General features: G+C 71.5%; 94 protein-coding genes and 1 pseudogene (1 of these 95 running past the window's edge). 48 read left to right on the top strand and 47 right to left on the bottom strand.

What is annotated here, in order from left to right; genetic code table 11:
• The 5 genes in view from HD597_RS42165 to HD597_RS42145 are tightly spaced (at most 48 nt apart) and all read left to right on the top strand, a layout consistent with a single transcriptional unit that may run on beyond the window.
• Positions 1–449, top strand: partial view of a carbohydrate ABC transporter permease gene (locus HD597_RS42165; RefSeq protein WP_253750732.1) — the 3' portion only. It extends 418 nt beyond the left edge of the window; the window shows 449 of its 867 coding nt (coding positions 419–867); the start codon falls outside the window, past its left edge; its stop codon occupies positions 447–449.
• Positions 446–1,378, top strand: coding sequence for a carbohydrate ABC transporter permease (locus HD597_RS66185; protein ID WP_253750729.1), 933 nt, complete (start codon positions 446–448; stop codon positions 1,376–1,378). Before HD597_RS42165 ends, HD597_RS66185 begins: the two co-directional genes overlap by 4 nt.
• A gap of 4 nt (positions 1,379–1,382) precedes the next feature.
• Positions 1,383–2,900, top strand: a complete 1,518-nt coding sequence (locus HD597_RS42155; RefSeq protein WP_253750726.1) for a glycoside hydrolase family 13 protein — start codon at positions 1,383–1,385, stop codon at positions 2,898–2,900.
• Between the two features lie 48 nt (positions 2,901–2,948).
• The gene (locus HD597_RS42150; RefSeq protein WP_253750723.1) at positions 2,949–6,236 is read left to right on the top strand and encodes a tetratricopeptide repeat protein; all 3,288 of its coding nucleotides are present in this window, start codon (positions 2,949–2,951) and stop codon (positions 6,234–6,236) included.
• A 1-nt stretch (position 6,237) separates the two neighbouring features.
• Positions 6,238–6,609: a hypothetical protein gene (locus HD597_RS42145; RefSeq protein ID WP_253750719.1), complete on the top strand. Its 372-nt coding sequence runs from the start codon at positions 6,238–6,240 to the stop codon at positions 6,607–6,609.
• A gap of 8 nt (positions 6,610–6,617) precedes the next feature.
• On the opposite strand, the gene HD597_RS42140 is transcribed toward HD597_RS42145, so the two are convergent.
• Positions 6,618–7,091: a GNAT family N-acetyltransferase gene (locus tag HD597_RS42140; protein WP_253750716.1), complete on the bottom strand. Its 474-nt coding sequence runs from the start codon at positions 7,089–7,091 to the stop codon at positions 6,618–6,620.
• Positions 7,092–7,155: 64 nt separating this feature from the next.
• Here HD597_RS42140 and HD597_RS42135 point away from each other — a divergent pair, with 64 nt between their 5' ends.
• Positions 7,156–7,683 (top strand): carboxymuconolactone decarboxylase family protein, encoded by a 528-nt coding sequence (locus tag HD597_RS42135; RefSeq protein WP_253750713.1) that lies wholly within the window; start codon positions 7,156–7,158, stop codon positions 7,681–7,683.
• A gap of 83 nt (positions 7,684–7,766) precedes the next feature.
• Here the strand turns inward: HD597_RS42135 and HD597_RS42130 are convergent, their stop codons facing one another.
• The 7 genes from HD597_RS42130 to HD597_RS42100 are packed head-to-tail and all read right to left on the bottom strand — an operon-like array spanning position 7,767 to position 15,402.
• Positions 7,767–8,642, bottom strand: a complete 876-nt coding sequence (locus HD597_RS42130) for an aminoglycoside phosphotransferase family protein (protein ID WP_253750710.1) — start codon at positions 8,640–8,642, stop codon at positions 7,767–7,769.
• Positions 8,643–8,647: 5 nt separating this feature from the next.
• Positions 8,648–9,892: a phospholipase D-like domain-containing protein gene (locus HD597_RS42125; RefSeq protein ID WP_253750707.1), complete on the bottom strand. Its 1,245-nt coding sequence runs from the start codon at positions 9,890–9,892 to the stop codon at positions 8,648–8,650.
• A gap of 50 nt (positions 9,893–9,942) precedes the next feature.
• Positions 9,943–10,938 carry a LacI family DNA-binding transcriptional regulator gene (locus HD597_RS42120; protein WP_253750704.1) on the bottom strand — a complete coding sequence of 332 codons (996 nt, stop codon included), beginning with the start codon at positions 10,936–10,938 and terminating at the stop codon, positions 9,943–9,945.
• A 33-nt stretch (positions 10,939–10,971) separates the two neighbouring features.
• Complete coding sequence (locus HD597_RS42115) at positions 10,972–12,342, bottom strand: GH1 family beta-glucosidase (protein ID WP_253750701.1); 1,371 nt, start codon at positions 12,340–12,342, stop codon at positions 10,972–10,974.
• Positions 12,339–13,142, bottom strand: coding sequence for a carbohydrate ABC transporter permease (locus HD597_RS42110; RefSeq protein ID WP_253750687.1), 804 nt, complete (start codon positions 13,140–13,142; stop codon positions 12,339–12,341). The genes HD597_RS42115 and HD597_RS42110 overlap by 4 nt, the downstream gene beginning before the upstream one ends.
• Entirely contained in the window at positions 13,139–14,101 is a 963-nt protein-coding gene (locus HD597_RS42105) for a carbohydrate ABC transporter permease (protein WP_253750684.1), read from the bottom strand. The genes HD597_RS42110 and HD597_RS42105 overlap by 4 nt, the downstream gene beginning before the upstream one ends.
• Entirely contained in the window at positions 14,098–15,402 is a 1,305-nt protein-coding gene (locus HD597_RS42100) for an ABC transporter substrate-binding protein (protein ID WP_253750680.1), read from the bottom strand. The genes HD597_RS42105 and HD597_RS42100 overlap by 4 nt, the downstream gene beginning before the upstream one ends.
• Positions 15,403–15,618: 216 nt before the next feature.
• On the opposite strand from HD597_RS42100, the gene fepB reads away from it, so the two are divergent.
• Positions 15,619–16,602, top strand: a complete 984-nt coding sequence (gene fepB / locus HD597_RS42095; RefSeq protein WP_253750677.1) for a Fe2+-enterobactin ABC transporter substrate-binding protein — start codon at positions 15,619–15,621, stop codon at positions 16,600–16,602.
• Complete coding sequence (locus HD597_RS42090; protein WP_253750674.1) at positions 16,602–17,570, top strand: alpha/beta hydrolase-fold protein; 969 nt, start codon at positions 16,602–16,604, stop codon at positions 17,568–17,570. Before fepB ends, HD597_RS42090 begins: the two co-directional genes overlap by 1 nt.
• On the opposite strand, the gene HD597_RS42085 is transcribed toward HD597_RS42090, so the two are convergent.
• From HD597_RS42085 to HD597_RS42070, 4 genes are read right to left on the bottom strand one after another with little or no spacing between them, the layout of a single operon-like run.
• Positions 17,567–18,583, bottom strand: a complete 1,017-nt coding sequence (locus HD597_RS42085) for a FecCD family ABC transporter permease (protein ID WP_253750671.1) — start codon at positions 18,581–18,583, stop codon at positions 17,567–17,569. The genes HD597_RS42090 and HD597_RS42085 overlap by 4 nt on opposite strands.
• Entirely contained in the window at positions 18,580–19,551 is a 972-nt protein-coding gene (locus HD597_RS42080; protein ID WP_253750668.1) for a FecCD family ABC transporter permease, read from the bottom strand. Before HD597_RS42080 ends, HD597_RS42085 begins: the two co-directional genes overlap by 4 nt.
• 55 nt (positions 19,552–19,606) lie before the next feature.
• Entirely contained in the window at positions 19,607–20,497 is an 891-nt protein-coding gene (locus HD597_RS42075) for a serine/threonine-protein kinase (protein ID WP_253750665.1), read from the bottom strand.
• A 40-nt stretch (positions 20,498–20,537) separates the two neighbouring features.
• Positions 20,538–22,298: an N-6 DNA methylase gene (locus HD597_RS42070; protein ID WP_253750660.1), complete on the bottom strand. Its 1,761-nt coding sequence runs from the start codon at positions 22,296–22,298 to the stop codon at positions 20,538–20,540.
• Between the two features lie 76 nt (positions 22,299–22,374).
• On the opposite strand from HD597_RS42070, the gene HD597_RS42065 reads away from it, so the two are divergent.
• Together HD597_RS42065 and HD597_RS42060 are read left to right on the top strand one after the other, a co-directional pair.
• Entirely contained in the window at positions 22,375–23,145 is a 771-nt protein-coding gene (locus tag HD597_RS42065) for a PP2C family protein-serine/threonine phosphatase (RefSeq protein WP_253750657.1), read from the top strand.
• Positions 23,146–23,326: 181 nt separating this feature from the next.
• On the top strand, positions 23,327–24,241 hold the full coding sequence (locus tag HD597_RS42060) for a CHAP domain-containing protein (protein WP_253750654.1): 915 nt from the start codon (positions 23,327–23,329) through the stop codon (positions 24,239–24,241).
• 18 nt (positions 24,242–24,259) lie between these two features.
• Here the strand turns inward: HD597_RS42060 and HD597_RS42055 are convergent, their stop codons facing one another.
• Complete coding sequence (locus HD597_RS42055) at positions 24,260–25,312, bottom strand: glucose 1-dehydrogenase (RefSeq protein ID WP_253750651.1); 1,053 nt, start codon at positions 25,310–25,312, stop codon at positions 24,260–24,262.
• A gap of 104 nt (positions 25,313–25,416) precedes the next feature.
• Here HD597_RS42055 and icmF point away from each other — a divergent pair, with 104 nt between their 5' ends.
• From icmF to tpx, 4 genes are all read left to right on the top strand, one after another.
• The gene (gene icmF / locus HD597_RS42050; RefSeq protein WP_253750648.1) at positions 25,417–28,602 is read left to right on the top strand and encodes a fused isobutyryl-CoA mutase/GTPase IcmF; all 3,186 of its coding nucleotides are present in this window, start codon (positions 25,417–25,419) and stop codon (positions 28,600–28,602) included.
• Between the two features lie 87 nt (positions 28,603–28,689).
• Positions 28,690–32,244, top strand: coding sequence for a S8 family peptidase (locus HD597_RS42045; protein WP_253750645.1), 3,555 nt, complete (start codon positions 28,690–28,692; stop codon positions 32,242–32,244).
• A 108-nt stretch (positions 32,245–32,352) separates the two neighbouring features.
• On the top strand, positions 32,353–33,318 hold the full coding sequence (locus HD597_RS42040) for a hypothetical protein (protein ID WP_253750642.1): 966 nt from the start codon (positions 32,353–32,355) through the stop codon (positions 33,316–33,318).
• Positions 33,319–33,375: 57 nt separating this feature from the next.
• Complete coding sequence (gene tpx, locus HD597_RS42035; RefSeq protein ID WP_253750639.1) at positions 33,376–33,873, top strand: thiol peroxidase; 498 nt, start codon at positions 33,376–33,378, stop codon at positions 33,871–33,873.
• On the opposite strand, the gene HD597_RS42030 is transcribed toward tpx, so the two are convergent.
• Together HD597_RS42030 and HD597_RS42025 are read right to left on the bottom strand one after the other, a co-directional pair.
• Positions 33,866–34,777, bottom strand: coding sequence for a TIGR03619 family F420-dependent LLM class oxidoreductase (locus HD597_RS42030; RefSeq protein ID WP_253750636.1), 912 nt, complete (start codon positions 34,775–34,777; stop codon positions 33,866–33,868). The two genes, tpx and HD597_RS42030, sit on opposite strands and share 8 nt — an antisense overlap.
• A 4-nt stretch (positions 34,778–34,781) precedes the next feature.
• Complete coding sequence (locus tag HD597_RS42025; RefSeq protein ID WP_276083160.1) at positions 34,782–35,573, bottom strand: SAM-dependent methyltransferase; 792 nt, start codon at positions 35,571–35,573, stop codon at positions 34,782–34,784.
• 85 nt (positions 35,574–35,658) lie between these two features.
• On the opposite strand from HD597_RS42025, the gene HD597_RS42020 reads away from it, so the two are divergent.
• The gene (locus HD597_RS42020; protein ID WP_253750614.1) at positions 35,659–36,405 is read left to right on the top strand and encodes a helical backbone metal receptor; all 747 of its coding nucleotides are present in this window, start codon (positions 35,659–35,661) and stop codon (positions 36,403–36,405) included.
• Here HD597_RS42020 and HD597_RS42015 read toward each other — a convergent pair.
• Genes HD597_RS42015 through HD597_RS41995 form a run of 5 tightly spaced genes read right to left on the bottom strand, consistent with a single transcriptional unit; the run spans position 36,398 to position 41,646 of the window.
• Entirely contained in the window at positions 36,398–37,555 is a 1,158-nt protein-coding gene (locus tag HD597_RS42015) for an ROK family transcriptional regulator (protein ID WP_253750611.1), read from the bottom strand. The genes HD597_RS42020 and HD597_RS42015 overlap by 8 nt on opposite strands.
• Positions 37,556–37,558: 3 nt before the next feature.
• Positions 37,559–38,404, bottom strand: a complete 846-nt coding sequence (locus HD597_RS42010) for a carbohydrate ABC transporter permease (RefSeq protein WP_185109670.1) — start codon at positions 38,402–38,404, stop codon at positions 37,559–37,561.
• Positions 38,391–39,356: a carbohydrate ABC transporter permease gene (locus HD597_RS42005; RefSeq protein ID WP_253750608.1), complete on the bottom strand. Its 966-nt coding sequence runs from the start codon at positions 39,354–39,356 to the stop codon at positions 38,391–38,393. The genes HD597_RS42010 and HD597_RS42005 overlap by 14 nt, the downstream gene beginning before the upstream one ends.
• Positions 39,353–40,726 carry an ABC transporter substrate-binding protein gene (locus HD597_RS42000; RefSeq protein ID WP_253750605.1) on the bottom strand — a complete coding sequence of 458 codons (1,374 nt, stop codon included), beginning with the start codon at positions 40,724–40,726 and terminating at the stop codon, positions 39,353–39,355. The genes HD597_RS42005 and HD597_RS42000 overlap by 4 nt, the downstream gene beginning before the upstream one ends.
• A 32-nt stretch (positions 40,727–40,758) precedes the next feature.
• Positions 40,759–41,646, bottom strand: coding sequence for a sugar phosphate isomerase/epimerase family protein (locus HD597_RS41995; RefSeq protein WP_253750602.1), 888 nt, complete (start codon positions 41,644–41,646; stop codon positions 40,759–40,761).
• A gap of 191 nt (positions 41,647–41,837) precedes the next feature.
• On the opposite strand from HD597_RS41995, the gene HD597_RS41990 reads away from it, so the two are divergent.
• The 3 genes and pseudogenes from HD597_RS41990 to HD597_RS67055 form a co-directional block, all read left to right on the top strand.
• Positions 41,838–42,788 (top strand): zinc-dependent alcohol dehydrogenase, encoded by a 951-nt coding sequence (locus HD597_RS41990; protein WP_253750599.1) that lies wholly within the window; start codon positions 41,838–41,840, stop codon positions 42,786–42,788.
• 3 nt (positions 42,789–42,791) lie between these two features.
• On the top strand, positions 42,792–43,577 hold the full coding sequence (locus HD597_RS41985) for a sugar phosphate isomerase/epimerase family protein (RefSeq protein WP_253750596.1): 786 nt from the start codon (positions 42,792–42,794) through the stop codon (positions 43,575–43,577).
• Positions 43,574–44,752 (top strand): annotated as a pseudogene (locus tag HD597_RS67055) (MGH1-like glycoside hydrolase domain-containing protein); the annotation flags it as partial. The gene HD597_RS41985 and the pseudogene HD597_RS67055, both read left to right, overlap by 4 nt.
• Before the next feature lie 9 nt (positions 44,753–44,761).
• Here the strand turns inward: HD597_RS67055 and HD597_RS41980 are convergent.
• Together HD597_RS41980 and HD597_RS41975 are read right to left on the bottom strand one after the other, a co-directional pair.
• Complete coding sequence (locus HD597_RS41980; protein WP_253750592.1) at positions 44,762–45,871, bottom strand: zinc-binding dehydrogenase; 1,110 nt, start codon at positions 45,869–45,871, stop codon at positions 44,762–44,764.
• Positions 45,858–46,805 carry a Gfo/Idh/MocA family protein gene (locus HD597_RS41975; RefSeq protein ID WP_253750589.1) on the bottom strand — a complete coding sequence of 316 codons (948 nt, stop codon included), beginning with the start codon at positions 46,803–46,805 and terminating at the stop codon, positions 45,858–45,860. The genes HD597_RS41980 and HD597_RS41975 overlap by 14 nt, the downstream gene beginning before the upstream one ends.
• A 119-nt stretch (positions 46,806–46,924) precedes the next feature.
• Here HD597_RS41975 and HD597_RS41970 point away from each other — a divergent pair, with 119 nt between their 5' ends.
• Together HD597_RS41970 and HD597_RS41965 are read left to right on the top strand one after the other, a co-directional pair.
• Positions 46,925–47,887, top strand: coding sequence for a glucosyl-3-phosphoglycerate synthase (locus tag HD597_RS41970; protein WP_253750585.1), 963 nt, complete (start codon positions 46,925–46,927; stop codon positions 47,885–47,887).
• Positions 47,884–49,002: a glycosyltransferase gene (locus HD597_RS41965; RefSeq protein WP_253750582.1), complete on the top strand. Its 1,119-nt coding sequence runs from the start codon at positions 47,884–47,886 to the stop codon at positions 49,000–49,002. Before HD597_RS41970 ends, HD597_RS41965 begins: the two co-directional genes overlap by 4 nt.
• On the opposite strand, the gene HD597_RS41960 is transcribed toward HD597_RS41965, so the two are convergent.
• Both HD597_RS41960 and HD597_RS41955 read right to left on the bottom strand, forming a co-directional pair.
• Positions 48,991–51,315: an ABC transporter permease gene (locus tag HD597_RS41960; RefSeq protein WP_253750579.1), complete on the bottom strand. Its 2,325-nt coding sequence runs from the start codon at positions 51,313–51,315 to the stop codon at positions 48,991–48,993. The genes HD597_RS41965 and HD597_RS41960 overlap by 12 nt on opposite strands.
• Positions 51,306–52,037: an ABC transporter ATP-binding protein gene (locus HD597_RS41955; RefSeq protein ID WP_253750576.1), complete on the bottom strand. Its 732-nt coding sequence runs from the start codon at positions 52,035–52,037 to the stop codon at positions 51,306–51,308. The genes HD597_RS41960 and HD597_RS41955 overlap by 10 nt, the downstream gene beginning before the upstream one ends.
• 99 nt (positions 52,038–52,136) lie before the next feature.
• Between HD597_RS41955 and HD597_RS41950 the strand changes: the two genes are divergently transcribed.
• Complete coding sequence (locus tag HD597_RS41950; RefSeq protein ID WP_253750573.1) at positions 52,137–52,745, top strand: response regulator transcription factor; 609 nt, start codon at positions 52,137–52,139, stop codon at positions 52,743–52,745.
• An 83-nt stretch (positions 52,746–52,828) separates the two neighbouring features.
• On the opposite strand, the gene HD597_RS41945 is transcribed toward HD597_RS41950, so the two are convergent.
• Both HD597_RS41945 and HD597_RS41940 read right to left on the bottom strand, forming a co-directional pair.
• Complete coding sequence (locus HD597_RS41945; RefSeq protein ID WP_253750570.1) at positions 52,829–54,997, bottom strand: sensor histidine kinase; 2,169 nt, start codon at positions 54,995–54,997, stop codon at positions 52,829–52,831.
• Between the two features lie 10 nt (positions 54,998–55,007).
• A complete protein-coding gene (locus tag HD597_RS41940; RefSeq protein ID WP_253750567.1) occupies positions 55,008–55,802 on the bottom strand; it encodes a universal stress protein in 795 nt (264 codons plus the stop codon).
• Positions 55,803–55,881: 79 nt separating this feature from the next.
• On the opposite strand from HD597_RS41940, the gene HD597_RS41935 reads away from it, so the two are divergent.
• Complete coding sequence (locus HD597_RS41935; RefSeq protein ID WP_253750565.1) at positions 55,882–56,184, top strand: hypothetical protein; 303 nt, start codon at positions 55,882–55,884, stop codon at positions 56,182–56,184.
• Between the two features lie 89 nt (positions 56,185–56,273).
• Complete coding sequence (locus HD597_RS65135) at positions 56,274–57,095, top strand: phosphatase PAP2 family protein (protein WP_308210793.1); 822 nt, start codon at positions 56,274–56,276, stop codon at positions 57,093–57,095.
• Here HD597_RS65135 and pip read toward each other — a convergent pair.
• The 3 genes from pip to mscL are packed head-to-tail and all read right to left on the bottom strand — an operon-like array spanning position 57,035 to position 59,064.
• Complete coding sequence (pip, locus tag HD597_RS41925) at positions 57,035–57,994, bottom strand: prolyl aminopeptidase (protein WP_253750563.1); 960 nt, start codon at positions 57,992–57,994, stop codon at positions 57,035–57,037. The two genes, HD597_RS65135 and pip, sit on opposite strands and share 61 nt — an antisense overlap.
• Positions 57,995–58,026: 32 nt before the next feature.
• Positions 58,027–58,605: a hypothetical protein gene (locus HD597_RS41920; protein ID WP_253750559.1), complete on the bottom strand. Its 579-nt coding sequence runs from the start codon at positions 58,603–58,605 to the stop codon at positions 58,027–58,029.
• Positions 58,606–58,641: 36 nt separating this feature from the next.
• The gene (gene mscL, locus HD597_RS41915; RefSeq protein ID WP_253750556.1) at positions 58,642–59,064 is read right to left on the bottom strand and encodes a large conductance mechanosensitive channel protein MscL; all 423 of its coding nucleotides are present in this window, start codon (positions 59,062–59,064) and stop codon (positions 58,642–58,644) included.
• A gap of 249 nt (positions 59,065–59,313) precedes the next feature.
• On the opposite strand from mscL, the gene glgX reads away from it, so the two are divergent.
• Genes glgX through treZ form a run of 3 tightly spaced genes read left to right on the top strand, consistent with a single transcriptional unit; the run spans position 59,314 to position 66,014 of the window.
• A complete protein-coding gene (gene glgX, locus HD597_RS41910) occupies positions 59,314–61,407 on the top strand; it encodes a glycogen debranching protein GlgX (RefSeq protein WP_253750553.1) in 2,094 nt (697 codons plus the stop codon).
• Positions 61,400–64,309 carry a malto-oligosyltrehalose synthase gene (gene treY / locus HD597_RS41905; RefSeq protein ID WP_253750549.1) on the top strand — a complete coding sequence of 970 codons (2,910 nt, stop codon included), beginning with the start codon at positions 61,400–61,402 and terminating at the stop codon, positions 64,307–64,309. Before glgX ends, treY begins: the two co-directional genes overlap by 8 nt.
• The gene (treZ, locus tag HD597_RS41900) at positions 64,299–66,014 is read left to right on the top strand and encodes a malto-oligosyltrehalose trehalohydrolase (RefSeq protein WP_253750546.1); all 1,716 of its coding nucleotides are present in this window, start codon (positions 64,299–64,301) and stop codon (positions 66,012–66,014) included. Before treY ends, treZ begins: the two co-directional genes overlap by 11 nt.
• 145 nt (positions 66,015–66,159) lie before the next feature.
• On the opposite strand, the gene HD597_RS41895 is transcribed toward treZ, so the two are convergent.
• Both HD597_RS41895 and HD597_RS41890 read right to left on the bottom strand, forming a co-directional pair.
• Positions 66,160–67,140, bottom strand: a complete 981-nt coding sequence (locus tag HD597_RS41895) for a hypothetical protein (protein ID WP_253750543.1) — start codon at positions 67,138–67,140, stop codon at positions 66,160–66,162.
• Between the two features lie 269 nt (positions 67,141–67,409).
• Positions 67,410–68,360 (bottom strand): winged helix-turn-helix transcriptional regulator, encoded by a 951-nt coding sequence (locus HD597_RS41890; protein ID WP_253750540.1) that lies wholly within the window; start codon positions 68,358–68,360, stop codon positions 67,410–67,412.
• Between the two features lie 153 nt (positions 68,361–68,513).
• On the opposite strand from HD597_RS41890, the gene HD597_RS41885 reads away from it, so the two are divergent.
• Entirely contained in the window at positions 68,514–69,068 is a 555-nt protein-coding gene (locus tag HD597_RS41885) for a hypothetical protein (protein ID WP_253750537.1), read from the top strand.
• 18 nt (positions 69,069–69,086) lie between these two features.
• Here HD597_RS41885 and HD597_RS41880 read toward each other — a convergent pair whose 3' ends face one another.
• The 9 genes from HD597_RS41880 to HD597_RS41840 form a co-directional block, all read right to left on the bottom strand.
• Positions 69,087–70,661 (bottom strand): FAD-dependent monooxygenase, encoded by a 1,575-nt coding sequence (locus HD597_RS41880; RefSeq protein ID WP_253750534.1) that lies wholly within the window; start codon positions 70,659–70,661, stop codon positions 69,087–69,089.
• A gap of 92 nt (positions 70,662–70,753) precedes the next feature.
• The gene (locus HD597_RS41875; RefSeq protein WP_253750531.1) at positions 70,754–71,044 is read right to left on the bottom strand and encodes an MTH1187 family thiamine-binding protein; all 291 of its coding nucleotides are present in this window, start codon (positions 71,042–71,044) and stop codon (positions 70,754–70,756) included.
• A 67-nt stretch (positions 71,045–71,111) separates the two neighbouring features.
• Positions 71,112–71,432, bottom strand: coding sequence for a hypothetical protein (locus HD597_RS41870; protein WP_253750528.1), 321 nt, complete (start codon positions 71,430–71,432; stop codon positions 71,112–71,114).
• Between the two features lie 10 nt (positions 71,433–71,442).
• The gene (locus HD597_RS41865) at positions 71,443–72,120 is read right to left on the bottom strand and encodes a uracil-DNA glycosylase (protein ID WP_253750525.1); all 678 of its coding nucleotides are present in this window, start codon (positions 72,118–72,120) and stop codon (positions 71,443–71,445) included.
• Positions 72,121–72,189: 69 nt separating this feature from the next.
• A complete protein-coding gene (locus HD597_RS41860; protein ID WP_253750522.1) occupies positions 72,190–73,566 on the bottom strand; it encodes a M1 family metallopeptidase in 1,377 nt (458 codons plus the stop codon).
• 71 nt (positions 73,567–73,637) lie between these two features.
• Complete coding sequence (locus HD597_RS41855) at positions 73,638–74,549, bottom strand: carbohydrate ABC transporter permease (RefSeq protein ID WP_253750519.1); 912 nt, start codon at positions 74,547–74,549, stop codon at positions 73,638–73,640.
• Positions 74,546–75,928, bottom strand: coding sequence for an ABC transporter permease (locus tag HD597_RS41850; RefSeq protein WP_253750516.1), 1,383 nt, complete (start codon positions 75,926–75,928; stop codon positions 74,546–74,548). The genes HD597_RS41855 and HD597_RS41850 overlap by 4 nt, the downstream gene beginning before the upstream one ends.
• A gap of 12 nt (positions 75,929–75,940) precedes the next feature.
• A complete protein-coding gene (locus HD597_RS41845) occupies positions 75,941–77,266 on the bottom strand; it encodes an ABC transporter substrate-binding protein (protein ID WP_253750513.1) in 1,326 nt (441 codons plus the stop codon).
• Between the two features lie 7 nt (positions 77,267–77,273).
• Positions 77,274–78,521, bottom strand: coding sequence for an ABC transporter substrate-binding protein (locus tag HD597_RS41840; protein WP_253750510.1), 1,248 nt, complete (start codon positions 78,519–78,521; stop codon positions 77,274–77,276).
• A gap of 129 nt (positions 78,522–78,650) precedes the next feature.
• On the opposite strand from HD597_RS41840, the gene HD597_RS41835 reads away from it, so the two are divergent.
• Genes HD597_RS41835 through HD597_RS41825 form a run of 3 tightly spaced genes read left to right on the top strand, consistent with a single transcriptional unit; the run spans position 78,651 to position 82,146 of the window.
• Positions 78,651–79,157 (top strand): PadR family transcriptional regulator, encoded by a 507-nt coding sequence (locus HD597_RS41835; RefSeq protein WP_185109639.1) that lies wholly within the window; start codon positions 78,651–78,653, stop codon positions 79,155–79,157.
• Entirely contained in the window at positions 79,154–79,882 is a 729-nt protein-coding gene (locus tag HD597_RS41830) for an ABC transporter ATP-binding protein (RefSeq protein ID WP_253750508.1), read from the top strand. The genes HD597_RS41835 and HD597_RS41830 overlap by 4 nt, the downstream gene beginning before the upstream one ends.
• Complete coding sequence (locus tag HD597_RS41825; RefSeq protein WP_253750505.1) at positions 79,879–82,146, top strand: ABC transporter permease; 2,268 nt, start codon at positions 79,879–79,881, stop codon at positions 82,144–82,146. Before HD597_RS41830 ends, HD597_RS41825 begins: the two co-directional genes overlap by 4 nt.
• On the opposite strand, the gene treS is transcribed toward HD597_RS41825, so the two are convergent.
• Positions 82,133–83,845, bottom strand: a complete 1,713-nt coding sequence (gene treS / locus HD597_RS41820; RefSeq protein ID WP_253750502.1) for a maltose alpha-D-glucosyltransferase — start codon at positions 83,843–83,845, stop codon at positions 82,133–82,135. The genes HD597_RS41825 and treS overlap by 14 nt on opposite strands.
• 264 nt (positions 83,846–84,109) lie before the next feature.
• Complete coding sequence (locus HD597_RS41815; protein ID WP_253750499.1) at positions 84,110–85,747, bottom strand: asparagine synthetase B family protein; 1,638 nt, start codon at positions 85,745–85,747, stop codon at positions 84,110–84,112.
• 74 nt (positions 85,748–85,821) lie between these two features.
• On the opposite strand from HD597_RS41815, the gene HD597_RS41810 reads away from it, so the two are divergent.
• The 4 genes from HD597_RS41810 (at position 85,822) to HD597_RS41795 (ending at position 91,087) form a co-directional block, all read left to right on the top strand.
• A complete protein-coding gene (locus HD597_RS41810) occupies positions 85,822–87,669 on the top strand; it encodes a glycosyltransferase family protein (RefSeq protein WP_253750496.1) in 1,848 nt (615 codons plus the stop codon).
• Positions 87,670–87,679: 10 nt separating this feature from the next.
• Positions 87,680–88,294: a DALR anticodon-binding domain-containing protein gene (locus HD597_RS41805; protein ID WP_253750493.1), complete on the top strand. Its 615-nt coding sequence runs from the start codon at positions 87,680–87,682 to the stop codon at positions 88,292–88,294.
• A 124-nt stretch (positions 88,295–88,418) separates the two neighbouring features.
• Complete coding sequence (gene lysA / locus HD597_RS41800; RefSeq protein ID WP_253750489.1) at positions 88,419–89,801, top strand: diaminopimelate decarboxylase; 1,383 nt, start codon at positions 88,419–88,421, stop codon at positions 89,799–89,801.
• On the top strand, positions 89,798–91,087 hold the full coding sequence (locus HD597_RS41795) for a homoserine dehydrogenase (protein ID WP_308210792.1): 1,290 nt from the start codon (positions 89,798–89,800) through the stop codon (positions 91,085–91,087). The genes lysA and HD597_RS41795 overlap by 4 nt, the downstream gene beginning before the upstream one ends.
• 2 nt (positions 91,088–91,089) lie before the next feature.
• Here HD597_RS41795 and HD597_RS41790 read toward each other — a convergent pair whose 3' ends face one another.
• From HD597_RS41790 to HD597_RS41775, 4 genes are read right to left on the bottom strand one after another with little or no spacing between them, the layout of a single operon-like run.
• Entirely contained in the window at positions 91,090–92,760 is a 1,671-nt protein-coding gene (locus HD597_RS41790; protein ID WP_253750487.1) for a glycosyltransferase family 2 protein, read from the bottom strand.
• Positions 92,757–94,688, bottom strand: a complete 1,932-nt coding sequence (locus HD597_RS41785; protein WP_253750484.1) for a glycosyltransferase — start codon at positions 94,686–94,688, stop codon at positions 92,757–92,759. Before HD597_RS41785 ends, HD597_RS41790 begins: the two co-directional genes overlap by 4 nt.
• Positions 94,685–96,178, bottom strand: a complete 1,494-nt coding sequence (locus tag HD597_RS41780; protein WP_253750481.1) for a glycosyltransferase family 2 protein — start codon at positions 96,176–96,178, stop codon at positions 94,685–94,687. The genes HD597_RS41785 and HD597_RS41780 overlap by 4 nt, the downstream gene beginning before the upstream one ends.
• On the bottom strand, positions 96,175–96,636 hold the full coding sequence (locus HD597_RS41775) for a hypothetical protein (RefSeq protein ID WP_253750478.1): 462 nt from the start codon (positions 96,634–96,636) through the stop codon (positions 96,175–96,177). Before HD597_RS41775 ends, HD597_RS41780 begins: the two co-directional genes overlap by 4 nt.
• 239 nt (positions 96,637–96,875) lie before the next feature.
• Between HD597_RS41775 and HD597_RS41770 the strand changes: the two genes are divergently transcribed.
• Positions 96,876–97,973: a glycosyltransferase family 2 protein gene (locus tag HD597_RS41770; RefSeq protein WP_253750476.1), complete on the top strand. Its 1,098-nt coding sequence runs from the start codon at positions 96,876–96,878 to the stop codon at positions 97,971–97,973.
• Positions 97,970–99,598: a glycosyltransferase family 2 protein gene (locus HD597_RS41765; protein WP_253750473.1), complete on the top strand. Its 1,629-nt coding sequence runs from the start codon at positions 97,970–97,972 to the stop codon at positions 99,596–99,598. The genes HD597_RS41770 and HD597_RS41765 overlap by 4 nt, the downstream gene beginning before the upstream one ends.
• Before the next feature lie 209 nt (positions 99,599–99,807).
• Here HD597_RS41765 and HD597_RS41760 read toward each other — a convergent pair whose 3' ends face one another.
• Entirely contained in the window at positions 99,808–101,214 is a 1,407-nt protein-coding gene (locus tag HD597_RS41760; RefSeq protein WP_253750468.1) for a glycosyltransferase family 2 protein, read from the bottom strand.
• A gap of 240 nt (positions 101,215–101,454) precedes the next feature.
• Here HD597_RS41760 and thrC point away from each other — a divergent pair, with 240 nt between their 5' ends.
• From thrC to glyA, 12 genes are all read left to right on the top strand, one after another.
• Positions 101,455–102,513 (top strand): threonine synthase, encoded by a 1,059-nt coding sequence (gene thrC, locus HD597_RS41755; RefSeq protein ID WP_253750465.1) that lies wholly within the window; start codon positions 101,455–101,457, stop codon positions 102,511–102,513.
• Positions 102,514–102,540: 27 nt separating this feature from the next.
• Positions 102,541–103,458, top strand: a complete 918-nt coding sequence (thrB, locus tag HD597_RS41750) for a homoserine kinase (protein ID WP_253750462.1) — start codon at positions 102,541–102,543, stop codon at positions 103,456–103,458.
• A 456-nt stretch (positions 103,459–103,914) separates the two neighbouring features.
• Complete coding sequence (gene rho, locus HD597_RS41745; protein WP_253750459.1) at positions 103,915–105,978, top strand: transcription termination factor Rho; 2,064 nt, start codon at positions 103,915–103,917, stop codon at positions 105,976–105,978.
• Positions 105,979–106,124: 146 nt separating this feature from the next.
• Complete coding sequence (locus HD597_RS41740; protein WP_253750456.1) at positions 106,125–107,387, top strand: sensor histidine kinase; 1,263 nt, start codon at positions 106,125–106,127, stop codon at positions 107,385–107,387.
• A 59-nt stretch (positions 107,388–107,446) separates the two neighbouring features.
• On the top strand, positions 107,447–108,082 hold the full coding sequence (locus HD597_RS41735; RefSeq protein WP_253750453.1) for a response regulator: 636 nt from the start codon (positions 107,447–107,449) through the stop codon (positions 108,080–108,082).
• Positions 108,083–108,208: 126 nt separating this feature from the next.
• Positions 108,209–108,427 carry a 50S ribosomal protein L31 gene (gene rpmE / locus HD597_RS41730; RefSeq protein WP_043616312.1) on the top strand — a complete coding sequence of 73 codons (219 nt, stop codon included), beginning with the start codon at positions 108,209–108,211 and terminating at the stop codon, positions 108,425–108,427.
• An 89-nt stretch (positions 108,428–108,516) separates the two neighbouring features.
• A complete protein-coding gene (gene prfA / locus HD597_RS41725) occupies positions 108,517–109,569 on the top strand; it encodes a peptide chain release factor 1 (RefSeq protein WP_253750448.1) in 1,053 nt (350 codons plus the stop codon).
• Positions 109,566–110,420, top strand: a complete 855-nt coding sequence (gene prmC / locus HD597_RS41720; protein ID WP_253750445.1) for a peptide chain release factor N(5)-glutamine methyltransferase — start codon at positions 109,566–109,568, stop codon at positions 110,418–110,420. The genes prfA and prmC overlap by 4 nt, the downstream gene beginning before the upstream one ends.
• Positions 110,421–110,430: 10 nt before the next feature.
• Positions 110,431–111,078: an L-threonylcarbamoyladenylate synthase gene (locus HD597_RS41715; RefSeq protein WP_253750442.1), complete on the top strand. Its 648-nt coding sequence runs from the start codon at positions 110,431–110,433 to the stop codon at positions 111,076–111,078.
• Positions 111,079–111,166: 88 nt separating this feature from the next.
• Positions 111,167–113,542 (top strand): hypothetical protein, encoded by a 2,376-nt coding sequence (locus tag HD597_RS41710; RefSeq protein WP_253750440.1) that lies wholly within the window; start codon positions 111,167–111,169, stop codon positions 113,540–113,542.
• Positions 113,542–113,910 (top strand): hypothetical protein, encoded by a 369-nt coding sequence (locus tag HD597_RS41705; RefSeq protein WP_253750437.1) that lies wholly within the window; start codon positions 113,542–113,544, stop codon positions 113,908–113,910. Before HD597_RS41710 ends, HD597_RS41705 begins: the two co-directional genes overlap by 1 nt.
• Positions 113,911–114,052: 142 nt before the next feature.
• Positions 114,053–115,318 carry a serine hydroxymethyltransferase gene (gene glyA / locus HD597_RS41700; protein ID WP_253750434.1) on the top strand — a complete coding sequence of 422 codons (1,266 nt, stop codon included), beginning with the start codon at positions 114,053–114,055 and terminating at the stop codon, positions 115,316–115,318.
• Positions 115,319–115,343: the final 25 nt, after the last annotated feature.

The following is a 115,343-nucleotide window of genomic DNA, read 5'->3' as shown; positions in this document are numbered from 1 at the left end:
GCCTGCCGCCGCTGGCCTGGCTGGACAGCTCCTCGACCGCGCTGATCTCGCTGGTCATCGTCTCGACCTGGATGAACATGGGCAGCGCGACGCTGATCTACCTCGCCGCGCTGCAGAACATCCCGCCGGAGCTGTACGAGGCCGCGGAGCTGGACGGGGCCGGCATCTGGAAGCGCATCAGGCACGTCACGATCCCGCAGACGCGGCTGATCCTGCTGCTCATGCTGATGTTGCAGATCGTGGCCACCATGCAGGTGTTCATCGAGCCGTACATGCTGACCGGCGGCGGCCCGGAGAACGCCACGGTGACGGTCGCGTACCTGATGTTCCAGAACGCGTTCACACTCCAGGACTACGGCTCCGCGGGCGCGCTCGGCATGATGCTGATGATCGTGCTGCTCGTGTTCGCCGCCTTCCAGCTCCGCCTGACGAGGGAGGACAAGGCGTGATCTCCGTCGGAGCCCGGGCGGCTACCCGGGGCAGGCGGGGCAGGAAGCGCTCGCCGAGGCCGATCGAGGTGCAGTTCCGTACGATCGTCTCGCCGCACCAGCTCAACAGCAGGTGGGGCCGGCGCATCTACTGGCTCGTGCTGGCAGCGGTGCTCGTGCTGTTCACGACGGCGTTCGTCTTCCCGCTCTACTGGATGGTCACCGGCGCGCTGAAGACGCCGGAGGAGCTGGCGCAGATGCCGCCCACGTTCTTCCCGGCCGATCCGACGCCGGACGCCTTCTTCGAGGCGTGGGACCTGTTCGACATCGGCACGCTGCTGCTGAACACCGGCTACTACTCGCTGGGCGGCTGGATCGTGTGCATGGCCGTGGACGTGTCGGCGGCGTACGCGCTGTCGAAGCTGCGGCCGATGTTCGGCAACGTCATCCTCGGCATGATGCTGGCCACGCTGATGATCCCGGCGATGGTCGTGCTCATCCCGCTGTACGTGACGGTCGTGGACCTGGGCCTGCTCAACAACCCGTGGGCGCTGTGGCTGCCCGCGGCGGCCAACGGCTTCAACATCTTCCTGCTCAAGCGCTTCTTCGACTCGATTCCCCGCGAACTGATCGAGGCCGCGCAGATCGACGGGGCGGGCGCGGTGCGGATCCTGCGTTCGGTGGTCCTGCCCGTCTCCCGGCCCATCCTGGGCGTGGTGTCGATCTTCACGATCGTCACCTCGTTCAAGGACTTCGTCTGGCCGCTGCTCGTCATGACCGACAGCGACAAGATGACGATCAGCGTGGGCCTGTCACAGACGGCCGGGGCCGTCACCCAGAACCAGGTCATGGGCGGCCTGCTGATCACCAGCATCCCCATGATCATCGTTTTCTTCATCTTCCAACGGCACATCATGGCGGGACTCACCGCCGGAAGCATCAAGGGATAAGCGCATGTCGCAAACGTGGTGGCGGGGGGCCGCGATCTACCAGGTCTACCTGCGTAGTTTCGCCGACGGGAACGGCGACGGCGCCGGCGATCTCGCCGGCCTGCGCTTCCGCCTGCCGTACCTGAAGGATCTGGGGATCGACGCCATCTGGCTCAACCCGTGGTACCCGTCGCCGATGGCCGACGGCGGCTACGACGTGGCGGACTACCGCGACATCGAGCCGGTCTTCGGGACGCTGGGCGAGGCCGAGCGCTTCATCGAGGAGGCGCACGAGCTCGGCATCAAGGTCATCATCGACGTCGTGCCGAACCACAGCTCCACCGAGAGCGCCTGGTTCAAGGAGGCGCTGGCGAACCCGGCGGCCCGCGACCGGTTCTGGTTCGCCGACGAGCCGCTCAACGACTGGCAGTCCATCTTCGGCGGCTCGGCCTGGACGCAGGTGCCCGACGGGCAGTGGTACCTGCACCTGTTCGACCCCGGGCAGCCGGACCTCAACTGGAACAACCCGGAGGTCCACCAGGAGTTCGAGGACGTGCTGCGCTTCTGGTTCGACCGGGGCGTGGACGGCGTGCGCATCGACTCCGCCGCGCTGCTGATCAAGTCCGACACCGCCTACGAAGACCTCGACGAGGTCCACGACGTCTACCGTCGGTGGCGCGAGGTGGCCGACGAGTACGACGAGCGCATCCTGATCGGGGAGGTCTGGCTCCCCGACCAGGAGCGTTTCGCCCGGTACCTGCGCCCCGACGAGCTGCACACGGCCTTCAACTTCGACTTCCTGTCCTGCGCCTGGGACCCCGCCGACCTGCGCAGGTCCATCGAGCTGACGCTGACCACGCACACCCCCATCGGCGCCCCGCCGACGTGGGTGCTGTCCAACCACGACGTGACCAGACCCGTCACCCGGTACGGCCGCGCCGACACCTCCTTCGCCCACGGCGGCGCCCTGCACGGCAGCCCGACGGACCTGGAGCTCGGCTACCGCCGGGCCAGGGCCGCGGCGCTGCTGGCCATGGCGCTGCCCGGCTCCGTCTACGTCTACCAGGGCGAGGAGCTGGGCCTGCCGGAGGTGGAGGACCTGCCGGACGAGGTGCGCCAGGACCCGATGCACGCCCGCTCCGGCGGCACGAACCCGGGCCGCGACGGCTGCCGCATCCCGCTGCCGTGGTCGGGCGAGGAGCCGCCGTTCGGCTTCGGCACGGGCACGCCGTGGCTGCCGCAGCCGGAGGGCTGGCGCAAGCTGACGGCCGAGGCGCAGCGTACGGACCTGGGGTCGATGCTGAACCTCTACCGTACGGGGCTGGGCATCCGGCGTGAGCTGCTCGGGGACGGCACGCTGACCTGGCTGCCGCTGGGCGAGCAGGTGCTGGCCTTCACCCGTGACTCGGGCCTGACCTGCGTCACGAACCTGGGCGCCAACCCCGTGCCGCTGCCGGCGGGCAGGCTTCTGCTGGCCAGCGGCCCGGTCGTGGACGGCCTGCTGCCGTCCGACACCACGGCCTGGCTTTCCCCGGAGAGCTGACGATCCGGCACGCTAGCCTTGAGGCAGTCAGCCTGGGCGGGTGTGCCGATGATCGATCGGTTGCTGGTGGACATCGCGGACGGCGGGCTGCTGTCGTTGTCCATGTGGCAGGCCGGCGAGCTGCCGCAGCGCGTCGGCGAGCCGGCCCCGCTGGTGCTGCCGCTCGACCAGGGCTCGCTCGAAGACCTCCGCTGGTATCTGGAGGAGTACCTCAACCACCCCTACGCCGTGTACGCCGGCCGCGGCTCCGGCATCGCGGCCCGGCTGGCGGCGTGGGGGGAGGGCCTGTTCCACGCGGTCTTCGGCACGCCCGAGGCGCGGGCCGCCTACGCGGTGGCGCGGGCCGGGGGCGGCCAGGTCGAGGTGGTGATCCGGTCCGCCTCCGCGCGGTGGCTGGAGCTGCCGTGGGAGCTGATGCGCGATCCCGGCAGGCAGCGGCCGATCGTGCTCGACGGCGTCGCGGTGACGCGCAGCCTGCCCGTACAGGACCTGAGCGGGTCGTTCCCCGCCGCCGAGGGGCGGCTGCGGGTGCTGATAGTGATCTCCCGCCCGGAAGGGCGGGACGACGTGGGCTACCGGATGATCGCCCGCCCGCTCCTCGGCATGCTCGACGCGGTACGCGGCAACGTCGACCTGGTCGTGCTGCGCCCGCCCACTCTCGACCGGCTCCGCCGGACGCTGCGGGAAGAGCCCTTCCAGGTGGTGCACTTCGACGGTCACGGCGCCTCGGACGGGGCGGTCGTGTTCGAGCAGGAGAGCGGAGGACCGGACCGGGTGCCCGCGGAGAAGGTGGCGCAGGTCCTGTCGGAGGGACGCGTGCCGGTGGTGGTGCTCAACGCCTGCCGGTCCGCGCAGGTCGCGACCCACCTGGCGCAGGGCGGGGCCGCGTCCGTGGTGGCGATGGCCTACAGCGTGTACGCGGTCGCGGCGGCCGAGTTCATGGCCGCCTTCTACGAGCGCCTGTTCGCCGGCGACCGGATCGCCGACGCCGTGACGGCCGGCCGTGCCCGTCTGGCGCTGCGCGACGGACGTCCCAGCCCCAAGGGGAGGCTGCCGCTGGAGGACTGGCTGGTGCCCGTCCACTACCTGCGGCGCGACGTGAGCTTCCCCGATCTCCGCACCGAACGCACGGGCGCGTCCCTGCACGACCTGCTCGACCAGCCGCACGAGGAGCCGTCCTCGGACGACGACCTGGCCCCGGTCGGCGCGTTCGTGGGCCGCGACGACCTGTTCCACACGCTCGAATCGGCCGCCCGCCTGCAGCGGGTGGTGATCCTGCACGGCCCGGGCGGCGCCGGGAAGACGGAGCTGGCCAAGGCGTTCGGGCGCTGGTGGCGGGACACGGGCGGGGTCGATCGGCCGGACTGGGTGATCTGGCACTCCTTCGAGCCGGGAGTCGCCTCGTTCGGGCTGAGCGGCGTGGTCGACGAGGTCGGCCTGCGGGTCTTCGGGACGGACTTCGCGCGCAGGGACGCCGGGCAGCGCCTCGCGGCGGTGCGCCGGCTGCTGCGCGAGCGGCGGTTGCTGCTGATCTGGGACAACTTCGAGTCCGTGCACACGATGCCCGACCCGCTCACGCCACCGCTGTCCACCACCGAGTTGGACGGGCTCAGGCACTTCCTGCACGAGGCCGGCCCGGTCCTGATCACCAGCCGCAACCCCGAGGAGTGGCTCGGCGACCTGCGGCGCGTCGAGGTGGACGGGCTGAGCGCCGACGAGGCCGTCCTGTACGCCGACCACCTCCTCGAACCGTTCCCGGAGGCCGGGAGGCGGCGCGAGAGCCCCGCGTTCGCCGAGCTGATGGAGTGGCTGGACGGCCACCCGCTCAGCATGCGTCTCGTCCTGCCCCACCTGGCCACCACCGGCCCGGCCGCCCTGCTCGCCGGGTTGCGCGGCGCCGTGCCGCTGCCGGGGCCGGCCGGCGGGGATCGCCTGGCCTCGCTCGCGGCCAGCATCGGCTACTCCTTCGAGCGCCTGCCCGAGGCCGACCAGCGGGCCCTGGTCGTGGTCGCGCTCTTCCACGGCGTGGTGGACGCGAACCTGCTGGAGTGGCTGTCGGGGATCCCCGACGTGCTGGAACGGGTACGCGGGCTGACGTCCGGCGACTGGACGCGGATCCTGGACGGCGCCGCCGCCGTCGGGCTGCTCACCCGGTTCGGCAGGGGGATGTACCGGATCCATCCAGCTCTGCCCGCATTTCTCCTCCAGCGTTGGCGGGCCGAGGGCTCCTTCGCGGAGCAGCACGCCGCCGCTCTCGACGCGATGTTGCAGACCTGCTCCGCGCTGGCCGACTACCTGCTGCCGGAGCTGTCGGGCGGCAGCGCCAGGGCGGGCGTCCTGCTCACGCAGGTGCACGCGCGCAACCTCGGCAGCATGCTCGCCCACGCCATCGAGCAGGAGATCTGGGACCGCGCCCAGTGCATCGCCCAGACGCTGGACAGGTACTGGGAGATTCGCGGGTCCAGCGAGGAGGCGCAGGGCTGGGCCGACCGCATGCGGCTGGCGCTGGAAGGCGCTGACGGGAGCCCGCCCGATCTGGGCAGCGCCGCCGGTCGATGCTGGGCCTTCGTGGTGAGCGCCGAGGCGGCCAGATCGGTGCTCGCCCAGCGGATCGGCCAGGCCCACGAGACGTACACGGCGCTCCTCGATCACCTTGAGCGGCAACCGCCGAGCCCCGACCGGCAACGGGTGTTATCGGGCCTGTACCACCAGCTCGGTGTGGTGGCGGGGGAGCGGGCGCTCTGGGACGAGGCCGAGCGGTGGTACCGCACGTCCATGGCCATCGACGAGGAGCGCGGCGAGCGGGCGGGCCTGGGCAGGTGTTACCACCAGCTCGGCCGGTGCGCGCAGGAGCGGGGGCGCTGGAAGGAGGCCGCGCGCTGGTTCCGCAAGGCGCTGGCCATCGGCGAGGAGCTCGGCGACCGGGCCGGCACGGCCGCCTGCTTCCACCAGCTCGGCGTGCTCGCGCAGGAGCGCGAGCGGTGGGACGAGGCCGAGCGGTGGTATCGCCGGTCCCTGGCCGTCCACGAGGACACCGGCGACCGGCCGCATGCCGCCGTCACCTACCACCAGCTCGGCCTGCTGGCGCAGGAGCGACGACGCTGGGCCGAGGCGGAGCGGTGGTATCTCGCGGCGCTGACCGTCAACGAGGAGCTCGATCGCGGCGGCCACCTCGTCGCCAACTACCACCAGCTCGGGGTCATGGCGGTGCAGCTCGGCCGGCCGCAGGAGGCGGAGCAGTGGTTCACCCGGGCGCTCGACCTCGCGCGGTCGCTGGACATGCGCGCGGACATCGACCGCGAGCACAGATCGCTGGACACCCTGAGAAGGAGCTGACGTGCCCGACCCAGTGCCCGACCCAGTGCCCGACCCGGTGGCCGAGGGTGCCAGAGCCGTCGCCCGCAGCCTCGGCCTCACCGCCGACGTGGAGACCGCCCTGCGAGCCCGCCGCCCCGACCAGTACGTGGACCCGGTCGCCCTGGCCTCCCTGATCGTCAGCGCCGCCGCCCTGGCCTGGACCGTCTACCGCGACCTCAGGAAGAAGACGGACACCCCGTCGGCGGACGTCGTCACCCGCACGGTCCGCACCGAGCTGCGCCGCTCCCGCACGCTCACCACCCGCGACGACGAGATCATCACCCTCACCGTCCAGGAGACGCTCACGGCGATGCACAGCACCCAGGAGGGCTCCGGCGACGCGAAGACGTGATCAGCCGGTCAGGGTGTCAGCGTCACCACATAGCGCCGCAACCCTCCCTCCACCCCCTCGAACACCGCGCCCAGCCGCTCGGCCAGCCGCTGGGAGGTCACGTTCCCGTCGTCGGTCTCGATGAGGATCTCCTTCAGCCGGGCCCGCCGCCCTGCCGCGAGCACCGCCTGGGCCGCCTCGGCGGCCAGCCCGGCGCCCCGGTACCCGGGATCCAGGCTGTAGAGGATCTCCACCCGCTCCTCGCCGTGCCGCCGCAGCCCGCACACCCCGATGAGCACGCCCTCCAGGAAGACCTGCCACAGCCCGTACCCGCGCCGCGCGAAGTCGGCCTCGCTGTCGCGCAGCAGCCTTCCGGCCAGCCGGGGATCGACCTCCCTGTCGTCGAACAGGTAGCGCCTGACCTGCGGGTCGTTCCAGTGCCGCACGAGCGCGCCGAGATCGCGCAGCCCGGCGGGACGCAGCTCCAGCCGTTTCGTGGACATCACCGTCATGCCTCCACAGAACACCTCGCCGGGGGCGCCGAGAAGGGCCGGTTACGATCGCGGGATGGCACGCCTGCGCAGGACCCCACCGGAGGAGCTGGACCCGGAGGCCCGGGCGCTCCACGACAAGATCACCTCAGGCCCGCGCGGCCGGTTCATGGTCGACGGGGAGGGCGGCCTCACCGGGCCGTTCAACGCGATGCTGCTCAGCCCGCCCCTCGGCGACCCGCTCCAGGAGCTCGGGGCCGCCATCCGCTACCGCTCCACGCTCACCGGCCGGGCGCGGGAGCTGGCGATCCTGGTCGTGGCCGGGCACCAGGACAGCGCGTTCGAGCGGGCCGCGCACGAGCCGATCGCCCGCGAGCTGGGATTCACCGAGGAGCAGCTCCAGGCGCTGCGCGACGGCTCGCCCCTGACCCTCGCCGACCCGGCCGAGGCGGCGGTGCTGCGCGTGGCCCGCGCTCTGGTGGCCGAGGGGGATCTGGACGAGGAGGAGTACGCGGTGCTGGGGGAGCGGGAGCTGTTCGAGCTGACCACGCTGGTCGGCTACTACTCCACGCTCGCTCTCCAGCTCCGCGTCTTCCGCGTGTGAGACGAGTGTGAGACGAGTGTGAGACGCGTGTGAGACGCGGGTGAGATCGGGTGCGATGCGGGTGAGCCGCGGATGAGCCGAGCTCAGCGGGTGGCTCCGCTGGGGTCGTCCAGCCAGGTCCGCAGCACCGCACGGGCCCGGTCGGCCTGGTCGGGGAAGCGCAGCGCCCTGGCCAGCACCCACAGCGTGCCCTGCAGCCCGCGCGCCGCCAGGAACGCCCGCAACCCGGGCCCGTCGGGATCGGCCCCGTACGCCCGCACGGCAGCCCGCCCGTCGAGCCGCGTCGTGCGCAGCAGGCACGCCAGATCCCACTCCACGGGCGCGGCCATGCACTCCTCGAAGTCGTTCCAGAGCAGCCCGCCGGGCGTGGCGAGCAGGTTGCCGGGATGCGCGTCCCCGTGCACCGCCCGCACCGGCCCGCCGAGCCGCTGCGCCAGCGTGGCGTGCGCCTCCCGCAGCCGGGCCAGCTCGCCGTCCCCGACCAGCCGGGAGCCCGGCCGCGCCAGCAGGTCGAGCAGCCGCGCGGGCTCGTCCAGCACCGGCCCCAGCCGGGGCAGCTCGCAGGGGAAGCCGCGCAACGCCTCGTGCAGCTCCGCCAGCATCCGCCCGGCCACCTCGGGCGGCACCGCCTGACCGGGGTCGTGCCGGACGTGCGCCCAGAAGGACATCGCGACCCCGTCCCGCCGGTGGGGGCCGGGGGGCAGCAGCTCGCTGGGCGGCACGACCGGCGCGCCCGCCCCGTGCAGGTACGACACGACCGCCACCTCCCGCCCCAGCGCCTCGGCCGGGTCGGGCCGGCCGAGGGCCGTGGTGGTGGGCACCCGCGCCACGACGGGCGCGGGCCGCAGCAGGATCCGGAGGTTGAAGGAGTCGTTCAGCACCACCGGCTCCAGCACCCGCACCCCGTGCTCCCGCGCGACGGCGACGGCGGCGGACACGGCGGCGCTGCGGGAGATCATGTCCCCTATTGTCTACAGGCGCTGCGCAGCCCGTAGAACCAGGACAGGTACCGGTCGTGGACGGCCCGGCCGGAGATCCGCACGAACGCGTCGTCCGCGTTCTCCATGTACGTGAAGTTCGCGCTGCCCGTGTAGACCCGCGGAGTGATGTCGTCGTCGTAGAACCCGTCGATCATCATGAGCTTGTTGTGCGTGACCACGTCCCGCGTGCCCACCCTGAACCGGCACGGCGTGACCTGGATGGCCCGCCCGTTCACGGTCCTGGCCAGCGCCTGCCGGATCGTGTCGTCCACGTTCTTGGTGGTGGCGCCCGCCGCGTTCTCGTAGTACACGATGTCCACCCAGCAGTTCTCGCCGCGCAGCCGGACCAGCTCGTTCGCGATGGCCAGCCGGTTCTTGTTGAACGCGGTGAGCGCCATGCGGATGTCGGTCTGCCGCGTCACCCCCGCCTCGTCCTGGTAGCTGCACTCGATGAGCCTGAGGACGGACACGATGGGGTCGGGGTCGGAGACCGGGCGGGGGAAGAAGGTGGCCCGGTGGGTGGTGCCGGTCGGCGAGGTCCAGTAGTAGCCGGGGTTCACCGCCTTGCGCCGTCCCGCCTGAAGGTCGGCGAAGTAGGTGCGGTAGGCGTTGTAGACGGTGGCGTCGGTGAAGGTGTAGGCGTCGTTGTAGGAGTTGTACAGGTACCAGTCGGACAGGTTCGAGGAGGTCTGGAAGACCACGTTGGGATGGCTGACGCCGCCGGCCACCACGCTGGAGAACAGCGCGAACTTGCTGTGCAGGTAGTTGCGGCCGATGCAGCCGCGATCGACGGCCGACTCGTCGGGATACTCGCAGCGGATCACCCAGGAGCCCGCGGACTCGGAGGTGCCGAGCGCGGCGGCGAGGGTGGCGGTGACGGCGTCGTTGGCGCCGTTCTCCATGCTGTCGAGGATGACCTTGACCTGCACGCCGCGCTGGTGCGCGGCGACGAGCTGGTCGGCGACCTCGCTCGACCGCTGGCCGGGGGAGAACTGGTGGTTGACGAAGCGGATCTCCGCGCCCTGCGGCGTGGCCTTGATCAGCCGGATGAGCTGGTCCATGACGGCCGACTGCGCGGCGCTGGGGACGCCGGCCACGCCCGAGTCGGCGGTGGGGTCGTTGAACACCGGCGCGTTCAGCACGGGCGGCCCCGTGACGTCCGCCCGCGCGGGGCTCGTGATCGCGAGCAGGCTGGTGACGACGCATAACGCCAGGAGGACTCGTCTCATGTGCGGTTCCCTTCGATGGGGGGCAGCACCATGATTATTTGCCAGATCGGCTAGGCCGACTCCCTGATCACCAACTCCGTGGGCAGGATGATCGGCTCGCTCGGCCCGCCCTCGAACAGGTTGAGCAGCAGCCTGACCATGGCCGCCGCCTGCTCGACGACCGGATGCCGGAGCGTCGTCAGCGGCGGCTCGGTGTATTTGGCCGCCTCGATGTCGTCGAAGCCCACCACCGCCACGTCGTCGGGCACCCGCCGCCCGGCCTGCCGCAGCGACTGCAACGCCCCGACCGCCATCAGGTCGTTGGCCACGAACACGGCGTCCAGCGCCGGATCGTCGCCGAGGAGCTGGCGCATCGCGACCGCGCCCGACTCGCGGGTGAAGTCGCCCACCGCCACGATCGAGCGGCGGTCGGAGTCGCGCAGCACGTTGCGGTAGCCGGACAGCCGGTCCTGGCCGGCGATCATGTCCTGTGGCCCGGCGATGGTGGCGATCCTGCGCCGCCCCGTCTCCACCAGGCGCCGCACCCCGGCCTCGGCCCCGCCGACGTTGTCGTTGTCGACGAACGGGATGTCCACCGGCACGGCCGGCCGCCCGTACGAGACGACCGGCACGCGCAGCCGCGACAGCGCGGCCGGCAGCGGGTCGGCGCCGTGCATCGACAGCAGCATCACGCCGTCGACGTGGCCGCCGGAGATGTAACGCTCCACCCTGGCGTGACTCTTGGGCGAGGACGCGAGCATCAGCACGACCTGCTTGTTGATCGCCTCCAGCTCCACCGAGGCGGACCTGATCGCCGTGGAGAACAGCGGGTCCTCGGAGAAGACCCGGGTGCCCGGCTCGCTGACGACCAGGGCCACGGAGTCGGTGCGCTGGGTGACCAGGCTGCGCGCGGCGGAGTTGGGAACGTAGCCCAGCTCGTCGATCGCGCGCAGCACGGCGTCGCGGATGTGCGGCGCCACCGTCGTCTGACCGTTGACCACCCGGGAGGCGGTGGCGCGCGAAACGCCCGCGCGGGCGGCGACCGCCTCAAGGGTCGGGCGTCTCATGTCTGCACCAGGAGGGAGAGCACGTCCAAGAATCTACAGGCCGTTCCTGCCGATCACGTCCCGGTACCACAGCGCGCTGTCCTTGGGCACCCGCTCCTGCGTCGCGTAGTCCACGTGCACGATGCCAAAGCGCCGCCGGTAACCCTCGGCCCACTCGAAGTTGTCGAGCAGCGACCACACCAGGTAGCCCCGCAGGTCCGCGCCCGCCTCGATGGCCCGGTGCACCTCGCGCAGATGCCCGTCCAGGTACGCCACCCGCTCGTCGTCGTGCACCCGGCCGTCCTGCACGACGTCGTCGAAGGCCGCGCCGTTCTCGGTCACCATGAGGCCGACCTGGGGATAGTCCTGGGAGAGCCGGACGAGCAGCCTCGACAGCCCGTCCGGCACGATCGGCCAGCCCATCGCCGTCGTGGGCGCGTCCGCCGTGGCGAACCGCACGTTCTCCGAGCCCGGCCACGCGGCGTCGGCCGGCAGCCCGGGGCCCGACTCGACCACGCACGGGTTGTAGTAGTTGACGCCGACGAGGTCGATGGGGGCGTTGATCAGCTCCAGGTCGCCGTCCTGGATGTGATCGGTCCCGCCGTTGCGGGCCGCCGCGTCCAGCACCTCCTCGGGGTACGTCCCGTACACGGCCGGGTCGAGGAACTGCCTGGTCAGCAGCGTGTGGATGCGGTGCGCCGAGGCCGCGTCCGCCTCGCTGGGCACCGCCGACGGGTCGTTGACCTGGGCGGGGGTGAGCACCGGGGAGGAGTTGACGACCAGCATGATGCTGCGCGCGCCAGCCTCGCGCAGCCGCCTGGCCGCCAGCCCGTGGCCGAGCAGCAGGTGGTGGGCCGAGCGCATGGCGTCGGCCGGGCGGCGGCGGCCCGGCGCGTGCACGCCGTTGCCGTAGCCGAGGAAGGCGGCCACCCACGGCTCGTTCAGCGTGGCCCAGTCGGATACGCGGTCGCCCAGCTTGGCGTGGACGGCCTCGGCGTAGTCGGCGAAGCGGTAGGCGGTGTCGCGGTTCGTCCAGCCGCCGCGGTCTTCGAGGGCTTGAGGGAGGTCCCAGTGATAAAGCGTGACATAAGGCGAAATTTCGGCGGCTAGTAGTTCATCTACGAGCTTGTCGTAGAACGCCAGGCCGCGGGGGTTGACCGAGCCCTCACCGTCCGACTGGATGCGCGGCCAGGCCACCGAGAACCGGTAGGCACCCAGCCGCAGCTCGCGCATCAGCCCGATGTCGTCACGGAAGCGGTGATAGTGATCGCAGGCCACGTCGCCGGTGTCGCCGTCGGCCACGTTCCCGGGGGTGTGGGAGAAGGTGTCCCAGATCGACTGGCCCCGCCCGTCCTCCTTGACCGCCCCCTCGATCTGGTAGGAGGCCGTGGCGGCACCCCAGACGAAGTCCTCGGGAAAGATCATCCCTTAACAGCTCCTTGCATGATTCCACCGATGATTTGCTTGCCGAACAGGGCGAAGACGGCCACGAGCGGCAGGGTCCCGATCGCCGTTCCCGCCAGGCCGAGCACGTAGTCGTTGACGTACCCGCTGGCCAGGGTCGACAGCGCCACCTGGACGGTCGGATTGTCCGGGCTGAGCACGACCAGCGGCCAGAAGTAGTCGTTCCAGGCCGACATGAACGTCAGCATGCCCAGCACCGCCGCCGCCGGCCGCGCGGCGGGCAGCACGACGTGCCAGAACAACCCCCACGTGGTGCAGCCGTCCACCCGCCCGGCCTCCAGCAGCTCGGTGGGCAGGGCGCGCGAGAGGTACTGCGTCATGAAGAACACGCCGAACGCGTTGACCAGCGCGGGCACGATCAGCGCGTAGTTGGTGCCGGTCCACTCCAGCTTCACCATGAGCATGTAGAGCGGGATGATGCCGAGCTGGGCGGGGACCATCATGGTCGCGACCGTGATCACCAGCATGATGTTCCTGCCCCTGAACTTCAGCTTGGCGAAGGCGAACCCGGCCAGCGTCGAGAAGAACATCACCGCGATCGAGATCGACCCCGCCACGATGAACGAGTTGGCCAGCGCCAGCCCGAACGGCACGGTGTCGAAGACCCGGGAGACGTTGGCGAAGAAGTTCCCGCCCGGGATCAGCGGCGGCGGCACCTCGGCCAGCGCGGAGTTGTGCCTGGAGGCCACCACGACGCTGTAGTAGAGCGGGAACGCCGAGAAGAAGCCCACCGCGGTCAGGGTGAGGTATCGCAGTCTCACACCAGACCTCCCTTCACCTTGCGGGTGATCAGGAAGTTGATCCCGGCGACGACCACCACGGCCACGAACATCAGCCACGACGCCGCCGAGGCGTAGCCGAAGTCGAACGTCGAGTTCGCGAAGCCCTGCTCGTAGACGAACAGCGCCAGCGTCTGGAACTGGCGGTCGGGGCCGCCCGTGGCGATGCCGCCACCGCCGCCGCTGCTCTGCCCGAACAGCATGGGCTCGGCGATGATCTGCATGGCGCCGATCGTGGAGACGATGACCACGAAGATGATCGTCGGGCGGATCATCGGGATCGTGATCCGGCGGAGCTGGGTGAAGTTGCTCGCGCCGTCCAGGGTCGCGGCCTCGTACAGCTCGCGCGGCACCGCCTGCATGGCGGCCAGGAAGATCAGCGCGTTGTAGCCGGTCCAGCGCCACATGATCATCACTGAGAGGGCGACGTGTGAGCTGGCCGTGCCGGCCGCCCAGTCGATCTGGCCGACCCCGAACCAGGACAGCATCCAGTTGATCAGCCCGAAGTCCCGGCCGAAGAGTTGACTGAAGATCACCACGACCGCCACCACGCTCGTGACGTTCGGCAGCAGCAGGGAGATCCGGAACAGCGTCTGGAACCGCAGCCGCCGGTTGAGCAGGTGCGCCAGCCAGATGGCCAGCGCGAGCTGCGGCACGGTCGACAACACGCCGATGGACAGGGTGTTGAAGGTGGCGTTCCAGAAGTAGGCGTCGGCGAGCAGCGTCGAGTAGTTGCCGAGCCCGACGAACTCCTGCGTCTCGGACAGCAGCGTCCACTCGTGCAGGCTCACCCAGGCCGTGTAGACCAGCGGGAACAGGCCGAAGGCGCAGAACAGCAGGAAGAACGGGGCCACGTAGGCGTACGGCGACACCCTCACGTCGAGGGTGTGCCGCACGCTGCGCCTACGCCGTCGCGTGACCGCGAGGGGAAGGGTGCTCATTTGATCTTCTTGACGTCCTCGAGCACCTGGGCCCACGCCTCGTCCGGCGTCTGCTTGCCCTGCTCCACGCGGCCGAGGCCGTTGCCGATGGCCGTGCGCACGTCGGCCTCCTTGGGCCCGAGGTGCTGCGGCTTGAGCGCCTTGGCGGCGTCGGAGTAGATCTTGCCGATGGGGGCGTCGCCGAAGAACGGCTTGGTGAAGTTCTGGATCGACGGGTCGTCGTACAGGGCCGGGATGGACGGGAACGTGCCCTCCTCCTTGAAGACCTTGGCCTGGTTCTCCTTGGAGGTGAGGAAGTCGATCAGCTCGGCCGCCTCCTTGGGGTGCTTGCTCTGCTTGGGCACCATCAGGTGTGAGCCGCCGCTGTTGCCGGAGCCGCCGGGCACGTTGGCGATGTCCCACTTGCCGGCCGAGTCCTTGGCCTGCTCCTGGATGAAGCCGGTCATCCAGGCCGGGCAGATGATCGTGGCGAACGAGCCCTTGGCGAAGCCGGTGTTCCACGGTGGCGAGAAGGCGGCCAGCTTGGCGGTCAGGCCGTCGGCGGTGAGCCGGTTCGACAGGTCCCAGGCCTTCTTCACGTCGGGGTTGGAGTCGACGATGATGTTGTCCTGGGCGTCGTACAGGCCGACGGGCGCCTGGTTGACCATGGCGCGGAAGATCTCACCGGGGGAGTCCACGAACTTGGCGCCGGCCACGTTCGCCCCGGCGAACTTCTTGCCCGTCTCGATGTACTGCTCCCAGGTCGGCCAGAGCGCCGACACCTCCTCGCGGTCCTCGGGCAGCCCCGCCTTCTTGAACAGGTCCTTGCGGTAGCACATGGCCAGCCCGCCCACGTCGGTGCCGAGGCCGAGGACCTGCGCGCCGTCCTTGCTCAGGCCCTGCTGCCACTTCCAGTCGAGGTAGTCGGCCTGGCGCTTGTCGAGCCCGTACTGCTTGAGGTCGGTGAACTTGCCCGGCTGCGCGGTGAACGTGCTGATGTAGCCCACCTCGACCGCCGCGACGTCCCCCGCGCCGGCGTTCGTGGCCAGCCGCTTGACCAGGTTGCTGTGGTGGTCGTTGAACTGCGTGACGTTCTCGACGATCTCGATGTTCGGGTGGGTCTTCTTGTATTCCTCGTAGAGCGGCTTGAAGCCGAAGTCACCGAACAGGTCGACCGTCAGCTTGATCTTCTCTCCGGGCTTGGCGCTCGACTCGGTGGCGGTGTCGCCTCCGCCGCCGCCTCCTCCGCCGCACGCCGTCGCCAGGGCGAGAACGGACGCGGTGAGCAACGGCAGGCCGAGCCGCCGAATGCGAGGGGCCATGGGAAACCCTCCTGGGTCAGGCTTGCAGGATCTGGTGAGAGAGCGCTCTCTCATGAGAGTCCCGGTGCTCACATGCTGCTGTCAACGGAGGTTAAATAACGATCCGGGTTACCCGAGAGAGCGCGTTCAGCGGCGGGCGCACCCCTCGGCGGACTCACCTAAGGGTTAGGTTAGGCTGCCCTAATTGAAATTAGGCATACCTAACTTGGAGTTGATGTGGCATCCCTCATCCGCGCCGGCCTCGCGGCGCTCCTGGCGGCGGTCAGCCTCACCGCGTGCGGGTCCGGCGGCGAGGAGGCCGCCGGGGCCTCGGCGCAGAGCGGCCCGACACGTACGGTGCAGCACGAGGCCGGCACGACCGAGGTGCCCGCCACACCGAAGCGCATCGTGTCCACCAGCGTCACGATGACCGGCCAGCTGCTCGCGATCGGCGCCCCCGTCGTGTCCTCCCAGGCGACCCCGCCCGGCCCCATCACCGACGCCAACGGCTTCTTCAAGCAGTGGTCCGACGCGGCCGCCAAGGCCGGCGTGACCGTGCTGTACCAGGGTTACGAGGCCGACATCGAGAAGGTCATCGCGGCCAAGCCCGACCTCATCGTCGGCAGCGCCTCCGGCGCCGACAGCACCGCCAAGGTCTACGACCAGCTCAAGGCCGTCGCGCCGACCATCCTGTTCCGGCACGACAACGTGACCTGGCAGGAGCTGAGCACCAAGCTCGGCCAGGCGCTCGGCCTCGAGGCCAACGCCGCCAAGGTCGTCGCCGACTACGACGAGCGCGTCGCCGAGGTCAAGACCAAGATCAAGCTTCCCGCCGAGGACGCCGTCATCCTGCGCGACAACAACACCGACATCCCGGTCTTCACCGAGGCCTCCGCCCAGGGCGGCCTGCTCACCGCGCTCGGCTTCAAGCTGCACCCGGTGGACGTGGCCCTGGCCGCCGAGTCCAGCAAGGAGGGCGGCGGCCGCAAGGACATCGTGAACATCTCCCAGGAGAACGTCATCAAGGCCTTCGGCGACAGCTCGCTCTTCTTCGCCGGTCACAGCGCCGAGCAGATCGCCGCCACCGAGGCCAAGGCCCTGTGGAAGGACCTGCCCGCGGTCACCGGCGAGCGGGTCTACGACCTGGGAGCCGACGCCTTCCGCATCGACTACTACAGCGCCTCCAACATCCTCGGCCGGATCGAGCAGCAGTTCTCCTGATGCGCGATCTCCCGCCGCGGGTCCCCAGGCCCGCACCTCCGCAGACCCTGCCCGCTCCCACGCTCGACCTGGACGTCTCGCCTCTGGTGACCGAGGTGGACGCCGGCCACCGGGCCGTGACGTTCTCGTGGCGCGGGCAGGCGGCGGAGGTGCGGGTGCTGGCCAACAAGCTGACCCATGACACCGACGCCGCGCTGATGGAGCGCACCGGCGACCTGTGGCACCGCACGTACCTGGTGCCGGCCGGCTGGCGTGCCTCGTACCGGCTGTCCGTGGACGGCGCCCCGCTCACCGACCCGCTCAACCCGCGGGTCTGGCAGGGCTTCTCGATCGCGGAGACCGCCCCGCCGTCGCCCTGGCTCGCCCCGGGCGGCGAGCCGCGGCACGAGCTCACCCGCCACCCCGTCGGGTGGCGCTACGACCCGCTACGCCCGCCGCGCGCCACGCTCGTCGTGCTGGACGGCGAGCACTGGGCGGACGACCTGCCGGTCATGCTCGACAACCTCATCGAGGCGGGGGCGCTGCCCCCGGTCACGGCCTGGCTGGTGGAGTCGGGGCCCGATCGGGCGCGGCGGCTCACCTGCGACCCCGAGTTCGTGGACGCGCTGCCGTACGAAGGGGCGACCGTGATCGCCGGGCAGAGCTTCGGCGGGCTGGCGGCCGTCTACGCCGCCCACCGCCGGCCCGACCGGTTCGTGGCGGCGGTGTCGCAGTCGGGCTCGTTCTGGTGGCCCAACGGCCCTTCACCGGAGTGGCTCACGAGCGAGCTGTCCGGCACCGCGCCACCCACCGTGCACCTTCAGGTCGGCACCGACGAATGGGCCCTGACGGGGCCGACGGAGCGGCTGCGGGAGCGGCTGGGGGAGGCGAGCACGTTCCGCACGTACGCGGGCGGGCACGACCGCTACTGCTGGCGCAACGAGCTCGCCGACGCCCTCATCACCGCCTTCGCCGCCCTGCCCCGCTAACGGCGCCACTCCCGGTACAGCAGCCAGGCCAGGTACAGCCCGCCGAGCCCCCCGGTCAGCACTCCCACGGGAAGCTGGCCGGGCGTGGGCAGCCGCTGGGCCACCAGGTCGGCGGCCGCCAGCAACAGGGCCCCCATGGCGGCCGACGAGCCGATCCCGGGACCGGGCGCCCGGGTGACGCGCCTGGCGAGCTGCGGGGCCGCCAGCGCCACGAACCCGACGGGCCCCGCGCTGGACACCGCCACCCCGGACAGCCCGACCGCGACCAGCAGCAGCACCAGCCGCAGCCGCTCCACCCGCAGGCCCAGCGCGCCCGCCGCGGCGTCCCCCATCTCCATCAGCGCGGCGGACCGGCTCAGCCCCAGCGCGACCGGCAGCCCTGCCGCGACGGCCAGCGCCACGGGCCAGACCCGGTCCCAGTTCGCCCCCGCGAGGCTTCCGATCAGCCACACCTTGGCGCCCTGCGACTCGTACAGGTCGGCCCGGGTCAGCAGGTACGCGATCAGCGAGTGCAGCATCGCCGTCACCCCCACCCCGACCAGCACCAGCCGCGTCCCCTTGACGCCCCGCCTGAAGGACAGCGCGTACACCAGCAGCCCCGCCGCCAGCCCGCACGCCAGCGCCCCCAGCGAGACGCCCTGCCCGGTCTCGGACCCGAGGACGAGGATCATCAGGACGGCTCCGGCGGCGGCTCCCGCGTTCACGCCGATGATGTCCGGGCTGCCCAGCGGGTTGCGCGACAGGCTCTGCACCACCGCCCCGCCGGCGCCCAGCGCCGCCCCGACGAGCAGGGCCAGCAGCACCCGGGGCGCCCGCAACGTGTAGACGACCAGCTCGGTGGCGGCGTCGCCGTACCCGAAGAGCGTCCGCAGCGCGTCGCCCGTGGACAGGGCCGAGCCGGTGCTCAGCGCCACCAGGGCGAGCGCGGCGCTCGCCGCGAGCAGGCAGCCGATCACCACGCAGGCCCGCACGTGGACGCGCAGCGCCAGCCCCGGGATCCGCAACGTCCTCACGCCGCCACCGCCTTGCGCCGCCGCAGCAGATAGATGAAGATCGGCCCGCCCACGAACGCGGTCACGATGCCGCTCTCCAGCTCCCCCGGCCGCACGACCACCCGCCCCAGCACGTCGGCGGCCAGCAGCAGCGCGGGGGCGAGCAGGGCCGAGTACGCCAGCACCCAGCGGTGGTCGGGCCCGGTGAAGGCGCGTACGGCGTGCGGCGCCATCAGCCCGATGAACCCGATCGGCCCGGCCGCCGCCGTCGCCGCCCCGCACAGCAGCGTGATCGCCACTCCGGCCAGCAGCCGGGTACGCCCCAGCCGCACGCCCAGCGCCTGCCCGGTCTGCTCGCCCAGCGCGATCACGTTCAGCCCGCGCCCGAGCCCCAGCGCCAGCAGCGCCCCCACGAGCACGAACGGCGCCACCTGCGCCACCACGTCCAGCGAGCGCCCGGCCAGCGCGCCGACGTCCCAGAACCGCCACTGGTCGAACACGCCGGAGTCCAGCGCCAGCACCCCGTTGATCGCGGCCACCAGCGAGGCGCTGATCGCGGACCCGGCCAGCACGAGGCGGGTGGGGTGGTGGGCGCCGAGCGCGTACACGGCCACGGCCGCCACCAGCGCGCCTCCCATCGAGAACCACACCCAGGTGGTCATGTCGTGCGCCCCGAAGAACAGGATCGAGCAGACGACGGCCAGCGAGGCGCCCGAGTTCACGCCGAGCAGCCCCGGGTCGGCCAGCGGGTTGCGGGTCAGGCCCTGCATGAGCGCGCCCGCCAGGCCCAGCGCCAGGCCGACGCAGAGGCCGAGCAGCGTGCGGGGCAGGCGCAGGTCGTGGATCACGGCGGCCGTCTCGCCGCCGTCGGGGTGCCAGAACTGCTGCCACACCTCACCGATGGGTATCGCCTGCGCGCCGACCGCCAGGCTCAACGCCGCCGTGACCACCAGCACCGCCAGGGACAGCCCGAGTCCCGTCCACCGCATTCGATCTCTCCTTGTTAGGCAAGGCTTACCTTAGCGGTGGCTCGCGGTGGGGAGGTCAGGTGGTCAGGACGCGTCCGGCCATCCGGGCGTACATGCGGCCCGGGCTCGGCGCCTCGGCCAGGAACCCGGGCAACATCGGCAGGTCCACGGCGAAGGGGTCGAGGCGCTCGTACAGCTCCTCGGCGTCGGCGGGCCGGTCGTCCGGCTGCTTCTCCAGCAGTTGCGCCAGCAACGCGCTCAGCGGCTCCGGCAGGCCCGGGATCCGCGGCGGCCGCTCCTTGACCTGCTTCTCGAAGACCACGTAGTCGGTCGGGCCGGTGAAGAGCTGCCGCCCGCTCAGCATCTCGTGCAGCACGCACCCGAGCGAGTACAGGTCGCTGCGCGGCTCGGCGACGCCGTGCTGGATCTGCTCGGGAGCCATGTACGCCGGAGTCCCCAGGATCTGCCCGATCCTGGTGAACGTCGTGACGTCCGACTCCCGCAACATGGCCAGCCCGAAGTCCAGCACCTTCACGCTGCCGTCGGGGCAGAGCATGAGATTGGTCGGCTTGAGGTCGCGATGGCAGATCGCCAGGGCGTGCGCCGCCGACAGCACCGCGCACGCCTGCGCCGCGATCGCCGCCGCCCACGGCACCGGCAGCGGGCCGTGCTCGTGCACCACGTCGGCCACCGTGACGCCCTCGATGAACTGCATCACCTGGTAGAGCCGCTGCTCGTGAGTGCCGAAGTCGTACAGGACGGGAGCTCCCGGATGCTCCAGCCTGGCCAGGATGCGCGCCTCGCGGATGAACCTGCGCTCCAGCTCGTGATCGGGCCCGCTGGGCAGCCGCAGCAGCTTCACCGCGACCCGCCGGTCCAGGTGGCGGTCGTGGCCGGCGTAGACGGCGCCCATGCCACCTTGCCCAAGGGGGAGGTCGTCGAGCTCATAGCGGTCACCGATGACCATCAACGCCCCTCCCGCAGCCTTTCGGGGAAAAACTACACCGTCAGGACTGCGGGTGCAGGTGCCCGTCCGCGAGGCCGTCGAGGCCCAGCCGGATCAGCGTCTGCCCCAGCGTCGAGGTCTCACGGATGGCGTCCTCCAGCACGGCCAGTTGCCTGAACGCCTCGCCGTACGCCTTCTGCTCCTTCAGCGACAGCCGCGGCAGGCGGGTGCGCCGCACGTCGAACCTGCTGGAGCCGGTCGTCACCCGCCCGCCGGCGGCCCGCAGGAAGCCGGCCAGGAAGTCGGGGTCGAGCCGGCGCGCGTCCACCCGGTACAGCGTCAGGTGCGGCCCCAGCACGGCGCCGCCGCCGTCCTCCACCACCCGCACGGCCGAGTAGGAGGCCACCACGTCGCCCGGCTGGAGCGGCACGAGGCCCTGCTGCACGGCGGCCAGGCCGGACGGGGCGCCGCCGGTGAGCACGTCGTCGGCGGTCAGGACCGGCACGTCGCCGCCGTCGGCGGACATCTTGGGCGGGGCCTGCGACGTGGTCACCAGCCCCTCCTTGATCAGGTCGCCCAGCGTGGTCGCGGGCTGGTCGAGCGGCTGCTCCAGCACCTTCAGGTCCGGCGGCACGGCCGCCGCCGCGAGGAAGCGGTCGCGGGCCTCGGTGAACGCCCGGCCCACGTCGTCGTGCCGCTGGTGCCGGGCCGGGGTCATGTCGACCTCGTCGGCCAGCAGGTCGATGATGCGTACGGTCTGGTCGGAACGGTCCTCCAGGTACGCCTGCCAGGCCGGCTCGACCACCGACAGGTCGGCCGTGGCGTCCAGGATGAGCACCTCGGACGGCGGCCGCTCACCGGCCGCCGGGCGGCGCAGCAGCCAGAGGTCGGAGCCGGGCAGCGCGACGACCGCCCGTAGCGCGCCCGCGCGCAGCAGGTTGGCCCGGATGCGACGGCCCGCCTTGCGGCTGGCGGCGGCCGGCGGCATGAGGATGGCGACCAGGCCGCGCGGCTTGACGTGGGTGAGGCAGTGCTGCACCCAGGCCAGCTCGGGCTCGCCGCGCGGCGGCAGCCCGTACTCCCAGCGCGGGTCGCCGGTCAGCTCCTCGTAGCCCCAGGCCCGCTCGTTGAACGGCGGGTCGCACACCACGGCGTCGGCCCGCTCGCCCGCGAAGCCGTCGTGCCGCATGGTGTCGCCGGCCACGATCGTGGCCTCGACGCCGCGCAGCAGCAGCCTGGAGGCGGTGATGGCGGCCGAGGTCTCGCTGAGCTCCTGCCCGAGCACCCGCACCGGGGCGCCCGGGGCGAGCAGCAGGGTGCCGACGCCGCAGGCCGGGTCGAGCACGGTCGCGCCGCCGGCGCCCACGAGGCGCACCATCAGCGCGGCGACGTCCTCCCGGGTGACCGAGAGCTGCCGGGAGTGGGCTTCGAGGTAACGCTCGCAGAGGAACTCGTACGCGGCCGACGCGCCGTGCCGCTCGCCCAGCTCGCGGACGAGCTCGGCCAGCTCGCTGTCGAGCCCGCCGTCGGTGTCCGCCCTGGTCAGCAGCGATCCGGCCTGGGCGACCAGCTCACCCAGCCGCAAATCGCCCGCGGCTTTCAGGCGTTGCCAGACCCGATCTCCCAGCGATACCTGGTAGGACTTCCCATAGCGCCGCAGCCAGGACTCGACCTGCCGCAGCGAGAACAGCGGCTGGTTGGCGGTTCCGCCGACGGGCTGGGGGAAGTCGTCGTGGCGACGGCGCCAGTTGCTCACCGCGGCACGCCCGACACCTGCGAGCCGGGCGATGTCCCCGGCGTTCACGGTCGGGTCGTGGCTCATGGAGCCCACAGTAGTTCACAAGAGTCTTCAGCGCATCTGCTTGTGAAGTCTTTCAACCAATGATTTACTGCAGGGTATGAAGCACAACATCCGCTATGCCGCCGGATCAGACGTGGGCCGTCGCAGGGAGCAGAACGAGGATTCTGGCTACGCGAGCGGCCGGTTGCTCGTGGTGGCTGACGGGATGGGTGGACACGCGGCCGGCGAGCTGGCGAGCTCGGCGGCGATCGCCGTCATGCGCGAGCTGGATGCCACGCTTCCCGAGACCGGCTCGGATCTGGAGGCGGCCCTGGAGGGCGCCGTGCACGAGGCGGCTCGCAGGCTGGTCGAGCTGGCCGAGATCGACCCCGCGCGCAGGGGCATGGGGACCACGGTGACCGCCATGCTGTGGGATGGCTACCACTTCGCCCTGGCTCATCTCGGTGACTCCCGCGGATACTTGCTTCGCGATGGCGCGCTCTACCAGATGACCAAGGATCACACACTTGTGCAGTCGATGGTGGACGAAGGCCGGATAACGGAGGATCAAGCCGCGGTGCACCCCCGCCGTTCGATGGTGCTGCGGGTGCTGGGCAGCGAGGGCAGGGCCGAGCCCGACATGGCGCTGCGCGAAGCCGAGCCTGATGATCGCTACCTCCTCTGCTCCGACGGGCTCACGACCGTGCTCGGGCCCGAGATGCTGCACGAAGTGCTGACCACGGTGACAGACCCGGCGGCATGCGTCCAGCGGCTCATCGACCTGGCGAACGAGGGTGGCTCGCCGGACAACGTGACCGTGATCGTGGCCGACGTGGTCGCTCCCGGGATGGGCGACGAGGGCGTCTACCGGGTGGGCGCCGGCTCCTAACAGCAGTAGTAGCCGGTCCCCTCGGCCACAGGAGCCACATAGCCACAATTTAGGCTCACAACCAGACACTTTCCGGGTGATACGCGCAATTCCGCGGTGGCGCTACTACAGTCCATCGTGATTTGTCGGTTTTCTGGGAGGAGTCACCCTGGACCCGATCGCGGATGAGCTGCTGAAGACGGTGCGGCAGGAACTCGGCTACAAGGAGAAGAGCGGCCAGTTCACCAAGTTCGGCCAGTGGTACGCGGATCGCGTCCAAGACACCCAGTACCGCGACGCGCCATGGTGCGACATGTTCCTCGCCTGGGCCGCGAACAAGTCCGGCCTCTCCGACTACGTCGGCGAGTTCGCCTGGACGCCTTCCCACGCGGCCTGGTTCATCCAGCAGAACGCCTGGAGCCGGCAGCCCGAGCCGGGAGCGCTGGTCTTCTTCGACTGGCGTGGCGGCAAGAGCTACAAGGGCATCGACCACGTCGGGGTCGTGGAGCGCGTCGAGGGCAAGAAGATCCACACCATCGAGGCGAACGTCGATCGGGTCTGGCTCAAGCGCAAGACCAGGGAGACGGACAAGGTCGTCGGATACGGCATCCCGCGCATGGTCAAGGGGAACCTGGAGCGGCTGGACGAGATCCGCTCGACCGAGCGGCCCTTCGTCGCGCCGCCCCGCTCCGAGACCGGGCACGGGTCGCCGCTGGACGTGCTGGGCACGCCGCCCGCGTTATTGGCCGCGATGGTGCTCATGACCATCGTGCTCTCGCTGCGCGTCACCGGCCGCCGCCGCGGCTCCCACCGCCGCCTGCCGTGGCTGCCCTGGCGTGGCGGCCCGGCCGGGCCTCCGGCGGGGCCGAGGGTCCCCTCGCCCAGGAACCCGTTCACGGGGGCAGGCGAGGACAAGGCTCTCCTGGTGAAGACGGCCGGGGACTCCGGGCGGGCGCAGGAGCATGGTGACGCGGCGCTCGCGGAGCAGGCGCAGGCGCAGGCCAAGGCCCGTCCGGCCGCGGCCGGCGCGCAGGGCGGGCGCCCCTCGAAGGCGCGGGTCCCGGCGGGCGCCGGCCGCCCGGGCCCGAAGCGGCGCAAGCCCTACGACCCGAGCTGAGCACCACGGGCGGTGCCGCTAGGACGTCAGGTCGATGACGGCCTTGACGTCGTTCTCGTCCGGCTGGAAGGCCTCCAGGGCGCGCGACAGCGGGATCCGGCGCGTGATCAGCCGCTCCAGCCACCCCCGATCCGCCGCCGCCAGCGCGGCCGCCGCGTCGCGGTAGTGGCGGAGGTTGGCGTTGACGGTGCCGAAGATGACGTCGTTCTCCAGGACGATGTCCCGGTTGATCACCCCCGCGTCCACCCGGTGCGTACGCCCTCCCGGAGCCAGCCCGCACAGGCACACGATCCCCGCCGCCGCAGTGGTGATCATGGAGTCGATGACGAGCTGCCCCGCCCCGGTGCACTCGATGATGACGTCCGGCTTGGCCTTGGCGAAGGGCTCCAGCGTAGAGGCCGAGTGGTAGGTCCCGCCGAGCGCCTCCACCAGGTCCGACTTGTGCCCGCGCGGCGCCCGGTCGAGCACGTGCACCTCCATGCCGCGCTGGCGTCCGAACAGCGCGGCCAGCAGCCCGATCGGCCCCGCGCCCGTGACGAGCAGCGTGTGCGGGTCGAACCAGGTGCGCGAGCCGATCCGCTCGATCTGCTCCCACGCCTTGGCCACCACCGACGCGGGCTCGACCAGCACGCCGACGTCCGCCAGCGAGGGGTCGAGACGCACCGCGTAGGCGGCCTCCACGGTCCACTTCTGGCTGCCGTACCCGTCGATCTCCTTGATGCCGCGTTCGGTGTAGCGGCCGTTGCGGCACATGTCGAACTCGCCGTGCGCGCACGCCCCGCACGGCTCCGGGTCGGGCCGGCGGACCACGCCCACCACCAGGTCCCCCGGCGAAAACGCGGAGCCGTCCGGAGACTCCAGCACGCGCCCGAGCGACTCGTGGCCGATGACCATGCGCTCTCTGCCCGGCGGGGGCCAGCCGTACTCGGCCTGCTCCAGCTCCCTGTCCGTCCCGCAGATGCCCAGGGCCAGCCCCTGGACCAGCAGCTCACCCCGCCCCGGCTCCGGGTCCGGCACCTCCTCCACGTCGAGCGTGCCCTTCTGACCTGGCACGAACGTCAGCGCGCGCATCGGCGTCACCCCCTCGTCAGGCCCTCTACCCCGGACGCCCTTGGGAAATAGTAGGACGTCCTAGTATCTTCGGAAGAAGAGGCCCCACTAAGGAGTGATCAGGCGTGCACGTCCCGGCTCACCCAGTACGCTTCGTGACCGCCGCTGCCCTGTTCGACGGGCACGACGCGGCGATCAACATCATGCGGCGCATCCTCCAGTCCCAGGGGGCCGAGGTCATCCACCTCGGGCACAACCGATCGGTGGACGAGATCGTCACCGCGGCGATCCAGGAGGACGTCCAGGGTGTGGCGATCAGCTCGTACCAGGGCGGCCACGTGGAGTTCTTCTCCTACCTGGTGGAGCTGCTGCGCGAGCGCGGCGCCGGGCACGTCAAGGTGTACGGCGGCGGCGGAGGCGTGATCGTCCCGGAGGAGATCGAGCTGCTGCACTCGCGCGGCGTCACCCGCATCTTCTCGCCCGAGGACGGCCAGCGGTACGGCCTGCCCGGCATGATCAACAAGCTGATCGAGGACTGTGACGTCGAGCTGGGCGACCCGCCGCCGGTGGAGGCCGTGGTCTCCGGCGACCAGGCGGCGCTGGCCCGCGCGATCACCCTCATCGAGTCGGGCCGCGCCCCCGAGGGCCTGGCCGAGGGGCTGCGCGCGGCGGGCAGGCAGGCCCCCGTGCTCGGCATCACCGGTACGGGCGGCTCCGGCAAGTCCTCGCTCACCGACGAGCTGGTCCGCAGGTTCCGCGTCGACAACGACGACAAGCTGCGCATCGCGATCATCGCCATCGACCCCACCCGCAGGCGGGGCGGCGGCGCGCTGCTCGGCGACCGCATCAGGATGAACAGCCTGAGCCCCCAGACCTACTTCCGCTCCCTGGCCACCAGGGGCGCGGCCAACGAGGTGCCCGCCTGCCTCGACGACGTGATCGCCGCCTGCCGGGCCGCCGGCTACGACCTGGTGATCGTGGAGACGCCGGGCATCGGCCAGGGCGACGCGGGCATCGTGCCGCACGTGGACGTGCCGATCTACGTGATGACGCCGGAGTTCGGCGCGGCCTCACAGCTGGAGAAGATCGACATGCTCGACTTCGCCGAGGCCGTCGTGATCAACAAGTACGAGCGGCGCGGCGCCGAGGACGCCCTGCGCGACGTGCGCCGCCAGCTCGTGCGCAACCGCGAGGCCTTCGGCGTGTCACCCGACGACATGCCGGTCTTCGGCACCATCGCCGCCCGCTACAACGACGCCGGCGTGACGGCCCTCTACCACCACCTCAAGCCGCTGCTCCCGACCGGTGACGGCGGCCCCGGGCTGCTCGCCCCGGTGGCCGGCCGCACGTCGCAGGCGTCGGCCGCGATCGTCCCGCCCGCCAGGTCCCGCTACCTGGCCGACATCGCCGAGACCGTGCGCGCCTACCACGCCGAGACGCTCGCGCAGGCCGAGGTGGCGCGCCGCCGCCAGCAGCTCGCCGCCGTCCGCGACCTGCTGAGCGAGGACGGCGCGCGGGAGAGCGAGCGGGTGGAGCGGGAGCTGTCCGAGGAGAGCCGCGCGCTGCTCGACGGCTGGCCCGCCGTCAGGGAGCGGTACTCCGCCGACGAGCTGGTCGTGAAGGTGCGCGACCGCGAGATCCACACCCCGCTCTGGCGGGAGACGCTGTCCGGCAACCGCATCCCGCGGGTGGCGCTGCCCCGCTACCACGACCACGGCGACCTGCTGCGCTTCCTCAGGAGCGAGAACCTGCCGGGCATGTTCCCGTTCACCGCCGGCGTGTTCCCGTTCAAGCGCGACGACGAGGACCCGACCCGGATGTTCGCCGGTGAGGGCGACCCGTTCCGCACCAACAGGCGGTTCAAGCTGCTGTCGGAGGGGCAGCCCGCGACCCGGCTGTCCACGGCGTTCGACTCGGTCACGCTGTACGGCAACGACCCCGACGTCCGGCCCGACATTTACGGAAAAGTCGGCACTTCGGGGGTGTCCATCGCGACCCTCGACGACATGAAGGCGCTCTACGACGGCTTCGACCTGGCGGCGCCCAACACGTCCGTGTCGATGACCATCAACGGCCCGGCCCCGACCATCCTGGCGTTCTACCTCAACGCCGCCATCGACCAGGCCAGGGACCGCTTCCGCGCCGAACACGGCCGCGACCCCGGCGAGGCCGAGGACCGCGACCTGCGCGCCCGCACGCTCGCCACCGTCAGGGGCACGGTCCAGGCCGACATCCTCAAGGAGGACCAGGGGCAGAACACCTGCATCTTCTCCACCGAGTTCTCCCTGCGGATGATGGCCGACATCCAGGAGTGGTTCATCGCGAACGGCGTCAGGAACTTCTACTCGGTCTCGATCAGCGGCTACCACATCGCCGAGGCCGGGGCGAACCCGATCAGCCAGCTCGCGTTCACGCTGGCCAACGGCTTCACGTACGTGGAGGCGTACCTGGCCAGGGGCATGAAGATCGACGACTTCGCGCCGAACCTGTCGTTCTTCTTCTCCAACGGCATGGACCCCGAGTACAGCGTGCTCGGCCGGGTGGCCCGCCGCATCTGGGCGGTGGCCATGCGCGAGCGCTACGGCGCCGGCGAGCGCTCGCAGAAGCTGAAGTACCACATCCAGACCTCGGGCCGCTCCCTGCACGCCCAGGAGATGAACTTCAACGACATCCGCACCACCCTCCAGGCCCTGATCGCCGTCTACGACAACTGCAACAGCCTGCACACCAACGCCTTCGACGAGGCCGTGACCACCCCGTCGGCCGACTCGGTGCGCCGCGCCATGGCCATCCAGCTCATCATCAACCGCGAGTGGGGCCTGGCCAGGAACGAGAACCCGCTGCAGGGCGCGTTCATCGTCGAGGAGCTGACGGACCTGGTCGAGGAGGCGGTGCTGGGCGAGTTCGAGCGGCTGTCGGACCGGGGCGGCGTGCTCGGCGCGATGGAGACCGGCTACCAGCGCGGCAAGATCCAGGACGAGTCCATGCTGTACGAGATGCGCAAGCACGACGGCTCCCTGCCCATCGTCGGGGTGAACACGTTCACCAAGGACACCGACGAGCCGGCGCCGCACAAGCTGGAGCTCGCCAGGGGCACCGAGGAGGAGAAGCAGTCGCAGTTGCGGCGGCTGCGCGACTTCCACGAGCGCAACCGCTCCGAGGCGGCTGCCCAGCTCTCCCGGCTGCGGGAGGCGGCGATGTCCGACGGCAACGCGTTCGCCGTGCTCATGGAGGCGGCCCGCCACTGCTCGCTGGGCCAGATCACCGACGCCCTGTTCGAAGCGGGAGGCCAGTACCGCCGCAACGTGTGAGGCTTGATGGCGGGGTTGTGTCACGGCGGGTTTTCGCCAGCCGGATGACCTTCCCCGCCGATCACCCGAACCGGTGGAATCCGGTTCATGCCCCTCACTTCCAGAAGCCTGACCGGCGTCCTGGCGGCGGCGCTGGCGGCGACCGGCCTGTCCGCGCCCTCAGCGGCGCACGCGGACACCCGGCCGGCCGCGCAGAGCCCGCACGAGACCGAGATCACCCTCATCACCGGCCACCGGGTGCACTACGTGGACGGCCCCGGCGACCAGGACACCGTCACCGTCGACCGCCCGGCGGACGCCCAGGGCGGCGTCCAGGTCCAGCAGGCCGGCGGCGACGTGTACGTGGTGCCCGACGAGGCCGTGCCGCTGATCGCCGCCGACCGGCTGGACCGGCGGCTGTTCAACGTCACCGCGCTGGCCGAGATGGGATACCACGGCAGCCCGCCGGTGATCGTCTCCTACGACGGCCCGGCGCCGCGCTCGGCGACCGGCGCCCAGGTCGTGCGCGCCCTGCCCAGCGTCAAGGGCGCGGCGCTCCAGCTCGGCGCGGACCCCCGCCCGTTCTGGAAGGCGCTCGGCACGGCCAGGTCGGGCCCGGCCAAGGTGTGGCTGGACGGCAAGGCCAGGGTCGCGCTGAAGGAGAGCGTGCCGCAGGTCGGCGCGCCGCAGGCGTGGGCGGCCGGCCTCGACGGCACCGGCGTCAAGGTCGCCGTGCTCGACACCGGCGTGGACGACACCCACCCCGACCTCAAGGACCGCATCGCCGAGTCCACCAGCTTCGTGCCGGGCGAGGAGGTCAAGGACGTCAACGGCCACGGCACCCACGTGGCCTCCACGGTCGCCGGCACCGGCGCCGCGTCGGGCGGCGGCAACAAGGGCGTCGCCCCCGGCGCCGAGCTGCTGATCGGCAAGGTGCTCGGCGACGACGGCTACGGCCAGGACTCGTGGATCATCGCGGGCATGGAGTGGGCGGCGGCCAGGGCCGAGATCGTCAGCATGAGCCTGGGCAGCAGCCTGCCGGACGGCGGCGCCGACCCCATGGCCCAGGCCGTGGACAACCTGTCGGCGCAGCACGGGACGCTGTTCGTGATCGCCGCGGGCAACAGCTACGGCGAGGGCACGATCGGCGCGCCCGGCTCCGCGGCCTCGGCGCTGACCGTGGGCGCGGTGGACAAGGCCGACGAGCGGGCGGCGTTCTCCAGCATGGGGCCGCTCGACCGGACGTACGGCCTCAAGCCCGACATCTCCGCGCCCGGGGTCGGGATCGACGCGGCGCACTCGTCGCACAACACCGAGGCGGACGGGCCGTACTGGAAGCTGGACGGCACCTCCATGGCCACCCCGCACGTCGCGGGCGCGGCGGCCATCCTGCTCCAGCGGCACCCCGAGTGGACCGGGCAGCGGCTCAAGGACGCGCTGATGAGCTCGGCGAAGCAGCTCGCGTACACGCCGTTCGAGCAGGGCACGGGCCGGCTCGACGTGGCGGCGGCGGTGAGGGCCACGGTGACCGCGACGGGCTCGGTGCCCACCGCGTTCTACGACTGGCCGCACGCCGCCGGCGACCCCAGGACGGATCGCACGATCACCTACCGCAACGACGGCGACGCCGAGGTCACGCTCGACCTGGCGGTCAGCGGCTCGACGGCGGCCACGTTGTCCGCGCCGCGGCTCACCGTCCCGGCCCGCGGCTCCGCCGAGGTCACGCTGAGCATCGACCCCGCCGCCCTGGAGCCGGGCGCGAGGACGTCCGGGCTGGTCACGGCCACGTCGGGGGAGACGTCCGTGCGCACCGCGTTCGGCGCGGTCAAGGAGCGCGAGCTGTACGACCTGACGCTGAAGCTGCGCGACCGTGATGGCGAGCCCGCCGCCGGGCGGGTGGTGCTGGCCTCGTTCGGCGGCGACATGGTGCCGTACGACGTGGACGGCGAGCGGGTGCTGCGCCTGCCGCCGGACACGTACATGGCGTTCTCGCTGCTGGAGGTGGAGGGCGAGCGCGCCGACGCGCGCGGCATGGCCCTGCTGGTCGACCCCGAGACCGTGCTCGACGGGAACAAGGAGGTCGTCCTCGACGCGAGCGAGGCCAGGCCGGTCGGGGTCAGCGCGCCGAAGCTCGCCGAGCGGCGGCAGACGCAGCTCGACTTCGCCAGGACCGTTCCGGGCCAGGACGACCCGATCAGGCTCGGCTACGTCCTGCCCATCTGGTACGACAGCGTGTACGTCTCGCCCACCGAGAAGGTCACCAAGGGCACGTTCGACTACCTGACCCGCTGGCGCCTCGGCGAGCCGAACCTCACGCTCGACGTGCCGGGCCGCCCCCCGCTGGTCACCACCGTGCAGGGCGGCGGCACGCTCGCCGACGGCCGCTCGCTGCTGCGCACGGTCAGCGCGGGCAAGGGCGCGGCGCAGGACTACGCGGGCGTGGACGTCCGGGGCAAGGCCGTGATCGTCACCCGCAGCGCCGAGGTCCCGGCCGAGGAGCGGGCCGGGCAGGCCGTCGCGGCCGGCGCCAAGCTGCTGGTGGTCGTCAACGACGAGCCGGGACGCCTGTACGAGAGCTATGGCGAGGGCCTGCCGATCCCGGTCGTGCTGGTCACCCGCGACGAGGGCGCCGCACTGGCGGGCAAGCTCGCCGTGGTCGAGCAGAAGACCTACGCCTCCTACCTGTACGACCTGGTGGACCTGCACAAGGGCGCCGTGCCCGACCGCGACCTGACCTACCGCGCCCGCGGCCTGGCCGAGGTCCGCGGCGTCTACCGGGGCGCCACCACCGGCCAGGAGGGCGGCGGCTTCCGCTACAACCTGGCGGACGGCTGGGGGCCGGCGATCGGGTTCCAGGAGCGCGAGTACTTCCCGGCCGAGCGCACCGAGTGGGTCACGACCGGGTCCGGCTACCGCTGGTACGAGAACCACTTCATCGGCGGCGCGGACGACTGGGAGATGCGGCAGAAGCCGAAGACGTACCGGGCGGGCCAGCGGGTCACGCACGAGTGGTTCGCGCCGATCGTCCGGCCGCGGCTGAGCACCGAGTACTGGGGGCCGTTCCGCGACCAGGGCAACGGCATGCAGTTCAACATCCCGCCGCTGGCCGACGGCACGCCGGGGCACTCCGGCGGTGGCGGCGACGAGTACGCGACCATGTCGATCGCGCTCCACCAGGGCGACAGGCTGATCAGGAAGTCCGCGGGGCGCGCCATGGCCGTCTGGGACGGCCTGCCCGAGGAGGCGGCGCCGTACCGGCTCACGCTCGACGTGAACAGGAACGCCGACCGCTGGCGCACCTCCGTCCGGACCCGCACCGAGTGGGGCTTCACCTCGGCCCCGGTCGATCCGGAGGGTCCGTACCAGGTGGACATCCCGATGTTGCAGCTCGACTACGACGTCAAGGTCGTCGGCCCGATCGTGAAGATCGGCCTGTCGGCGACCACGCAGGAGTGGCTGGACGCCCCGAGCAGGGCGAACAGGGCCACGCTTTCGGTCTCCTACGACGACGGCAGGTCGTGGCAGCCCGCCGTGCTCGTGCCGACCGGCAGGGGCGAGTGGGCCACCGCCGTCCGCGCCGGCTCCCTGTCGCTCAAGGCCACCGCGTCCGACGCGAAGGGGAACACGGTGAGCCAGGAGATCATCCGGGCTCTCGTGAGCTGAATAACCGTGCAGTCACGATTCGGGGCCGAAGACGACTATGTCGCCTTTGGCCCCATTTTCTCTCCCATACTGGTCGGCGTTCCGGGCGATCAGAGGGAGACGGGCACCGTGCTGGAGGCGCTGGGTCTCACGGCGGGGGAGGAGGCCGTCTACCGCTTCCTGATCGCCACGCCCGGCACCACCGCCGACCTCGTCACCGCCCTCGACCGGCCGGCGTTCCAGGTCGAGGCGGACCTCGCCGCCCTGTCCGGGCGCGGGCTGGTCTCCCGCCACCGGGACCGGTACGCCGCCGCCCCGCCGTCCGTGGCGCTCGGCGGCCTGCTCACCGCCCGCCGGGAGGAGCTGCGCACCGCGGAGCTGGCCATCGTGGCGCTGGCCGAGCAGCACCGGATGGCCGCCGCCGACCGCGCCGTCGGCGACCTGATCGAGGTCGTCACAGGAGTGGAGGCGGTACGCCAGCGCTTCCTGCAGATCCAGTGGGCCGCGCGCGAACGGGTCCGCTCGTTCTCCACGGCGCCGTTCGTGGCCGTGCCGCCCAGCGACAACACCGCCGAGGACCGGGGCGTGGACCGCGGCGTCGAGTACATGGTGGTGGTCGAGCGCGAGGTCCTGGCCGCGCCCGGCGCGGTCGCCGGCACCGTCGACTCCATCCGCAGGGGCGTGCGGGTCAGGGTGGCCGACAAGCTGCCGATCAAGCTGATGATGGCCGACTCGGAGCTGGCGCTGGTCCCGCTGACCACCCAGCCGGGCGGCGAGCCCGCCGCCGTGCTGCTGCACCGCAGCGGGCTGCTGGCCGGGGTGGAGGCGCTGTTCGAGGCGGTGTGGCAGCGCTCCTACCCGCTGCGCGCCGACGCCCTGGACACGCTGGAGGAGCAGCGCGAGCCCGAGCTCGGCGAGCTGGACAGGAAGATCCTCGGGCTGCTGCTGTCGGGCCTGACGGACGAGGCCGTGGCCGGCCAGCTCGACCTGTCGCTGCGCACGCTCCAGCGTCGGCTGCGGGCGCTGATGGATCTGGCGGGCGTGCGGACGCGGGTCCAGCTCGGCTGGCACGCGGCCCGCCACGACTGGGCCTGACAGGGGACGCCGATAGGATCACGATGCTGGGAGAACATCGTTATCAGGAGGCTTTCCATGTCCGTCACCTTCAAGGGCAACCCCATCACCGTGGCCGGCACCTTCCCGAAGCCCGGCGACAGCGCTCCCGCGTTCCGCCTCGTGGGCGCCGACCTGGCCGAGCGCACGCTGGCGGACTTCGGGCAGCAGACCAAGGTCCTCAACATCTTCCCGAGCGTCGACACCGGCGTGTGCGCGGCCTCCGTGCGCCGCTTCAACGAGGTCGCCGCCGAGCACCCCGACGTGGCGGTGCTGTGCATCTCGGCCGACCTGCCCTTCGCCCAGAAGCGCTTCTGCGGCGCCGAGGGCCTGGAGAACGTGACCACGCTGTCGCTCATGCGGGGCCGCGAGTTCCTCGACGACTACGGCGTCTCCCAGGAGTCGGGGCCGCTGGCCGGGCTGGCCGCGCGCGCGGTGGTCGTGCTCGACGGCGACAACAAGGTGATCTACTCCGAGCTCGTGCCGGAGATCACGCAGGAGCCCGACTACGACGGCGCGCTGGCCGCCATCAAGTAGGCCCGTAGCGCGCCGCCTGCTCGGCCTGGAAGGCGACCGCCAGGTCGAGCAGGTGCTCATCGCTCGTCGCGGTGTGCTGCAGGTCCAGGATGACCTCGTGCGCCCCGGCCTCGGCCGCGCTCGCGAGGTACGCGGCGATCCCGGCGACGGTGCCGCTCCTCGGCGGCGTGCCGTCGTCGGTGACCAGCGGGTTGCAACGCAGGATCATGCGCAGGCCGGCGGGGTCGCGGCCGGCCTGCTCCGCGGCGCGGCACACGGTCTGCCACATCGACGTGAGCACGGGGATCGGCAGCGCGGCCGTCAGCCAGCCGTCGCCCCTGCGTCCGATGCGGCGCAGCGCCGCCTCCGAGAAGCCCGCCAGGTAGAGCGGCGGGCGCCGGGCCGGCTTGGGCTCGATGTGGCTGGGCGCGATCGTCCACAGCTCGTGCTCGTACGACACCGGGTCGGTGGTCCAGATCGCCTCCAGCGCGTCGAGCGTGGCCTCGTAGCGCCGGGCCCGGCCCTGCCACGGCACGCCGGCGGCGGCGTACTCGTCGGAGGACCAGCCCAGGCCGAGGCCGGCGTCGAGCCGCCCGCCGCTGAGACGGTCGATCGTGGTGAGCGATCGCGCCAGCACGACCGGGGCGTACCAGCAGGCGTTGAGCGCGCTGGTGCCCAGCCGCACGGCGGAGGTCGCCGACGCGGCCACCGACAGCACCGCGAACGGGTCGAGGAACACCCGGTGCGCCTCCGGGATGCGCCCGTCGCCTCCCGGGTAGCGGTCCTTCGGCGCCAGCGGCGTGAGCAGCCGGTCGCCGGCCCACAGGCTGTGCAGGCCCATCGACTCGGCCGCGCGCGCCACCCGCAGCACGCTGGACAGCCGCGCGAACCTGCCGTACTGCGGCACCGCCAGCCCGATCTTCATGGCCTCAGCCCTTCCTGCCCACGCCGCCCAGGGCCAGCGACGACTGCGGCCCGTCGCCGAAGTCGATCAGATCGGCCTGCTCGGGACGCCACTCGGGCAGCCAGACCAGACCCGGCTCCACCAGCTCGAAGCCCCGGAACAGCCCGGCGATCCGCTCCCGCCCGCGCAGCGTGAGCGGCGTGTCGGCGCTCCGGTAGACCTCGGTGGCCCGCTCGACGACCGCCGCCCTGGCCTCGCTGGTGCCGTGCGACAGGACCAGGTAGCTGCCGGGGGCCAGCGCGTCGCGGAGGGTCGCGACGATCTCCTCGGGCTCGTCGGTGTCCTGGACGTAGTGCATGACCGCCGTCAGCAGCACGCCCACGGGCCGGTCGAAGTCGAGCGCGGCCAGCACCTCGGGATCCTTCAGCAGCGCCTCGGGCTCGCGCAGGTCGCCCGCGACCACGGTCGTGTCGCCCTGGCCGGCCAGCAGCGCCCTGGCGTGCACAAGCACCACCGGGTCGCGATCGACGTAGACGACCCGCGCCGCGGGGGCCACCTCGTGCACGTTGCCGGGCGCGGGCAGGCCGGGGCCGATGTCGAGGAACTGCTCGACGCCCGACTCGGACAGGAGCCGCACCGCCCGGCCGAGGAACGCGCGGTTGGCCCGCGCCGCCGCGCGCAGCTCGGGAGCCACCTCCAGGATCCGCTCCGCCGCCGCGCGATCGGCGGGGAAGTGGTCCTTGCCGCCGAGCAGGTAGTCGTAGAGCCTGGCCACGCTGGGCGTTTTCGGATCGAAGCCGAGCGACTCCCGCTGCAACCGCGTCCCCCGATCACGAGTTGACGATCTTCGGCCCGAAGTCTACGGCCCCGGGCCGACAAACGATCATCATAGGCTTACCGGCGTGGACGACACCGATATCCCCGTGAAGATCCCCGGCACCGTGCGGCGGATCGTCTCCCTGGTGCCCTCGCTGACCGAGTCGGTGGCGGCGACCCTGCCCGGCGCGCTGGTCGGGGCGACCGACTGGTGCTCGCACCCGGCGGACCTCGACGTGGTCAGGGTCAGGGGCACCAAGAACCCCGACCTCGACGCGATCAGGCGGCTGCGCCCCGACGTGGTGCTGTGCAACGCCGAGGAGAACCGGCCCGCCGACATCGAGGCCCTGCGGGAGTCGGGCCTCGCGGTGTGGGTGACCAGGATCGAGACGGTGTCGGAGGCCTTCGCCTCCCTGGAGCGCATGTTCGCCGTCGCGTGCCGTACGGAGCCGCCCTCGTGGCTGGCACGGGCGCGGGAGGCGTGGCAGGCGCCCTTCGACGGGCCGAGGCGGACGGCGATCGTGCCGATCTGGCGCCGGCCGTGGATGGTGGTGGGACGCGACACGTTCACCGGCGACGTCCTCAGGCTCCTCGGCGTGGACAACCTGTACGCCGGCCACCCCGAGCGCTACCCGAAGATCCCCCTCGCCGAGCTGAACGAGCGGCGCCCCGGCCTCGTGGTCCTGCCCGACGAGCCCTACGCCTTCAGCGACACGGACGGCCCCGAGTCCTTCCCCGGCCTGAGGTGCGTGCCGGTCAGCGGACGCCTGCTCACCTGGTACGGCCCCTCGCTCGTGGAGGCGCCCGCCCTGCTGCGCGGCGCCCTCAGTTGACCAGGTTCGCCTTCTCCGCCAGGGCGGCGTCCACGGAGGCGGGGGAGAGCACGTGCTCCATGACGATCACCGCCATCCCGACGATCCCCGCCCGGTCGCCCAGCGAGCTCGTGACGATCTCCAGGTTGCGCGTCGTGTACGGCAGGCTGCGCCGGTAGACGATCTCCCTGATGCCCGTCAGGTAGTGCTCCCTGGTCTCCGCCATGTCGCCGGCCAGCACCAGCACGCCCGGGTTGAGCAGGCTGACCGCCGTGGCCAGCACCACGCCCAGCGTGCGCCCGGCCTCCTGGACGCAGGCGATGGCCCCGGGGTCGCCGGCCTGCACGAGCCGGACCACGTCGCGGCTGGAGGCCACCTCCAGGTCGGTGGCCACGGCGTGGCCGCTGGCCAGCGAGGCCACGCAGCCGCGCGAGCCGCAGGTGCAGACCCGGTCGTCGGTCTCGCGCAGCCGCACGTGCCCGATGTTGCCGGCGGCCTCCTCGACGCCGCGATAGATCTGCCCGTCGAGGATGATGCCGGTCCCGATCCCGGTGGACACCTTGATGAGCACCAGCGAGTCGGTGTCGCGCCACGACGACCACCACTCGCCCAGCGCCATCGCGTTGGCGTCGTTCTCCACGAGGATCGGCACGTCGAAGGTGGACCGGATCGCCTCGCGCACCGGATGGTCGTCCCATCCGGGCATCAGGAACGACCTGATCACCCGCCCGGAGGCGTGGTCGACCGAGCCGGGCAGGTCGAGGCCGATCCCGCACACCTCCGCGGCCGGCCGCCCCACCCTGTCCAGCATGCGCTGGAACGCCTCGCGCACCCACGACAGCACGGCGTCGGGGCCGAGCTCGATGCGCATCTCGGTGTGCTCCTCGGCCAGGGGCCGGGCGGCCAGGTCGGTGAGCGCCACCCTGGCGTGGGTGGCGCCCAGGTCGGCCACCAGCATCAGGCGCCTGGTGGCGTCCACGTCGAGCACCGAGGGCGGCCGCCCGCCCCCGGAGGTGCCGACGCCGGACTCGTGGATGTAGCCGGCGTCGATGAGCCGGTCGACCCGGTCGGTGATCGTCGAGCGGGACAGGCCGGTGAACTCGATCAGTTCCTTGCGCGTCCGGCAGGAGCCATCGCGGATGAGCTGGAGGATCTGCCCTGCCGTCAGCATGGTCTATCCCTTCTCCGCTCCTGCGGTGAGGCCCTCCGTCAGCAGGCGCTCGCTGGCGAAGAACACGATCACGATGGGCAGCGTGAGCACCACCGATCCTGCCATCAGGACCGTCGTCGGGATCTCGATGCTCCCCGCGAGCTGGGAGAGCCCCAGGGAAACCGTCCAGCTCTCCCTTCTCTCCACCAGGAAGAGCAGGGCGAACAGGAACTCGTTCCAGGCGATCATGAAGGCGTAGAGGCCGGTGGCCATCAGCGCGGGCTTGGACAGCGGCAGCACCACGCGCCAGATGGTCGACAACCTCGTGCACCCGTCGATCGCCGCCGCTTCCTCCACGCTTTGCGGCACGGTCTCGAAGTAGTTGCGGAGCATGTATACCGTGACAGGCACCGTTTGCGCGATATACACGAGGATCAGGCCGATCAGCGACCCTCGCAGCCCGATCATCGTGAAGAGCACGAACAGCGGGATGGCCAGCACGATCGCCGGGAACAGGTACACCGCCAGGAAGAGGAAGTGCACCTGCCGCCGGCCGAAGAAACGCAGCCGCGCGACCGCGTACGCGCCGGGGATCGAGATCAGCAGCGTGACCGCCACCGAGGAGACGGCGATGATCGCGCTGTTGCCGAGGAAGGTCAGGAAGCCCTGCCTGGTCAGCACGTTCACGTACGTGTCCAGGGTGAAGCTGCGCGGCCACAGCGAGCCCGGCTCCAGGATGAGCTCCTGGATGTCGCGCACCGACAGCATCACCATGTAGAAGAACGGGAACGCGGTGATCAGGAAGAGGAACGCGATCACCAGCGGCCTGAGCACCCTGAGCAGGCCCCGCTCGAACCTATCTCTGGTCATCGCGCTCACCTCCCGCGAAGAACCTCAGGTAGACGACCAGGAAGACCACCAGGAAGACGGCCAGCACGATGGCCTGCGCCGCAGAGGCGCCGATGTCGTCGCGCGAGGTCAGGAAGTTGTAGACGCGCACGCTGACGACCTCGGTGCCGGCCCCGCCGCCGGTCAGCAGGTAGACGTCGTCGAACTTGGTGAAGGTGAACACGAACCGCAGCACCGACAGCAGCGCGATGATCCGCCAGAGCTGCGGCATGATCACGTACCGGAAGCGCTGGGTGGGCGTGGCTCCGTCGACCACGGCGGCCTCGTCCAGCTCGGCGGGCAGCGCCTGCAGGCGGGCCAGGATGAACAGGAAGGCGAACGGGAAGTACCGCCACGCCTCGAACGCGATCACCGTGAGCAGCGCCACGGGCACCTGGAGGCCCAGGAACTCGCCCCTGGCCTGGGTGAGGAACGCGATCGGCTCGCTCAGCCAGGTGTTGACGATGCCGTACTGCGGGTTGAGCATCGTCTCCCACAGGAACGCCACGGCCACCACCGGAGCCACGTACGGGATCAGGATCGAGGCCCGCACCAGGGTCCGCCCCCTGAACCTGTCACGCAGCGCCAGCGCCGTCACCAGCCCGATCACGATCGACAACACCGTCCCCGCGACGGTGTAGACGAGCGTGTTGACCAGTGACGACCAGAAGCCCGGCTCGGACATGACGTAGGTGAAGTTCTCCAGCGTGTAGTGCCCGAAGACGCCCACGCGCCGGATGTTGATCAGCCGCGCGTCCTGGAACGCCAGCATGATCGCCCACAGGAGCGGCAGCACCACCACGACCAGCGTGATGATCAGGGTGGGCGAGATGAGCGCCAGCCCGGCCCGCCCCTCCTGCTCGCGCAGCGTCCGCCCGCGCCGGGCGGGCTTGCGGTGTTGCGGCGCCTGCGGCTTGCTGGCGGTCGCCGTCACTGCCGGATCCCGCGCTTGATCGACTCCACGTCGGCCTTGGCCTGGGCCGCGGCGGCCTGCGGGGTCAGCGAGCCGTCGGCGACCGAGCTCAGCGCCTTGGGCACGGGCAGCTCGCCCATCGTGGCGCCGACCAGCTTGCCCTGGCCCTGCGGGATGCCCCACCGGGCGAAGGTGTCAGGGCTCTTGCGCAGCGCCTCCAGCACGTCGGCCGGGTAGACGTCGGCCAGCGGCTTCTTGGAGTCGACGCCGGCGGGCAGCTTGTTCCACTTGTCCTCGAAGCCCCGGCGAGTGGGGAACTTGCCCTCGGGCGCCATCCCGATCCAGCGCTCGTACCCCTCGTTCATCATGTAGGAGACGAACTTGCTCGCCGGGTCCGTGGCGGCGTCTCGGGTGATCGCCCAGGAGACGATCTCGCCGTACTGCGCGGGCGCGCTCCCGTCGGGCCCCTTCAGCGCCGTGACCACGCCGGTGTTCCTGGCCAGCCACTCGGGGTCCTCGCGGCACTCCTGGCAGCTCGGCAGCGCGTCCTTGCGCAGCCCGGCCATCTCGTCGAGGATGAACGACGACCAGATCATCATGGCCGCCTTGCCCGAGAAGTACGTGGCCCTGGTCGAGTCGACGTCCTGCTTGCCCTTGACCGAGTAGTTCCTGGCCAGGTTCGCGTAGAACTCGAAGGCCCGGGCGCACTGCGGCGAGTCGAGGGCGACGTTCCCCGCGTTGTCGACGAGCTGGCACCCGTTCGCCTGGGCGATGTGCTCGAAGCTCTGCGCGGTGAACGAGTCCTTCGGCGCGATCGCCAGCGTGATGCCCGCGGTCCCGCCCGTGTTCAGCTTGGCCGCGGCCGCCTGCAGCGCCTCGTAGGTGTCAGGCGGCTGCAACCCCGCCTTCTCGAACAGGTCCTTGCGGTAGAGGATGAGCTGCGCCCATCCGTCGCTCGGCACCGCGAGCAGCTTCCCGCCGGAGGTGTCGAGCTCCAGCGCGCGCGGTGAGAACGTGTCGCGGCCGAGCTGATCGACGATCCTGCCCGGCGTCTCGGTGTCGAGCAGCTCGTTGGCCTCCATCTCCCGGATGGAGGCCAGCGGCAGCGCCCCGATGACGTCGGGCAGGTCGTCCGCGGCGGCGGCGGCGGTGAGGGTCTGGCTGAACTGGTCCTCGGCGACGCCGACCAGCTTCACCTTGATCCCGGTCTTCTGGGTGAACTCGGCGACGATGGTGTTCTGTACGGCCATCCGGTCCTCGAGGTTCTCCTCGGTCCAGACGGTGATCTCGTTGCTCGTTGACGACTGCTCGTCACCGCCGCTCCCGCAGGCCGACAGGGAGGCGGCGGCCAGCAGGGCGACAGAGAGGACGGCGGTTACCTTCGTCGGCATGGCACGCTCCTCTGGTTGGGGATATGCCGCCCTTACCCGTGGACAAGAGGCCGCAACGTGCGGTAGGCGATACCGAGACCGGTCTGTACCCTCTCCGTGCTGCCGCTCCACACGGCGTCCTCGTGCTCGACGGAGACCACTCCGTCGTATCCGCCCTCGTAGAGCGCGTCGATCACCCGGGTCCAGTCGACCTGCCCGAGCCCCGGTACGCGGAAGCGGTACCACCCCTTTTCTCCGCTTATCGGGCCGTAGAAGCCGTAGCGGTCGAGCTTGCCGGGAAGGAACTGCGTGTCCTTGGCCTGGACGTGCGCGATGTTGTCCACGTACGGGGTCAGCGCCGTTACCGGATCGATGCCGAGCGCCACGAGGTGGGAAGGGTCGTAGTTGAGCTTGAGGCCCAATGAGAACATCCATTCCCATAGTTCGGGCGAATAGGCCAAATTGCCCGGATACCCATCCGGGTGCCAGCTTTTCATCACGCAGTTCTCGATGACGATCTCGACGCCGTGCTGCCGGGCGTACTCGACGAGCGGGCCGAAGACGTCGGTCGCCCGTGCCAGGTTCTCCTTGACGGGCAGCCCGGGATCGCGGCCCACGAACGTGCCGACCGTCGGGCAGCCGAGCGCGGCGGCGGCCTCGATACACCGTCTGACGTGCGCGTTCACTTCCTTCCCTACCGTAGGGTGGAGATTGTTCTCGTAGTAGGCGATCGAGGAAAGCGTCAGTCCGGTCTCCGCGAAGATTCTCCGGACTCGCTCGCGTTCGGCGTCGTCGAAACGATCCACTCTGATGTGATTTCGGTCATCCGGTCCTGGCCAGCCGGCCACTTCCAGAGCCTCGAAGCCCTGGGTAGCGGCCCAGCGAGCAATGTCGGTAAGGTCGCTTTCCGGAAGACACGCTGTCAGAAACCCCAATTTCATCTGTCACCTCCGGCAGAAGTCGTAGACTTACGAGTGTTACGAACGCAACTATCGCTTGCCAAGTAGCGCTAAATCTTCGACTTTTGTTTGATCAAAAAGCGTAAGTGTGGGGAATGCGCGTCATCACCTTCGAAGAGCCAGGCCAAGTCCGCGTCAGCCTGGAGTCGCCCGCCGAGCTAGAGCCGGGCACAGTGCGAGTTCGCACTCTCTATTCAGGAGTCTCAGCGGGCACCGAACTGACCGCCTACCGCGGCACCAACCCGTATCTCACTCGCAAGTGGGACCTCGAGCGCCGGCTCTTCGTCGAGGGCCAGACGCATGCCTACCCACTCAGTGGCTGGGGCTACCAGGAAGTCGGCGAGGTGGTGGAGGCCGCGCCCGATGTGGCCGACCCGCCGGTCGGCAGCCTGGTGTGGGGCATCTGGGGCCACCGCGCCGAAGCCGTCGTCCCGGCGGACAAGCTCGTCGGCCACGTCCTGCCGCCCGGCGCCGACCCTCTGACCGGCGTCTTCGCCCGGGTGGGCGCCATCGCGCTCAACGCCGTGCACGCCGCCGACGTGCACCTGGGCGACCAGATCGCGATCTTCGGCCAGGGCGTCATCGGGCTGCTCGCCACCCGGCTGGCCGTGCTCAGCGGGGCCCGCGTGGTCGCCGCCGACGCCATCCCCGACCGGCTGGAGCTGGCCAGGAAGTTCGGCGCGGCCGAGACGTTCGACGTGGCGTCAGGGTCGGTCGCCGAGTTCATGCGCAAGCGCGTCGTGGGCGCCGACACCGTCATCGAGCTCAGCGGCAGCCACCTCGGCCTGCACGAGGCGATCCGCACCGTCCGCAAGGGCGGCCGGGTCGTGGCCGCCGGCTTCTACCAGGGCGACGGCATCGGGCTGCGGCTCGGCGAGGAGTTCCACCACAACCAGGTCCAGCTCGTCTCCTCGCAGATCGGCGGCGTCGCCTCGTGGCTGGCGCACCGGTGGGACGTCGAGCGGCTGCAGCGCACGTTCATGGAGCTCGTGCACCGCGGGGAGGTCGACGCCCGCGAGCTCGTGAGCCACGTCATGCCCGTCGACGAGGCCGCCGAGGCCTTCGACCTGCTCGACAAGCACCAGTCAGAGGTGCTCCAGCTCGTCTTCCAATTTGAGGAGTAAACAGTGAAGCTCGCCGTACAGGAGCAGCTTCTGCCCGGTCGCTCGCTGCAGGAGAAGTTCGCGTTCGCCCTCGACGCCGGCTTCGACGCCATCGAGCTGCGCGGCAAGGGCGACTTCCACTTCGCGGGCCGCCTGACGGAGCTCAAGCGGGCGCTGGCCGACGGCGTGGAGATGCCGACGGTGTGCGTGGACATGCCGCACTTCATCGGCGACTTCGACCCCGCCAAGCGCAAGGACGCCATCCAGCAGCTCCGCTCCCAGCTCACGGTCATCGGCGAGCTGGGCGGCATCGGCGTCATGACGCCCGCCTCCTGGGGGCAGTTCTCCCGCCGCCTGCCGCCGTTCGAGCCGCCGCGCAGCCCCGAGGAGGACCGCGAGGTGCTGGCCGAGGCGCTGGGCATCCTCGGCGAGCACGCGCACCGCAACGGCGTGCTGATCATGCTGGAGCCCCTCAACCGGTACGAGAACCACATGGTCAACACGCTGGCCGAGGCCGTCTCCTACTGCGCGATGGACTCCATCAGGATCGTCGGCGACACCTACCACATGAACATCGAGGAGGACGACCCCTGTCGCGCGCTGATCGACGCGGCCCCGTACATCGCGCACATGCAGATCAGCGAGTCGAACAGGAACCAGCCGGGCACCGGGCACCTCGACTGGGGCGCGCAGCTCGCCACGCTCGACGCCGTCGGCTTCGACGGATACCTCGCCCTTGAGTGCCGGCTCCGCGGCGAGCCCGAGATCGTTCTTCCCCAGACCGCAGCATTCGTGAGGAAGTATCTATGATCCTGCGCGACGCCGTGCGCGTCCTGGTCAGCAACTGGGACGGCAGTTACACGGTTCCCTCCCGTCGCCTCTACCCGCACCAGTGGAGCTGGGACTCCGCGTTCATCGCGATCGGCAACGCCCGCTGGTCGCCCCGCCGGGCCCGCACCGAGCTGCTGAGCCTGTTCGGGGCCCAGTGGCTCGACGGCCGGGTGCCGCACATCGTCTTCAACCCGCGGGTGCCGGAGGACGCCTACTTCCCCAGTGCCGAGTTCTGGCGGGCGGCCGCGCCCTCCGGGGCGAGGACCTCCGGCATCGTCCAGCCCCCGGTGCACGCGCTGGCCGCCTGGAAGACGCACCAGGCCGAGCCGGACCCGGCGTTCCTGCGCCGGATCTATCCCCGGCTGGTGGCGCAGCAGGAGTTCCTGCGTGCCCAGCGCCGCTCCGCCGAGGGGCTGATCTCGATCGTGCACCCCTGGGAGTCGGGCATGGACAACAGCCCGGCCTGGGACCTGCCGCTGGCCGCCGTGCAGGCGAGCGCGACCGGGTTCGTCCGCAGGGACCTGCAGACGGTCAGCGCCGACGAGCGGCCCACCGACCGCGACTACGTCCAGTACGTCGAGCTCGCCCAGGCCTACCGCGAGTCCGGCTACCGCGAGCCTGGCGCGTTCCACGTCGAGGATCCCCTGTTCAACACCGCGTACGGCGTCGCCGAGTCGACCCTGGCCGCGATCGCCGAGGTGCTCGGCCTGGACCCGGAGCCGCACCGGCGCGAGGCCGAGGCGATCACCGGGGCCATGGTGCGGCACCTGTTCGACGGCAAGCTCTTCCAGCCGCGCGACGTGCACAGCGGCGCCCTCATCGACTCCGGCAGCGTGGCGGGGCTGACGCCGCTCATGCTGCCCGGCCTGCCGGCCGAGGTCGCGGACGCCCTGATCGGGACGGCGATCTCCCGGTTCGGGCTGAACGACATGCCGCTGCCCAGCTACGCCCTGGACGCGCCCGAGTTCGACCCGGCCCGCTACTGGCGCGGCCCGAGCTGGGTCAACGTGAGCTGGCTGGTCTGGCAGGGCCTGCGGGAGCGCCGCCCCGACCTGGCCAGGACGCTCGCGGACGCGATGATGCGCTCGGTGAGCCAGTCGGGCTTCCGCGAGTACTTCAACCCGCTCACGCTGCGCGGTCACGGCTGCCGGGACTTCAGCTGGTCAGCCGCCCTCATCCTGGACATCGTCGCGGAGCACAGCCTGAACGGTCTGAAGCCGTCGCGCCGCGAGTCCGGTCAGGAATCGTGGCGCGTCAGAAAAGCCGACGACATCAGTGATCACGTGCTCGCGTAGCGGGCCGCCGTGCTCCCGGAGCAGGGCGATGGTCTCGAACGAGAGCCGCTCCCTGTCCCAGGCGTGGGCCAGGCCGCGCGGCACCCGGCCGATCTGGGCGCAGCGCAGGGTCAGCCCGTTGTGGTGGAACTCCTCGCCGAGCCGCACCTCGTCGGCGCCGTCGGTGTAGAAGGCCAGGTCCACCAGCGTTCCCTGGGGGCGCAGGAGCCGTAGCCCGAGCGCCAGCGCCCTGGGCCGGCCGCGGCACTGGAAGACCACGTCCGCGCCGCGGTCGTTCGGGGCGTGCCGCCAGCGGCGCTTGAGCACGACGGCCGGGTCGTCGCCGGCCGCCAGCACGTCCACGCCGAGCGCCGCGGCGACCTCCAGCCTGGCCGGGGTCTCGTCCACGACCACGACCTCGGCCGCGCCGCCGGACACGGCGAACAGGGCCGTCAGCAGCCCGACCACGCCCGCGCCCACCACCACGACGCGCCGCCCGCGCACGCCGTCGCCGAGGTCGCGCACGGCCGGGCCGTGCAGGTCGTGCGCCGCGTGCAGCAGGCCGTTGGCGCAGATGGGGCCCATGTGGGCGACGTAGATGCCGAGCATGGGGTCGAGGTCGCCCGGCAGCTCCACGAACCGGTCCGTCATCGGGTCGGCGACGTACGCCGTGCGGTGCCCGTAGCACATCGCGACCAGCGCGCCCTCGCGCACGGCCCGCGTCCGCGTCTCGGCCACCCTGCCGACCTGCATGTAACCGATGCCGCGCACCGGGTACGACACCGACGGCGAGCCCTCCAGGAACAGTCCGAGCGCCGGGTCCCACGTCGAGGTGAGGTAGGGGTTGGTGCCCTTGACGAAGGTCAGCTCGGTGCCGGCGGAGACCCCGCTGTAGACGGTCTCCACCAGGAACCCGCCCTCGGGCACGTCGGGCAGCTTCTCCTCGGCCAGGCAGACCTCGCCCGGCTCGTCGATGCTGAGAACGTTACTGGTCATCATCGAGCGTCACCGGCCTCCGTTCGACGGCGGACTTGGCGAGTGCCAGCGCCAGGCGGTGGGTACGCAGCGCCTCCCCGTACGGTACGCGGACCTCGGCCTGCTTACCCTGTACGGCGTTGATGAACTCGCGGTCCACCCGCACCTTGGCCTGGCCGTCGTCCTCGATCGAGCGCTCGCCGTCCACGAGCAGCCTGGTCTCGCTGAGCTCCAGCGCGATCCCGTCGGCGCACACCTCCAGCCCCACGCGGTGCTTGTGGGTGAGCAGGCAGGAGGTGGCCAGCAGCCCGGCCGCCCCGCCGGAGAAGCGCAGCACCGCGGCCGAGGCCCGGTCCACCTCGCCGTCCACGGGGTTCTCGGCGGGCACCACGTGCACCATGGACACCTCGCCCACCAGCAGCCGGGCCAGGTCCAGCACGTGGACCGCCTGCTCCAGGATCTGGCCGCCGGACATGGTCGGGTTCAGCCACCACGCCACCGGCGGCACCTTGTCCAGCCAGTGGCCGAGCGCGAGCCGTACGGGACGGCCGGAGAGCAGGTCGCGGGCCTGCTGGACGATGTCCAGATAGCGCCAGTGATGGCCGACCGCCGAGGGCAGAGATCTCCGCTCGATTTCGGACGCGATGGATTCTGCGGTTTTGAGATCTAGCGAAAGGGGTTTTTCCACGAAAATCGGGAGATTGCACGACAAAGCATCAAGCTCCGGGTTACCGTGCGCGAAAGGAGGCACACAGACGTAGACAGCGTCAAGACCGCCGGCACTGAGCAGGTCGGCATGGCCGCCAAAGGCGGGGGAGCCGTGCTTCGAGGCCAGCGCCTCGGCCCTGCGGGGATCTGTGTCGGCGATTCCAGCGATCGCGACATCGGGGAACGCGGACAGGACGTCAGCGTGACGAGCGGCGACATTTCCGGCACCTACGATGCCGACACGGGTCATAGGGGACACAACCCGGCATATGCCACGTCTAGGCCGAATCAAACAAACATGTTCAAGTGCCTATAGACCGGGCAGAAGCCGTGACCTCATGAGATCGGGGCTGATGCATGGAGACAGATATGCGAGCCTTGGCCAGGGTCCAGGAATGGTACGGCCCGCACTCGAGCACCGCAGCAGAGTGGCCGGTGGACGCCTTAATGATGGCCAAGGGAGACACCACGGTCAGCGTGGTCCTTCCCGCACGTGACGAGGAGAGCACGGTCGGCGACATCGTCGCCGCGATCCGCCGCGACCTCGTCGAGCGCACACCGCTCGTCGACGAAGTCCTGGTCGTCGACTCCAATTCGATCGACGCCACCGCCCAGCGGGCCCGCGAGGCGGGCGCCCGCGTGGTGGCGCAGGGAGAGGTCCTCTCCCACCTCCCACCCCTCACAGGCAAGGGCGAGGCTCTGTGGAAAGGGCTTGCCGCCTCCAAGGGGGACATCGTCGTCTACATCGACAGCGACCTGCGCAGCTTCGGCGCGCACTACGTGTCGGGCCTGGTCGGCCCCCTGCTGGTCGACGCCGACACCCACTTCGTCAAGGCAACCTACGAACGGCCCTACATCGGCTCGGACGGCGTCGCCCAGCAGGGCGGCGGCGGGCGCGTGACCGAGCTGGTGGCAAGGCCGCTGCTCAATATGTTCTGGCCGGAGCTGGCCGGCTTCGCCCAGCCGCTCGGCGGCGAGTACGCCGCCCGGCGCGAGGTGCTCGAACGGGTGCCCTTCGTCACCGAGTACGGCGTGGAGTTCGGCCTCCTCGTCGACCTGCTCCAGCTCGTCGGGCTGGACGCCATGGCCCAGGTCGACCTGGGGCACCGCACGCACACGCACCAGCCGATCCCCGCGCTCGGCCGCATGGCCGGGCAGATCATGCTCACCGCCTGGTCCCGCCTGGAACGGCAGGGCCGCGTGCTCGCGTCGGAGCCTCCGGCGCACACGCTCCTGCAGTTCGGGCTCGACGGGCAGGCCGACCTGGCGGACGTGGCCGTGGCGGAGCGACCTCCGCTCGCCTCCCTCGTACTGGAGGAGGACCTGGCATGAAGATCCTGGTGAACGCGGGGCCGTGGCTCACGGTCCCGCCCGCCGGCTACGGCGGGATCGAGAACGTGGTGGCCACCCTGGTGCCGGCGCTGCGCTCGCGCGGCGTGCAGGTGGTGCTGGCCTCCGTCGGCTCCAGCACGCTGGAGGTGGACGAGCTGATCAGCGTGTACGACACCGAGCAGTTCGCCGAGCTGCAGAAGCCGTACAACCAGGTCATGGGCATCACCCACGCCCACCTGGCCCGGGTGGCGTCGGAGCTGAGCCGGCGCGACGACATCGACCTCGTGCACGACCACGTCGAGGTGGTCGGCCCCGCGGTGCTCTCGGCGCTCGGCGGCCCGCCCGTCCTGCACACCCTGCACTGGGACCTGCACAAGCATCCCGCCTTCTACGGCGCGTTCCCGTCGTCGATCGCGGTCAACGGCGTCTCGGAGTCGCAGATCGCCCGCGCCCCCGATGCCCTGCGCGCCGCCTCGCTCGGCGCCATCCATCTCGCCACCCCCCTCGCCGACCACGCCCCCCGCGCCGACCAGGGCGAGCACCTGGTGGTCATGGGCCGTATCTGCGGGCTCAAGGGGCAGCACGTGGCGGCCAGGATCTGCCAGAAGCTCGGGCTGCCGCTGGTCCTGGCCGGCCCGGTGAGCGGCCGCAACACACCCGCCGAGCTGGACGACGTCGCCCAGAACCCCTACCACCCGCTGCACAGCCACCCGGACGTGCGCTACCACCTCGACCAGGTGTCCCGCTATCTCGACGGCGACCTGGTCCGGTGGGTCGGCGCGGTCGGCGGCTCCGCCAGGGACGAGCTGTACGCCTCGGCCCGCGCCGCCCTCTTCCCCATCCAGTGGGACGAGCCGGGCGGCACGGCCGTCGTGGAGGCCCTGGCGCTCGGCGTCCCGCCGGTCGGCCTGCGGCGCGGCTGCCTGCCGGAGATCATCGACCACGGCCGCACCGGCTTCCTGGCCGACACCGAGGAGGAGCTGGCGGAGTGGGTGCTCCGGGTGGGCGAGATCGACCCGGAGGAGTGCCGCCAGGAGGCCCGCCGCCGCTTCTCGCCGTCGGTGATGGCCGATCAGTACCTGGAGCTGTACGACAAGGTGCTCTCAGGCCGATGACACCGCCTCCGCCGGGCGGGTCCTGAGGGCCAGGCGGGCGGGGAGCGACGTGGACAGCAGCGCCAGTGCGGTCGCGGCGGCGATCACCAGCGCGTACGCCACCGGCGGCACGTACGGCACCGCCGAGCCCGTCATCCCCGCCCCGAACGCCGCCAGCGTCGCCAGCGCCACCGCCGTGCCCGTCACCACGGAGGCCAGCACGGCGCTGAGCGTCTCCAGGCGCAGCATGCGCAGGACCTGACGCCGGGTGGTGCCCGCCAGGCGGAGCACGGCCAGCTCCCTGGCCCGGCCCGAGGTGGCCATGGCCAGGGTGTTGACCACGGCGATGGCGGTGAAGGCGATGATCAGGCCGAGCGCCACGAAGGTGACCTGCGGATCGGCGGAGCCGGTCGAGGCCGCCTCGGGCGCCGTTCCCGGCAGGGTGACGCCGGGGGCCGAGACCAGCAGGGTGCCCGACGGGTCGTCCACGTGGCCGCGGACCAGCTCGTACGGCAGCGTCACGTCGCCGAAGCCGAGCCCGCGGGAGTAGACGGCGGCCACCTTCAGCGTGGCCGGGGTGCCGTCGCCGAGCGTGAGCCTCGCCCGGTCGCCCGGCGAGAGGGCGAGGCGGCCGGCGGCGGTGCTGCTCAGGGCCACCGAGCCGGGGCCGAAGCCGTCCATCGTGCCGGCGACGATCCCGAGGTCCATCGTGCGCGGGTCGTAGGTGACGGCCTGGGCCGGGTACTTGTCCAGGCCGAACCGGACGGACGTGCGCAGCACCCGCGTGACGGCCTGGACGCCGGGGACCTGCCTGATCTCCTCGGCGGAGGCACCGGGCAGCACGTGGTCCGCTCGGGTGCCGGCCGCGGCCTGCTCCTCGGCGGCGGCCCCCATCGTGGTCTGCGCGAACAGGATCGTGCAGGTCATCGCCACCATCAGGGTGAGCGGCGACAGCACGGAGGCCAGCCCCTTGGGCGCGGCCCGCAGGTTCCTGGCGGCCAGGAAGCCGCTCGCCCCGGCCCAGGGCAGCGGGAGCAGCCGGACGGCCCTGGCCAGCAGCGGCCCGAGCACGGACACGGCGACCGTCCAGAGCAGCGCGGTCAGCATGGTCACCGGGGTGGCCGCGGCCTCCGTGTCCAGCCCCGACAGCACCAGGGTGAGCGCCACGGCCCCGGCCACCAGCACCGGGCCCGCCACCAGCCGCCACCGGGGCAGCCGCCCGTCGTCGAGCGCGGCCTCGCCGAGCGCCTCCACCGGGCGGATCCTGGCCAGGCGGCGGGCGGAGACGCGGGCCGCGGCCCAGGCGGCGGCGACGGTGGCGATCAGCGCGGCCAGCGGCGGGAACGGGCTGACGACCAGAGCCAGGTTCGCCGGGGTGGCGCCGAGCGCCACGAAGACCGAGTGCAGCCACAGGCCCAGCCCGACGCCCGCCGCCGCTCCGGGCACGCCCGCCAGCGCGCCCACCACCAGCGCCTGGCCGCCCACCAGCCGGCGGACCTGACGCGGCGTGGCGGCCACGGCCCGCAGCAGCGCGAGCTCGCGCTGGCGCTGCTGGATCGACAGCGCGAACGTGCCCACCACGACCAGGATCGCCACGATCAGCGACGTCCCGGCCAGCGCGCCGCCCATGCTGATGAGCTTGACCCTGGCCTGCTCCGCGTCCAGGAACTCCAGCCGGCCGCGCTCGTCCCCGGCGTACAGCACGGCTCCCCGCGGCGCCCGCTCGACGGCGGGGAAGACGCCGACGGCGCTGACCATGCCGGGGTGCCCGGCCAGGCGGCGGGCCTGCTCGGTGCTGAAGAACACGGTGTCCTGGCTCGGCAGGGCCTGCGCGGTGACGCCCACGACGCGGTACCCGCGCAGCAGCGCACCCACCTCCAGCCCGGCGCGGGCGTCCACCACGATCTCGCCGGCGGCCCGCGGCTCGCGCCCCCGCTCGACGGTGAACGGGGTGAGCGCGGCCGACTCCCAGCCGTGCCCCGTGTACGGGCCGAACGGGAACGTCACCTCGGCCACCACCTTCGACACGCCGGGCGTGCGCCGCAGCGTCCCGACGACCGACTCGGGCAGCCAGGCGCGCTCGGCCAGCGGCTTGGCCTTGGTCTTGGTCTCGCCGCCGCCCTTGTCGACGCTCTCCCGCACGAACTGGTCGGCGGCCACGATCACGGGCGCGCCCGCGTACCGCTCGGGGGAGACCGAGCCGCGCAGCCCCGTCTCCAGCAGCATCAGGCACGCGCACACCAGCGCGGCCGCGCAGAGCAAGGCCACGAACGCCCCCGCGAACGCGCCCTTGCGGTCCCGCAGCGTCCTCCACGCCAAGCCGATCACTTCCACGCCCCCAGCCTGGTCATCCGCTCGGCCACCTTCTCGGCGGACGGGCCGTTCATCGAGTCCACGATCCGGCCGTCGGCCAGGAACAGCACGGTGTCGGCGTACGAGGCGGCCAGCGGGTCGTGCGTCACCATCACCACGGTCTGGCCCATGCCGTCCACCACCTCGCGCAGCAGCCGCAGCACGTCCCTGGCCGTCATCGTGTCGAGCGCCCCCGTCGGCTCGTCGCCGAACACCACCTCGGGGCCGGTGATCAGCGCCCTGGCGATGGCCACCCGCTGCTGCTGGCCGCCCGAGAGCTGCGCGGGACGGTGCCCGGCGCGGCCCTCCAGGCCCACCCTGCGCAGGATCTCCTCCAGCAGGCCGCGCGGCGCCCGGGTGCCGGACAGGCGCAGCGGGAGGGTGACGTTCTCGACCACGTCGAGCGCCGCGACCAGGTTGAAGGCCTGGAACACGAAGCCCACCCGCTGCCTGCGCAGCTCCGTCAGCTCCGTCTCGCCCATCCCGGCCAGCTCGGTGCCGCCGAGCCGCACCGAGCCGGACGACGGCACGTCCAGCCCCGCCGCGCAGTGCAGGAACGTGCTCTTGCCCGACCCCGACGGCCCCATCACGGCCGTGAACGAGCCGCGCGGGATGCCCACCGACACCTCCCGCAGGGCCGCCACCGCGCCCTGACCCTTCCCGTACACCTTGCTGACGGCGTCCAGCCGCACTGCCTCTGTCATGTCCTCCAGCGTGCCGACCTGCGAGCACGCGCCCCAGAGAGCCCGTCACCGATCGCCCATGACGTCATCATGATCCGGACACTGGTGGACAATATCTGCGTGATTCGCATACTTCTGGCCGAAGACCAGGCGGTCATCAGGGGCGCGCTCACGGCGCTGCTCGGACTGGAACCGGACCTGGAGGTGGTCGCCGCCGTCGAGTCCGGCGCCGCCGCCGTCGCCTCGGCCGCCGTGGAGCTGCCCGACGTGGCCGTCCTGGACATCGACATGCCGGGCGAGTTCGACGGTCTGGAGGCCGCCGCGCGGATCAGTGCCCGCGTGCCGTCGTGCCGCACGCTCATGCTCACCGCGCACGGCAAGCCCGCGCACCTCAAGCGGGCGCTGGCGGCGCAGGTGGGCGGGTTCATGCTGAAGACGGCGCCGCCCGAGGAGCTGGCCGGCGCGATCCGCGAGGTCGCGGCGGGCAGGCGGGTGCTGGACCCGTCGCTGGCCATCACGGCGTGGGACCTGGCCGACAACCCGCTCACGCCGCGCGAGGCCGACGTGCTGCGGCTGGTCGCCGGTGGCCTGGACGCTCCCGAAATCGCGGCGCGGCTGCACCTGACGGCCGGGACCGTGCGTAACTACCTGACGGCCATCGTGGCCAAGCTGAACGCGCGCAACCGCACCGACGCGGTCCGGCTGGCCACCGAGGCGGGCTGGATCTAACGTCCCGTGGCGGAGACCGGCGGCGTCGCGGCGGAGACCGGCGGCTGGATCCGGCGTCCTGTGGCGGAGACCGGCGGCTGGATTCAGCGTCCTGTGGCGGACAGCAGCGGTGTCGCGGCGGATGCCAGCGGGGCCGTCGCGTCGAGCTGGAACCAGCCGTCCTCGACGCCGGTCGTGAGGCGGCCGTCCAGCGCCGCCAGGCGGGTGGTCAGGTTGCCCAGGCCCGACGAGCCGTGCCGGGCCTCGGCGGCGCGGGCGCCGTCGTTGCGCACGGTCAGGCGCACCCGGCCGCCCTCGGCCGCCGTGCCGATCACGCAGTGGCGGGCGGAGCTGTGGCGCAGGACGTTCGTGACGGCCTCGCGCAGCACGGTGCTGAGCACGGTCTCGACCTCGGCCGGCAGCTCCGGGTGCGCCAGGTCGGCGCTCACCTCCACCCGCGCCGCCCGCAGCACGGACGCGGCCGACTCCGCCTCGGCGGCGAGCGAGAGGTCGAGCTGCTCGCCCGAGACCGAGCGCAGATCGTGCTCGGCGCGCTCGGCCATCTCCAGCACGTCCGCCAGCTCCGCCCGCGCCCGCTCCGGCGGGAGGCGGCGGGCCAGCTCGCACTTGAGCAGGATCGCGGCCAGGTTGTGGCCGAGCAGGTCGTGCAGGTCGCGGGCGGCGCGCAGGCGCTCCTCGACGACGGCCGAGCGGGCCAGGCCCTCCCTGGCCGCCTGGAGCTCCTTCGCCAGCCCGGCCAGGCGCAGCAGGCTGTAGACGACCAGGCCGGTGACGAGGTTGCTCACGGTGACGTTCGCGGCGGCCGGCAGGGGCAGGCCGTACGACGCGGCCACGGCGGCCGTCGCGGCGATGATCGCGGCGACCAGCGGCCAGGCCGTACGCGGGCGGAAGGCCAGCAGCACCGGGCCCGCCAGGAAGCCGCCCGTGCCCAGCCAGATCGGGCCGAACAGCGGGATCGGCGCGAACGCCAGCACCGCCATCACGCTCAGCGCCGTCATGTGCCGGCCGGTGACGGACCTGAGCTGCATGACCACGATGACGGCCAGGAGCGCGACGGCGGGCAGGAGCAGCTGCGCGGGGATCTGGAGCAGCGCCTTGAGGCTGAAGCCGACCAGCACGGCGGCCAGGAGGAGCACGGACAGGTCGGCGCGCCCGCGCTCCTCGGGCGCCCGCTGCGGGGCGGGCAGGGTGGCCTCGACCGTGTGGCGGCCCTGGTCGGACAGGCCGCCGGCCAGCCTGCCGCCGGCCTCTGCGACCCGGGCGGCGAGGTCGCTCAGCGCGTCGTCCTCGGCGGTGCGGCGGCCGTCGTCGGTGACGCGCAGGGTCACCGTGCCGGACCGCTCCATGGTCTCGATCACGCAGAGGCGGGCCGTGCCGCGGCGTACGACGTCGGTGACGGCCTCGCGCAGCACGGTCGCGAGCAGCGCCCCCGCCGGGCCCAGCGGCTCGGCGTGCCCGGCGCGCACCTCCACGTCCACCCCCGCCGCCGCCAGCATGGCCCTGGCCGTGGTCAGCTCGGGGGTCAGCGACATCGCGCGGTATCCGGCCGCCGCGGCCCGCGCGTCCGCCAGCGACCGCCGCGCCGCGCTCACCACCTCACCCAGCTCCCCGGTCCCGGAGCCCGGCACGTCGGTCGCGGAGGCTCGCAGGTCGGTCGCCGTGCCCGGCAGGTCGGTCGCGGAGGCTCGCAGGTCGGCTGCGGAGGCCCGCATGCCGGTCCCGGAGTCCCGCATGGCCCGGCGCACCCCGGCGATGATGGTCGCGAGCCCGCGTCCGAGGCCGTCGCTCAGCTCGGCCGCGATGCGCAGCCGTTCCTCGCCCACCGCCGCCGCGGCCAGCGCCCGGCGGGTGGCGTGCAGCTCGTCCACCCGCTCGACCAGCCGGATGAGCCCGGGCACGATCAACGTCATCAGCACCGTGGTGATCGCCAGGTCGAGCGTCGTGACGACGTCGCCGCCCCGGGCGTACGCGATCACGACCGCGCTGAACACCACCCCGGGCGCCACCGCCCACAGCCGCGTCACCAGCAGCGACCCCGCCAGGAAGCCCAGCACGACCACGGACGAGCCGGTCCCCAGCGTCACCCAGTAGACGAGCACCGCCTGCGCGGCCAGCAGCCACCACTTCCCGGCCCAGAGCGTGTACAGGCACTGCACCGCGAACACGAGCACCGCCCCGCCCGCGCCCGCCAGCACGTACACGCTGGACAACGCGGCCAGCACCGCCACCACGATCACCCGCGCCAACAACACACCCGCAAGCCTAGGAGAAGCCCCTCGGCAGCACGGCGACCGGGCAGGCGGAGGCACGCAGCACCTTCATGGCCAGCTCGCCGAGGAAGACCCGGTGCGGCTGGGCGTCCTCGCTCGCCGCGCACACCAGCAGCTCGCCCGGCAGCCACTCGACGTCCGCCAGCGCGGCCGTCACGTCGTGGCCCTCGGCCACCTCCGACTCCGCCTCGATCCCGGTCCGCTCCCACGCCAGCCGGACGGCCAGCGCCAGGTCGTCCCTGAGCTTGCCCTGGTCCTCGGTGCGCAGGTCGAGGGTGATCAGCCGCAGCGGCACGCCCAGCCGCAGCGCCGCCTGCGCCACCTGGCCGACGGCCGCGTCGCACTGGGGCCGGTGCACGTACGCCAGCGTGAGGCGGCCGGGCTCGACCGGCGGCACGTACTGGGCGGGCGCCAGCATGACGGCCTCGGACGACAGGTGCAGCAGGTGGTCGGCGGTGGTGCCGATCGCGATGCGGCCGTGCTGCCCGCCCGCCGCCGAGCCCACCACGATCAGGTCGGCCCTGATCCTGCTCGCCAGCACTGACAGGCCGCGCCCCGTGCCCCTGCTCTCGTACGTGATGTACTCGGCGGGCACCGGCCCCAGCTCCTCGGCCGCGTGCGCCAGGTTGGCCTGCGCCTCGACCGCCAGCCCCGGGCTGCCCGGCGGGTAGATCGTGGCGATCGTGAGCTCCCCGCCGGTGACACGGGTGATCGCGGAACCGAGGGCGAGAGCGTCTCTCCCGCCCGCGTCGTTCGAGTATCCGACGATCACGTGCGCTCCGATCACGATGGCCCTCTTACCCGCTCTGAACTGGGAATACGCGGCCTTCCTCCGAACGTTGGAAACCTATGGAGGCGCAAAACAAGTGAAGATCACCCTTGATACCCGGTTCAACGGGTCCCTCGGTCCCGTCACCCTTCGTGAAGCGGTTCAGCAGCTCAGGGAGCGGGATCTGGCGTGCACGGTGGCCTCGGACACCGTGGAGCGGAAGGTGTCCGTCTTCTCCGACTGCGTGGAGCGCGGGTTCACGCCGCTGCGCAGCGAGATCATGGCCGCCTTCTACGTCGCCGAGCGCGACGCCACGACCGAGGCGTTCGACCGCGGGCTGATCACCCGCGGCGAGCTGGAGACCAGGCAGGCCGCGCTGGCCCGCCGGCTCCTTACTTAAGTCAGGGCGCCTTTCGGCCGATTGGTCGAGGCATGTCACGTCTGCAGTCCGTAAGGTCATGTCATTGATCGTTCACGGATTGGACAGGCGTGTACCAGGACATCGTCGGCTTCTCCCTCACCACCCCCGCATGGCTGCACACCTTCGCCGAGGTCGGCACCGATGCCGGGTTATTCCTCTTCGCGGCGCTGTTCGTGGTGGCCGCCGTGCGGGCGTGGCGAGGGCCGGCGCGTGACCTGGCGCTCGTGATCGCCGGGCCCGCGGGGATCGTGGGCGCGTACGTGGTGAGCGAGGTCGTCAAGCTGGTCGTCCGGGAGGACCGGCCGTGCCGGGGCGGGGTGGCGACCATCGCCGCCTGCCCGCCCACGGGCGACTGGTCCTTCCCCAGCAACCACTCGGTCATCGCGGCCGGCGCCGCGGCCACCCTGGTGCTGGTCTGGCGCGGCCTGGCCTGGCTGGTGTTCCCGCTGGCCGCCGTCATGGCGTTCTCGCGGGTGTTCGTCGGGGTGCACTACCCGCACGACGTGGCGGCGGGTTTCCTGCTGGGCGTCGTGCTCGCGCCGCTGTTCACGTTGCTGCTGGTGGGGGCGGTCACCCCCGCGGTACGGCTCATGCGCGCCCGCCTGGCGGGCGAGGGCACCGCCCACCTGCCCTCAGCCCAGCCCTTCACCCGGCCCTTCACCCAGCCCGCCGCCCAGCCCTCTGCCCGGCCCTCCACCCGGCCCTCAGCCCAGCCCCCTGCCCGGCCCGTCGCGGAGTCTCCCGGCCGGCCCGACGGGCACGTGCCCAGCCCGTACTTCGGCCAGGCGGCCGGTCCCGCCCACGGCGGGGAGCCGGGCCCGGGCTTCGGTCAGGAGCCGAACCGGTCCGTCGCCTCGATGAGCCGGTCCAGGATGCCCGGCTCGGAGTAGGCGTGCCCGGCGTCGTGCACCACGTGGAACTCGGCCTCGGGCCACGCCTTGTGCAGGTCCCAGGCCGTGGCCATGGGCGTGCAGGAGTCGTAGCGGCCCTGCACGATCACCGCCGGGATGTGCCGGATGACGTCGACACCCCTGATGAGCTGGTCGGCCGGCTCGAACCAGCCGCCGTGACGGAAGTAGTGGTTCTCGATCCTGGCGAAGCAGACGGCGTGCTTGTCCTCGCCGAACTCCTCCACCAGCGCCGGATCGGGCAGCAGCGTGACCGTGCCGCCCTCCCACTGCGACCACGCCCTGGCCGCCGCCAGCCTGGCCTGGTCGTCCGCCCCCTCCAGCCTCCTGCCGAACGCGGCGATCAGATCGCCCCGCTCCTCCTCGGGGATCGGAGCCACGTACCGCTCCCACAGGTCGGGGAACAGGTAGGAGGCGCCCTCCTGGTAGAACCAGCGCAGCTCCTGCGGCCGCAGCAGGAAGATCCCGCGCAGCACGAGCTCGCTCGTCCTGTCAGGGTGCGTCTGCGCGTACGACAGGGCCAGCGCGCTGCCCCACGACCCCCCGAACACCTGCCACCGCTCGATGCCGAGGTGCTCGCGCAGCCTCTCCATGTCGGCCACCAGGTGCCACGTGGTGTTGGCGGTGAGATCGGTCGCCGGGTCGCTGGCGTGCGGCACGCTCCGCCCGCAGTTGCGCTGGTCGAACAGGACGATGCGGTAGAGCTCCGGGTTCCACTGGCGGCGGTGCTTGGCGCTGCACCCGCCTCCGGGGCCGCCGTGGATCATGACGGCGGGCTTGCCGTCCGGGTTGCCGCAGACCTCGTAGTAGATCTGGTTGCCGTCGCCCACGTCGAGCAGGCCCGACTCGTACGGCTCGATGGGCGGGTACAGGGTTCTCATACGCCCTGATCCTGCCGCATCCCGCCAGGCGCCTACCCCTGGGACCACTCGTGCCGGGCGAGAAACGCCCGGTCGCCCGTCGCGTACTCGTTGAACGCCTGCCGCACCTCCTCCAGCTCGGGCACCGTCGCCCGGACCATCGCCCCCTCCTTGTACTCCAGCTCGAACCCGGGCGAGACCTGCAGGAAGTGCTGCCCGAAGTTCACCAGCGCCACGAACGGATTCTGCGCCGACATCGTCCCCAGCACGTCATGGACCAGCCCGAGATCCGGGTCGTTGACCACCATCCCGTCGCCGGTGTGCAGCTGCATCCCCTCGTAGACCCCCAGCGGCGCCACGTTGTGCACCAGGTCCCGCTGGGGGTCGTAACACACCAGCCCGTGCGCCCGCGCGACCGTGAACACCTGCGCCGACAGCTCGTCCATCGTGTCCAGGTCCATGCTCACCAGCACGTGCCCCGGATAGAGCGTGATCTCCCCGGGCAGCTCCTTGGCCACGTCGAGCTCGGCGTCGGCGCCGGGCGGGGTCCGCTTGACCGCCAGGTACGTCGCGCGTGCCTGGTCCCTGCTGATCGGCACCGGCTCGTCCCAGACCATCAACTCAACGCTCATCGGTCCATCTTGACGGACCGGTGCCGCCATCGCGCGTCATGGCCTGGGTTTTTCCGAATCCGGCACCAGCTCCGCCGTGCAGTGCGCGCATCGTCGGGCCTCCGTCGGGATGTCGGACAGGCACTCGGGGCACTGCTTGGTCGCGGCCGACTTGTTGCGGTCGAGGAGGCTGATCAGCCGGGTCATCGGGGCCACGACCAGCCAGTAGACGATGGCCGAGATGATCAGGAAGGTGATCAGGTGGTTGAGGAAGTCGCCGTACTTGAACTCGCTGCCGTTGACGGTGAAGGAGTACTCGGCGAAGTTCGGCTGCCGGCCGCCCGTGACCGCGCCGATCAGCGGGGTGACCAGATCGCGTACGAAGGCCTGGACGAGGCCGCTGAACGTGGCGCCGACGATCACGGCGACGGCGAGCTCGACGATGTTGCCACGGAGTAAGAACTGCTTGAAACCGCCCATGGAGTCGGCACATTGCCGCAGAAGGCGCGCTGAAACCGGCCCGCCCGCTTGACGCCCGGGGGATGCTGGGTGCGTGGGCCGCCTCCGATACCGCGCCGTCGGGGCGGTCCACCCCATTTGACCTCGTATGAAGCCGGCCGGAGTAATGACGCCGTGAGCGTGGGAAGGAACAGGGTGATCTAGTGGCACCCGGGGTTGTCCGGTAGAGCGGGGGAACGGAACATGGGGAGAGACCGCAAGGGAGCCTCGATGATCGAGATCTGGCCGGGAGACCCCTATCCCCTCGGGGCGACCTACGACGGTGCCGGCACCAATTTCTCGCTCTACACCGAGGCCGCCGACCAGGTCGAGCTGTGCCTGTTCGACGAGGACAACGTCGAGTCGCGGGTGCAGCTGAGCGAGGTGGACGGGTTCATCTGGCACGGCTACCTGCCGGGCATCGGGCCCGGGCAGCGGTACGGCTACCGCGTCCACGGGCCGTACGAACCGGCGCGCGGCATGCGCTCCAACCCCAGCAAGCTGCTGCTCGACCCGTACGCCATGGCGATCGAGGGCGGCGTCAACTGGAACGAGGCGGTCTACGGCTACCGCTTCGGCTCCCCGGACGTCAGGAACGATCGCGACTCGGCCCCGTACGTGCCGCGCTCGGTGGTGATCAACCCGTTCTTCGGCTGGGGGCACGACCGGCCGCCCGCGACCCCGTACCACGACACCGTGATCTACGAGGCGCACGTGCGCGGGCTCACGATCAGCCACCCCAAGATCCCCAAGCACCTGCGCGGCACGTACGCCGCCCTCGGCCACCCCGAGATCCTCGACCACCTCACCAAGCTCGGCGTGACGGCGCTGGAGCTGATGCCGGTCCACCAGTTCGTCACCGACCACATCCTTGAGCAGCGCGGCCTGTCGAACTACTGGGGCTACAACTCGATCGGCTTCTTCGCGCCGCACAACCGCTACTCCAGCCAGGGGCAGCGCGGCGGGCAGGTGCTGGAGTTCAAGGCGATGGTGCGCTCGCTGCACGAGGCGGGCATCGAGGTCATCCTCGACGTCGTCTACAACCACACCGCCGAGGGCAACCACCTGGGGCCGACACTGGGGTTCCGGGGCATCGACAACCTCAACTACTACCGGCTGGTCGAGAACGACAAGCGGTACTACGTGGACACCACGGGCACCGGCAACAGCCTGCTCATGCGCTCGCCGCACGTCCTGCAAATGATCATGGACTCGCTCCGTTACTGGGTCATCGAGATGCACGTGGACGGGTTCCGGTTCGACCTGGCCTCGACGCTGGCCCGGGAGCTGCACGAGGTCGACCGGCTGAGCGCCTTCTTCGACCTGGTGCAGCAGGACCCGGTGTTGTCGCAGGTCAAGCTCATCGCCGAGCCGTGGGACGTGGGCCCGGGCGGATACCAGGTGGGCAACTTCCCGTCCCGGTGGACGGAGTGGAACGGGCGGTACCGCGACACCATCCGCGACCTGTGGCGCGGGCAGGCGGCCACGCTGCCGGAGTTCGGCTCCCGGTTCACCGGGTCGAGCGACCTGTACAAGGACGACAGCCGCCGCCCCGCCGCCTCGATCAACTTCGTGACCTGCCACGACGGCTTCACCCTCCAGGACCTCGTCTCGTACAACAACAAGCACAACGAGGCGAACAAGGAGGGCAACCGCGACGGCACCGACGACAACAGGTCGTGGAACTGCGGCGAGGAAGGCCCCGCGGGCATCGCCGTCGAATCGCTGCGCGAGCAGCAGAAACGCAACTTCCTCACCACGCTGTTCCTGTCACAGGGCGTGCCGATGCTCTCGCACGGCGACGAGCTCGGCCGCACCCAGCGCGGCAACAACAACGGCTACTGCCAGGACAACGAGCTGACCTGGGTGGACTGGTCGGACGTCAGGGAGAACTGGCTGCTGCTCGAATTCACCCAGAGCCTGGCCGAGCTGCGCAAGAAGCACCCGGTGTTCCGGCGCCGCCGGTTCTTCTACGGCAAGCCGGTACGCGGGCTGCGCGACATCGCCTGGCTCACCCCGGCAGGGGAGGAGATGACCGACGGCGACTGGCATGTCGGATACGCGAAGTCCCTGGCCGTCTTCCTGAACGGCGACGCCATCACCGAGCCCGACCGGCGCGGCCGGCCGATCAGGGACGACTCCTTCCTGCTGCTGTTCAACGCCCACCACGACACGATCAAGTTCACGATCCCCAAGGACTATGGCGAGATGTGGCATACGGAGATCGACACGGCCATGCCGATCAGGCTGGACGCCCGGATGGTGAAGGCGGGCGACGCGATCGCGGTGCCGGGCCGCAGCGTGCGGGTGCTCCGCCGTGTCTAGCCCCCCGAACCCGCCCAGGCCCGTTTCCACCTACCGGGTGCAGCTCACCCCCGACTTCGGCTTCGCCCAGGTGGCCCAGATCGCCGGCTACCTGCGCGACCTCGGCGTGAGCCACGTCTACCTCTCGCCGATCCTGCAGTCCACGCCCGAGTCGCAGCACGGGTACGACGTCACCGACCACTCCCGGATCAGGGAGGAGTTCGGCGGCGCCACCGGGTTCAGGGAGATGGCGCAGCAACTCGCCGCGCAGGACCTCGGCATCGTGGTGGACATCGTGCCGAACCACATGAACACCGTGAACGCCCAGTTCTGGTCCGTGCTGAAGGACGGGCCCGCCTCGCCTTACGCCTCCTGGTTCGACATCGACTGGGTGGACGGCAAGGTCGCGCTGCCCGTGCTGGGTGACGACACCCCGCCGGTCGTGGACGGCGACGTGCTGCGCTACCACGAGCACGCCTTCCCGCACCCCGGCCACTACCGGCTCGTCGACTGGCGCGAAGGGCCCGGCTACCGGCGCTTCTTCGACGTGTCGTCGCTGATCGGGCTGCGCGTCGAGGACCCGTCCGTGCTGTTCGCCACGCACGAGGTGATCTTCTGGCTGCTCGACGAAGGGCTGGTGGACGGGCTGCGCGTCGACCACCCCGACGGCCTGGCCGACCCGCGAGGCTACCTCGAACGCCTGCGCGCCCGCGCCGGCAGCGCCTGGACCGTCGTCGAGAAGATCCTCATCGGCCCCGAGCGGCTGCCCGGCGACTGGGCCTGCGACGGCACCACCGGCTACGACGTGCTCAACCGCGTCAACGGCCTCTTCGTCGACCCCGCCGGCAAGCAGCCGCTCATCCGGCTGTTCACCGAGCTGACCGGGCAGCCCGCCGAGTACCGCCCGGTGATGGCGCAGGCCAAGCAGGAGGTGCTCGACCTGTTCTTCGGCGCCGAGGTGGACCGCCTGGCCAAGAGCACCTCCTGCGACCCCGCCGCCGTACGCGAGTTGCTCGCCGCCATGCCGGTCTACCGCGCGTACGTGGTGCCCGGCGAGCCCCCGCCGCCCTCGTCGGTCGAGACCGTCGAACTGGCCGCCGCCTCCTGCTCACCCGCCGTCCGCCCCCTCGTCCAGGAGGTCCTGTACGGCTCCGCCGACGCGATCGTGCGCTTCCAGCAGTCGTGCGGGCCCGTCATGGCCAAGGGCGTGGAGGACACGGCGCTCTACCGGTGGTTCCCGCTGGCCTGCCTGAACGAGGTCGGCGGGGAGCCGGACGTGTTCGGCGTGCCGGTGGAGGAGTTCCACGAGTTCTGCGCGCAGATGCCTCCGTACACGATGACCACGCTGTCCACCCACGACACCAAACGCTCCGAGGACGTGCGGGCCCGGCTGTCGGTGCTGTCGGAGATGCCCGGCGAGTGGGCGGCGGCCGTGGCCGAGTGGTCGGCGCAGGTCAGCTTCGACCCGCACCTCGACTACCTGGCCTGGCAGAACGTCATGGCCGCCTGGCCCATCTCCGCCGAACGCCTCACCGACTACCTCCTCAAGGCCGCCCGCGAAGCCAAGACCGCCATCTCCTGGGTGAACCCCGACCCCGGCTACGAGCGCCGCCTGCGCGCCTTCGCCGAGGCCGCCGTCCGCCTCCCGATCGGCGGCTTCACCGAGCGCGTCGACCCGTACGCCATGTGCAACTCCCTCGGGGCCAAGCTGGTGCAGCTCATGATGCCGGGGGTGCCGGATGTGTACCAGGGGAACGAGACGACCGACTTCTCCCTGGTCGACCCGGACAACCGGCGGCCGGTGACGTACCCCCGCAAGCCCGAGACCTCGTGGGACTCGGCCAAGCTCCTGGTCACCACCCAGGCCCTGCGCCTGCGCCGGCGGCTGGGGGGTGCGGCCGCGTACCTGCCGCTGTACGCGGAGGGCGAGCGCGCGGACCACGTGATCGCTTTCGCCCGCGCCGCCACCGACATCCCCTTGCCCGAGACCGCCGAAGCCTGGGCCGGGACGGCTCCCGAAGGTGACGTCTGGGGACGGGGCGAGGCGGACGGCGGCCTCGGAGCTCGTGGTGCTTCGGAAGGCGATGGACAGGTGCGGGGGGAGGTGAATGATGGCTTCGGAGCTCGTGCTGCCGGAGGCGATGGACGGGCATGGGGCGAGGCGGATGACGGCCTGGGCGTCCGCGCTGCCGCGGGAGGTGACGGGCGGGCACGAGGCGAGGTGGACGGCCGGTCCGGCGCTCGTGCCGCTGTGGGAGGCGATGGGCACATGCGGGCCGATGCAAGCGCTGACTCCAGGGCCCGCACCCACGCCGAGGCAGGCACCGACGCCGGAATCCGCGCCACCGCCGCCCTGGACGCCGCAGATCAGGACGCCGCCGCCCTGGACAGCGCCGCCCTGAACGCCGCCGACCGGGACACTGCCGACCGGGACACTGCCCCCGAGGCCGGTGCTCCTGCGGACACCGATGCGGAGCACCCGTCCCAGGCCGCCGACGGGCACCCGCCCCAGGCCACTGACGAGCACCCCGCCCAGGCCACTGACGAGCATCCCGCCCAGGCGGCCGGCGGGCACCGGCCCCGAGCTGCCGACGAGCGTCGAACCCACGACACCGGCGAGGACTCATCCCAGGCCGGAGAGAAGCCCTGGCCCCAGGTCGCCGGCGAGCACCAGGTCCCGGCTGTTGAGGACGAGCGCGTGCGGGCTGTGGCGGAGGCTGGGGTGCGGCCGCGGGCGGTCGTGGTCGCCACCCGGCTGCCCGTGCGCCTGGCCGCCGAGGGCGGCTGGGGTGCCACGACGTTGACGTTGCCCGCGGGCACCTGGCGGGACCTGCTCACCGGCGCCTTGTTCACCGGACGCATCCCGCTCGCCCACCTGCTCGGTCAGTATCCGGTCTCACTCCTGGAGAGACATGATCTTTGAGGTCTGGGCACCGAAGGCCACGGCGGTCGAAGTGGACGTCCTGGGCGGGCGGCGGGCGATGTCGCCCGGGGAAGGGGGCTGGTGGTCGGCGGAGGTGGAGGGGGCCGAGCACGGCACCCGGTACGCCTTCATGGTGGACGGCGACGGACCGTACCCCGACCCCCGCACCCGGCGGCAGCCGGAGGGCATCTTCGGGCAGAGCGCGGTGTACGAGCACGCCCGCTTCACCTGGTCCGACCACGACTGGAAGGGCCGCGACCTGCGCGGAGCCGTGATCTACGAGCTGCACATCGGGACGTTCACCCCGGAGGGGACGTTCGCCTCGGCCATCGAGAAGCTGCCGCACCTGGTGGAGCTCTGCGTCGACTTCGTGGAGGTCATGCCGGTCGCGCCGGTGCCGGGCGGGCGGAACTGGGGCTACGACGGCGTGGACCTCTACGCGGTGACCGAGACGTACGGCGGACCCGACGGGCTCAAGTCGTTCGTGGACGCCTGCCACCGGGCCGGGATCGGGGTCATCCTGGACGTGGTCTACAACCATCTCGGCCCTTCGGGGAACTTCCTGCGGCCGTTCGGGCCGTACTTCTCCGGCTTCGACGGCAGCTACTGGGGTGAAGCGGTCAATCTGGACGGGCCGGAGTCCGATGAGGTGCGGCGCTACTTCATCGGCAACGCGCTGCAGTGGCTGCGCGACTTCCACATCGACGGGCTGCGGCTGGACGCCGTGCACGCGCTGCACGACAAGCGCGCCACGCACCTGCTGGCCGAGCTGTCGGAGGAGGTGGACGCGCTGGCCTGCTCCGTCGGCCGGCCGCTGTCGCTGATCGCCGAGTCCGACCTCAACGACCCGCGCATGGTGCGCGCGCTCGACGCCGGCGGGCTCGGCATGACCGCGCAGTGGGACGACGACGTGCACCACGCCCTGCACTGCGCCGTCAGCGGCGAGAGCCACGGCTACTACGAGGACTTCGCCCACCTTTCCGCCCTGGCCAAGGTGCTCACGCACGGGGTCGTGCACGACGGGACGCACTCCAGCTTCCGGGCCCGCGCGCACGGCAGCTCGTACGCGGGCGTGCCTGGGCACCGGCTGGTGGCCTGCCTGCAGAACCACGACCAGATCGGCAACAGGCCCGCAGGTGACCGCCTGCCGATCCCGGCGCTCAAGCTCGGCGCGGGACTGCTCCTGACCTCGCCGTTCACGCCCATGCTGTTCATGGGGGAGGAGTGGGGGGCGCGTACGCCGTTCTTCTTCTTCTCCGATCATGTCGAGCCTGAGCTGCGGGACAGCGAGGGGGTGCGCAGGGAGCGGGAGTTCGACGGGTTCGGGTACGTGTGGGAGGCGCCGAACCCTTCGGACGAGGAGACGTTCCTGCGCTCGAAGCTGGACTGGGGCGAGGTGAAGGAGGAGGCGCACTGGTCGCTGCTGTGCTGGTATCGCGACCTGATCGCGCTGCGCAAGGCGCTGCCCGAGCTGTCGGACCCGCGGCTGGACCGGGTGCGGGCGGAGCTGGATCCGCAGGGGAAGTGGCTGCTGGTGTGGCGGGGCAAGCTGGCGGTGGCGGTCAACTTCTCGCAGGAGTCGGTGACCTTGCCGCTGTCGCCCGGGACGGTGCTGCTGGCCTCGGACGAGCCGGTGACGGCGGATGGGGAGGGGCTGCGGCTGCCCGCGCAGTCCATGGCCATCTGTCGCCCTTCTTCTCGGTGAGCGTGCTCGCCGCTCCTGGCCCGGGTGGGTGTGGCGCCTCGGCGGACGCAAGCGGTTCGTCCTGACGAGCGGACGCAACGCGCTCAGCGCCTGACGGCGGTGTGTCTCGGTGGGGAGGTGGGCCGCTGGTGCGGGGCGGCCCGGGTCATGCTGCCAGGACTCGTGCCGGCTCGGGGGTGCCGAGGTCGATCGGGGTCAGGGCGGCGTGCTGGGCGGCCTGGGTGGCGCAGAGCCAGTCGTTCAGTGAGCCGGTGAAGCCTGAGGGCGGGCCGACCTTGAGGCAGGTGATCTGGCCGGTGCCGGGGGCCGGGCCGACCTTCAGGCGGCGGATGCTGCCGGTGCGGCCCAGCTCTCCTGTGTCCGCGTCGTACGGGGTCAGGCGGACGCCGAAGGGGAGGCCGCCGTCGGGCTGGTCGGTGGGCTGGATGTGGAGGAAATCGTCGATCTTGCGGTCGGTGGCCTCCGGGTGCGTGGTCAGGTAGGAGAGGTGGTCGGTCAGCAGGCGGTTGGCGACCGTGCGCAGGAGGTTGGTGGCGCACAGGTTGTGGGCGCAGGCGGCGCCGTCGAGGGTGATCTCCGGAAGGGCGAAGCGGCGCAGGCCCCGGGACGTGACGCGCAGGCAGTCGCACGCTCCCATGTCGGACGGGTCCCAGGGCGGGCAGGTGGCGGCGTCGTGGACCTGGACGTCCCAGGACAGCCAGTCGTCACCGAGGCTGAAGTGGGTGGGCTCGCCCGCGCATCTGCCGCACGTGAGGATGGTCGAGTCGGTCAGCGGGTCGATCAGGAGGCCGTCGCTCTCCCTGGCCAGGGCCCTGGCTGAGGCGCGGGCCACCTGCACGGCGGTGGGGAGTCTGTGCGGGGGTGCGGTGGTGGACACGATGACGTGTTGTTTCGTACGGCGCAGGCGGCGTCTCTCGTCGTCCGTGAAGGTGGTGGCCGTCGGTTTCCACGGGGTCGGGTGGAGGGTCACCTGGAGTGTGCGTTGGGCTGCCGCGGTGATGGCGGCGCGCTTGAAGGGGCCGCCGACGCGCCAGGGGACGAACGACTCGACGTCGAAGGGGGCTTGTTCCATGGCGACGACGAAGTGGGTGGTCATGGTGCGGGGGAGAGGAATTGTGATCTTCATGACGGAACCTCCGGGTGGGTGGGGCCGAGGTGGGGCTGGACTCGGGTCCGGACCTCGGTAAGAGGGGTTCGGAGGCCCTCAGGATCTGGGATGAGGGATGGCGGGGGAGGGCTGGAACGGCGTTCTGTGGATGAGCATGCGAGCGGTGGCTGGAGCCTGTGGAAAACGCTGGCGGTGCGGGGGACGGGCAGGGCCATGTGGAGGGCCGGTGGTGGTGGCCGGTGCGGGGAGTGCGAAGGCTTTGGGGTGGCGGAGGGCGGCGGTGAGCGTCAGAGGAGAGCGCGGGCTGCGTCGGTGGCTTCGGTGATGGCGGCGGGGATGTCCAGGACCGGGAAGACGACGTGGCGGATGGTCCGGGAGCGGTCGATCACCAGGATCAGGCGCTTGAGCTTCAGGTCCTGGCCGGCGCGGAACGTCGGCAGTCGCAGAGCCGCTGCCAGGTGCAGGTCCATGTCGGAGAGCAGGGGGAACGGGATCGACTCCGCGGCGGCGAAGGCGGCCTGCTCGTCCGGTCGTTGCGTGCTGACGCCGTGGACCGCGACCCCGGCGCCGGCGAGCTCGCGATACCGGTTACGGAACAGGCGGTTCTCCAGCGTGCACCCGACGGCTCCAGGCACCTGGTTCCAGTCCGGGGGCAGGGAGGCGGCTGGGCCGGTCGAGGGATAGGTGAACAGGATCGTGGCATCCGCGTCGGCGATCACGTCGAGCTGGGTGGGCGGGGGCGGGTCGGCGATCACGTCGAGGGCGGGTGGGTGCGGGTCGGTGGTGGGGTCGGGCTGTGCAGGCCGGGGTGCGCCGACCGGCAGGAGGAAGGGAGCGGGCACCTTCGTGCCGAGGAGAGCGCGTACGCGTGAGGTCTCCGTGCCTCCGGGCCGGGGAAGCCCCGTCGCGGATCCGTCCCCCAGCAACCACCGATCGGCCCAGTCCTGCATGCTGATCAGCGTCGGCGCCAGCGCCCAGCCCGTCTCCGTCAGCACGTACTCGTGCCGCACCGGCCCCCTCTGATACGGCTCCCGGGTCAGCACCCCGTGCTCCACCAGGTGCTTCAGCCGTTCGGTCAGCACCTTCCGTGAGATGCCGAGCTCGCGCAGCAGGTCGTCGAAGCGCCGGTGCCCGCGCGTCACCTCGCGCACGATCAGCAGGCTCCACCAGTCGCCGATGACGGACGCCGCCTGGGCGATGGAGCATGGGATGTCCTGCTCGCGTAGTTCTCTGAGCATGGAGGCACCTTATCGCGAAGTCGGTCTCCAAAAGAGACTCATCACGTAAGAGACGCCTGAGGCCGTTCTGTCCTGGTTTGAGGGGAAAAGTCCATGGTCGTCATGAACCGAATGGTGACGTGTGCCCGTCAAAGGGACGTGATCCCGTTTGAGATGATCGACGAAGATCTGCACACGGCACGCCGGCGGGCGCGCCGCTGGGACGAGCTGAACGAGAGCCGCACGGCGATCAGCGGTCTGATGCGCGACGCCAGGCGAGAGCTCGACGCCTCTGCCGGGGCCAGGCTGGGGGCGTACACGATGGTGCTGGCGACGGTGGAGCGGGAGCTGGCCGAGGTGGGGCCGGCCCGGGAGCTCTACGAGGAGCTGCTGGTACGCCAGGAGCGCCGGATGACGGGATCGGCCGATCCGCGAGGCGCTGAGCTGCTGGAGATCGGGCGGATGCTGACCGAGCTGGACGTCGAGCTGCCCGCGAGGGAGCGGGCCAGGGCCGCCGGGCTCGCGGTGCTCGACGGCGAGGGCGGGCGGGAGGAGACGGTGGCCGCGTTCGTCAGGGACGTCGGGGCGGTGGGCATGAGCGTTGCGCCGGACGTGGCCGACGGTGAGGTGGAAGGGGTGGTGGCTCGGCTGGGGGAGCGGTGCGTGGAGCTGGGACGGCTGCGCGACACGCTCAACGCCCGGCGCGAGGAGCTCCTGCTGGCCGGCTGAGGAGCCTTGCGGGGCCGGTCAGCGGCTGAGGATCTGCCGGAGGACCCGCTCCAGCGTGCCCGCCGGATCCGCGACCGCCTCCGCCGACCGCCAGGCCACGTACCCGTCCGGCCGCACCAGCACGGCGCCGCCCCCGCGAACGCCGTACCGCTGCTCGAAACACCCCTCCACATCCAGCAGCTCGTCATCCACAGGCAGCCGCGTCAGCCGCACCCCGAGCCGCTCCTTGACCACCCGCCCCGCCTCCATCCACGCCTGCCGGCCCTGCTTGGCGGCCATGAGCACGAAGTCGCCCCCGAACAGGTCGATGGTGGAGATGCGCTGCCCGTCCCAGTCGAGCACGACGTGCGGCGCCCGGCTGCCGGGCCGCCCGCCGGCCTGGCGCGGGTCCTCCAGGATGGAGCCGTCGTCGCCGGGCTCGTCGAGGATGGCCGTGGAATGGTAGCGGTGCCCGAGCAGGGTGTGCGGGAGATCCGCCTGCCGCTCCGGGTAGCCGATGCGGGCCGCGGGCGGCATGCGCGCGCCGAGCTCGGCGAGCTGCGCGTCGGCGGTCAGTGCCCCGATCGGGCGGCGCTCGGCGTCGTAGGAGTCCAGGAACGCGGGCCCGGCCTGCCCCGTGAGCACCAGCCACAGCCGCCAGGCCAGGTCGGCCCCGTCCTGCAGCGCCGTGCTGCCGCCCTGGCCTCCGGTGGGCGGCATGGTGTGGGCGGCGTCGCCGGCGAGGAAGACCCGCCCCACCCGGTAGGCGCCGGCCAGCTCGTGCGCGATGCCGAACGTGGCCCGGTCGAGGATCCGCACGTCCAGATCGGGCCGGCCGGTCGCCAGGCGTACCAGCTCGGCGCAGCGCTCCACGGCGAGGGGGCCCTCGTCCTGCGCCTGGTGCACGCCGAGCACGTGCGCCCCGGCTCCCGCGCCGGTCAGCAGCACGCCGGTGAAGGTGTCCCGGCGCAGGTACCAGAGTGTGACCTCGCGCTCGCGCACCAGGTCCGACAGGTCGGCGTCGAACATGATCGAGCACATCCGGCCCAGCGTGCCCCTGCCGGTGGTGGGCACGCCCAGCGCCCGGCGCAGCGGGCTGTGGTGGCCGTCGGCGGCGATCACGTAGTCGGCCCGTACGAGGCTGTCGCCGCCCTTGCCGCGGATCAGCGCCGTCACGCCGTCGCCGTCCTGCTCCAGCGAGACCAGCTCGGTGGAGAAGCGCAGGTCGGCGCCGAGTTCCTCGGCCTTGACCCGCAGCACGCGCTCGACGTCGGCCTGCGTCGCCCCCACCGGCGCGGCGGGCGTGAGATCGGCCAGACAGGCGTGCCCGCCGTCGGTGATCAGGTGGGGCTCAGGGTCGGTGAGGTCGCGGGCGATCACGATGCGCAGGCCGCCGCCGATGCCCGCCCGGATGCCGGCGAGCTCCTCCTCGATCCCGGGCACGGGGCGCAGCAGCTCCATCGCGCGCGGCCCGAGCCCGAACGCCTTGGGCTGGACGGAGGTGCCCGCCCGCCGCTCGACCAGCGTCACGGGCACCTCGCGCCAGGCCAGCAGCGTCGCGGCGCTCAGGCCCGCGTACCCGCCGCCGACCACCAGAACGGGCACTCGTTCCATTGAATCCACCTCCGAGCACGCGTACTATCGCGTCTGTGTCGGGCAACACGATATGACGCGTTCACGGAAGGGTCAAGATATATCGCGAGATGTCAGGAGAGGTGGCGCTCCAGGGACTCGAGCTTGGACGTCATGCCGTCCGTGATCCCCTCGCGCAGGTCGGCCTTGAGCACCAGGCTCACCCGCGGAGCGACCTCGGCCACGGCGTCCACGGCGCGCTTGACGACGTCCATGACCTCGTCCCACTCGCCCTCGATCGTGGTGAACATGGCGTCGGTGCGGTTGGGCAGCCCGCTGTCGCGCACGACCTTGACGGCCCGGGCGACGGGCTCGGCGACCCCTTCGCCGACGCCCAGCGGGGTGATGGAGAAAGCGACGATCATCAAGGCTCCTCAGGAAGGGCAGCGAAAAGCCACGACGCCCGCAGAACGCCGTGGCTGCCGCCGTACGTCACGCGTGGTCGTGCTCTTCGTCCTCTTCCTCGCTCGGCCCCTCGGACGGCTCCACGCCGAGCACGGCCTCGCGGGGCTCGATCTCGCTGATGTGGTCGACGAGCTGCAACACGTGGTCGGGCTCGATCAGCCACTGCAGCGCCGAGGCGCCGGAGTCGTCGGAGCCGACCATCTCGGCCTGCTCGGTGCGCTCCTCTTCGGTGAGATCGGCGTCGGGATGCCTGATCTCGGCCAGCGCCGCGGCCTGCAGCGCGTCCATGTCGAGCACCTCCACGGTCAGCTCGACCGTCAGGCGCAGGAATTTCGGTTCATCACTCATGGCGACGATGCTAGGGCAGCTTCCACTCCACAGGGGCCGCGCCTTGCTTGACGAGCAGCTCATTCGCGCGGCTGAACGGCCGCGAGCCGAAGAAACCGCTGCGCGCCGAGAGGGGGGAGGGGTGCGCGGACTCGATCCGCGGCACCTGGCCGAGCATGGGCGCCAGGTTGCGGGCGTCGCGGCCCCACAGGATCGCCACCATCGGCTTGTCGCGCTCCACGAGGGCGCGGATGGCCTGCTCGGTGACCTGCTCCCAGCCCTTGCCCCGGTGCGAGGCGGGCTTGCCGGGCATCACGGTGAGCACCCTGTTGAGCAGCAGGACACCCTGCTCGGCCCACGGCGTCAGGTCACCGTTGGCGGGGCGCGGGAGCCCCAGGTCGGTCTCCATCTCCTTGTAGATGTTGACCAGGCTGCCGGGCAGCGGCCGCACGTCGGGCGCCACCGAGAACGACAGACCCACGGGGTGACCGGGCGTGGGGTACGGGTCCTGGCCCACGATCAGCACCTTGACCTCGTCGAAGGGCTGGCTGAAAGCACGCAGGACGTTGGCGCCGGCGGGCAGGTACTGCCTGCCTTCGGCGATCTCCTTGCGCAGGAACTCTCCCATCAGGGAGATCTGCTCGGACACGGGCTCCAGCGCGCGTGCCCATCCTGCTTCGACGACTTCGTTCAACGGACGACCGGCCATGGCCGTTGAGCTTAGCCAGGTCTGGTACGGCTTGCGGCCCGAACCCGGGGACAAGCCGTACCAGAATGATCACAACGACGGCTTGCCCGGCTTGAACAGCCACGCGTCGAACAGGCCCCCGAGGTCCTTGCCCGACACGCGCTCCGACAGGGCGACGAAGGCGGCGGTGTCGGCGTTGCCGTACCTGTACCGGCCCGCCCAGGCCCGCAGGATCGCGAAGAACGTGTCGTCGCCGACCGCGCGCCGCAGCACGTGCAGGGTCATCGCGCCGCGGTCGTAGACGGGGGCGTGGAAGAGGTTCTCCGGGCCGCCGGGGTCGGCGGTCGGCGTCTGCCAGAACTCGTCCTCGGCCGGCCGCGCGTACGCCTCGTCGAAGGCCGCCTGTACGGTCTGCGTGCCGAGCTTGTCCGACCAGAGCCACTCGGAGTAGGTGGCGAAGCCCTCGTTCAGCCAGATGTCGCGCCACAGCGTGGGCGTCACCGAGTTGCCGAACCACTGGTGCGCCAGCTCGTGCGCGAGCAGCGACTCGCCGGGCACGCGCGGGTAGATGGGCCGGGTCTGCGTCTCCAGCGCGTAGCCGACCTCGGGCGCGTGGTCCACGATCCCGCCCGTCGAGGAGTACGGGTAGCGTCCGAAGAGCTCGCTGAAGAAGTCGAGCGCCGGCGGGTGCCGCTCGGCGAAGCCCGTGGCGTCACCGGTCGCCTGGGGGTCCACCGCGGTGGTCACCCGGTAGCCGCCGATGCGGCGGTCGGTGAGCCCGAACGTGCCGATCGACACCGTGGCCAGGTAGCTGGCCATGGGCTCGCGGGAGTTCCACACGTACGTGGTCCGCCCGCCCTTCGTCGCCTGGCGCACCAGGTCCCCGTTGGCGACCGCCACCCGGGAGCTGGGCACGGTCACCGTGTACCGGTACGTCGCCTTGTCCGTCATGTGGTGGTTGCCGGGGTACCAGGTGATCGCGCCCTGGGGCTCGTTGGCGTTGAACACGCCGTCGTTCGTCTTGATCCACCCGTCCTTGGAGCCGTCGGGGTCGATGACGTGGGAGGGGTTGCCGTCGTACCGGACCACGACGGAGAAGCCGCGCCGGTCGCGCAGCGTCCTGGCCGGCGTGACCACCAGCTCGGAGCCGCTCTGCGTGTACGTGGCGGGCCTGCCGTCCACGGTCACGGACCGTACGGACAGGGTGTCGACGAGGTCGAGGTTGAACCGGCTCAGCGCCTGGGTGGCCCGTGCCGAGATGGCTGCGCGGCCGGACAGGCGTCCCGAGGACGGGTCGTAGTCGAGCGTGAGGTCGTAGTGGAGGGCGTCGTAGCCGCCGTTGCCCTGGTCGGGGAAGTACGGGTCGCCCGCGCCCGGTGCGCCGGGCGTGCCCGCCGGGGAGGCGGCGGCGGGGGTGAGGGGAAGCGTGAGGAAGGCTGCAGCGGTAAGAGCGAGAAGACGCTTCATGAAAAAGCATCGAAAACGCCCGAATGGGCGTTACGGCGGGCGCCCGCCCCCGAGAGCGGGCGCCCGTCGCGTCACTTGACCGAGCCGGCCATCATGCCCTGCACGAAGTACCGCTGGAACGCGAAGAACAGGACCAGCGGGATGATCAGCGACATGAACGCCCCGGACGAGAGGATGTCGGTGTTCGACCCGAACTGCCGCATCTGAGACTGCAGGTACTTGGTCATCGGCTGGTTCCCGGTGTCGGCGAAGACCAGCGCGATGAGCATGTCGTTCCACACCCACAGGAACTGGAAGATGCCCAGCGACGCGATGGCGGGCTTGCCCAGCGGGAAGACCACCGAGACGAAGATCTTCCACTCGGGAGCGCCGTCCATGCGCGCGGCCTCCAGCAGCGAGGCCGGGATGCCGACGAAGAAGTTGCGCAGCAGGAAGATCGCGAACGGCAGGCCGAACGCCACGTGGAACAGCACCACGCCGGCGATGCTGCCGAAGATCCCGGTGCCGCCGTAGAACGTGGCGATGGGGATCAGCGCGATCTGGATGGGCACGATCAGCAGCCCGACGACCACGAGGAACGCCAGGTCACGGCCGGGGAAGTCCATCCACGCGAACGCGTACGCCGCCATGGCCGCGATGCCGATCACCAGCACCGTGGTGGGCACCGTGATCAGCACCGTGTTCCAGAAGGACGTGGTGAACCCGCTGCCCAGCAGGTTGGCGTAGTTCTGGATGGTCAGCTCGGCCGGCTTGGTGAAGATCGTCCACCAGCCCTCGGCGCTGTTGACCTGGTTCGTGCGCAGCGAGACGACCAGCAGGCCGAGCGTCGGCACCAGCCAGAACAGGCCCAGCAGGATCATGACCACCTGGACGGCGCCGCTGCCCATCCGATCGACGATCCTGCCGACCACGCCCCTGCGCGGCGTTCCCGACTCCAGCCCGGACGGCTCCGCGGACGCTGTCGCGGCTGTCGCGGTCGTCATGACTCTCCCCTCCTGAACCGCCGGATGTTCATGACCATGAAGGGAAGGACCAGTACGAGCAGGAAGATCGCCAGCGCGCTGCCCAGCCCCTGGTTGTTCCCGCCGCCGAACGACACGCGCCACATCTCCAGCGCGACCACGTTCGCCTGCGGCTGCACCGACGCGGGCGCGATGATGAACACCAGGTCGAACACCTTGAGCGTATTGATGATCATCGTCACGAAGACGACGAGCAGGACCGGCGACAGCAGCGGCACGGTGATCTTGCGGAACACCTGCCACTCCGTGGCGCCGTCGATGCGGGCCGCCTCCAGGGCGTCACGGGGGATCGCCGCCAGCCCGGCCGCGAGCAGCACCATGGCGAAGCCGGCCCACACCCAGACGAACGCGCCGATGATCGCGGGCGTGATGAGCGTCGGGCCCAGCCACTGCAGGCCGCCGTACGAGGCCTCGAAGTTCGACTGCGGCAGCCGTACGGTGTAGGCCCCGGGCGCCAGGCCCTCGAAGCGGAACGTGCCGTCCTCGGCCGTCGTGGCGGTGGCCGCGACCTGGCCGTTCTGGACCGCCTCGACGGTCATGCCCGGCAGGCCCTTCTCGGTGCCGTCCACGACGCCGCTCTGGCCGCCGCCGCCCTGCGTGAAGTCGAACCAGACGGTCCCCGCCAGGCCGTCGCCGGCGGGCGCGGACTTGGCTGTCTGGGCGTTGGACGGCATGACGTCGGGCTTGACGCCGACGATCGGGATCAGCACCGGCTGCCCGGCCTGGGCCGGCTGCTTGGTGACGACCGCGCCGTTCTCGGCGGCGACGGCCGACTGGTCGCCCTCGCGCGGCCGGGCGTCCGGATAGCCCTGGGAGGAGGAGAACGTGTCGGCCACCGTGCTGAGCACGGCGTTGGCCAGGCCCTTGTCCGGGCTCTGCTCGTAGACGAGGCGGAAGATGACGCCCGCCGCCATGAGCGAGACCGCCATCGGCATGAAGACGATCAGCTTGAACGCCGTCGCCCACCTGATGCGCTCGGTCAGCACCGCGAAGATCAGGCCCAGCGTGGTGACGATGATCGGCGCGACGATCACCCAGATCAGGTTGTTGCGGATCGTGGTCAGCATGCCCTGATCGGTGAAGATCGAGACGTAGTTGCCGAGCCCCACGAACTCTTCGAACCCGTTGGCGCCGAACAGACTCCGGACGACGGAGTAGACGATCGGATAGACCACCCAGATCCCCAGCAGCACCGCTGCCGGGAGGAGGAAGGCGATGGCGACCGCCGGCGAGGGGCCGAGGCGTCGTTGCTTACGGGGGGTATCAGCCGGTCCGGTGGAGGGGCCGCCCGCGGCCTGCGCCGCGGGCGGGTCCTGCCGGCCGTCCAACCGTTCGGTCACGGCCTTACCTCTTTACTTCCAGGCCTTCTTGGCCTCTGCTTCGAGCGCCTCCTGGGTGCCCTTGACGTCGCTCGGGTTGCGCAGGAAGTCCTGCAGCACCTTCCACTCGCCCTTGCCGTCGGTGGCACCGAAGGCGCTCGGCGCCAGGTCCGACATGTCGTAGCGGACGGCGTCGCCGGCCGAGACGATCGTCTGGCCGAGCTGCTTGGTCAGCTCGTCCGGGTAGTTGTCGGGGGAGACGTTCTTGTTGGGCGACAGGTAGCCGGGGAGCTTGGCCCAGACCTCGCCACCCTCCTTGGAGGCCAGGAACTGCACCAGCGCCATCGCGCCGGGGGAGTCCTTCATGGCCACGGCCACGTCGCCGCCCAGCACGACCGGAGTGGTGTCACCGGCCTTGGGGAACGGGAAGTACTTGGCCTCCTCGCCGACCTTGGCGCCCGCGTTCACGGCCTCGACGGCCACGAAGTCGGCCTCGATGACCATGGCGGCCTTGTCGGTGCCGTAGACCTTGGTCACGCAGGTGGGGAAGTCGGTCTGCATGGTGCCGGAGGTGCCGTCGACCAGGTAGTCGGCCTTGGAGGTGATCTGCGCGATCTTCTCCAGGGCCGCGCCCACCGTCGGGTCGGTCCACGGGATCTCGTGCTTGGAGAGCTTGTCGTAGTTCTCCGGGCCCGCGGTGGACAGGTACACGTTCTCGAAGAGGTCGGTCAGCGTCCAGCCGGAGGCGCCGCAGAACGAGAACGGCGGCGTGCCGGAGTCGGCGACGGTCTGCGCGGCCTTGACCAGCTCGTCCCAGTTGGTCGGCGGCTGCACGCCCGCGTCCTCGAACGCCTGCGACCGGTACCACACCAGCGACTTGTGGGCCGCCTTGACCAGCACGCCGTACGCCTTGCCGTCGACGGAGCCGAGCTCCTTCCAGTACGGCGTGTAGTTGGTGTCGATCTCCTTGATGACCTCGGGGGTCAGCGGCTTGAGCGCGTTCTGCTCGACGTACTGCTGCACCAGGCCCGGCTGCGGCAGGATCGCGACGTCCGGCGGGTTGTTGCCCTGGATGCGCGGGCCGAGGTAGGCGCCGGTGTCCTCGCCGGTGGAGGCGTAGGTGACCTCGGCGCCGGTCTTGTCGGTGAAGGCCTTGAGCACCTGCTCGAAGTTCTTCTGCTCGGCGCCGGTCCACTTGGCGGCGACCTCGAGCTTGACGCCCTGGAGCGGCTTGGCGCCGCCATCGGTCGCCGATGCCGATCCGGCGGCCGTGGGCTCGGTCGTCGTCGGCGCGTTGCCGCAGGCGGCGACGGCTACCGCGAGCCCGGCCAGGATCGCTGCTGCTCTGCCTTTTCGCATGGCTGCCTCACTGGGTTCTGATGATCTCTTCGAGTTCGGACTTCATGGAGGCCGCGACGTCGTCAGCGGTCTCGGGGGAGGGGTTGCCGAGCGCCTTGGCGACCGAACTGGCGATCACCAGGCTCAGCTGGTTGTAGTTCGCGCTCACCGGCCGAGGACGGGCGGCGAGGATGCTCTCCTTGAGCACGGGCAGGTAGGGGAAGCGCTCGATGAGCTCCGGGTCGTCGTAGAGCTCGGTCCACACGGGCGGGAACGAGCCCTCGGTGAGGACCCGGCGCTCGTTCTCCAGGCTCGTGAAGTAGCGGATGAACTCCTGCGCGGTGTGCTGGTGCTTGGAGTAGGCGCTGATGGCCAGGTTGGCGCCGCCCAGCGTGCTGGAGCCGGGGCCGTCGAGGCCGGGCAGCCGGGTCACGCCCAGCTTGTCGCCCAGCTCGGCCTTGGCCGGTCCGTACGCGTGCGGCCAGTTACGGGCGAAGGCCAGCCTGCCCTCCTGGAAGGCCAGGCGCGACTCCTCCTCCTTGTAACTCAGCGACTCCTTCGGGATCCAGCCCTCGCGCAGACCCTGGAGCAGGAAGTCGAGTGCGGTCCCGCCCTTGGCGGGGTCGAGGGTCACCTCGGTGCCGTCGCGGCTGACGAGCTCCCCGCCGGCCGACTGCACGGCCTCGGAGAAGTTGACCGTGAGCCCCTCGTAGGCCAGGAACTGCCCGGCGTAGCCTCCTATGTTGTGCTTTTTCGTTATTGCGCGTGATTGGTCGCGAAGCTCGGCCCAGGTCCGGGGCGGCTTCCTGACCAGGTCTTTCCGGTAGTACAGCAGCCCGGCGTTGCTCGTGTACGGAACGGCCCAGAGCTTGTCCTTGTAGACGGCCGTCTCCACGACGGGCGGCAGGAACCTGTCGAGCGGGAACAACCCGCGCTCCAGGGGGATGATCCAGCCGTTCTCCGCGAATTCGGCAGTCCACACCACGTCGAGCCCCAGCACGTCGTACCGGCTGCTCTGGGCCTGAAGGTTGGCCGCGATCTGAGCGCGTTGCTCGTCGGCGGCCTCGGGCAGCTCCAGCAGCGTCACCTTCTCGGCCGGGTGGGCCTGGTTCCAGCGATCCAGCAGGGGTTGCAGGTACGCCGTGGTGTCGCGTCCGGTGGCGAAGGTGATCGGGCCTGTTCCGCCCGTCCCCGTCTCGCCGCCGCCCTGTTCGCCCGCCGCCGTACATCCGGCCGCCAGGGTCACGGCCAGGAGCACGGGCAGGAGGCGGAACACCCTGTTTCCTCCACGTTCAAGTTGAATTACATACGTGTTAGGTAGATGCATTCATGTTATGCACAGCGGTAATCTGTAGGTCAACGGATTGCTCTGTAACGCTCACGTAACAGAGCGGGGAGGAGAGCGGTGCGGCCTCATCTGCTGGCGCTCCTGGCGAAAGAGCCTGCCCACGGCTACGAACTCAAACAAGCGCTTGAGCAGACCTTCGGCAGCGCCTATCCCTCTCCCAACATCGGGCAGATCTACGTCACGCTCGGCAGGCTGGAGAAGGACGGTCTCATCAGGGCTGTCGACGTGGAGCAGTCCAACCGGCCCAACAAGAAGGTCTACTATCTGACCGCGAAGGGCCGTGAGTCGCTCGAAGCCTGGGTGGACGAGCCGACCGAGGGCCCCAGGGTGCGCGACGAGTTCTTCATGAAGCTCGTGCTCGCCCCGCTCACCGGCATCGCGGACCGGATGGCGCTGATCAGCCGTCAGCGCCGTCACTACCTGTCGCTGATGAGCGATCTGAACGACCTGCTGTCCCGCACCGCACCGACCGATCGGGTGGCGATGCTGCTCATCGAAGGGGCCATGTTGCATCTTCAGGCGGATCTTGACTGGCTCGAACGCTGCCAGGAGGATCTGGCATGAGCGCGGTTGTGAAAACGGTCAATCTGGTCAAAATCTACCAGGATGGCGCGGTGCCCGTTCCGGCCGTACGCGGGGTGGACCTGCAGGTCGAGCCGGGAGAGTTCGTCGCGATCATGGGCCCGTCGGGGTCCGGCAAGTCCACGCTCGTGCACATGCTGGGCGGCCTCGACGCGCGCACCAGCGGCGAGATCTGGCTCGACGACAAGCGCGTGGACACGCTCTCCGAGAGCGCGTGGGCGCTGCTGCGGCGCAAGAAGATCGGCTTCGTCTTCCAGTTCTTCAACCTGGTCGCCAACATGACGGTGGGCGACAACGTCGAGCTGCCCGCGCTGCTGTCCGGAGCCTCGCCCAAGGTGGCCCGCGAGCGCCGCGAGAGCCTGCTGGCCGCGCTCAACCTGACCGACCGCGCCGACGCCGCGCCCGCCCAGCTCTCCGGCGGCGAGCAGCAGCGGGTCGCGCTGGCCAGGGCGCTGGCCAACGAGCCCAGCCTGCTGCTGGCCGACGAGCCCACCGGCAACCTCGACAGCCGCAACACGCGCGACGTGCTGCGCCTGCTGAGCGAGGTGCACAAGGAGGGCCAGACCATCGTCATGGTCACCCATGACGCCCGCGTCGCCAGCCTGGCCGACCGGCTCGTGTCCCTCTTCGACGGCGAGATCGTGGACGACGGCCGCATCCCGCGCCGCCGCACGCGCACGGCCGGCGAGGTGATCGACCTCCGATGAGTACGGTGCTGGCCGGTGGCCGGTGGATCAGGGCCGACCTGCGGGCCAGGACGGGGCAGGCGGTGCTGACCGTGCTCGCCGTGGCCGGCATCGTGGCCGCGCTGATCACCGCGGCGACCCTGCTCGAAGACGGCACCAACCCGTGGCGCAGCCTGTCGGCCCAGACCGACGGCGCCCACGTCTGGATCTACACCAAGGACAGCCCCCAGGTCTCGCTGGGCGCCATCGACGGCGTGACGCAGACCGCGGGGCCGTACCGCTCAGCGCCCGTCACGGTGGCGCAGGACGGCAAGAAGGAGCCGGCCTCGCTGCGCGCGATGCCCGCCACCCCGCCGGCGGTGGCGCACCCCGTGGTGGCGGAGGGCCGCTGGCTGGACCCGTCGCAGCCTGACGGGGTGGTGGTGGAGCGCTCGTTCGCCGGCTCGCTGGGGCTGCGCATCGGCGCGCCGTTCACGATCATCACGATCAACGGCGGCCGCCACACGCTCTACGTGCGCGGCATAGCCGACTCCGCCGACCAGGGCTTCTACCCCGAGTGGACGCCGGGCCTGGCCTACGTGCTGCCCTACATGCTCGACCGCATCGAGCCCATGCTGGGCCGCAGCGAGTGGGTCACCGGGCTGCGCCTGGCCGACCCCGAGGCTTCCCAGGTCGTCTCGCAGCGCGTGGTCGTGCTGCTGGAGGACCGGCTGCAGCGCGTCTACACCTGGCGCGAGGTCAGGGCCGCCATGGAGCTGGACAACCGGCTGCTGGGCACGCTGCTCGCGCTGTTCGGCGTGGTGGGGCTGGTGGCGGCCGCGCTCGCGCTGGCCAACGCCGCCGGCGGCCGGGTGCTGGGCCAGCTCCGCGACCTGGCCACGCTCAAGTCCATGGGCTTCACCAGGGGCCAGGTCGCGCTGCTGCTCCTGGTCGAGCACGGCGCGCTCGGCCTGCTCGGCGTGGCGATCGGCACGCTGGCGGGCTGGGGCGTGATGGCGGCGATGCTCGGCGCGGGCTCGGTGGCGCCCATCCCGGTGCTGGCCATCGTCGCGGGCACGGCCCTGGTGGTGCTGGCGGCCGTCGGCGTGCCCGCCTGGCGGGGCGGGCGCACGCCGCCGATCCCCGACGTGCCCGCCGCGCCGCCGCGGGGCCACCTGTCCAGGCTGGCCCGCCTGGCCCTGCTCGTACGCCTCCCGCCCGCCCTCGTCCTGGGCACCAGAGACGCCTTCACCCGGCGGGTGCCGGCGTTCCTGACGGCGTTCGGCCTGGCCGTGCCGATGATGATGACCACGATCGGGCTCGGCGTCTGGGCCACGCTGGACAACTTCTCCGCCCACCCCGAGCAGGTGGGCCAGCACGCCGCCCTGTACGTCAGGCCGGGCAAGGAGGATCCGGCGGTCGCCGAGCGGCTCGCCGCCCAGGACAAGGACGTGGCGGAGGTCTACCCGGGCACCGACGTGAACGCGCTGGCCCCAGGCGAGGCCCGGTCGGTCCGGGTGCGGGCGATCGGCAGCTCGACGACCCCGTACCCGTTCCCGGTGGTCGAGGGCCGCATGTACGGCCGCCAGGGCGAGGCGGTCGCCGGCCAGGGGCTGCTCGACCTGCTCGGGCTGAAGATCGGCGACCGGGTGCGGCTCACCGTGGGCGGCACCCCGCTGATCGTCCGGATCGTCGGCAGGACCGTCGAGCCCGAGCAGGACGGCGAGGTGCTCTCGGTGGGGCTCGACAGCCTGGCGGCCAAGGACGCGGTGCCGCCGGAGTACTACGCGCTGGCGCTGAAGCCGGGCGCCGACCCGCAGGAGGTGCGCGGCCGGCTGCTGGCCGTCTCGAAGGAGGGCCTGGACGTGCAGGCCGCGATCAACCCGGCCGACCGGCTGGCGATCATCCGGGTGGTGATCGTGGCGCTGATCGCCGTGCTGACCCTGATCGGCCTGGCCAACCTGCTCACCGCCAGCGCGCTCGGCCTGCGCGACCACGCCTTCGACCTGGCCGTCCTCAAGGCCATGGGGCTGACCCCGCGCCAGGTCATGGCCACGCTGGTGACCGGCACGGGGCTGCTGGTGGTGCTGGGCGTGGGCGTGGGCGCCGCGGCGGGGATCTCCGTCGTCACCGGGCTGATCGACTGGCAGGGCCACACCAGCGGCGTAGGCGCGGGCATCGGCCGCGCGCCGTCGCCCCTGACGCTGGCGGTGGCGGTGCTGGTCGCCGTGGGCACGGCCCTGGCGGTGGCGCTCATCCCGGCGCGCCGCGCGGCCCGTGCCCAGGTGCCGGTCACCTCTCGCTGAGGTCGGCCTCGGCCTTCTTCAGCGCGAACCAGTAGAAGCCGTGCCCCGGCAGGGTGAGCAGGTAGGGCAGCTCCCCGATCGGCGGGAACGGCACGCCGCCCCTGGCCTCCACCGGCGTCATGCCCTCGAAGCGCCGCAGGTCGAGCTCGACGGGCTGCGGGAACTTCGACAGGTTGTTGACGCACAGCATCACGTCGTCGCCCTCCTCGCGCACGTACGTGAGCACGCACGGGTTGGAGGACCACATCTCGGTGTAGGCGCCCACGCCGAACACCGGGTGCCTGCGGCGGATCTCCAGCATCTTGCGGGTGAAGTGCAGCAGCGACCCCTCGTGCCGCTGCTGGGCCTCCACGTTGACCGCCTGGAAGCCGTAGATCGGGTCCATGACCGCGGGCAGGTAGAGCCGGCCCGGGTCGGCCGAGGAGAACCCGGCGTTGCGGTCGGGGCTCCACTGCATCGGCGTGCGGACCGAGTCGCGGTCCTCCAGCCAGATGTTGTCGCCCATGCCGATCTCGTCACCGTAGTAGATGACCGGCGAGCCGGGCAGCGACAGCAGCAGGGCGGTGAACAGCTCGATCCGGTCCCTGTCGTTGTCGAGCAGCGGGGCCAGGCGGCGGCGGATGCCCAGGTAGGCCCGCATGCGCGGGTCCTTGGCGTACTCCTTGTGCATGTAGTCGCGCTCTTCCTCGGTCACCGTCTCGAGCGTGAGCTCGTCGTGGTTTCGCAGGAAGATGCCCCACTGCGCCTTCTCCGGCAGCTTGGGCGTGCGGGACATGATCTCGGAGATGGGCTCCCTGGTCTCCTTCTTGACCGCCATGTAGATGCGCGGCATGAGCGGGAAGTGGAAGGCCATGTGGCACTCGTCGCCGCCCGTGGTGGGGTCGCCGAAGTACTCCACCACGTCCTCGGGCCAGCCGTTGGCCTCGGCCAGCAGCACCCGGTCGGGATAGAGGCGGTCGACCTCCGCGCGGATCTTCTTCAGGTACGCGTGCGTCTCCGGGAGCCCGGAGCACGCGGTGCCCTCACGCTCGAACAGGTACGGCACCGCGTCCAGCCGGAACCCGTCGATGCCCAGGTCCAGCCAGAAGCGCAGCACCTCCAGCATGGCCTCCTGCACCGCCGGGTTGTCATAGTTCAGGTCCGGCTGGTGGTGGAAGAAGCGGTGCCAGTAGTACTGCTTGCGCACCGGGTCGTAGGTCCAGTTGGACTCCTCGGCGCCGATGAAGATGATCGGCGCGTCGGGGTAGCCGCCGGGATGGTCGGACCACACGTAGAAGTCGCCGTACGGCCCCTCGGGGTCGTGCCGGGACGCCTGGAACCAGGGGTGCCGGTCACTGGTGTGGTTCATCACGAGGTCGGTGATGATCCGAAGGCCCTTCTCATGGGCCTTCTCGATCAGCGCGACGAAGTCCCCCAGGTCCCCGAAGTCCGGGAGGATCTTCATATAGTCCGAAATGTCGTAACCGCCGTCACGCAGCGGAGACTCGTACAGCGGCAGCAACCACAGGCAGTCCACGCCGAGCCACTCGAGATAGCCGAGCTTCTCGATGAGGCCGCGCAGATCGCCGGTGCCGTCGCCGTTGGAGTCCTTGAACCCTCGGACGAGAACCTCGTAGAACACCGCCCGCTTGTACCAGGCTGGGTCCTCCGAGACGAAGGCCTCGGAGATCGGCTCCGGCGATGGGGATGCGTTGATCATGATGTCGCTCACAGGAAGAGATGTGGGCAGGACGAAGTCACCGGTTGCCCCGGCGTTGTTATCTGGTGACCGCGCCGCGTGGAGTCGTCATCCCTGCGAACTCCACTGCCCTCGAACGAGACCGGATTTGTGATCTGGTGCCCGTTTGTGCGGCGCTTACGGGCCGAACACTACCAGCCCGTTGGCTTTCCGGAACCCGCTTCTGCTGTGCGAGGTGTAATACCCGCGAGATCAGAACGTAATCGCCCTGTTACCCACAGTTCACTAAAAAGGTGTGGCCAGGTCGGAGAGGTCGTTCTCGAAGTCGCTCAGCCAGAGCCCGAACAGCACGAGTCCGCGCACCCAGAACCGGTCGTTCCAGCCGTTGAACCTGGTCAGCGCGTCGGGCCCGCCTGCCACCACCTCGTGCAGCTCGTCCGACAGCAGGTTCGGCACGCGGGTGGCCAGAACCTCCAGCATGCGGTGCGAATAGTTTCGGGCAGGAGCGGCCGTGGAGCGCAGCGGCACGCGCTGGAGCGGCTGCTTGATCACGTTCGTCGAGGGCAGGGCAGCCACGCGCGGATTGGCCGCGTAGAGCACCTCGCGGTAGAAGCGGCCCTTGTCCTTGCGCGCCACGCCGACCGACAGCGCGGCGTCGAAGAACTCCGGATGGATGAACGGCGCCGCGAACGACGCCTCGGGGCCCACCAGGTTCACCGCGGAGCGCGCGATGCCCCGCACCGTCCTGGTGTGCAGCACCGACAGCGGCAGCTCGGCCCGGTGCCCGTGGAGCATCGAGGTGGCGGCCTGGAACTGCTCGCGCACCGTCTCGTCCATCCACTGCGCCGCGGCCTTCGACAGGAACGGCTGCGTCGGCTGCCCGAGCGAGAGCGAGGCCAGCACGGCCGCCGACCGCTCGGCCTGCGTCGTGGCCTCCAGCGCGGCCCCGCTGACCATGAAGTTCTTCAGCAGCGGCCCGCCGGCCAGCCCGTCGACCAGGATCCGGCCCGCGCCGTGCACCTCCTTGGCGAAGGGCGCGTACCAGGCGTGGTGCGGCGTCAGGTACTCCAGCCTGCGCGCCACCTCCATCGCGTCGGCCGGGTAATCGGCGGCGTCCTGGGTGATCACCCGGTGCGGGATGCCCAGCTCCCTGGTGATCGACCTGGCGAAGGCGATGTCGGTGTCGGTGCCGTCGTCGGGGCTGGTCGTCCACGACTCCACGTCGAACCCGCGCGCCCTGGCCACGCTGGCCAGCAGCCGCGAGTCGTAGCCGCCGCTGACCGGCACCAGCAGCCTGCGCCCGTCGTACTCCTCGTACACGCCGTCCAGCAGCTCGACGATCTCCCGCGGGCTGATCCACTTCTCGTACGGCTCCGTGCGCAGCCAGCGCGGCAGCCGCCGCTCGGTCGCCAGGCGGCCGTGCTCGAACACCAGCGCGCTCGCCCCGGGCAGCCGCCTGACCTCGGTGTACGGGGTCGCCTCGCCCAGCGGGAACGTCACCTGCAGGATCGAGGCCCACGCCGACCAGTCGATCTGGACGGGCACGAGGCTGAGCAGGGGCTGGATCAGCGAGGAGAAGTAGACCGCCTCGCCCAGCCGCACGTAGTAGACGTCCACCAGGCCCAGCGCGCCCGTGTGCAGCGTCACCTTCCGGCCGTCGCCGATCAGCCCGGGCGTCTCGTACGTCTCCGCGACCGTGATCCACTCGTCCTCGGCGGCCTTCGGCCCGCGCTCGCCCCAGGCGAAGGCGTAGGAGTCGCCGGCACGGTGGTAGGGCGGCAACGGCGAGGAGCTGAACAGCGCCGCGTCGGCCGACTGCAGCGCGGGCCAGACCTTGGGCCCCGCCGCCATCAGCTTGCCGAGCACCGAGGTGTCGATCCGGCCGAGAGCGCCGCAGACATAGGGCCGCACGTTGAACTGCACCGGATCTCAATCCCTTCAAGACGCTTCTCGGCAAAGAGTATCCTTTGGCGGGCTACGAGAGCGGAGGTCCGGGTTTGTCTATCGAGCTAGAGAGCACGCGGCGGGCGTTGCGCGATGCGATCGCGCAGGCCGGGCGGGCTGCCGAGCTGGCCAGGCTGCTGGACGCCGCCCAGGCCGAGCTGGCCGCGGCGCAGGAGCACGCCGAGGAGGCCCGGGCGCTGTCCGAGCAGCTCAGCGACATCGAGGAGCGGCTGGCCGCCGAGCAGGTCACCTCCGACAGACTGCGCAGGGAGCTGGCCGAGCAGCGCTTCCAGGCCGAGGTGGCGCAGTGGAAGCTGTCCTCGATGAAGGTCGCCCGCTGGAGCCGGCTCGGCGACGCCATCAAGAGCGGCAAGAGCAACCCGGTACGCCTGGCCAAGGGTCTGAGGGGCGCCGCCAAGCCGGTCAAGCGCCCCATCGCGCCCAAGCGCAAGCCGGTGGCCGGCGCCGCCAAGCCCAGGGACGAGCGCCCGGGAGCCGCCTTCCAGGCCACCACCACGACCAGGACGCTCAACGGCGCCTCCTTCAAGCTCAAGCCGTACCGCGTGCCCACCGGCCCCAACACGCGCCCGCACCTGACGGCCGCGGTGATCGCCGACCCGCACGCCGAGGCGCTGCTGCGCTACGAGTGGCGGCAGACCACCGGCTTCACGCCCCGCGACTTCGCCAGGGTGCTCCCCCTGGAGGTGCCGCACCTGCTGGTCGTCGAGTCCGTCACGCAGGGCCCGTGGGCCGAGGAGATCACCGGCGAGCCGGGTGAGGGCCTCAAGGCGCTGCTGGCCTGGTGCGCGGAGCGCGGCATCCGCACCGTGTTCTGGCACACCAAGGGCGAGGTGTCGGCGTACGCCGCCGCGGCCGACCTGTTCGAGCACCGCTTCACCGCCGACCTGACCGTGGCCTGGCCGCGCCTGCAGTACGGCGTGCAGCCCCGGGTGCACAACCCGCTGCCGCTGGCCGGGGGCCGCATCGACCGGGTGCTCACGCTCGACCAGCTCCTGCCCGAGCACCTGTCCTACCCCGACGTCCTGACCTCCTACCGCTGGCCCGCCGCCGCCGACTGCCCGCCGGGCACGCCGCAGTGGCGGCTGGCCGAGATCGCCGCCTGCGGCACGCCGATCGGCCCCGAGGCGGACGGCCGGCGGGCGCACGTGGCGCTGCGGCGGGCGTACTCGATGGGGACCATGAGCGAGCGCGTCGACGAGCTGCTCGACGCCATCGGCCTGCCCAGCGCCCGGCCCACGCTCAACACCTCCGTCCTGCTGCCCGTGCTCGACCCGTACCTGCTGGAGCACGCCCTGGCCCAGGTCGCCAAGCAGTCCGGGGTGGACCAGCTCATCGTCATCGGCCCGCCCGAGGCCGAGCTGCGGGCCCGCGACGTGCTGCCGGACGTGGAGGTCATCCACCGCCGCCCGCAGGCGGCGATGACCGAGGGCGCCATGCTCAACGCCGGCATCGACCTGTGCGAGGCCGACCTCGTCGCGGTCATGGACCCGCGCGACGTCTACGGCCCCTACTACCTGTCGGACCTGCGGCGCGCCTTCCTGTTCAGCACGGCCGACATCGTCGGCAAGGCCGCCTTCTACGCCCACCTGCGCAAGCCCCAGGCCACGCTGCTCAAGCAGCCGGAGGCCGAGTACGGCTACCTGCCCGAGATCGCCGGCGGCACCCTGCTGGCCCGCCGCAACGCGCTGCGCGAGCTGGGCTTCGCCGACCTCACGGACGGCTGGGACGAGGTGCTGATGCGGCAGTGCCGCACGGACGGGATCAAGGTCTTCTCGGCGGACCGGTTCGGCTACGTACGGGTGCGCGACGAGGACCGCTGGCTCCTGGGAGCCGCCCACCTGGTCGAGTACGGCTCGGCGGAGCCGCACGCGCTCATCTAGGCTCGTCCCCATGACACCTGGGGAGCTGGCCGGGGTGCTGGGGGAGCACCCCGAGCCCGAGGGCACCTGGGAGCGTGAGTGCGCGTACGTGTCGGCGGCGGCCCTGCGGCGGCGGCTCCCCGCCGAGGAGCTGGCCCGCCGCCTGCGCGGCCTGAGCGGGGTGGCCTCGGCCGAGGTCAGGGGAAGGGGCTTCCTGCGGATCGTCCTGACCGAGCCGCCCATGGACCTGGAGGCCGTGGCCGTCCCCTTCGAGCCGGCCTGGCCGGACTTCCCACGCACCTGGGACAACCCCGGGTTCGTGGTGCGGTACGGGCACGCGCGGGCGTGCGCCGTGCTGAGATGGGCGGGGCAGCTCGGGGTGCCGGCCGGGGGGCGGCCTGGGGCGCCGCCCGACCCGCACCACCGGCGGGTGCTGCGGGTGCTGGCCGAGCTGCCGGGGCGGCTGGTCAGCAGGGAGCCGGGCTGGGAGGCTTATCTCCTGCGGCTCGCGCTCGCCTACCACGACGCGCACGAGCGGGCGCCCGCCGTTCCGGTGGGGGACGAGGAGCCGGGGCCGGTGCACGCGGCGCGGGTGCGGGTGGCGGAGCTGGTCGGCAAGGTGCTGCCGGGACCCGATCGGTTGTAACTTGTCACAAAATATCCGGCTAAACGGCGAAAAATCGTAAAAATATCCCTTCTGGGGCTTGATCGCGTCTCGATACGTGGGCACAGGGTCATGGCGTACTTGCGCTTCCGATAGCCTCGATCGGGTGAGTCGATTCGCCCATCCCGCCGGGGACCGGCACGCCGAGATGCTGCCCCAGGAGCGCCCGCCGCTGGCGCCCGCCGACCTCAACCGGATCAACCCCGCGATCTGGCCCCGAACGTCGAGCCGGAACGATGGCGCGCTCACGGTCGGCGGCGTGGACGTCCGCGACCTGGCCCGCGACCACGGCACGCCGCTCTACGTCCTCGACGAGGACGACGTGCGCTCGCGCATGCGCGACTACGCCACCGCGTTCGCCGGCTCCGAGGTCCACTACGCCGGCAAGGCGTTCCTGTGCAAGGAGATGGTGCGCTGGCTGGAGGCCGAGGGCCTCGGGCTCGACGTCGCCAGCGCCGGCGAGCTGGCGGTCGCGCTGAGCGTCGGCTTCCCCGCCGAGCGCATCACCATGCACGGCAACAACAAGTCCGTCGCCGAGCTCACCAGGGCGCTGGAGGCCGGGGTCGGGCACATCGTGGTCGACTCCTTCGACGAGATCGCCAGGCTCGGCTACCTCGCCGAGCAGCACGGCAAGCGGCCCAAGGTGATGATCAGGGTCACCACCGGCGTCGAGGCCCACACCCACGAGTTCATCGCGACGGCGCACGACGACCAGAAGTTCGGCCTGTCGCTGAACACCGGGGCGGCGGCCGAGGCCGTACGCCGGATCCTGGCCCTGCCCCAGCTGGAGCTCGTCGGGCTGCACTCGCACATCGGCTCCCAGATCGTCGACACGGCCGGGTTCGAGGTGGCCGCGCGGCGGCTCACCACGCTGCTCGTGCAGATCAAGGACGAGCACGGCGTCGTGCTGCCCGAGCTCGACCTCGGCGGCGGCTACGGCATCGCCTACGTGGAGGGCGACGAGGCCCCCGACATCAAGGAGCTGGCCGACGGCCTGCGCGAGATCGTCTCCAAGGTCTGCAAGGACGCCGGCCTGCCCGTGCCCCGCCTGACCGTCGAGCCGGGCCGCACCATCGTCGGCCCCGGCGGCATCACGCTCTACGAGGTCGGCACGATCAAGGACGTCGAGGGGCTGCGCACGTACGTGAGCGTCGACGGCGGCATGAGCGACAACGTGCGCACGGCGCTCTACGGCGCCGAGTACACCGCCGCGCTCGCCAGCCGGGCCAGCCAGGCCGAGCCCATGCTCAGCCGCCTGGTCGGCAAGCACTGCGAGAGCGGCGACATCATCGTGCGCGACTTCTACCTGCCCGCCGACCTCGCTCCCGGCGACCTGCTCGCCGTGGCCGCGACCGGCGCCTACTGCCGCTCGCTGGCCAGCAACTACAACTACCTGCCCAGGCCCGCCGTGGTCGCCGTCTCCGGCGGCGTCTCGCGGGTGATCGTGCAGGGCGAGACCGAGGACGATCTGTTGAGGGGGCAGCTGTGAAACCGCTGAAGGTGGCTCTTCTGGGCTGCGGAGTCGTCGGCTCGCAGGTCATCAGGCTCATGCACGAGCAGGCCGACGACCTGGCCGCCCGTGTCGGCGCGCCGCTGGAGCTGGCCGGGGTCGCCGTGCGCCGCCTGGGCCGCAAGCGCGACATCGACGTCGATCCCGAGCTGCTGACCACCGACGCCGAGTCGCTGGTCACCCGCGACGACGTGGACATCGTGATCGAGGTCATCGGCGGCATCGAGCCGGCCCGCTCGCTGATCGTCGCGGCCCTGTCCAGGGGCAAGTCCGTGGTCACCGCCAACAAGGCGCTGCTGGCCGAGGACGGCGCCGCCCTGCACGAGGCCGCCAGGACGGGCAAGGGCGACCTGTACTTCGAGGCCAGCGTGGCCGGCGCCATCCCGCTGCTGCGCCCGCTGCGCGAGTCGCTGGCAGGTGACCACGTCAAGCGGGTGCTCGGCATCGTCAACGGCACCACCAACTACATCCTCGACAAGATGGACTCCACGGGCGCCTCCTTCACCGACGCCCTGGAGGAGGCCCAGACGCTCGGCTACGCCGAGGCCGACCCGACGGCCGACGTCGAGGGCTTCGACGCCGCCGCCAAGGCCGCCATCCTGGCCGGGCTCGCCTTCCACAGCCGCGTGCGCGCCGACGAGGTGCACCGCGAGGGCATCACCGAGATCACCGCCACCGACGTGGCCTCCGCCAAGGCCATGGGGTACGTCATCAAGCTGCTGGCCATCTGCGCCCGCTCCGACGACGGCCGCTCCTTCGGCGTGCGGGTGCACCCGGCCATGATCCCGCGCTCCCACCCGCTGGCGGGGGTGCGCGAGGCGTACAACGCGGTCTTCGTGGAGGCGGAGTCGGCCGGTCAGCTCATGTTCTACGGCAAGGGCGCCGGCGGCGCCCCCACCGCCTCGGCCGTCCTCGGCGACCTGGTGGCCGTCGGCCGCAACCGCCTGGCGGGCACCCGCGGCCCCGAGGAGTCCACGTACGCCGACCTGGCCGTGCACCCGATGGGCGAGACCGTCACCCGCTGCCACGTGGCCCTGGACGTCGCCGACAAGCCGGGCGTGCTGGCGCAGGTCGCGGAGCTGTTCGCCAAGCACGACGTGTCGATCCAGACCGTCCGCCAGGAGGGCCGCGGCGACGACGCCCAGCTCGTCATCGTCACCCACCGCGCCACGGACGCCGCGCTGTCGGCGACGATGGCGGGGCTGCGGGAGCTGGACATCGTACGAGCCGTGGCGAGCGTGATGCGGGTGGAGGGCGACGAGTAGGCTCAGTCGCCCGGGAAGGCCAGGTTGCGGACCCGGCGCACCGCGCGCTTGAGCATCGTCCGGTTCCGCTCCCTGGCCAGCCGCACCGCCTCGCGGCGCCAGGCCTCGGCCTTCTCGCGCCACCGCGCCGCGTCCCGCCCGTTCTTGCCCGCGTCCCTGCGCGCCTGCGCGAGCTCGGCGCGCAGGGCGGCGACGCGCTTGCGGTAGCGGGCGAGCTCCTGCTCGTGCCGGGCCGTGAGGACCGACAGCTCCGACGGCGGCCGCCTGCGCGGCGGGTAGACGGCGGGCCTGCGCTTGAAGCCCCACGTCTCCCCGTCCACCCACTCCAGCCCGAACAGCGCGTCGACGAGGTCGTCCAGGCTCTCGCCCGGCCCGGCCACCAGGGCGGCGCGGGAGAGGGCCGCCGTGCGGTCCAGGCGGGCGGTCGTGACGCCGGCCTCGGTCTCCTCCAGGGCGACGCAGAGCGTGCCCGAGTCGTGCTCCTCCAGGTACGCCACCAGGCGTTCCACGGTGTCCTGCGCCACGACCCACCCCGGCGGGACCGACAGCCGGAACGGCGCCGTGCCGGTGCGGGGCGGGCTGAAGTGCACGCGGGGGTCGTGCTCGAAGGCGGCGTGGACGAGCCGGAGGTCGAGGCCGGGGTCGGCCAGGGGGGAGCGCCGGCCGGGGGTGAGCAGGTCCCAGGGGCCGGTGAGGGTGACCCTGACGTCGGGGAGCGAGCCGGCCAGGAGGGCGTCCACCGTGGCCCGTACGTCCTCGTAGGAGGAGCCTTCCGGCACCGTCACGTCCACGTACGGCACCAGCCACTGCCGCCCCGCGTCCGTCCGCAGGTAACGCCGGTACGGCACCCGGTCGGCGACGTACGGGTCGTTGTACCGCTTCAGCGCACCGTGGTCGCGCATCGCCGTGGGCAGCCCGACGTGCCACGCCCTCGACTCGGGGTCGGGCACGAACACGGCGCCCGCCTGCGTGAGCCGGTACCCCAGCTCCGTGTCCTCGGCCAGCACCAGGGAGGTGTCCATGCCGCCGGCCGCGCGCAGCAACGCCGCCGGGTACGACACCGTGGCCCCCACGTGGATCCTGGTGGCCAGGGAGCTGGGCGCGGCGCGCAGGCCGTCGTGGTCGTGGATGATCTGCTCGGCCCAGTCGTGGCGGTGCGGCGACAGCGGGAAGAGCCGCTCCTCGGCGCCCTCCGCCAGCGCGGCGACGACCTGCTCGGAGTCGGGCAGGGCGCCGGGGCCGGTGAAGTCGATCCAGCCCAGCGCCACCACGTACGGGGCCAGGTGGTGCCAGCGGAGCTGGGCCTCCACGTGCCGGCGGTGCGGCACCATGTCGGCGTCCAGCACGAACACGACCTCGCCCGTCGCCGCGTCGAGCCCCGCCTGCACCGCCCAGGCGCGGCCCCAGCCGCCCGGCGGGCTGGAGAGGAGCTTGGTCCTGGCGGGGGCGATCTCGGGCAGGAACAGCGGCGTGGCGCTGCCGTCGTCCACGACGATGACGTCCAGCAGGTGCTCGGGGTAGCTCTGCGCGGACAGGGCGGCGAGCGTGAGGTTCAGCGTGTCCTGGCGGTCGTGGGCCGGGATGACGACGGTGACCGTGAGCGTGGGCTCCCACTCGCCCAGCGCGGGCGGGCTCAGCACGCCGAAGTCGTTGTGCGGGATGCGCGGGATCACGGGAGCGGGCTCCCGTCGAGAGCCATCAGCGCGTTCGGCCGGAAGCCGCGCCACTGCCGCCTGTTGCGCTGCAGGAACGTCCCGAGCGGCTCCTGCCAGGTGTGGTTGGCCGCGGGGCCCCTGCGCAGGATGTACCCGAGCCCGTGCGTACGGTAGATCTGCCCGCCCGCCGCCTGCAGCGCCTCCTGGAACTGCGTGTCCACCGAGCGCGGCAGCGGCCGGAACCCGCCCACGGCCTGGAACGCCGACCGCTCGACGAGGATCGTCCCGCCCGCCACGAAGCTGGTGATCTGCTCGGTGATCTGGTGGCGGTGCACGGTGACGTCGATGGAGGACAGGTAGACGAACTCCGGCACGGTGCCGACCACCTGCGCCCCCGAGTACGCGTGCGCCAGCAGCAGATCGGCCAGGAAGTCCGGCCCGTACCAGTCGTCGTCGTCCATCTTGAGCAGGAACGACCCGGAGGCCCTGGCGGCGGCGTGGTTCAGCACCTCGCCGAACACGGCCCGCCGGTCGGCCTCGAACACGGTCAGCGGCCCGTCGAACGTGGCGATGGCCGCCGCCACGTCCGGATGCCCCTGCGGCACGCCGTGCAGCGCGAGGACGACCTCCAGCCCGGCGCCGCGCTGGCGGGCGATCTGGCCGAGCGCGAAGGACACCATGTCGGTGCGGCGGGTGGCCAGCAGGACGGACGTGAGCGGGGGAGCGGGCGCGGGCGCGCCGAGCTGCTCCCACCGCGCGGCCACGCCGTGGGTGCGCAGCGCGGCCCGGCGCAGGCGGATGCTGTGCTCCTCCCGCCGCAGGTCGTCCGACAGGTCCGGTTCACGGGTGAGCAGCTCGACGAGCTCGTCGCCGAGCGCGCCCGCCCAGCGCGGCACCGCGTCCGCGACCAGCGGCACCCCGGCGGCGCTCAGCCCGGCCAGCACCCGCACGGCCGTCAGCGGGCCGCTGTGCGCGTGCCGCCAGTCCACCTCGACGCCCCTGATCTGGCGCAGCCTGGCCACGTCGGCGTCGGTGACGCCGCCCGACTCGGCGAACGACGTCACGACCTTCCCGTCCAGCACCACCGACCAGCGCCCGTCGCGCTCGGCCAGCGACGCCATGCCGCGCGACGGGGTGGTGACGAAGCCCTGCGGGTTCACCAGCCGCTCGTCCACGGGCGGGATCATGGACGGCTCGGCGAGCACGTCGGGGTCGGCCAGCGGCGAGTCCGTCATGCCGGGGCGGCCCAGCCGCTCCCAGCTCACGGCCTCCAGCGCGGGCCGTTCGATGGGCGTCTCCCCTCCGGCCCACCCGGTCCGCGCGGGACCGGGGTCGGGATCGGCCCCCATGGCGTCCGCCGTCAGCGTGCGCAGCACCACGTCGCCGCCGGGAGCGCCCACCCGCTCGGGCACGGGCCCGCTCACCTCGGCGGGCGTCGCGTTCGGGTCTCCTGGCCGCCAGTCGGCCGCGCCGACGCCCGCGATGGCCGCCGCGGGCGCCGCGATCACGTCGAGGCGGTGCCCGGCGAACGCCCGCGCCGTGGCCGTCACCGTACGGCCGGCGGGCGTGGCGGCGGAGAAGCGCGCGTCCACCACCCAGACCCGGTTCTTCGGCTGGTACACCCGCAGGTCCGTGAGCGCCCGCCAGCGGTGCGCCGGGGTGGGCGTGGGCACGGGCGCGGGGTGCGCGGGCGGCGTGTCGAGCACGGCGACGACCACCCGCTCGGCCTGCGGCAGCAGCTTGTGCAGGGTGGCGACCCTGCGCAGGTCGGCCGGGGTCCTGGCGAGCACGAGCACCTCCGGGCAGCGCTCCGGCTCCGCGTGCGGCTCCAGCAGGTCGTGGTCCAAGTCCACGGCGCCGTCCCGGCCGCGCAGGGGCTCCGCGTCGTCGATCCCGGCGAAGAAGACCCGCGCCTCGCGCAGCTCCGCCAGCAACCGCTCGATCATCCGGCGCTCCGGAGATGGCGCATGATCGAGTTCAGCGGCCCGCGCGGCTCCTGCTCGTCCGGCGTCTCGGCGAGCCGCTCGACCTCGGCGGACAGCCGTTCCACCCGGGCCTTCAGCTCCTTGATCTCGGCCAGCCGCTGCCCGGCCAGTGCCCGCCACTTGGCGGGCTCCCCGGACAGGGGCTCGGCCTCGTCCGCGGGGACGAGCCCGTACTCGGCGCCGCTGACCCACTCCGACCCGAACATCTCGTCCACCAGGTCGTCGGCCTCGCCGGGGAACAGCGCGGCGCGCGCGAAGGCGGCCGTGCGCTCCAGCCGGGCGGCCACGACCCCGCCGGGGGTCTCCGCGAGCGCCACGCAGACCAGGCCGAGCAGGTCGCGGTCGGCGTGCTTGACGAGCCGGGCGAGCGTGTCGGCACCCAGCACCCAGCCGGCGGGCAGCGTGACCAGGAAGGCGGCGGGCGCCGCCGAGACCGGTGCGCCCTCCGCGAACTCGACCCGCGGCTCGTGCGCGTACAGGTTGTGCAGCAGGCGCAGCTCCAGCATGGGGTCGTCGAGGTTCGAGCGCCGCTCGCCGGTCAGCTTGCTCCAGGGGCCGACGAGGGTGACCGCCGCGTCGGTGAGCGTGCCCGCGAGGGCCGAGTCCACGGTGGCGCGCGTCTCCTCGTACGTCGTGGCGGTCACCGCGACCCGCACGTACGGCACGAGCCAGTGCCGGCGCGGATGCGCGCGCAACCAGCGCAGATCCGGGATCAGGTCGCCCAGGTAGGACCAGTTGTGCCGGTGCACCTCCCGCTCCCGCAGCATCACGGTGGAGGGCCCGACGTGCCACGCCCTGGCCTCGGCGTCGGGGACGAACACCGCGCCCGCCTGGGCCAGCCGGTAGCCGAGCTCGGTGTCCTCGGCCATGTTCAGCCCGGCGTCCACGCCGCCGGCGGCGCGCAGCAGGTCCGCGCGCACGGAGGAGGAGGCGCCGGTGTGCAGCAGGTACGGATTCGCCCCGGCGTCCTTGAGCCTCCTGGTGGACTCCAGGATCTTCCTCGTGTACCCGGTCTGGACGCCCTCCTCGCCCGGCGCGTCCACGAACCGCGTGTCACCGATCACCACCGCGTAGTCGATCAGGTGGTGCCAGCGCATGTGCGCCTCGAGGTGGTCGTCGGCGAGGATCATGTCGGAGTCCAGCCAGTGGATCACGTCGCCGGTGGCCGCGAGCTGCCCGGCCTGCCTGGCCGCGCCGCGTCCCCAGCCGTCAGCGACCCGTACGGCCCGCGCCCCCGGCACCCGCAGCGGCGGCTCGCTGCCGTCGTCCGCGACGATCACCTCGACCAGTTCGGCCGGGTACGTCTGCCGCGCCAGCGCGGGCACCGTGCGCTCCAGCGCCTCCTGGCAGTCGTAGGCCGGGATGACCACCGAGACCTTCAGCGTGGGCCGCCACGTGCCCGGCTCCGGCGGACGCAGCACGCCGTAGTCGTTGTGCCTGATCCGGGTCATACGCGGTCCTTGGCCAGGCCTCTGACCTCCTCGCGCAGCTCCGCCACCTCGCGCGCCCGCGCCATGGCGTTGACCCGGTCCTCGCCGAGCGAGGCCAGGATCGCGCCGAGGTCGTCGGCCCGCCGAGCGGCGGAGTCCTCGACGGCCTGCACCAGCACGTCCAGCCTGGTCTCGATGCTCCTGAGCGCGGCGGTGGTCCTGGCCAGCTCGGTCTCGTGCTTCTTGATGCGCAGGTCGATGCGGTGCGCCTTGCCGTCCAGGCGGCGCACGGTGACGACGAGCAGGGCGAGCGCGGCCAGCGAGATCATGAACGCCACGGCGGCCGCCGCGGCGCCGAGGGTGATCAGGTCGGCGAGCACGAGGAGCGCGAGCACGCCGAGGGCCAGTGCTGCGAGGGGTGCGGCGGTCGCTGCCAGGCGGCGGGGCGAGAGCATCCGCGCATACCTTTCGTCGTTCACGGCTTGCAGGACATCGGAGGCTTCACGGACATCAGGGGAGTATTGACACCTTATTCAACATTCGCAACCACCGCGCCATAAGTTCTCCAAGGTTCCCAGCGAATCATCAGGCTCAGAACCTGTGCTGGCCGCACGGAACGGGCTGTCCTGCCGAATCTGGCATGCACGTCTACTCGTCAGTAAAACGGGCGTAAGGTAGGCGCCGATCACCTCTCAAGCGGTCAAGGAGCACACGACCCATGTCCGTCACCCCCTGCGGCTTCACGCGTACGCCGGAGAAGGGGCTGGCCCGCCTGCACTGGGGCGGCACCGGCTGGGCGGTTGAGGGCGAGCCCCTCGACGTGCCGGCGCCGCGCCCGCTGCGCGGCCTGGAGATCGAGTGGCCGGACGCGCGGGTGCCGCTCGACGGCCTGCTGGACCTGGCCGCGGCAGGGGTGCCGCTGACGGCCGCACACGCGCCGCCGTGGGTGCCGGAGGACCTCGCCGCGCTGCTCACCGACCGCGACTGGCTCGGCCACGCCGCCGACGGCACCGTGCGCTCGCTGGCCGACCTGCGCCGCGAGGAGCACAGCGTACGCCTGCGCCGCCTGGCCCATCCCCTCACCGTCGTTCCGCAGGTCAGCATCGTCATGGCGACCAAGCGGCCCGCCCTGGTCGGCCAGGCGCTGGCCCAGATGGAACGCCAGCGGGACGTGCGCGCGGAGGTGCTGCTGGGGCTGCACGGGGTGCGTCACGAGCAGGTACGCGAGGCGGTCGCGGCCTGCTCGCTGCCCGTGCGGTGGATCGAGGCGGACGTGTCCGTGCCGTTCGGCGAGGTGCTGAACCGGGCCGCGGCGCTCGCGGGCGGCGACCAGCTGGCGAAGTGGGACGACGACGACTGGTACGGCCCGCGGCACCTGGCCGACCTGCTGATGGCGGCGTCCCGCACCGGGGCCGACGTGGTGGGCACCACGGCCGAGTTCTTCTACCTGGAGCCGCTGAAGGCGACGGTCAGGCGGACGACGTTCGCGAGCGGGGCGAGTTATCCGAGCGAGGTCTGGGCCGATCATGTGGCCGGTGGCACGATCATGGTGCCTCGGGCGAAATTCCATGAAATTGGCGGATTTCCGGGATTGCCGCGAGCGGTGGATCTCGAATTCCTGAAGGCGGCGCAAAAGGCGGAAGCCCGCATCTACCGGAGCCACGGGCTCGGTTACGTCCTGCGCCGCGGCCTCAGCGCCGACCACACCTGGCAGCTCCCGCTGGCCCACTTCCTCAAGGTGGCCGCGAACCAGTGGCGCGGCTTCCGCCCCAGCCTGCTCATGGAAACCTCCGGCCTGCCGATGGAACCCGCATGACCTCACGCGGCAGAGTGCGCGGGAACGACTACCGGGTGCTCGCCCCCGACGAGCACTTCACGCCCCGCCTGACGGTCAGCGTCGTCATCCCGGCCTACGGCGGGCAGGACAAGCTCGACCTGGTGCTCGCGGCCCTGGCCAGACAGACGTACCCGGCCGGGCTCACCGAGATCATCGTCGTCGACAACGGCAGCTCGCCGCCCCTGCGCCTGCCCGCCGGCACGTCCGCCCGGCTGGTCGTCTGCGACCGCCCTGGCCGGGCCAGCGCCCGCAACGCCGGCCTGGCGCGGGCCACGGGCGACGTCATCCACTGGCTCGACTCCGACGTGGTCCTCACACCCGGCGCCGTCGAGGCCCACATGCGCTGGCACCACGCCGCCCCGTACCTCGTGGTGACCGGCTACATCCGCTTCACCGGTGCGGAAGTCCCCGCCGAGCTGCCCGGCGACCTCGAAGAGCACTTCGAGCCGGCCGAACCGCACGCCTGGATCGTCGACCTCGTCGAGCGCACCGACGGCCTCACCGACAACCCGCAGCGCCCCTTCAGCCTGCACGTCGGAGGCGCCACGTCCGTCAACGCCCGGCTCATCGAGGCCGCCGGGCCCATGGACGAGGAGCTGATACTCGGCCAGGACACCGAGATGGGCTACCGGCTGGGACAGGCGGGCGCCGTGTTCGTCCCCGAGCCCGCCGCCCGCGCCTACCACCTCGGCCCGACCATGCGCATGCGTGACAAGCAGCCCGTCGACCGGGTCAGCCACGCGTTCGTCGCCGACCGCATCCCGGCCTACCGCTGGCTCAGGGGGCATCCCGGGAGGCAGTGGAAGGTCCCGTACGTCACGGTCGTCGTGGACGGCACGCGCGGCTACGACGCCGTACGCGCGACGGTCGACGCCGTGCTCGCCGGCACCGTCCCGGACGTGTCGGTGCTGCTCGTCGGCCCCTGGGCCACGCTCGACCGCGACCGCCGCGCCCCCCTCCGGGACCCGGACCTGGAGCTGGTGCTGGTCCACGGCCACTACCTGCACGAGGGCCGGGTACGCCTGGCCGAGACGCCCGACGTGGACCTGGCCGTGCCCTTCGTCCTCCGCCTGCCCACCGGTTGGGCCCCCGGCGAGGACACCCTCGGCCGCCTGCTCGACCTGGCCCGCGACGACGCCCTGGGCCTGGTCAACGTGCTCCTCCACGAAACCTCCGCCGACGGCGTCGTGGCGGCCCGCCTGGAGCGCACCTCCGCCTTCGCCAGGGCCCGCATCGTCGCGGCGGCCGATGAGGACCTGGACGACGTGGTGGACGAGGTGTCCGGGGTCTCCTGGGTCGAGGGCGAGACGTACGGCTTCACCACCTCACCAGGGGTTCCGCAGGGACGGCGCGGGGCCTACCGGGCCCGCACGGAGGCCGAGGCGGAGGCCGCCCGGCTCGCCAAGGAGGCCGAACGGCTGCGTGCGCAGGTGGCCAAGTGGCGCGAGGAGGCCGGCCGGTGGCGCAAGTCCACCGTGGAGCTGCGCCGCGAGGTCGGCGCCCTGCGCCGCCAGCTCGCCGCCGCCAGCCGGGCCCAGCAGGGGTTGCGCACCCTGGTCTCCACCACCATGAAACGCGCCCTGCGCAAACGCCTCCGCGGCTGACCCGCCCCCACCCGGCGAGCGCCCCCAGGGGCCCTGCACGTGAGAGCGTCTACGGCGCACAGGCGCGCCCCGCGTACGAACGCGCCCGCCGCGCAAGCCCGCTCACGCGAAACGACCACATCGCACCACGAGCCCCGCGCAGGCGAGCACACCCCCCGCACGCACAATCGCCCGCCCCACAAGCCCCCTCCCTCCAGGAGAGGGAGCTCTCAGTCGGGACGCAGCGCCGACTTCAGCCGGCGGAACAATGAGTTCTCCGGCGTCTCCACGGACACCGCGACAGGCGGAGCAGCGGCAGGCGGAGCCGGGATGGTGACCGGTTCGGGCTGACCGGGAGCGGGCCAGAAACGATCGGGCGGCTCGTGCCGCACACCGTGCGTAGCGGAGATGACCTCGTCCACGTCATCCCCAGGCGAGGTGAGCAGGCAGGCCCGCCCCAGGGCCGACGTACGTTCGAGCCGCGCCGTCCGCCCATCCGGCAGATCGACCACCAGCACCCCGGCCAGATCCTTCTGGACCGACTCGATCATGCGCTCCAGCGTCGCCCGATGCAGCGGCACGTCCACCGGCCCCCGGTAGCGGAACGGCGTGGGCGCCGGCGTCGGGGCGGCCTCGTCGATGAGGCGGATGCGTTCGTCACCGGTGAACAGGTCACGCATGAGCCGCAGCTCGAAGCACGGGTCCGACAGGCCGAACCGCTCCCCGGACGAGAGCCGCGACCACGGCCCCACCAGCGTCACCACGATGTCCTGCAGCTTGCCGTCCAGGGCCGCCGCCACCGCCCGCCGCACCACCGACTCGCTGGTGTCGGTGACGTCGAGCACGACCTCCACGTACGGCACCAGCCACCGCCGCCCCCGGTCCTTGCGCAGGTCCCTGCGCAGCGGGATCCGGTGCGCCAGGTACGGCTCCACGGCCCGCACGGCCCGCTCCCGGTCGCGGTGCTGCGAGGGCAGCCCCAGGTGCACGGCCTGCGCGTCCAGGTCGGGCACGAAGACGACCCCGTACATGGCCAGCCGGTAGGAGAACTCGGTGTCCTCGCCCCGGATCACGGTCGGGTCGAGCCCGCCCACGGCGTGGAAGACCTCCCGGGGAAGGGCGAAGGTCGGGCCCGTGCACACGTGGTACGGGTTGCGGCTCCTGCGCAGCCCGTCGGTCTTGGCGATGGTCGCCTCGGTCGAGCTGGGCACGGCGGTGTCGAGGTCGAACAGCTCTTCCAGGCGGCCCGCCCGGAAGACCTGGCCGGGAGTGACGTGCGGCGGCTCGACGAACTTCTTCATCCCGATCGTGACCAGGTAGTCGGTCACGTGGTGCCATCGGGCCAGGGCCTCGATGTGCTCGCGGCAGGCCACCATGTCGGAGTCGAGCCGCTGGATGATCTCGCCGTCGGCGGCCTTCGCGCCGGTGTTGACGGCGTTGGAGATGCCCCAGCCGTCCTCGACCCGCACGAGGCGGGTGTTGACGGGGCGGATCTCCGGCAGCCGGATCGGTGGCCGGCTGCCGTCGTCGACGACCAGGACCTCCATGAGGTGCGCCGGATACGTCTGCGCGGCCAGCGCCGCCAGCGTCAGGTCGAGCTTGTCCTGCCCGCCGTGCGCGGGTACCACCACGCTCACGGAAAGGGCGGGTGACCAGGCGCCGAGCTGCGGTGCCGCCACTGGTGAAAAGTCGTTCTGCCTCAGAGCAGGACGCGCGTTCATGGTCGTGACCCCCTGCCGAGACCTTATCCGGAGATGCTGAGTATTTCCTGAATAGTGCTCCTGTCTAATCATCAAGTCCGACTCGTGGACACGGCTCCGCGCCACGTGGCCGCACCCCGTACACTCGGTGGCCAACACCGCAGGTAGGGAGTCATCATGAGCAGGTCGTGGCGTGGCCTCATCGAGGAGTACCGCGAGCGTCTTCCGGTCACCGCGAAGACGCCGGTCATCACGCTGCTCGAAGGCGGTACACCGCTGGTGCCCGCGCACCGCGTCTCGGCCCTCACGGGGTGTGACGTCTACCTGAAGGTCGAGGGGGCCAACCCGACGGGCAGCTTCAAGGACCGCGGGATGACGATGGCCATCAGCAAGGCCGTCGAGGAGGGGGCCAAGGCGGTCATCTGCGCCTCCACCGGCAACACCTCGGCGTCCGCCGCCGCCTACGCCGTGCGGGCGGGGCTGACCTGCGCCGTGCTGGTGCCGCGAGGGAAGATCGCCATGGGCAAGCTGGCCCAGGCGCTCGTCCACGGGGCCACGCTGCTGCAGGTCGAGGGGTCGTTCGACGACTGCCTGGAGATGACCCGCAAGCTGTCGTCCAGCTACCCGATCGCGCTGGTCAACTCCGTCAACCCGTTCAGGCTGCAGGGGCAGAAGACGGCGGCGTTCGAGATCGTCGACGCGCTCGGCGACGCGCCTGACATCCACTGCATCCCCGTGGGCAACGCCGGCAACATCTCGGCGTACTGGATGGGTTACCAGGAGTACGCGGCCGACGGCGTGTCGACCAAGCGTCCGCGCATGTTCGGCTTCCAGGCCAGCGGGGCGGCGCCGATCGTCGACGGCGCGCCGGTCGCGCACCCGCACACGATCGCCACCGCGATCCGCATCGGCAACCCCGCCTCCTGGTCGCTGGCCACCTCGGCCCGCGACGAGTCGGGCGGGCTCATCCAGGCGGTGACCGACCGGCAGATCGCGGCCGCGTACAAGCTGCTCGCGCAGGAAGAGGGCGTGTTCGTGGAGCTGGCGTCGGCCGCCAGCGTCGCCGGCTTGCTGCAGGCGCACGCGCAGGGCATGGTTGAGGCGGGACAGCGGATCGTGTGCACGGTCACGGGCAACGGGCTGAAGGACCCTGACTGGGCCATTTCGGGGGCTCCGGCGCCGGTGGTCATCCCCATCGACGTCCACGCCGCCGCGGCGGCGCTCAACCTCGCCTGACGGGGAGTGACGAGGAAAAGTGAACGAATGAGGACCGTTGACATTCGCGTGCCCGCGACGTCGGCGAACCTGGGGCCGGGTTTCGACGCGCTCGGGCTCGCGCTGAGCCTCCACGACGACGTACGCGCCACGCTCACCGCTGAGCGCGGCGTCCACGTCACCGTGGAGGGTGAGGGCGCGGGGGAGGTGGATTCCGGCGAGGGGCACCTGGTCGTCCAGGCCATGCGGATGACGTTCGACCGCATGGGCGTGCCCCAGCCGGAGGGCATACACCTGCACTGCCGCAACCGGATCCCGCACGCACGGGGGCTGGGATCGTCGTCGGCGGCCGTGTGCGCGGGCATTCTCGCCGCGCGCGCTTTGGCTGATAGCGAACGCGCCGGCAAGTTCTCCGACGACGACGTGTACGCGCTGGCCACCGAGATGGAAGGGCATCCCGACAACGTCGCCCCCTGCCTGGCCGGTGGGCTGACCATCTCGTGGTCCGACCACGGCGGGCTGCCGCGTATGGTGAAACTGGCTCTCGACCAGCGCATCCGTCCGGTCGCCGTCGTTCCGTCGACGCGGCTGTCCACGGAGGCCGCGCGAGGGCTGCTGCCGAAGGACGTGCCCCACAAGGACGCCTCCTTCAACGCCGGCAGGGCCGCGTTGCTGATCGCCGCGCTGACCCGCGAGCCCGAGCGAGAGCTGCTGCTCGCCGCCACGGAAGACCGCCTCCACCAGCATTACCGCGCGCCTGCGATGAGGGCGAGCGCGGATCTGGTAGAACGTCTCCGTGCAGTGGGCGTGCCCGCGGTCGTTTCGGGAGCGGGTCCCACGGTTCTTGCGTTTTCGACATCGGATACGCAGGATTTGATCGCGCCAGAAGTGGGTAATGACTGGCACATCCAGCTAATGGACGTCGACCCGGTTGGTGCGAACGTTCAGTTCCCCGAGACACGCTGATGCCTCTTTAGACCTTCAGGGAATAGCCGTGTGCGCTGGTGATGTTAGGCTGATAGCCGCACCAGATGCCCCCTTGGTGGGTGCGTGCTTGTCAGCCACACATCGCTGCATCATGCTTCACGTCGCGAGGCGGAAGCAGCGCGGCTGTCTCCCCGGAATCCGTTGCCTCCGGTTGGCCCACACCCGGTTGGCTCGACGTGAGGTGGCGACGACGGGGATCTGCGCGTCGAATCACATCGACATCTGGTTGGCGACAGCAATCTGGGGGGTGTCAGCCACGCGCCAAGGGCCATCGGCGGCGTGGAAGAACCCCTCCCCAAGAGTGGCGGCCGTCTCCATCGACAGCCGAAGATCGCAAAGTGCACCCCGACCCGGTCTGTCCCGCCGGATCGCAAGCACCTCCGGGACGCTCGGAAGAACAAATCCGGCGCCCGACCCCTGGGAAGGACCTTTTAGTTGAGCGACACCACCGAACTCCTCTCCGACGCATCAGGCGCTGAGCCCGCGTCCGGCGACACCCCCACCCGCGCCGCGGCCAAGCCGCGTGCGCGTCGCTCCGGCACCGGCCTGTCCGCCAAGGTGCTGCCCGAGCTGCAGAAGATGGCAGCGGAGCTGGGCATCAGCGGGACCGGGCGCATGCGGAAGAGCCAGCTCATCGCGGCCATCCAGGAGAAGCAGGGTGGCGGTTCCGGAGACGGCGCACCGACGGCCGCGGCTGTGGCCGAGCCCCCCGCCCCGGCGGCGGAGGCGGCGCCCGCGGCAGAGCGGCCCACCCGTACGCGCAGGGAACGTTCCCGCACCAAGACCGCCGACAAGCCCGCTGAGGACACCGCTCCGCAGCCCGTCGCCGCGCAGGCCGCCGAGGTGGCTGCCGCGCCCGTGACCGCGCCGGAGCCGGTCGCCGCCGCCCCGGTGGAGACCGTCGTGGAGCAGCAGGCCCAGCCGGCCGAGACGCAGCATGGCGAGTCGCGCTCCGAGCGCGGCGAGAGCCGGCGCGAGCGCCGCAGCCGTGGCGAGCGCCGCGAGCGTGGCGACCGCGGCAGCGACCGCGGTGAGGGCGGCCGCGCAGAGAGCAGCCGTGACGGAGCGCGCGACGGCGCCCGCGACGGCCGTGACGGCGGTCGTGACAGTCGCGACGGCCGTGACGGCGGTCGCGACGGCGGTCGTGACGGTGGCCGTGACGCCGGCCGTGGCGAGCAGCGCGACCGCGTCGCCGCCGACACCGGCAGCCGTGGCGACCAGCGCGGCGACCAGCGCGGCGACCAGCGCGGCGGCGGGGACGACGACGACCGCGGGCGCGGCCGCAGGGGCCGTTTCCGCGAGCGCAACCGCGGCCGTGGCCGTGAGCGCTTCGAGACGGGCGAGCCCGTCATCGGCGACGACGACGTGCTCATCCCGATCGCCGGCATCCTCGACATCCTCGACAACTACGCGTTCGTCAGGACCAGCGGCTACCTGCCGGGCAGCAACGACGTCTACGTCTCGCTGGCCCAGATCCGCCGCAACGGCCTGCGCAAGGGCGACGTCATCACCGGCGCCGTCAGGCAGCCGCGCGACGGCGAGCGCCGCGAGAAGTTCAACGCCCTGGTCCGCCTCGACACCGTCAACGGCATGGACCCGGAGCAGGCCCGCAACCGGCCCGACTTCAACAAGCTGACGCCGCTCTACCCGCAGGAGCGCCTGCGCCTGGAGACCGAGCCGAACATCCTCACCACGAGGATCATCGACCTCGTCTCGCCGATCGGCAAGGGCCAGCGCGGCCTCATCGTCTCCCCGCCCAAGGCCGGTAAGACGATGGTGCTGCAGGCCATCGCCAACGCGCTCACCCGCAACAACCCCGAGTGCCACCTCATGGTCGTGCTCGTGGACGAGCGGCCGGAAGAGGTCACCGACATGCAGCGGTCGGTCAAGGGCGAGGTCATCCACTCGACCTTCGACCGTCCCGCCGAGGATCACACCACGGTCGCCGAGCTCGCCATCGAGCGCGCCAAGCGCCTGGTGGAGCTGGGCCACGACGTGGTCGTCCTGCTCGACTCGATCACCCGTCTCGGCCGCGCCTACAACCTGGCCGCGCCGGCGTCCGGGCGCATCCTGTCGGGTGGTGTCGACTCCACGGCGCTCTACCCGCCGAAGCGGTTCTTCGGCGCCGCCCGCAACATCGAGAACGGCGGCTCGCTGACGATCCTCGCCACGGCCCTGGTCGAGACCGGGTCCAAGATGGACGAGGTCATCTTCGAGGAGTTCAAGGGCACCGGCAACATGGAGCTCAAGCTCAACCGCTCCCTGGCCGACAAGCGCATCTTCCCCGCGGTGGACGTCGACGCGTCCAGCACCCGTAAGGAAGAGATCCTCATGGCCAAGGAGGAGCTGCAGATCGTCTGGAAGCTGCGGCGCGTCCTGCACGCGCTCGACATGCAGCAGGCGCTGGAGCTGCTCCTGGAGAAGATGAAGGAGACGAAGTCCAACGCGGAGTTCCTCCTGCAGGTCCAGAAGACCACGGTGAGCAACGACCGCGACTAGCGGCCTCGCGTGCGTGAGGGGGGTGGCAGGCTCGCCTGCCGCCCCCCTTTCGCGTCCCCGGGGAAGAGGGGGGTGGGGCTAGCCCCACCCCGCAACGGTTGCTTCCCGTATTCCGGCCTTCGCGCCGCCGGTGCACGCTTGTGGGCATGCGAACGGTGGCGATGAAGAACCGCGTGCCGTTGGGGCCCCTGGGCCCGCTCGGCGTGCTGGTGGATCCGATGACGTGGCGTGCCGCCCCCTACCTGCTGGTCAGCGGGGCGCTCGGGCTGCTGGGCTACTTCGTGCTGGCCTTCACGATCTCCGTCTCGCTCGTCCTGACGGTCGTCTGGGTCGGGGTTCCGCTGGCGATCGCCACCGTGCTGCTGTGGCGTGGCAGGGCCAGGCTGGAGCGGTGGCTGCTGCGGCTGGCGTTCGGGGTCGAGATCGCCGACCCGTACAGGCCGCGTCCCGAGCGGGGGCTGGGCGCGCACGTGCAGTGGCTGCTGAAGGACCCGGCGACCTGGCGCGATCTGGGCTACCTGCTCATGCTGCTGCCGCTGGGGGCGATCGAGGCCGTGGTGTCGTTCGGCATGTGGATGGTGACGGGCGGGCTGCTGCTGGCGCCCATCCTGTATCCGCTGGAGCGGGGGGCGGGCGGCAGCGGCTACTTCGTCGAGGACTGGACGGAGGCCTGGATCGCCGGCTTCTTCGGCGTGCTGCTGTTGGTGCTCAGCGCGTACCTGGCCAGGGGGATGGCCTGGCTGCACGGGACGCTGGCGACGGTGCTGCTCGGCGGCGGCGAGGAGGAGCGGCTACGGGCCAGCAGGGCCCGCGGCATCGACGCGGCGGAGGCCGAGCGGCGCAGGATCGAGCGCGACCTGCACGACGGGGCGCAGCAGCGGCTGCTGTCGGTGGCGGTGGACCTGGGGCGGGCCCAGTCGAAGTTCGACAGCGACCCCGAGACCGTCAGGGAGCTCATCGCGCAGGCCCACGCGGGCACCAAGGCGGCCATCGCCGAGCTGCGCAACCTCGCCAGGGGCATCCATCCGGCCATCCTGAGCGACCGCGGGCTCGACGCGGCCCTGTCGGGGCTGGCGGCGCGGGCGCCGATCAGGGTGGACGTGTCGGTCGAGCTGGACGAGCGGCCGCCGCCCGCGGTGGAGAGCATCGCGTACTTCATCGTGGCCGAGTCGCTGGCCAACATGGCCAAGCACTCCGGCGCCACCGAGGCGTCGGTGACCGTGATCAGGGACCGCCGCGGCGTGGTCGTGGACGTGTGGGACGACGGCATCGGCGGCGCCGCCGTCGTCCCCGGAGGCGGCCTGTCAGGGCTGGCCGACCGCGCGGCCACCATCGACGGCGTGCTGGTCGTGCACAGCCCCATGGGCGGGCCCACGATCGTCCGCGCGGAACTGCCGTGCGAGTGGTAGGCGCGCGGGCGCGCGGCCTGCCGTTGACCGCCGGACGCCGCCGACGGTAAGCCTGGCTCATGCGCGTGGTCATCGCGGAGGACTCGGTACTGCTGCGTGAAGGGCTGGCGCGGCTGCTGGCCGACGGGGGCATCGAGACGGTGGCGGCCGTCTCCGACGGGCCGGCGCTGGTGGCAGCCGTGGCCGAGCACGAGCCCGACCTGGCCGTCGTCGACGTGCGCATGCCGCCCACCCACACCGACGAGGGCCTGCGCGCGGCCCTGCAGGTGCGGGCGGCGCGGCCCGACTTCCCGATCCTGGTGCTGTCGCAGTACGTCGAGGAGCGCTACGCCGGCGACCTCATCGGCAGGGCCGTCGGATACCTGCTCAAGGAGCGGGTGGCCGACGTGGCGGAGTTCCTCGGCGCGGTGCGGCAGGTGGCGGCGGGCGGCACGGTCATCGACCCCGAGGTGGTCGTGCAGCTGCTCAGCCGCCAGCGCCGCGGCGCGCCGCTGGACTCGCTGTCGCCCCGAGAGCGCGAGGTGCTCGCCCTGATGGCCGAGGGCCGCTCCAACACCGCCATCGCCGCCCGGCTGGTCGTCACGGAAGGCGCCGTGGAGAAGCACATCTCCGGTATATTCGCCAAGCTGGCGCTGGGGCCCGCGCCGGAGGACCACCGGCGGGTCCTGGCCGTCCTGACGTATCTCGGGCGCTGATCGAGGGGAATGACCGATGGCCTGGGATGGTTACACGATCTGGCACACTGGTAGCTGACCATTTCGCGGTTCCGGTTCACGCCATGCGTGAAGGCGACCCGGCGGCCGCGCCCCGAAAGGACAGCAATGAAGCGCGACATCCACCCTGACTACCACGTGACGCAGGTCTCCTGCTCCTGTGGTAACACCTTCACCACCCGCAGCACCGCCAAGAACGGCGTCATCCACGCCGACGTGTGCTCGGCCTGCCACCCGTTCTACACGGGCAAGCAGAAGATCCTCGACACCGGCGGCCGGGTGGCCCGCTTCGAGAAGCGCTTCGGCAAGAAGGCCACGGGCAAGTAGCTCCACCCACGCCGGCCCGGACGCACCCCGGTGCGCCGGGTCGGCGTTGTTGGTGAAACGGCCACACTTTTACGAAAAAAGGACCCACGGTGAACCTCGACGAGTTGCTCAAGGAGTATTCCGAGCTGGAGCTGCAGCTCGCCGATCCCGCCGTGCACGCAGACCAGAACAAGGCCCGCACGCTCGGCCGTCGCTACTCGCAGCTCACGCCGATCGTCGGCACCTACCGCGAGCTCGAGTCCACCCGCGACGACCTGACTGCCGCCAAGGAGCTGGCCGGCGAGGACGAGGCGTTCGCGGCCGAGGCCGCCGAGCTGGAGGAGCGCGTCCCCAAGCTGGAGGAGAAGCTCCGGCACCTGCTCATCCCGCGCGATCCCAACGATGACAAGGACATCATCATGGAGATCAAGGCGGGCGAGGGCGGTGAGGAGTCCGCGCTGTTCGCGGGTGACCTGCTGCGCATGTACCTGCGCTACGCCGAGCGGCTCGGCTGGAAGACCGAGATCATCGACAGCCAGCCCTCCGATCTCGGCGGCTACAAGGACGTCACGGTCGGCATCCGGGCCAAGGGCGACGAGGGCGTCTGGTCGCGGCTGAAGTACGAGGGCGGCGTGCACCGCGTGCAGCGGGTGCCCGTCACCGAGTCCCAGGGCCGCATCCACACCAGCGCCGCGGGCGTGCTCATCTACCCGGAGGCGGAGGAGGTCGACGTCCAGATCGACCCCAACGACCTGCGCATCGACGTCTACCGCTCCAGCGGCCCCGGCGGCCAGAGCGTCAACACCACCGACTCCGCGGTGCGCATCACCCACCTGCCCACCGGCGTCGTCGTCTCCTGCCAGAACGAGAAGAGCCAGCTCCAGAACAAGGAGTCGGCGCTGCGCATCCTGCGCGCCCGGCTGCTGGCCATCGCGCAGGAGGAGGCCGAGGCCGCGGCCCAGGCCGAGCGCAAGTCGCAGGTCCGCACCGTCGACCGCTCCGAGCGGGTCCGCACCTACAACTTCCCGGAAAACCGGATCTCCGACCACCGCGTCGGCTTCAAGGCGTATAACCTCGACCAGGTTCTCGACGGCGAGCTGACCGCCGTCACCCAGGCCCTCATCGACGCCGAAATGGCGGAGAAGCTCGCACAACACTCATGACATTTCTGCTGGACGAGATCGCGCTCGCCACCGCCCGGCTAGCCGAGGCAGGCGTTCCTTCGCCGCGCACGGACGCGGAGGAGATCGCGGCGTTCGTCCACGGCGTGCGCAGGAGCGAGCTCCACACGGTCAAGGACTCCGAGTTCGACGCGCTGTTCTGGGAGGGCGTCGCCCGGCGCGAGGCCCGCGAGCCGCTGCAGCACATCACCGGTCACGCCTACTTCCGTTACCTTGAGCTGGCCGTGGGGCCCGGCGTGTTCGTGCCGCGCCCCGAGACCGAGGTGATGGCCGGCTGGGCCATCGAGACCCTGCGCGAGATGGACGTCAACGCCCCCCTCGTCGTCGACCTCGGCACCGGCTCGGGCGCGATCGCGCTGTCCATCGCGCAGGAGGTGGCGCTGGCCGAGGTGCACGCCGTGGAGGTCGATCCGGCCGCGTACACCTGGGCCAAGCGCAACATCTCCGAGCACGGCCAGGGCCGCACCCACCTGCACCCCGAAGACCTCGCCGAGGCGCTGCCCGAGCTCAACGGCAAGGTGGACCTGGTCATCTCCAACCCGCCCTACATCCCGCCCGGCGCGATCCCGCGCGACCCCGAGGTGCGCGACTACGACCCCTCCAGGGCCCTGTACGGCTCCGGCGACGACGGGCTCGGCGAGGTGCGCGCGGTGGAGCGCACGGCCCGCCGCCTGCTGCGCCCGGGCGGCTGGGTGGCCGTGGAGCACGCCGACGAGCAGGGCAGGGCCGTCTACCTGACCTTCCCCGAGGACAACGGCTGGCGCGACGTACGCCTGCGCCAGGACCTCACCAGAAGAGACCGCTTCGTCACGGCCCGGCTGGGCCAGGACTAGGATGCACGCCGTGGGACGACGTTTTGACTGCTCCGACCCCGACCAGCGGGCCATCGCGCTGATGGAGGCGGCCGCGGCCGTGCGCCGCGGCGACCTCGTGGTGCTGCCGACCGACACGGTCTACGGCATCGGCGCCGACGCCTTCACCGCGACGGCCGTCAAGTCGCTGCTCGACGCCAAGGGCCGGGGCCGCGACATGCCCCCGCCCGTGCTCGTGGGCACCGTCAGAGCCGCCACAGCGCTCGTGGAGGATCTGGGGGCGTACGGGCAGGACCTGATAGACGCCTTCTGGCCCGGGCCGCTCACGCTCGTCTGCAAGGCCAACAGGGCCCTTTCGTGGGACCTGGGCGACACCAAGGGCACGGTGGCCATCCGCATGCCGCTCCACCCGGTGGCGCTCGACCTGCTCAAGGAGACCGGCCCGATGGCCGTCTCCAGCGCCAACCGCTCGGGCTCGCCCGCCGCGACCACCGCGCAGGAGGCCGAGGAGCAGCTCGGCGACTCCGTCGAGGTCTACCTCGACGGCGGCAGGACCACCGACAACACCCCCTCCACCATCCTCGACCTCACCACGGCCGTGCCCCGGCTGCTGCGGCGCGGGGCCATCCCGGTGGAGAAGCTGCGCGGCATCATCGGGTACGTCGCCACCGACGACTGACGTATACCCGCTGCTTATTCCGGCTGCTATCGCGCTCGGGCCGTGATTACGGTGAGGCCCGGAGCGGCGATACGTCCGGGAGCGGCCCATGGGCAAGTACGACGGCATGGATCCCCGATTGGTCCGTGACCTGCTGACCGAGGTGAAACACGCGGCCACGGAGATGCGCGGGATCGAGGACCGGGTCAGGGCCACCATGCAGCGCGCCGGCGTGCCCACGGAGGCGACCCACCGGCCCGCGCAGGTCGCGGACGCGGTGGGCGAGATGGTCAAGGACGTCAACGGGCGGCTCGCCGCGCTGGAGAAACGGGAGGATCCGCCCGGGGGGCGGGGCGGGTCCACGGACGAGCCCAAGGACGTGCGGGGGGATCGGGACCAGTACGAGAATCCGCGTACAGGGGAATCCGACGGGGAGAAGAAGACCGGCTCCGACAAGACGACGGACGCCGATGGGAAGACGGGTTCGGACGGGAAGACCGGCTCGGACGGGAAGACCGGGTCAGACGGTAGGACCGGATCGGACGGGACCGCCGGCTCCGAGGGGAAGACCGGCGCGGAAGGGAAGACCTGCGACGACGCCGAGGGCGCGGGGACGGGGCGGGACGGCGGGGCCGGCTCCGAGGGGAAGACCGGGGACCAGCCCGTGGAGACGCCCAAGGACGACGATCTGGGCAGCAGGCGCGATCAGGGGACCGAGTCGGATCGCGGCGTGACCGACCCGCCCGCCAAGGACACCGAACCGCCCGCCAAGGACACGGACCCGCCCTCCAAGGGCACCGAGCCGCCCTCCAAGGACACGGATGCCTCCGGCAGGGACACGGACCCGCCTGGACAGGACACGGACACTCCTTCCCGCGACACGGACACGCCCGCTCGGGACACGGACAGTCCCGCCGCGGACGGACAGGACGGGCAGGACGCCACCAAGCCGAGGGTCGTGGTGGTCGATGGCGTCAAGGTCCTCCAGGTGCCGCTCGACGCGCCCCAGGCGGCGGTGATCGAGGACATGCTCGAGAACCCGGACAAGGTGCAACCGGCCGAGATGCCGAAACTTCCCGCCGACGGAACGGGCCAGGCGAACGCCACGAACGTCAACGACAACGCCACGAACGTGGACGACTACGCCAACGACGGCAGCGACGTGGTCTCCGCCGAGGCGAACCCGCCGGACCTGGACGCTCTCAAGACCGTCATCGAGGACCACCGGCAGATCGCGCCCCAGGACATGCCAGGAGTGCAGGTTCCGGAGGGCGAGTACGGCAAGGGCGAATGGGCCGAGCGCGACATCCGCCCGGACGGGCCCGCGGGCTCGATCGACGCGGGCAGCCCGAATACGGGCGGGAGCACGCCCGCGACCCCGCCTCCGGTGGACTCGGCCACTACCGGCGGCACGGCGACGGTGAGCGGCTCCACGGCGGATGCCATGCCCGCGGGCGGCACGACCCCGGACGGCGGCTCGGTGACGGGGCCGGACGGCGGTTCGGCTTCGGACGCGTCGGGCACCGGCACCACGCCGGGCGACGAGGCCTGCGACTCGGGCAAGGACACGGACGCCCCGGCACGCGATGACGGCACGGGCGGGGATACGCGCACCCCGCCGCGCGATGACGGCACGGGCGGGGACGCGCGCACCCCGCCGCGCGATGACGGCACGGGCGGGGATACGCGCACCCCGCCACCAGGTGACGGCGCAGGTGGAGGTGCGGACAACCCGCCGCGTGATGGTGGCAGGGACGGGGACGCGTACAGCCCGCCGAGGGGCGATGGCACGGGCGTTCCGCCGACGGATCAGGACCCGGAGCCGGACCAGCCGGCGGGCGACAGGCCCACGGGAGATCAGCCGGCGGGTGACCGTCCCGCGGACGACCAGCCGGAGCAGGGCGGAGGCGGCCCAGGAGAGCCTGTGGCCATCCCCCCGACCAACCCCGCCGAGACACCCACCGGCAACGCCGACACGCCGCCCACAGCCCCGGAGACAGGGCAGCACGGCGACGCCGGGCAGCCTGCGCAGGGCCGGGCGGCGGAGACCGGCTACGGCGCCGACCCGCCATCGCAACCACCGGTCGCCGCCGGCACTGCGGTGGTGGGCGTCGGCGTGGAGTCGGGCGGCGGTGCTGCGGCGGTGGGCGGTGGCGTCGGCGTGGACGCGGGCGGCGGCGCCGGTCCCGCGTACGACATCCTGATCGCCTACGACGTGGACCAAGACCACGACGCGACGCCCGGCCCGGACGGGACCTCATGGGCGGACGACGGCAGCGACGTCGTCACCTCCGACACCACCCTGCCCACCCTGGACGCGCTCAGAACGGTCATCGACCACCACCGCGACATCCAGCCCCAGGACATGCCCTCCGTCCAGATCCCACCAGGCGAGTACGGCAAGGGCGAATGGGCCCCTGAGGACGTCGGCCCGGACGGCCCGCCGGGGGCGATCGACCCGGGCCGGCCGGAGAGGAGCGCGTGATGTACGCCGACCCACCGGCCCCCAGGCCCAAGGGCCGCGACGAGGCCCCGCCCGCGTCCCCGGGCGGCCCCGACGGCCTCCAGCACCCCTGGAGGTTCAACCCCGACTACCAGAAGCTCGTCGAGGCGTGGGACGAGGTCCTGCCCCAGCTGGAGACGCTCCGGACTGCGCTCGACAAGGCGTACTCGCTGGCCAGGAGCCCTCAGACGTGGGACGCCCCGGTGGGCGAGCGCTACGTGGAGGACATCCGTGAGTGGCGCCGCCGGCTCGCGCTCTACCGCCACTCCATCCTGACGTCGATCAGCGACGCGGCCGGGGACATGCCGCGATGGGTGCGGACGACGGACGTGCCGCAGCCCTTCTGGTGACGGGCACGCGGGTGGAACGGTGACGGCGATGGCGGCGGGGACGCGGGTGGAACGGTGACGGCGATGGCGGCGGGGACGCGGTCGGGACGGTGACGGTGCGGGGTGTCTGGGAGAAACGGACATTGGGGCGTACAGTGAAGAAATGGGTACGGAGCCCTACTACGGTCCGGACTTCGGGATGCTGCAGGACCAGGATCCCGAGATCGCGCAGATCCTGATCGACGAGCTCGACCGGGTGCGCGGCGGGATCCAGCTCATCGCGAGCGAGAACTTCACCTCGCCCGCCGTCATGGCCGCCCTGGGTTCCACCCTCACCAACAAGTACGCCGAGGGCTACCCGGGCAGGCGCTACTACGGCGGCTGCGAGGTGGTGGACCGGGCGGAGCGGCTGGCGGTCGAGCGGGCGCGCGAGCTGTTCGGGGCCGAGCACGCCAACGTCCAGCCCCATTCCGGCGCCTCGGCGAACCTGGCCGCGTACGCCGCCCTGCTGCAGCCCGGCGACACCATGCTGGCCATGGCGCTGCCGCACGGCGGCCATCTCACCCACGGCTCCAAGGTGAACTTCTCGGGAAGATGGTTCGACGTCGTCTCGTACGGGGTGCGTCGCGACACCGAACTCATCGACTACGACGAGGTCCGCGCCCTGGCGCTGCGGCATCAGCCGAAGCTCATCGTGTGCGGCGCCACGGCGTACCCGAGGCTGATCGACTACGCGGTGTTCCGCGGCATCGCGGACGAGGTGGGCGCGTGGCTGATGGCCGACGTGGCGCATCCGATCGGGCTGATGGCGGCCGGCGCGATCCCGTCGGCGGTGCCGTACGCGGACGTCGTGACGTTCACCACGCACAAGGCGCTGCGCGGGCCGCGCGGCGGCGCGATCCTGTGCACGGAGGAGCTGGCAGGAAAGATCGACCGCGCGGTGTTCCCGTTCGTGCAGGGCGGGCCGCTGATGCACGTGGTGGCGGCCAAGGCGGTGGCGTTCGGTGAGGCGATGCGGCCGGAGTTCGCCGGTTACGCCAGGCGGGTGATCGCCAACGCGCGGGCGCTGACGGAGGCGCTGGCGGTGGAGGGGATGCGGGCCGTCTCGGGGGGCACGGACACGCATCTGGCGCTGATCGACCTGCGCGAGGCGGGGGTGTCGGGGGCCGAGGCGGAGCGCAGGTGCGCGGCCGCAGGGATCACGCTGAACCGCAACGTGATCCCGTACGATCCCGAGCCGCCCGCGATCACCTCGGGCATCCGCGTGGGCACGCCGTGCGTGACCACTCAGGGGATGGGGCCCCAGGAGCTGAAAGAAGTCGGCACGCTCGTGACGCGGGCGGTGCGGCATCCGGGCAGCTCGGCGGAGATCAGGGAAAGAGTTGCGGCGCTTCTCGCCATCCACAGGCCATATCTCAGCGAATATTAAGCGGGTCTGTGTCGTTTTCCGGTCA

This window comes from Nonomuraea thailandensis (assembly GCF_024172165.1).
Classification (GTDB): domain Bacteria; phylum Actinomycetota; class Actinomycetes; order Streptosporangiales; family Streptosporangiaceae; genus Nonomuraea; species Nonomuraea thailandensis.
This window is presented reverse-complemented; position numbering and strand designations above follow the sequence as displayed.

Excerpts from the sequence above, each read along its gene's own strand:
- HD597_RS42155 (WP_253750726.1), top strand. The coding sequence starts at position 1,383 with ATGTCGCAAACGTGGTGGCGGGGGGCCGCGATCTACCAGGTCTACCTG.
- HD597_RS42150 (WP_253750723.1), top strand. The coding sequence starts at position 2,949 with ATGATCGATCGGTTGCTGGTGGACATCGCGGACGGCGGGCTGCTGTCG.
- HD597_RS42140 (WP_253750716.1), bottom strand. The coding sequence starts at position 7,091 with ATGTCCACGAAACGGCTGGAGCTGCGTCCCGCCGGGCTGCGCGATCTC.
- HD597_RS42135 (WP_253750713.1), top strand. The coding sequence starts at position 7,156 with ATGGCACGCCTGCGCAGGACCCCACCGGAGGAGCTGGACCCGGAGGCC.
- HD597_RS42130 (WP_253750710.1), bottom strand. The coding sequence starts at position 8,642 with ATGATCTCCCGCAGCGCCGCCGTGTCCGCCGCCGTCGCCGTCGCGCGG.
- HD597_RS42125 (WP_253750707.1), bottom strand. The coding sequence starts at position 9,892 with ATGAGACGAGTCCTCCTGGCGTTATGCGTCGTCACCAGCCTGCTCGCG.
- HD597_RS42120 (WP_253750704.1), bottom strand. The coding sequence starts at position 10,938 with ATGAGACGCCCGACCCTTGAGGCGGTCGCCGCCCGCGCGGGCGTTTCG.
- HD597_RS42115 (WP_253750701.1), bottom strand. The coding sequence starts at position 12,342 with ATGATCTTTCCCGAGGACTTCGTCTGGGGTGCCGCCACGGCCTCCTAC.
- HD597_RS42105 (WP_253750684.1), bottom strand. The coding sequence starts at position 14,101 with ATGAGCACCCTTCCCCTCGCGGTCACGCGACGGCGTAGGCGCAGCGTG.
- HD597_RS42100 (WP_253750680.1), bottom strand. The coding sequence starts at position 15,402 with ATGGCCCCTCGCATTCGGCGGCTCGGCCTGCCGTTGCTCACCGCGTCC.
- HD597_RS42090 (WP_253750674.1), top strand. The coding sequence starts at position 16,602 with ATGCGCGATCTCCCGCCGCGGGTCCCCAGGCCCGCACCTCCGCAGACC.
- HD597_RS42080 (WP_253750668.1), bottom strand. The coding sequence starts at position 19,551 with ATGCGGTGGACGGGACTCGGGCTGTCCCTGGCGGTGCTGGTGGTCACG.
- HD597_RS42075 (WP_253750665.1), bottom strand. The coding sequence starts at position 20,497 with ATGGTCATCGGTGACCGCTATGAGCTCGACGACCTCCCCCTTGGGCAA.
- HD597_RS42070 (WP_253750660.1), bottom strand. The coding sequence starts at position 22,298 with ATGAGCCACGACCCGACCGTGAACGCCGGGGACATCGCCCGGCTCGCA.
- HD597_RS42065 (WP_253750657.1), top strand. The coding sequence starts at position 22,375 with ATGAAGCACAACATCCGCTATGCCGCCGGATCAGACGTGGGCCGTCGC.
- HD597_RS42055 (WP_253750651.1), bottom strand. The coding sequence starts at position 25,312 with ATGCGCGCGCTGACGTTCGTGCCAGGTCAGAAGGGCACGCTCGACGTG.
- HD597_RS42045 (WP_253750645.1), top strand. The coding sequence starts at position 28,690 with ATGCCCCTCACTTCCAGAAGCCTGACCGGCGTCCTGGCGGCGGCGCTG.
- tpx (WP_253750639.1), top strand. The coding sequence starts at position 33,376 with ATGTCCGTCACCTTCAAGGGCAACCCCATCACCGTGGCCGGCACCTTC.
- HD597_RS42030 (WP_253750636.1), bottom strand. The coding sequence starts at position 34,777 with ATGAAGATCGGGCTGGCGGTGCCGCAGTACGGCAGGTTCGCGCGGCTG.
- HD597_RS42015 (WP_253750611.1), bottom strand. The coding sequence starts at position 37,555 with ATGCTGACGGCAGGGCAGATCCTCCAGCTCATCCGCGATGGCTCCTGC.
- HD597_RS42010 (WP_185109670.1), bottom strand. The coding sequence starts at position 38,404 with ATGACCAGAGATAGGTTCGAGCGGGGCCTGCTCAGGGTGCTCAGGCCG.
- HD597_RS42000 (WP_253750605.1), bottom strand. The coding sequence starts at position 40,726 with ATGCCGACGAAGGTAACCGCCGTCCTCTCTGTCGCCCTGCTGGCCGCC.
- HD597_RS41995 (WP_253750602.1), bottom strand. The coding sequence starts at position 41,646 with ATGAAATTGGGGTTTCTGACAGCGTGTCTTCCGGAAAGCGACCTTACC.
- HD597_RS41980 (WP_253750592.1), bottom strand. The coding sequence starts at position 45,871 with ATGATGACCAGTAACGTTCTCAGCATCGACGAGCCGGGCGAGGTCTGC.
- HD597_RS41975 (WP_253750589.1), bottom strand. The coding sequence starts at position 46,805 with ATGACCCGTGTCGGCATCGTAGGTGCCGGAAATGTCGCCGCTCGTCAC.
- HD597_RS41970 (WP_253750585.1), top strand. The coding sequence starts at position 46,925 with ATGCGAGCCTTGGCCAGGGTCCAGGAATGGTACGGCCCGCACTCGAGC.
- HD597_RS41965 (WP_253750582.1), top strand. The coding sequence starts at position 47,884 with ATGAAGATCCTGGTGAACGCGGGGCCGTGGCTCACGGTCCCGCCCGCC.
- HD597_RS41955 (WP_253750576.1), bottom strand. The coding sequence starts at position 52,037 with ATGACAGAGGCAGTGCGGCTGGACGCCGTCAGCAAGGTGTACGGGAAG.
- pip (WP_253750563.1), bottom strand. The coding sequence starts at position 57,994 with ATGAGAACCCTGTACCCGCCCATCGAGCCGTACGAGTCGGGCCTGCTC.
- HD597_RS41920 (WP_253750559.1), bottom strand. The coding sequence starts at position 58,605 with ATGAGCGTTGAGTTGATGGTCTGGGACGAGCCGGTGCCGATCAGCAGG.
- mscL (WP_253750556.1), bottom strand. The coding sequence starts at position 59,064 with ATGGGCGGTTTCAAGCAGTTCTTACTCCGTGGCAACATCGTCGAGCTC.
- glgX (WP_253750553.1), top strand. The coding sequence starts at position 59,314 with ATGATCGAGATCTGGCCGGGAGACCCCTATCCCCTCGGGGCGACCTAC.
- treZ (WP_253750546.1), top strand. The coding sequence starts at position 64,299 with ATGATCTTTGAGGTCTGGGCACCGAAGGCCACGGCGGTCGAAGTGGAC.
- HD597_RS41895 (WP_253750543.1), bottom strand. The coding sequence starts at position 67,140 with ATGAAGATCACAATTCCTCTCCCCCGCACCATGACCACCCACTTCGTC.
- HD597_RS41890 (WP_253750540.1), bottom strand. The coding sequence starts at position 68,360 with ATGCTCAGAGAACTACGCGAGCAGGACATCCCATGCTCCATCGCCCAG.
- HD597_RS41885 (WP_253750537.1), top strand. The coding sequence starts at position 68,514 with ATGATCGACGAAGATCTGCACACGGCACGCCGGCGGGCGCGCCGCTGG.
- HD597_RS41880 (WP_253750534.1), bottom strand. The coding sequence starts at position 70,661 with ATGGAACGAGTGCCCGTTCTGGTGGTCGGCGGCGGGTACGCGGGCCTG.
- HD597_RS41875 (WP_253750531.1), bottom strand. The coding sequence starts at position 71,044 with ATGATCGTCGCTTTCTCCATCACCCCGCTGGGCGTCGGCGAAGGGGTC.
- HD597_RS41870 (WP_253750528.1), bottom strand. The coding sequence starts at position 71,432 with ATGAGTGATGAACCGAAATTCCTGCGCCTGACGGTCGAGCTGACCGTG.
- HD597_RS41865 (WP_253750525.1), bottom strand. The coding sequence starts at position 72,120 with ATGGCCGGTCGTCCGTTGAACGAAGTCGTCGAAGCAGGATGGGCACGC.
- HD597_RS41860 (WP_253750522.1), bottom strand. The coding sequence starts at position 73,566 with ATGAAGCGTCTTCTCGCTCTTACCGCTGCAGCCTTCCTCACGCTTCCC.
- HD597_RS41855 (WP_253750519.1), bottom strand. The coding sequence starts at position 74,549 with ATGACGACCGCGACAGCCGCGACAGCGTCCGCGGAGCCGTCCGGGCTG.
- HD597_RS41845 (WP_253750513.1), bottom strand. The coding sequence starts at position 77,266 with ATGCGAAAAGGCAGAGCAGCAGCGATCCTGGCCGGGCTCGCGGTAGCC.
- HD597_RS41830 (WP_253750508.1), top strand. The coding sequence starts at position 79,154 with ATGAGCGCGGTTGTGAAAACGGTCAATCTGGTCAAAATCTACCAGGAT.
- HD597_RS41825 (WP_253750505.1), top strand. The coding sequence starts at position 79,879 with ATGAGTACGGTGCTGGCCGGTGGCCGGTGGATCAGGGCCGACCTGCGG.
- treS (WP_253750502.1), bottom strand. The coding sequence starts at position 83,845 with ATGATCAACGCATCCCCATCGCCGGAGCCGATCTCCGAGGCCTTCGTC.
- HD597_RS41805 (WP_253750493.1), top strand. The coding sequence starts at position 87,680 with ATGACACCTGGGGAGCTGGCCGGGGTGCTGGGGGAGCACCCCGAGCCC.
- HD597_RS41785 (WP_253750484.1), bottom strand. The coding sequence starts at position 94,688 with ATGATCGAGCGGTTGCTGGCGGAGCTGCGCGAGGCGCGGGTCTTCTTC.
- HD597_RS41780 (WP_253750481.1), bottom strand. The coding sequence starts at position 96,178 with ATGACCCGGATCAGGCACAACGACTACGGCGTGCTGCGTCCGCCGGAG.
- HD597_RS41770 (WP_253750476.1), top strand. The coding sequence starts at position 96,876 with ATGTCCGTCACCCCCTGCGGCTTCACGCGTACGCCGGAGAAGGGGCTG.
- HD597_RS41765 (WP_253750473.1), top strand. The coding sequence starts at position 97,970 with ATGACCTCACGCGGCAGAGTGCGCGGGAACGACTACCGGGTGCTCGCC.
- thrC (WP_253750465.1), top strand. The coding sequence starts at position 101,455 with ATGAGCAGGTCGTGGCGTGGCCTCATCGAGGAGTACCGCGAGCGTCTT.
- thrB (WP_253750462.1), top strand. The coding sequence starts at position 102,541 with ATGAGGACCGTTGACATTCGCGTGCCCGCGACGTCGGCGAACCTGGGG.
- HD597_RS41740 (WP_253750456.1), top strand. The coding sequence starts at position 106,125 with ATGCGAACGGTGGCGATGAAGAACCGCGTGCCGTTGGGGCCCCTGGGC.
- HD597_RS41735 (WP_253750453.1), top strand. The coding sequence starts at position 107,447 with ATGCGCGTGGTCATCGCGGAGGACTCGGTACTGCTGCGTGAAGGGCTG.
- rpmE (WP_043616312.1), top strand. The coding sequence starts at position 108,209 with ATGAAGCGCGACATCCACCCTGACTACCACGTGACGCAGGTCTCCTGC.
- prmC (WP_253750445.1), top strand. The coding sequence starts at position 109,566 with ATGACATTTCTGCTGGACGAGATCGCGCTCGCCACCGCCCGGCTAGCC.
- HD597_RS41710 (WP_253750440.1), top strand. The coding sequence starts at position 111,167 with ATGGGCAAGTACGACGGCATGGATCCCCGATTGGTCCGTGACCTGCTG.
- HD597_RS41705 (WP_253750437.1), top strand. The coding sequence starts at position 113,542 with ATGTACGCCGACCCACCGGCCCCCAGGCCCAAGGGCCGCGACGAGGCC.
- glyA (WP_253750434.1), top strand. The coding sequence starts at position 114,053 with ATGGGTACGGAGCCCTACTACGGTCCGGACTTCGGGATGCTGCAGGAC.